Source organism: Steroidobacter cummioxidans (assembly GCF_003104955.1).
The window spans coordinates 57,672-173,014 of the sequence record NZ_LSRW01000006.1; the positions used below are offsets into that span (position 1 = coordinate 57,672).

Consider the following 115,343-nt stretch of genomic DNA (forward strand, 5'->3'; position numbering starts at 1 on the left):
ACGTGACGTGCGCGGCTTCGCGCTGAAGTTCTACACGCCCGAAGGCAACTGGGATCTGGTTGGTAACAACACGCCGGTGTTCTTCATTCGCGATCCGCTCAAATTCCCGGATTTCATTCGCACGCAGAAGCGTCATCCGCGCACCAACCTGCGGTCGCCCACGGCGCAATGGGATTTCTGGTCGCTGTCGCCCGAAAGCCTGCATCAGATCACGATTTTGTTTTCCGATCGCGGCCTGCCGACCGACGTGCGTCATATGAATGGCTATGGCTCGCACACCTACAGCTTGATTAACGCTGCGGGCGAGCGCTTCTGGGTGAAGTTCCACTTCAAGACCCAACAAGGCCACCGTCACTGGACCAACGCCGAAGCGGCGCAGGTGGTCGGCCGCACTCGCGAGAGCACGCAGGAAGATTTGTTTGCCGCCATCGACAAGGGCGATTTCCCGCGCTGGACCCTGCAGGTGCAAATCATGACCGAAGCGCAGGCAACCGCGTGGTCGGAAGATACCGGGCTGAACCCGTTCGACCTCACCAAGGTGTGGCCGCATCGTGACTTCCCGCTGATCGAGGTCGGCGTGCTCGAGCTCAATCGCAATCCGAGCAATTACTTCGCGGAAATCGAGCAGGTGGCGATGTCACCTTCGAACATCGTGCCGGGCGTCGGCTTCTCGCCCGACCGTGTGTTGCAGGCTCGAATCTTCAGCTACGCCGATGCGCATCGTTATCGCCTGGGCACGCATTACGAAGCGTTGCCGGTGAACGCACCGAAGTGTCCGGTGCATCACTATCACAAGGATGGCTCGATGCGGTTCTTCCAGAACGACACCGGCAATGCCGATGCGTACTACGAGCCGAACTCGTTCAACGGCCCGAAGCAGGATCCGCGCTTCGCCGAACCGCCCTTGCCGCTGCATGGCTCGGCTGATCGTTACGATCATCGTTCGGGGAACGACGACTTCACTCAGCCCGGCAATCTGTTCCGTCTGTTCGACGCGGCACAGAAGCAGCGCTTGTTCGACAACATCGCTGCGGCCATGCAAGGCGTACCGGAATCGATCGTCCGTCGACAGCTCGCGCTGTTCACGAAGTGCGATCCCGAATACGGCGCAGGTGTGCGTCGCGCGCTGCAGCTCGACCCGGTCGGCGACGATCGGATCAAGGGCACCAGCGCTACCGACGAAGCAACGCAGACCGGCTCCATTCCTGCATAGATTTCCTCGCTCCTCCTCCCTGCACTCGCCCCGCATACGCGGGGCATTTTTTTGCGCGGCTGTTCCGAACTCGATGCCCGCGAGGACTGTTGTAGCATAGGGCCTGTTTTTCGCTCAGGTGCAAAGTTCCCATGAAGCAGGTCACCTCACAGGATGTACAACTTCGAGTCGAGCACACGCCGCGACCCGGTGCGCCGGCGCTGCTGCTGTTGAATGCTCTGGGGACTTCGCTAGAGATGTGGGATGAGCAATTCGAAGCGTTGAGCGAGCGCTTCGAGCTGATCCGCTTCGATGCGCGCGGCCATGGCAAATCTACAATCGGCACTCACACAGAGGCGACCCTGGATTTGCTGGCGACCGATGCGCTGAATGTGCTCGAAGCATGCGGAGTCGCGCGCGCTCATCTTTGCGGCGTGTCCTTAGGCGGAATGATTGCGATGCATATCGCGACCAAGTGGCCGGACTGCGTGCTCAAGGCAGCGTTCTGTAATACCTCGCCCCACATGCCGCCGCGCGAAACGTGGGACGCGAGGATTCAATCTGTGCTGGCACAAGGCACGGCGCCGTTGACCGAAGGCATTTTGGGGCGATGGTTCACGCCGCAGTTTCATCAAGCGCATCCCGAGCAGATCCAGAAGATCCGCACCCTCCTGCTGGAGACTTCACCGCAAGGTTATGCAGCCTGTTGTGCGGCCATTCGCGAGATGGATCAGCGGGAATCGATCAAGAGCATTACCGCGAAAACACTGGTGATCGGCGGCACGCATGACGTGGGGACCACGCCCGCTCAAGCGGAGTCCATTGCGAACGCCATTCCCGAAGCGAAGCTCGTGTTGTTGGAAGCGGCGCACTTATCGAATATCGAGCGTGCCAGCGAGTTCAATGCCACCTTGATCGAGTTCCTGCAAGGCGAGCTGGCGCCGCCCGTGACGCAGGCTTAGCAGTTCAGGCAGCGCCCAGCTTTTGCAGCAGCTCCGCGCGCTGCTGCGGGCTGATCTCATAGCAACCGAACAGGTCGGCCAGCCACATGCCGTCGGCGACCAGCCGCAGATGCAGCTCGTCGAGCGAGCTTTCGCCTGACAGCGGTTCGGGCTGCGACAGATGCAACCGAGCCCGCACGCGCCCTGCCAGCTCGGGCTGCGCCGTGCAGATAATGGTCAGCGCTTTGAACACCTGCTGATCTTTGGGCAGCTGGCCCATACGCGACACGACCTGCAGATACGCCTTCGCGAGACTGCCGCCCGCAGCCTGACGTTCGACTTCGACCTGTAGCTGCTCGGCCAGGTAGTCGGCGAGCGCCTCGAGCAGGGAGTTCTTCGAGTCGAAGTAATACAGCAACCCACCCTTGCTGACATGCGCGGCGTCGGCGACCGCGTCCAGCGTCAAGGCGGCGGTACCTTTCTTCAGCACCAGGGTCCCGGCGGCATCCAACAATTGTTGCCGCCTGTGGCCCGCGGCTCGGGCGCGAATCGAGGGAATGGTGGACATGCGAACTAAAGTTGCGACGGGAATCCTGCTTATCAAGACGCAGGCGCGGCCTGCAGGCAAATGCCTAAGGGCTCGCGCCAATCTCCCAGATAGCGAATTAGACCCGCCGTGCCCGTCGCAGTTCCGCCTCAGGCCGGCACAGCGACCGCTGTCCCCGCGGCCTCATGCTTTGTACCTTCCTGGTGCGCCTCATGCTTGCGATGGTCCGCAGCGATGAGCGTGTAGAACACCGGCACCACGAACAATGTAAACAGCGTGCCGACGATCATGCCCGTCACCAACACGATGCCAATGCTATTGCGCGCCTCGGCACCGGGCCCCGACACCAACACGAGCGGGAAGTGGCCAAACACCGTGGCTGCGGAGGTCATGAGCACCGGACGTAGCCGGGTCAGCGATGCCTCACGCAAGGCCGCGATCTTTTCTACGCCTCGCTCCTGCAGAGTATTCGCGAATTCGACGATGAGGATGCCGTTCTTCGCGATCAGGCCGACCAGCGTAATCAAGCCCACTTGCGAGTAGATGTTGATGGTCGTCATGTCCAGGAACGTGAACACCAGCGCCCCCGAGATCGCGAGCGGCACCGAGCCGAGCAACACGATCAATGGATCGCGGAAGCTCTGGAACTGCGCGGCGAGCACGAGATAGATCAGGATCAGCGCGAAGCCGAGCGTTGCGGTCAATGCAGTGCCTTCATGACGAATCTGACGCGACTCACCGGCGTAGTCGATCAACACATTGTCGCCGCCCACCTGCTTCGCCGCGCGTTCCAACACACGTAAGCCTTCTTCCTTGGTCACGCCAGGCTGCACGCCACCGAAGATGCGCGCCGAGTTACGTTGTGCGAATCGATTCAACGTGCGCGGCCCGGTCTCCGACTCGATGTGCATGAACGTGGACACCGGCACCAGCGCGCCACTCGGCGTCTTGATCTTCAGATCGAGCAATGGATCGAGCGTGGCGCGATCCTTGTCGCCGATCTGCGGGATCACCTTGTAGCTGCGATCGAAGTAGTTGAAGCGATTGACGTATGCGCCGCCCAACAACGTGCCCAGCTCGCGCCCGACGCCGGCCAGATCCAGCCCCAGATCGGCGAGGCGCTCGCGATCGAGCACGACGCGCGCCTGTGGCAGATCGATCTTCAGATCCGTGTCGACATACAGGAACTTGCCGCTCGCCCAGCCGGCGTCGAGCACGGCCTGCGTGGTCGCAAGCAACTCTTCGATCGAGTGCTCGTTCTGCACGATCATCTCAACGTCGTATTGGCCCGGCGTTGGCAGCGGCGGATCGAGACGCGGATACACACGCAGCCCCGTCACTTGCGACACAGCACCGTAAACGTCGCCATACATCTCTTCGGTCGAACGATCGCGCTCCTTCCAATCTTTCGCGACCAGACCGCCGAAACCGCCCCACGCCGCGGTCAACGACCACATGAAATCCGCTTCGGGGAACGCCGTCAGCGCCTGCACGACATGCTGCGAATCGCGATCGGTCGCGACCAGCGATGAGTCCGGGGACGCCTCGAAGAACAAGCTGATGTGACTTTGATCCTCCACCGGCGCCAACTCCTGACGCGAATACATGAACAGCGGCCACGCGGCGAGCGTGACGAGCACGGCCATTGCGACGATGCCCCAGCGCATGTTCAGTGCGCCGTCGAGCAACTTTTCGTAAGTGCGACGGACCGCATCGAAACCGCGATTCACGATGCCGGTCAACTTGCCCTCGTGACCATGCTCATGCACGAAGCGCGAGCTCATCACCGGCGACAAGGTGAGCGCGACGATGCCGGACACGACCACTGCCGCCGCGAGCGTGATTGCGAACTCCAGGAACAGCGAGCCCGTCAGGCCGCCCTGGAACGCGATCGGCGTGTACACGGTGGCCAGCGTGATCGTCATCGCGATGATGGGTCCCGCCAGCTCTCTGGCGCCCGCAAGCGCAGCGTCGATCCGAGATTTTCCTTCGCGCACGTGACGCTCGACGTTCTCGACCACGACGATGGCATCGTCGACGACCAGACCCACCGACAGCACGATCGCCAGAATGGTCAGCAGATTCAAGCTGAAGCCGAACGCCATCATCACAATGGCCGCGCCGACCAGCGACACCGGCATTGCGACCAGCGGCACCAGCGCCGTGCGAATCGAGCCCATGAACAGGAACACGACGATGGCCACGATCAGCACCGTCTCGCCCAGCGTCTTGGTGATTTCTTCCAGGGCGCTGCGCATGAACATGGTGCCATCCCACACCAGCCGCATCTCGATGTCGGCCGGCAGCGTGGGTTGAATGCGTTCCATCTCCTCACGCAGGTGGCGGGCGACCTCGATTTCATTCGAGCCGGGCAGCGGCCACACGCCGAGATACACGCTCTGTTGGCCGTTGTACTTCGCCACCATCGCCGCTTCTTCCGCGCCTAGCTCAACGCGCGCCACATCGCTCAAGCGCACGATTGCGCCGTCACGGTCGGCGACGATCAGATTCTCGAACTCACCGACTGCACGCAGATCCGTGTTGGCGAGCAGGTTGACCTGCACCAGATTGCCTTTGGTCTGACCGACAGCGGCGAGATAGTTATTCCGGCGCAGAGCGTCGTGCACGTCGCCCGGAGCAAGATTGCGAGCTGCGAGCCGGTCGGGATCGATCCACACGCGCATCGCCAACGGCTGCGCCCCTTCGTAGCTCACGCGCTGCACGCCTTCGAGCGTCGACAACTGCGGCTGCAAGGTGCGAGACAACCAGTCGGTCAGCTCCGGCACCGAGCGATCAGGTGAAGTGAAGCCGAGATAAAACGTCGCGTACGGACGATCGGCACGCTGCACTTCGACGACCGGCGGCTCCGCTTCGGCGGGCAATTCGGAACGAACCTGCTGCAAGCGGGCGGTGACCTCGGCCAATGCGTCTGTGCTGTCGTGATCCAGTTTCAAACGCACAGTGATCGTGCTCACGCCGGCGCGGCTGGTCGACTCGACATAGTCGACGCCGCTGATCGCCGATACTGCGCGCTCTATAGGGGTCGTCAAAAATCCGCGAACAGTCTCGGCGCTCGCACCGGTGTACACGGTAGTGATGATGACCGACGAGCTCTCGACGCTCGGAAACTGCTGCACGGGCAGGTTGAACAGTGCCCGCGCACCCACCAACACGATGACCAGGTTGACCACCACCGCGAGGACGGGGTGCTTGATGAAAATGTCTGTAAATGAGCGCATGACAGTCATCCGTTACATGCTGGTCGCATTCGAGCGAGCTTTGTTGAGTGCCACCGACTCCGGCGGATTGCTCACCGCGACCAATGCAGCCTCGCGCAACTTGAACGAGCCGGAGGCGGCGACTTGTTCGCCGGGTTCCAGCCCTTTGGTGATGACGACGTCGTCGCCGGTCATCGCATCGACCACGACAGCGCGCAGGCGGGCGCGAGTCTTGCCCTGCTCGTCCGCGACCACGATGAACACGTGATCTCCAGCAGGTCCTTTGCGAACGGCACTCGCCGGAACTGCAGTTGCCAGCAGCGGCTCGCCGACTCCAACTTGAACTCGCACTGACGCCCCGGGCGCCGGCGTCTGGGCCGTATTCTTTAGCCTGGCACGCACTGTCGCGTTGCGTGTCGTTGGATCGACTCGCGCATCGATCGCGAGAATCTCCGCCTTCACGCCCGTGGTATCGCCCGAAGCAAAGACATCCACCTTGCTGCCGGCACGAAGCGTCGCGGCCACTTGCTGAGCGACACTGAAATCGACATAGCTGGAATCATCTACGCCTTGCAGCGTCGTCAACAGCGCGCCTTCATTCAAATACTGGCCGGGATGCACATCGGAGATCCCGATGCGAGCCCGGAACGGAGCGCGAATGATCTTGCGATTGATGACCGCTTTGATACGGGCCACCTGTGCCTGCACCACTTCCTGCTCGGCGCGTGCAGAATCGACTTCCATTTCCGACGCCGCGCGATGCTGGCTCATCCGTTGCATGCGGGCGAACTGAGTGCGGGCGAGCTCGGCTTGCGCTTGCAGCGCCTGCAGATCTGCCTCTTCTACTGAAACATCGAGCGCCACCAACACGGTGCCCGCCTCGACGATCTTGCCGGGCTCGAGCGCTACGTGACGCACAGTGCCGGGCAATTCGTTACGAACGGAGATGGAACGCAAAGCGACGACAGTGCCAATCGAGGTCGTGGTCCGAACATGCTCGTGCTCACGAACCAGCGCCGTGACTACCGATTCCGCCGGCTCCGGCTGACTGGCCGCTGCCGCTTCCGATTCAGCAATGCTCGATCGTTTCCAGGCACTGAGCAGCACGCCGGACACGATTACCGCGCCTACGAGCAACAATGACCCCATCCATTGACGCGACTTCATCACTTATCCCCGATCCGTTCCTGAGTGACTGGAGGTGTGCAAGGTATTCCTTGCCCGCGAGCCGACCAATCGGGGGCGGCGAAACTCACTCGTTCCGGATAAGCAGGAATCGACCGGGCGTCGCTTACGGCTCGTGACCTTTGGGTCACTTTCCTGCTGGCAGGAAACATTGGCGCGTCATTCGGTGCGCCACAGCTCCCAGTACCGACCGATGCGGCCGACAAAACGTTCTGGCTTTTCTTGGAAAATCCGCGCGCCGAGCCGGAACGCCTTGTTCTGTAACTGTTTGCGGCGGCGGTCGAGCACTGCAATCAAGGCATCGCAATCCTTGCCCTGGAACGTTTCCGTATGGGCGGTGACTTTGCTCCGCAACACCGCCAGATCATGATCGTCGCCCAGATGATCGGCCAGTTTGTGCGACTGATCGGCCAGCTCGCCCAACGGACCCGGCCACACCGGCTCCAGGATCTGCAACTGATGCCACAGATATTTCACTTGTTTGCGCCAGTCGTGCAGGTCCTCGTTGGCCCGCGAGCGCTTGGCCGTCTTCATGCGCTTTTTGCCGCCGTGATAGATGCGCCCCAGGCCGCCGCCAATGATCTCCCAGTCCGCGCCTTTCATATTCCATTTCGCGCTACGCGCCTTGACTTCGCGCAAGACCTTGCGCTGCTTGTTGGCCAAAGTCAGGGTGATGGCCTTGCGGGCCGCGGTTTGTTCCTGGCGCAGCACGCGTCGAAACTTGTCCAGTTTCAGCGAACGCGTGGCCGGCTCATAACGCTCGACCAGATCGTCCAGTGCGGCCACCAACACTTTACTATCGCGCGCCACGCCCAATGGACGGGCAGCATCACGTAGCGCGGTGTTCTCACGCCGATAGGCGATCTCGCCAATCGAGTTCCGCAACAATCGGAGTGCCGCGCGGGATTTTTTCAGCTGCTTGCGCGCGTCATGAATGTTGGCGTCGCTGATTCTTTTCTTATGGAGTGCATCGCTCGCCCCGGCGACCCACTCCTGAAGAATTCGCCGCACACCTGACACGCCTGGTTCGTCGGGCTGCAACTCCGCCATGGTCACGATCCTTGGTCTTTATCGAAGGCTCGCACGGCATCGCGTAACATCTTTTGCGCCTGCCGCACGCCGCCCCGCCCCGTGATTCTGAACTCCCGGCCCTGCGCCTGATTATACGAGCGCAGGAAATGTTCGATATCCCGCAATTGCTGCTCATCCATCTGCTCGAGTCGGGTGATCGCGGGTTGGTTCACCGGCGTCTCGAGAGTCGCCAGCAGCCGATCGTTGCGGATCATCTTGCGCTGCTCTTTCTGCACTGCCCGCAGCACCCCAATGAGATGAACATGCACCAGGCAGCCGACAAATAACGGCGCCTCGGTGAGCACCATGACATCCAGCGCGTCGCCATCCTCGGCACAGGTGGACGGTATCGAGCCGAAGTCATGAGGAAACGACATACCGGCCGGTAGGATGCGGCTCAGCTTCAGGACGCCGAGCCTGGCATCGAACTTGTACTTGTTACGACTGCCTTTGGGCGTGTCGATGACTACCCGCACGAGGCCCGTCTCGGGATCCAGCGCGGGCAACTCCATGGCGGATGCAGTGGGCATGGCGACCTCCTGCGAACTGAAGGAGCCAGCCGGGGCACGGGTTCCGGCGGCAGTCCTGCCCGGTACGATACCGCGCGTGGATCGATCCATAGTCTTTTTGACTTAGACGCCCCACTGCCCGCAGCCCTAGCATCGGGCAACACCAAGAGATGGGACGCGGGGGAGCATGTCGATCGCCGCCATCGCCGAGCGGCGCACGCAGGTGCGCTATTTCATCATTGGCTTCATTTTCATCGTCACCTCGATCAACTACGCGGATCGTGCGACGTTTTCGATCGCCGGCAGCGACGCGGCGCGCGAACTGGGACTGTCGCCGATTGCTACCGGCTACATCCTCTCCGCCTTCGCCTGGGCTTATGCGCTTGCGCAGATTCCCGGTGGCGCGCTGCTGGATCGTTTCGGCACCAAGCGGATTTATGCCGGCGCCATCGCAGTGTGGTCGGTATTCACGTTCTTACAGGGGTTCGCGGGATTCATCGCCGGGTTGTCGGCGGTGACCACGCTGTTCGCGCTTCGTTTCCTGGTGGGACTCGCTGAAGCGCCCTCGTTTCCAGGCAATGCGCGCATCGTGGCTGCCTGGTTTCCCAGCAGCGAGCGCGGCACCGCCTCAGCGATCTTCAATTCGGCGCAGTACTTCTCTCTGGTCGCCTTCGCGCCGCTCATGGGCTGGGTGGTGCACAACCACGGCTGGCGAGCGGTGTTCTATGTGATGGGCGCCCTCGGATTGCTCGCGGCGCTGGCATTCGTACGCATCATCCACGATCCCGCGCGTCACCCAAGCATCAATCGGGCTGAGCTGGATTACATCGAGAGCGGCGGCGGGCTGGTTGGGCTGGAGCAAACGGATGCCAGGCGCAATACGTTTCAGTGGTCCAATCTCAAGCAGTTACTGACCCATCGCATGTTGTTGGGTGTGTATCTGGGTCAGTACTGCATCAACGTGCTGACGTACTTCTTCGCCACCTGGTTTCCGATCTATCTGGTGAAGGAGCGCGGCCTGAACATTCTCGAAGCGGGCTTCGCCGCGGCGGCACCGGCAATGTGTGGCTTCATCGGCGGCGTGCTCGGCGGCTATGGCTCCGATTGGCTGTTGAAACGCACCGGCTCGCTCACCATTGCGCGCAAGACGCCTTTGCTGATCGGCATGGTGCTGGCGACACTCATCATCGCCTGCGTCTATATCGAGCAGGAATGGCTCGTGGTCACGGTGATGGCGATCGCCTTCTTCGGCAAAGGCATCGCGTCGCTGGGGTGGGCGGTGATCTCCGACGTCTCGCCTCGGCAGTTGGCCGGGCTCACCGGCGGCGTGTTCAACATGTTTGGCAACTGCGCCGGTATCGTGACCCCGATCGTGATCGGCTACCTGGTCGCCGCCAGCGGCTCGTTCGACAGCGCGCTGATCTTCGTCGGCGCACATTGCCTGCTGACCATCTTCGCCTACTTCGTCATCGTGGGACCGATTCGACGCCTGGAGTTGCAGTGAACTCGGCGCACAGATTCAACATGGGCTGTAACGCAGGATTGCCATTGTCACGGCGCCAGACCATGTGCAGCTCGACTGGCTGCGTCGGCTGCGTGGCGAACTTGCGGAATTGAATTGCATCCATGTGCAGCTCGATCGCCGAGGCTGGCACGATGGCAGCGGCAAGCCCGGCGCGGACCAATCCCAACATCGAATGAATCTGCGTTACGTGCTGCACGTACTCGGGCAACGCGCCGGCGGCTTCAAACAAACGCGTGAGCATGTTGTTGAAGTAACCGGCGCCGATGCGCGAATACATGATGAGCGGCTGACTATCGAAGTCGCTCGGTGTGAGCAATGATTTGTCGGCGCGCGGATCTCCAGCGGGCAATGCGGCCATCAGCGGCTCTGTGAGAATGAGCCGCGACTCGAAGCTCGTCTGCTCGACGGGCGGACGCACGAAGGCCATGTCGATCTGACCGGTCATCAGCGCTTCAAACTGATCCGAGGTCACCATCTCGAACAGCTCCAGCTCGAAATGCGGCAACGACGCGCGCGCACGAGCCACGATACGCGGCAGGAAACTGTAGCCGGAGACTGCGGTGAAGCCGATCGCCACTCGTCCGGTATCGCCCTTGGCGACGCGACGCGCAGCGAGCGCGGATGTTTCAGCCAGACGAATGATGCGGCGGGCTTCGGGAAGAAAGGTGCTGCCGGCCGGCGTGAGCTTGACCTGGCGGCTACTGCGCTCCAACAGCTGGACGCCGAGACCTCGTTCCAACAACTGAATCTGCCGGCTCAGCGGCGGCTGCGTCATATTCAGCCGCATGGCGGCGCGGCCGAAATGCAGCTCCTCGGCGGTAACTACGAAACAGCGCAGTTGGCTCAGCTCGAACATGCGCCAAGATATAGCGTGCTCAGCGGCTGGGTGCCAGTAGCTCTCCGAAAATCTCGGGCGCACTGGCCTCGGCATGCGCGATGAGGGTCCGCAGTTCCTCCAGTTCGCGCTCGCTCAAGTCGGTCAGTGGCGGACGCACCGGGCCCGCGGGCTTGCCGATCGCTCGCATGCCGGCTTTGACGATGGCAACCGCATAACCCCGGCCGCGATTGCGAAGCGCGATGTACGGCATGACGAAATCGCGCAGGCCCGCGAGTACTTTGGCTTGATCCTCGGCGCGCACCGCCTTGTAGAACGACGCAGCCCAACGCGGCATGAAATTGAAGATCGCCGAGGAGTATGTGGTCACGCCCATCTTCAAATAGGCGGCGGCAAACGTCTCGGCTGTCGGCAGACCGCCAATGTATGTCAGCCGATCGCCCAGGCGCGTGTGGATTCGCGTCATCAATTCGATGTCGCCGACGCCATCCTTGAAACCGACCAGATTGGAATGCTGCTCGCACAGGCGCGCCAAGGTGACCTCGTCGACGATGGCGTTGTCCCGGTTGTAGACGATCACACCGATGGAGACTGCCTGACAAACCGCTGCGATGTGAGCGGCCAAACCTTCCTGCGAGCCATTGACCAGGTAAGGCGGCAACAACAGCACACCATCCGCGCCAGCCGCCTGCACCGCTTGCGCCAACTCGGCTGCCATCGCTGTGCCGTAGCCGCAGCCCGCAATCACAGGCAACCGCCCGCCGCACTCCGCCACAGCCGCGGACACGACAGCCACGACTTCCTTGAATGTCAGAGAAAAGAATTCGCCCGTGCCGCCTGCAGCGAACAGTCCGGCCAGGTCGTGTTTCATCATGCCGGCGCAGTGGGCGCGATAAGCGTCGACGTCGAAACGATTGTCCGCATCGAAATGCGTGACCGGGAACGACAACAGTCCTCGGCCGATCGCGCGGGCCATTTCCACTGGGGTGACGGGCATGGGTGGCAGCAAGTTCCGGAGCGGCAAAAGCTCCATGTACCGCTAGCGTACGTAGCGTACCGCACCGATCCAAACCAAAGGCGCTATCGATCGATGCTCAACCGCTCTTGATCGAGCCGAGAGAAACAAACCGAGGGCTGACTGAAAGGCTCGACAAGTCTTTCTTGCAAAATCGATGCAACGCCCGGATGAAACGAACCAGCACCACGGTCGGCGATGGCAGCGCCGTGACCACGATCACAAAAATCGACCGCGACACAACCAATGCTCCCTTGTTAGATTTCAGCCACGGATCATGTCGCCAAGCAACGACGTCAGTATCTGAATCCGAGCGACGCTCACGCAAGAACAGTAGAATACATTCAGCGCACCGACGCGCGACCTCGTGAGAGTGAATCACTTTACCTATGAAGATTAACGCCAAGACTCTGATCTGTGCCGCCGCGCTCGCCCTGCCGTTCACGGCTTCCGCCGAGCAGTTCAGCTATCGCTACGTCGACGTGGCGCATTTCCCCAAAGCGGAAATCGACCTCCCCGGCGGCGATGTAGACGGCGACGGCATTCAGCTGCGCGGCTCGCTGCCCGTGTATCAGAACATTTTCGCGCTGGCCGAATTTGTGGATCTCGACCTGGATAACGGTGTCGATGCTACACGCTTCCTGATTGGCGCCGGCGCCTACTGGCCGCTCGGCCCGAGCCTGGACCTGGTCGTGCGCGGCGGTGTGGTGAAGTACGAAGTTGACTTCGGCCGCTTCGACGATGACGACACCGGCTTGTTCGCCGGCGTGCGCCTGCGCTCGCTGGTCGCGCCGAAAGTCGAAGTCGAAGGTGGCGTCGAGCACATGGCCGTGAAGGTGGCCGGCATCGATAGCGACACGTATCTGATCGGCGAAGGCCGCTACAACTTCACGCCGCAGTTCTCGGCGGGCGTGTTGGTCACCCTCGGCGGTGACACCAACCTGATCGGCGCGCAAGCGCGATTCAGCTTCTAAGCCTCCGCTCGCTGGTGGCGTGACGTCGTTGCGTCACGCCACCGGCAATCTCACATTCCCGCCTGCTCCGCCGCGATCTTGCCGAGCGCGGCAATGTCGTCGCCCTCACCGCCACGGGCAATCAGCGCAAGAAACTTATCGCGCACCAGACTGCCCAACGGCAGCGGCACTTTCAGGCTTTCGCCAGCAGCGAGCGCCAGGCGAACGTCTTTCAAGCCCAACGGCGCGGCGAAGCCGGGCGGTTGATACTGCTGCTTCGTAATCAACGGCGCGTAGCCTTTGTAGATTGGCGCGGCAAACAGCGTGTTGGTCATCATGTCGACGTACGCATGCTCGTCGACGCCGGCCTTGCGTAACAACGCAATGCTTTCGGCGAGCGCTTCGACGGCGGCAAACAGCATGAAATTGCCGCTGATCTTGACCAGATTCGCCGCGCTCGGCTGCTCCCCGAACGGCCACACCTTTTGCGCCATCGCTTCCAGCACGGGCGTCGCGCGCTTCACTGAATCGGGCGCGCCGGCCGCCAGAATGTTGAGCTGACCGGCGGCCGCCACTTGCGGCCGGCCGAAAACCGGTGCGGATACGAAACGTTTTCCCGCCTTGGCGTGCTCGCCGCTCAGGCGATCCGCGAGCGCAACGCTGATGGTGCTGGAAGAAATATGCACCGTATCGGCGGCGAGATTATTGAGAATGCCCTGCGTGCTGAACGTCACTTCTTCCACAGCAGCGTCATCCGCAAGCATGGTGATGACTACGTCGCCGTGACAGGCATCAGCAGGCGTCTGGGCGAGCCGTGCACCTTTTGCCACAAGCGCGTCGGCTTTACTCGCCGTCCGGTTGTAAACCGTCAGCTCATGCCCGCCACGCAGCAGGCTTTCGCCCATACCGTGGCCCATCAATCCCAAGCCGATCAATCCGACTTTCATGATTGCACCTCTCGCCCGCCATGCTACGAGCTAGAGCCTGGTCGGAGAAGAGTCACGCGCAATCTTACTGTGACCTGCCGGCGTCGTCGGGAGGGTCCTAGCTTCTTCCGGCAGCTTTGCGGCACAGGGAGGGGGCCGCAACAGCAGGGCTCAGCATTGACGTGCGGAGAGGAACGCAATGCGTTCCGGCCGGCGCCCGGTGCCGGAAGGAGCTAGGACCCTTCCGACGACGCAGACCACCGAGCCTCTTACAAGCAACTCAGACGTTGAAGCGGAAATGCATGACATCGCCTTCGTGGACGATGTACTCCTTACCTTCCAGGCGCAACTTGCCTGCTTCCTTGGCGCCCTGTTCGCCTTTGTAGCTCACGTAATCGTCGAACGCGATCACTTCGGCGCGGATGAAGCCCTTCTCGAAGTCGGTGTGAATGACACCCGCCGCCTGCGGCGCCGTAGCACCGACGCGGACTGTCCAGGCGCGAGCTTCCTTCGGGCCAGCGGTGAAATACGTTTGCAGACCGAGCAGCTTGTAGCCGGCGCGGATCACGCGATTCAAGCCGGGCTCGTCCAGTCCGATGTCCTTCAGGAAGTCGGCGCGGTCGGCTTCATCGAGCTGCGCAATCTCGGCTTCGATGGACGCGCACACTGCGACCACTTCCGAATTCTCGCGAGCAGCCAGTTCACGCACCGAGTCGAGGTGCGGATTGTTGGTGAAGCCGTTCTCCGCGACGTTCGCCACGTACATCAACGGCTTGATGGTGATGAGATGCAGCTCCTGCAGCAGCTTCTTCTCTTCCGGATCCTTGATCAGCGAGCGCGCCGGCTGGCCTGAATCCAGATGATCCTTGAGCTTCTTCATCAGGTCGCGCTGTTTGATCGCGTCCTTGTCGCCGGCCTTGGCCGCCTTCTCGGCGCGCTGCAAGCCGCGCTCGACGGTGTCGAGGTCGGCGAGCGCCAGCTCGGTGTTGATGACTTCGACGTCATCGAGCGGCTTGATCTTGCCCGCGACGTGCACGATGTCGTCGTTCTCGAAACAACGCACGACGTGTGCGATCGCATCCGTCTCGCGGATGTGAGAAAGGAATTTGTTGCCGAGGCCTTCGCCCTTCGACGCGCCGGCCACCAGGCCCGCGATGTCGACGAACTCGACCGTGGCCGGCAACTGACGCTCGGACCTGGCAATGCCGGCGAGCACTTCGAGCCGCGGATCGGGCACGGGCACGATGCCGACGTTCGGATCGATGGTGCAGAACGGATAGTTCTCCGCCGCGATCTGCGCGCGCGTCAGCGCATTGAACAAAGTCGATTTACCAACGTTGGGAAGTCCAACGATGCCGCACTTGATGCCCATAATTAAATCACTTCTTGGTGTGCAGCCCGTTCATGGCGCGCTCGGCTCCCTGCTCGAGGAAGGTCGGCAACGCCTGCAGCGCCTGGTCGATGGAGACGAGAATTTTCTCTTCCTCGTCCTTCGGTGCCCGGCGCAGCACGTAGTCGATCACTTGCGACTTGTCACCGGGATGTCCAACCCCGATGCGCAGGCGCCAGTAATCGGGGCCCATATGTGTGCTCGTATCGCGTAAGCCATTGTGGCCACCGGCACCACCGCCCAGCTTGAAACGCACCTCGCCGACCGGCAGATCCAGCTCATCGTGCACGACCAGGATCTCGGCCGGCTCGACCTTGATGTAGTCGGCCAGCGCGCGCACCGCGAGCCCGCTGCGATTCATGTAGGTGCTGGGCTTGAGCAAGGTGATGTCCTGTCCGCAAAACTGGACGCGACAGATGTCACCGTGAAATTTCGCATGACTGCGAAACGCACCGCCGAGCTTGGCCGCCAGCGCATCCACGAACCAGAAGCCCGCGTTGTGGCGGGTCAGCAGATGCTCCGGCCCGGGATTGCCGAGGCCGACGATGATTTTGAGAGGGGTGCCCGCCATAGGAGTGCAACCGAAAATAACGCAACGATGGCGAGCGGCCAAACATATATGACTGGCCGCACGCCACCGATTTCACGCAGCCCGCCGCTGATGCGCAACGGGATGCGTGTCAGCGTTACTTCTTCGGCGCAGCCTTGGCAGCCGGAGCAGCAGCCTTCTTGTCGCCACCCGCCGCAGGAGCCGCGCCAGCTGCCGGAGCAGCACCAGCAGCAGGAGCCGCAGCAGCCGCCGCCGGCTCTGGAGCCTCTTCGGCACGTGGGTGATGGATGGAGACCACCGCCTCGTCGCGACCGTGCGCGAGTGCGACCAGCTCGACGCCTTCCGGCAGCGGCAGGTCGGACAGACGACGGATCTGGTTGATCTCCATCGCCGACAGATCGATCTCCAGGAATTCCGGCAGATCCTTCGGCAAGCACAGCACTTCGACTTCGTTCAACAGGTGCGACACCACGCCGCCCTGCGTCTTCACGCCCGGGGATGCGGCCGCGCCCTTGAAGTGCAACGGAATGCTCATGCGGATCTTCTCGTTCTCCAGCACGCGCTGCAGGTCCATGTGCAGGACCTGATTCTTGGCCGGATGACGCTGCACGTCCTTGAGGATGGCGGCCTGGGGCTGACCATCGATCTTCAGCTGCAGAATGGTGGTGTAGAACCTTTCGTTCACCAGCAAAGTGAGCAGGTTCTGGTGATCCAGAATGATCTGCTTGGGCTCCTGATGGCCACCGTAGAGGATCGCCGGAACCTTCCCGGAACGACGCAGGCGGCGGCTCGCACCCTTCCCCTGCTCGCTCGGCCGGGAGTCGGCGACGAGGTCAAATGAAAATTTCATGGTTACTCCAGTTGAGAACGAAGCAACGGCGTATCGCGACCAATACCGCCGCCACTGTGAATGTTTCTATTGCTCGGCTTGCGCCTCGCAAAGAAACTAAACCTGTCATCAATGTTGCGCGGGCACGCCGCGCGAAACAGAAACCGCACGGCGACCCCGTGCATCAGCTTCCATAGCGCGGCGGAGCCGCGCCTACTCAAACAAAATTTTCTTCCTGCGAACGGCGCCGTCAGGCAGCCGCGCGCACTCAGTCGATGTACAGCGAGCTGACGCTCTCTTCGTCACGGATGCGGCGCATCGTCTCCGCCAACAATCCCGCCACGGTCAGCTGGCGAATCTTGTTGCAGTTCCTCGCCTCCGGGCGCAACGGAATCGTGTCCGTCACCACCAGCTCATCCAGCTGCGACTGCGAAATGCGATCGATCGCCGGGCCCGACAGCACCGCGTGGGTGATGTACGCGACCACCTTCTTGGCGCCGTTCGCCTTCAACGCCTCGGCCGCGTGACACAACGTGCCGGCGGTGTCGACCAGGTCGTCGATCAGCACGCACGTCTTGCCCTCGACCTCGCCGATGATGTTCATCACTTCCGACTCGTTCGGCCGCGGACGGCGCTTGTCGATGATGGCGAGCTCGGCATCGTCCAACCGCTTCGCCAGCGCTCTGGCGCGGACCACGCCGCCGACGTCCGGCGACACCACCATCAGGTTGTCGTACTTCTGCTTCCACGCATCGCCGAGCAACACCGGCGAGGCATACACATTGTCCACCGGGATGTCGAAGAATCCCTGGATCTGGTCGGCATGCAGGTCGACCGTCAGCACGCGGTTCACGCCGGCGCTGGCGATCATGTTCGCCACCAGCTTCGCCGTAATCGGCACGCGCGTGGCGCGGGGGCGGCGATCCTGGCGGGCGTAACCGAAGTAAGGAATCACGGCGGTGATGCGAGCGGCCGAAGCGCGGCGGCAGGCATCGGTCATCACCAGCAATTCCATCAAGTGATCGTTGGCCGGCGAGCAGGTCGGCTGCACGATGAACACATCGCGGCCGCGCACGTTTTCCAGCAGCTCGACCGTGCATTCACTGTCGCTGAAGCGACTGACAGCAGCGCGCCCAAGCGGCACCATCAGGTGTCGCGCGATATCCTGGGCGAGCTGCGGATTGGCGTTGCCCGTAAACACCGCCATCGTGGCACGATCCATTCAAGACTCCGACTTCAAATGCGTCTGGCTGGGGCGGCAGGATTCGAAGCTCCGAATGGCGGGACAAAACCCGGCCAGGGCTAGCAGAATCAGTGGGTTACCGATTCAGCTCGCGGTTGGAATCCCCTCCACTCCCATCGATTTCCCGTGGCTGGCACCCAGCTGGTGCCGGGGAATACCGGTAAACCAGTTTGAAATGCGCGGTCGCAAACGGGGGCGCGCAATATACACGAATCCAGGCGCAGGATCTGAGCCCTCTTGCGGGTGGGAGGGGAGAACCTTTACTAGCGCGTGCCTTATTAAAGGTTTCCTAGCCGTCGGCTGTAAGGATTTATAGGACCACCCTGCCAAGCATCCTTGCAAATTTAAAATCAGATGTTAAAAATGCAAGGATGCTGAAACGCCGTTATCAAGCGGAAGTTGAGAGCGCCCTCGCCCGTCAGGCCGCAGTCGCACTACTCGGCCCACGGCAGGCCGGCAAGACCACACTCGCCTTGGCGGTCGCCGAAACCCGCCCATCCATCTACCTCGATCTGGAATCACCACAGGATCGCGCCAAGCTGGCCGAGCCGGAGCTGTATTTCGCGCAACATCCGGATGAACTCATCATCCTGGATGAAATCCACCGCGCACCGGAAATCTTCCAGACACTTCGCGGCGTGATCGATCGCGCGCGGCGCAAAGGAAAGCGCACTGGGCTCTTCCTGCTGTTAGGGGCGGCCGCGATCGATCTATTGCGTCAGTCGGGCGAGACACTTGCCGGCCGCATCGAGTACGTCAACATGAGTCCGCTCGACGCACTCGAGGTTGACGCAGCGGCAGCTACACAAGAGCGGCTGTGGCTACGAGGTGGATTTCCAGACAGCTTTCTTGCCGCGTCCGATGAGGATAGTTTCCGACTTCGGCAGAGCTTCATCCGAACGTATCTGGAGCGCGACGTACCGCAATTCGGGCCGCGTGTTCCTGCAGAAACACTCCATCGGTTGTGGACCATGCTCGCCCACAATCAGGCGGCGACACTGAATGCATCGCGCCTGGCCGCCGCACTCGATATGAGCTCCCCCACGATCGCGCGTTACATCGATCTGCTAGTGGATCTCTTGCTGGTACGACGGCTGCCGCCCTTTCACGCCAACGCGGGCAAACGCCTCGTCAGATCCCCAAAGGTCTATGTGCGCGACAGCGGCCTCGTCCATGCTTTGCTCGGACTGCGAACTTTTGACGATCTGCTCGGCCATCCAGTGAGCGGTGCCAGCTGGGAAGGTTTCGTGCTCGAGTCCCTCTTGTCCGCCGCGCCGCCTTCAACCGCAGCGAGCTTCTATCGCACAGCCGCCGGGGCCGAAATGGATCTTGTACTTGAGCTCGGGGGCCGCGCCGGACGCTGGGCCATCGAAATCAAGCGCGGCCTCGCGCCGACGCTCTCGAAGGGGTTTCACAGTGCCCGTGACGATCTCGCGCCAAGAAAAACGTTCGTTGTCTACTCAGGAACGGAGCGCTACCCGCTCGCGGAGGGCGTAGAGGCCATTGGACACGTCGCAATGGCGCAGGAGTTGGCGCAGTCATAATCAGGCGATTTCGTGTCTCACTTATCCAAAGCAAACTCGACGAGCAGAAAGAAACTAAGGACTAGCCCTCAGCTGAATGCTGCGTAACGCTCCTGATAGAGTCCCGCACCGAGCGCTCCACCAAGAAAAATGACCGGAGCCTCGGGCAAGCAACCGACCAGCAAATAAAAACTATTACCCCCGCAAGCGGGGACTATCTGGGAGTTGATGAAATGCAGAAGCAACTGGCGACAGGAATCGCGCTGGCATTCGTGTGCCTGCCGGCAATGGCAGAGTCTGAGATCGGGTTCTACAGCGGCGTGGGCGTGGGCCAGGTCACACTGAAAGACAACATCGACGGTGTTGGCATCAAAGCAACCGGTACTGGGTTCAAAATTTTTGGCGGCTATCGATTCAATGAATACGGTTCCCTCGAGGTCGCCTACCTCGACGCGGGATCGCCTGATGACAGGGTAGGCGGCGTGAGAATCGAGTCGGATGCAACTGCGATCCAGGGATCGGCAATCTTGCACATCCCCATTAGCCTTCGCTTCGAGGGCTTCGCCCGCGCCGGCTTCGTCGTATGGGACGCCGAGAATACCGCCAGGGGCGCAGGATTCTCCTTCACCCAGAAAAACGACGGTACTGATTTCGCATTGGGAATAGGCGCCGCCTGGCACGTCACGCCGAGGTTTGGCCTGCGCGCCGAGTTCGAGGGCGCCGAATTGGATGGTACGGACCTGCGGTCGCTCTCCATCAGCGGACTATTCAGCTTCTAGGCGATCAAAGCGACATTTGTCGCGAATGGCGGATCAAATCCGCCATTCACGACTGCTTGGTCTAGTGAGTGCTTGTTAGCGCTGATATTGGCTGGGGCGGAAGGATTCGAACCTCCGAATGGCGGGATCAAAACCCGCTGCCTTACCACTTGGCGACGCCCCAATACCTTAATTCGTTGGATTCAGGAGGTTAGCCGCTTGGCTACTGGAGGTACCTGCCCTCCAGCCCCATCCTGTCCCGGTAGCCGCCACCAGTATCTGGTCGCCGCGAGGGGGATTTGGGTCTCCCGAAAGGCGGCGCATGATACTCAGCGAAGCGGCTCGCGTCCACGATGCCGACAGTCAGCCCGCTTCGTGCGCCAGCCGATCCAGTAGCGGCGAACGGTTCAAGCCACGAACAACATAACCGGCCCATCGCGCAGGCACGCGCGCCAACGCGCCTCGCGCCGTCGCCTCATCAGGCAGCGCGACGAACACGCAGGCACCGGTACCGGTCAATCTTGCCTCCCCAAATTCGGCGAGCCAATCCAGCGCTTCGGCAATCTCGCCACTGCGCTTGCGAACCACCGGGGCGCAGTCGTTACGGCCACCTGCCGCAACGAAGGCTTGTACGGTCGTGACGGGAGAATCACGGGTCAATTCAGGGTCCTGAAAGATGGCTGCGGTGCTCACTCCAGCTTGCGGCTTGAGCACCAGATACACCTGCTGCGGGAAGTCACACGGCGTCAGCTGTTCGCCCACACCTTCGGCCCAGGCCGAATGACCGCGCACGAAAATGGGTACGTCGGCGCCCAGCTCCAGACCGAGTGCAGCCAGCTCCTCGATCTTCAAATCCAGCCGCCACAGATAGTTGAGCGCGACCAGCACGGTCGCGGCATTGGAGCTGCCGCCACCCAATCCACCCTGCACCGGAATGCGCTTGTTGATCTCGATGGCGACGCCATCGAAAACCTCGTAGCGGGTGGCGAGCAGGCGCGCAGCGCGCACGATCAGATCAGCCTCGGCGGAGATGTCGGCGTTCTCGCCGACGCGCTCGATCACGCCGGGGGGACGCTGGTAGAACTGCAGCTCGTCGCATAGATCGATGAGCTGCATGGCGCTTTGTAACAGATGGTAGCCATCCGCCCGTCGGCCGACGATGTGCAGGCACAGATTGAGCTTGGCGGGCGCCGGCCAGGGTTCCGGCAGCCCGAGGAATTCGTTGTTCTTGTTCATTGTCCCAGCTGCCAGCGATCGACGACGATGCGCACGCGCGCGTCGCCGCTCGTGGCGGTGATACGCATGGGAACGCGAGCGCCGGGATCGGTCGAATAGCGTTGATAGTCGATGCGCCAGCCACCCTGCTCCAAGGTGGTTATGCCGTTTGCGTTCTCTGCATGCCACTGATGCTCGCCGGGCGCGGCGACACCGAGCATCCAGTAACGCAGATTGCCGGCGGGCACGGCGGTGCCGAGGCGGTTCTGTAGTTCATTCCACGCAGCGTCGGACTGGAGCTTGAGTCCGTCGCTGGTTTCCAAGGTGAGATTCGGAGTGTCGCCCGCGCCTCGCATTTCCAGATGCACCCCGCCAATGCCGATGGGGCCACGGATATCGATGTTGGAAACATCGCCGCGTTGCTGCCACTCGAAGCTGCCCGAGCCGCCGTTCTCCGGCCCGGAAACGCCGAGTCGGCCGCGAGCTTGCCAGCGATCCAGCTCGGCCAGATCAGCGGGGATTGCCGTGCCCGGAGCTGGGCCCTTGGGCGTGGTGGCACAACCAGCAGCAAGTAGCAAAACTGCGGCCAACGCCGGCCAGGAAAAGAGTCGCGGGCGCAAACGCTCAGCCCAGCTCATTTGCCGCCGCGGAGCGGCGGCGAAGAAAACCCGTGGCTCCATCGTGCCCACGGTCAGTTCAACTTCTGCAGCCGCTGCTTGATCTCGTTATTTTCCGGGTAGCGCTCGCTGGCTCGCTGCCAGACTTCGCGGGCATCGTCCTTGCGGTCCAGAGCGATCAGCACTTCACCGAGGTGCAGGTCCACTTCGGGATCGTTGATGCGGCGCTTGGCGTGTTCCAGATAGCCCAGCGCGTCCTGATTGCGGCCGACTCGATGCAGCGCCCAGCCCATGCTGTCGAGCACCGCACCGTTGTCCGGCGTCTCGGTAAGCGCCTGCTCGATCAGATCCAGGCCTTCCTTGTGATGACGCGTGCGATCGACCAGCGTGTAACCGAGCGCGTTGCTCGCGGTCGGATCGTTCGGGCGATCGGCAACGAGGCGGCGCAGATCCGCGATCGCTTCATCCACCTTGTCCGACGATTCGAGCTGGAAAATGCGTGCGAAACGCAGTTCCACTGCATCGGGATACGCCTTCAGTGCCGTGTCCAGCAATGCCAGCGCACCTGCACTATCGCCGTTGGCGCTCAGTAAAGAAGCGCGCGCAGTGATGGTCTCGATTCGATACTGAGGACGAGTGGCGCCGAACTCTTCCAGGTGCTTCAGCCCCGCATCCAATCCCTGCTGTTTCGCCTTGATGCGAGCCAGACGAATCTGTGCCGCCATCGCGAATTCACCGCCGGTGACACGGCTGTAAATCTGTTCGGCGTCATCCCAGGCTTCGCGACCTTCGGCGATCGCGCCGAGATAGAACAGCGACTCGTAAACGAACCGGCCGCTGGACACCAGATTGCTGAAGCGTTGCGCGGCAGAGTCGCGATTGCCGAGCTGGAAGTCGATATCCGCCAGCGCGCGCTCCACGACCGTGCCGGTGGACTCGCTGTTGGCCAGCGAAGCCAATTCCTTACGCCCGGGCTCTTCCTGGCCCGCCTGCATCAGCATCAGCGCATATTCGAGCCGGTTCGAATCCTGGTTGTCCTGCTCGATGACCTGCTTGGCGGTGACCAGTGCGCCCTCGGTATCGCCGGTCAGCATTTGCATGCGAGCCAGCAGCAAGCCGGCGGGCGCCCAGTACGGCCCGAGCTCACGAGCTTTGCGGGCGTGCTCCATCGCCAGCGCCAGGTTGTCCGACTGAGATGCGGCCTGCGCGAGCGCATAATGCGCTTCTGTCACATTGGGGTATTTCACCACCAGCTGACGAAGCACCGCGGTCGCTCCGCTGGGCGTGCCCTCGTCCGCCAGTTGCGGCAGCAGCGCCAGGAACCCAGCCTGCGGATTGATGAAAGCGGTATCGAGCAGGACACCGAGGTGCTCGGACGCCGTGTTGATCCTATATAGATGTAGCGCAGCGAAGGCGGCGAAGCGCCGGGCTTCCTCGTTGGTCTGGTTCAATTCCAGCCAGCGCTCGGCGGAGGCCTGCACCACGGTCCATTGGCGATGCTCGTGGGCGACGCGGGTAGCCTGTTCGGCCAGCTCCTCGTCGTTGGACGCCTGGGCGGCTCGGAGGTACGCCTTGGACGCTTCCAGGTATTGTCCCCGTTGCAAGGCCATTTCCGCGCCCAATACCAGGGCATTGGGATCCGCCGGCAATTTGTCGACCTCGGCCTCGTGCTTGGTACCGGTACTGGTGCAAGCCGCCAGTACGGCACTGAGCAATAACGCCGCGGCACGCGGAGACGAGCGGAATGGACGAGGAATTGAGCTCATTGTCGACCGACTATATCAGCTGGCTTGGAACTCGGGTTCGGACATCCTGCCACGGCGGGCGGCTCCGCAACTCGCTTGTCATTAGAGGGCCCTTCCCCGACAATCCGCACCCGTCGCGACTGCAGCCGGCATGCCACTCGTCGTCATAGGAATCAATCACCGCACCGCCCCCGTCGAAATCCGCGAGAAAATGGTCTTTGCGGGCGAGGAGCTGCCCGAGGCCTTGCGGGAGTTGGCCGGCCAGCCGGGGGTGCGCGAAGCGTTGATCGTTTCCACCTGTAACCGCACCGAGCTCTATTGTTTCGCGGACCACGGCGGGGAATCCCTCGACGGTGCGAATAACGGGCCGACGCCCATCCCGGATCCCTCGCTGCCCCTAACCGATTGGCTGGCCAACTGGCACGACCTGGCCCTGCACCGGCTGGACATCAATCAGACCCTGTATCGCCTGCACGGTTCGGCGGCAGTCCAGCATTTGTTCGCCGTCGCCTGCGGCCTGGATTCCCTGGTGCTCGGCGAGCCGCAGATCCTCGGCCAGCTCAAGGATGCCTATCGCGCCGCCCTGGACCAGAAAGTCACCGGCCCGTACCTGAACCGGGTGATGCAGACGGCGTTCTCGGTCGCCAAACGGGTGCGCACCCAGACCCGCATCGGCGCCAATGCCGTCTCGGTGGCGTATGCGGCCGTGTCGCTGGCGCGCACCGTGTTCGAGAAGTTCTCCGGCCATACCGCCTTGCTGGTCGGTGCCGGCGAGACCATCGCCCTGGCCGCACGCCATCTGCACGCCAATGGCCTGGGCCGGATGATCGTCGCCAATCGCAGCATCGGCCGGGCGCAGGAACTGGCGGCCGAGTTCAAAGGCTTCGCGATCGGCATCGACGACATCGCGGCCCACTTGCCCGAAGCCGACATCGTGATCACCTCGACGGCCAGCCCGACGCCCGTGATCACTTACAAAGACGTCCAGGCCGCGGTGCGCGCCCGCAAGCGCAAGCCGATCTTCATGGTCGACATCGCCGTGCCGCGCGACATCGAAGCGGAAGTGTCGAAGATCGAGGACGTGTATCTGTTCACCATCGACGACTTGCAAAACGTGGTGAACGAGAACCTGGCGTCGCGCCGCGAAGCCGCGCGAGATGCGAGTGAAATGCTGGCGACCGAAGTATCGCTGTTCGAACAACAGCTGAAGACGTTGGATGCAGTGCCAACCATCCGTCAGCTGCGCGATGACGCCGAAGCGGTGCGCTCGCAGACCGCCGAACAGGCGCGGCGTATGCTGGCAGCCGGGCGCGATCCGCGGGAGGTCGTGGACTTCCTGGCCTCGACGCTCACCAATCGCCTGCTGCATGGCCCGAGCCAGCGACTGCGAGAAGCCGCCGAACGTGGCGAGGTGGACTTGCTGGAGGCCGCTCGCATTTTGTTTGCTGCCGACGCGCCCGACCAACCGCAATGAAAGATTCGATACGCATCAAACTGGAAAAGCTGGCCGATCGTCACGAGGAAGTGAGTGGTCTGCTCGCCGATCCCGGCGTGATCGGCGACACCAATCAGTTCCGCGAGCTGTCGGTGGAATATTCCAAGCTCGACCCCGTGGTGGCGCGTTACAAAGACTATCTGGGCACGCTCGACGAGCGCGTCTCGGCCCGCGAGATGGCCGAAGGCGACGACGCGGAAATGCGTGAGCTCGGCCAGGAAGAGCTCGCCAGCCTGAGCGCGCGCATCGAAGTCGAGGAGCAAGAGCTCGCGAAGCTGCTCATTCCGAAGGACGAGCGCGACGAAAGTAACATTTATCTGGAAGTCCGCGCCGGCACCGGCGGCGACGAGGCAGCCATCTTCGCGGGCGATCTGTTCCGGATGTATTCGCGCTACGCCAGCCAGCACGGCTGGAACGTCGAAGTGTTGTCGGAAAGCCCCGGCGAGCATGGCGGCTACAAAGAAGTCATCAGTCGCGTCGTCGGCCGCGGCGCGTTCTCGCAACTGAAATTCGAATCCGGCACCCATCGCGTGCAACGCGTGCCCGCCACAGAAGCGCAGGGGCGCATCCATACGTCGGCGGTGACGGTCGCGATCCTGCCGGAGCTGGACGATATCGAGCCCATCGAGCTCAACCCGGCGGACCTGCGCATCGACACCTTCCGCGCCTCGGGCGCCGGCGGTCAGCACGTCAATAAGACCGACTCCGCGATTCGCGTCACGCACTTGCCCACCGGCATCGTGGTGGAATGTCAGGATGAACGTTCGCAGCACAAGAACCGTTCGCGCGCGCTGTCTCTGCTCAAGGCCAAGCTCAAGGCGGCGGAGCAGGAGAAGCGCGACCAGGCCGAGGCCAGCTCACGCAAGCTGCAGGTCGGCTCGGGCGATCGTTCCGAGCGCATTCGGACTTATAACTTTCCCCAGGGCCGCGTGACCGATCACCGCATCAACCTGACGCTGTACAAGCTGGCCGACGTGATCAATGGCGAGCTGCAGTCGCTGATCCAGCCGTTGCAGCAGGAATATCAGGCCGAGCAGTTGGCGCGCATCGTGGAGTAACAAGGAGCCAGCATGGCCGCGCCTCAGGTCACTCTGCAGAGCATTACCGGCGTCGATGTCGAGCTGCGCATCGCAGGCGTCGGCAGCCGCAGCTTTGCATTCGTGATCGACTGGCACATCCGCACCATTCTGGCGTTCTCCTGGTGGGCGGTCGGCACCCTGCTGACCTTCGGCCAGCTGGTCACGCTGGTCGAAGGCGGTAATCCGGGACCGCACTATTTCCTTTGGGTGGTGGTGCCGGCGATGTGCATTTATTTGCTCTACCACCCGGTGCTCGAGATCCTCATGCGCGGCAGTACGCCCGGCAAGCGCATGGCCGGCGTTCGCATCGTCACGCGCACCGGCGACATTCCCGGCATCGGCGCCTTGTTGATCCGCAATGTATTTCGCCTGATCGATTCGCTGCCGTTCGCCTATCTGGTCGGCCTGGCGACGGCGATGTTCACCGCGCAGCACGTCCGCATCGGCGATATCGCCGCCGGCACGCTGCTGATCCTCGACAGCAAGGAACACAACACCTCCTTCGCCCGCCTCACGCCAGCGAATCGCTCACTCGATCCACGCGCAGCGGATTTGATCCACGAAGTGCTGGAGCGCTGGACGGAGCTCGATGAGAACACTCGCGGCGAGCTGGCGCGCTCGCTGCTCGCCCGAGCCGATAAGTCGCTGTCGCCCGAGCAACTGGCGCAGCTCAACAACAGCGAGCTCAGAACCCGCCTGCAAACGCTGCTGAACCCAACGCCATGAGCGCCGAAGCAGGCATGCAAGCGTGGCTCACGTCTCGCGTCGAGACGTGGCGGCAACTTGCGCCGCAGCTGGAAGCGCTCGAGAAAAGCCGCAATCACACCGCCGCCGAAGCGCTGCAAGCCATCGAGCTGTATCGCGCGCTCGGACGAGATCTGTCGATTGCGCGCCGCATTCTGCCGGGCAGCCGTGTCACCAAGGCGTTGGAACACAGCTACGCGAAACTGCACTCCATCATCTATCGCAAGCCGCACGACTGGCGGGCGCGTCTGCTGACATTGTTTCGGGATGAAATTCCCGACGTGGTGCGCGAGCTGCGCCCGGCAATCTTCTGGGTGACCTTGTTATTTGCGCTCAGCGCCGGCGCCGGCTGGTGGCTGATCGCCCAGCATCCCGAGCTGATCTCGCTGCTCGCCAGCGAGGAAATGATCAATGGCGTGGAGGGCGGCCGGTTGTGGACCGAAGGCCTGTTCAACGTCACGCCCTCCTCCATGCTGTCCATCGGCATCCTGTCGAACAACATCGCGGTGAGCCTGATGGCGTTCTGTGTCGGCGTGTTCTTCGGGCTCGGCACCTTCTATCTCATCGCCACCAACGGCCTGATGCTGGGCGCCATGTTCGCCTTCACGCATCAGCATGGCTTGGGGGGTGAACTGCTGAAGTTCGTCACTGCGCACGGCGTCGTCGAGCTGTCGGTTATTTGTCTTGCCGGCGCTGCGGGCACGATGCTCGGTGAAGCACTGATCCGGCCGACGCATGCGACGCGTCGAGAATCGTTTCAGCACGCCGCAGCCAAAGCTTCGCGGTTGTTAGTGCTGCTCGCGCTGCTGCTGGTAGGCTGCGGCTTCATCGAGGGCTATCTGTCGCCCGATCCGGATTTCCCCATGATCAGCCGCGTCGTCGTCGGCTTTGGCTATGGGGTCGTGATGATCGCTGCGCTCACCGGTCATTTGTTCGGACGCAAGCGCGTCAAACCCGCCGTCGCTGCCTGAATTCGAGATACGCGTCGAACACGGCGCGTTCCATATGCTCCGGGCGCGTCACCAATGCCGGCGCGCCCAAGGCACGCAACGCCCGAGCGTTTCTCTCAAGTCTCGACAGATATTCCTGCGCGGCCAGCGACTGATAGGGATCGAGCCAGGTAAGCGCCGGCGCACCGCGCATCGCTTCCGCCTCCGGACTGGAGATGCCCGCGATCAGCGGCAGATGTTTCGGTAACAACAGACGCGCCGCCGATGCCAGCTGACCGGCCACGGTCGCGTCGTCCACATCGGTCAGCATCACGATCAGGCTGCGATGTCGCACCAGCGTGCGAATGCGTAGCGCCGCGTTCAATGGATTCGACTCGGCCAGCTTCGGCGTCGCCGCCGATAGCATCTGACGAATCCGCAGCACGCTGCCGATGCCGCGACCTGGCGCCAGCGTCGCGAGCGGTTGATCGGCGAACAACATGACGCCGACCCGATCGTCCTGCGCAACCGCATGCTCGGCGAAGCGGGCAGCGAGATTGATGTAATGACCCAGACGATCCAGCTCGCCCGCGCGCAGCGCGCTGGTGCGTCCGGCATCGATGGCGATGACGATGTCGAGATGCTGATCCTCGGTGTAGTCCCGGCTGATCAGCCGACCGCGCCGCGCAGTCGCCTTCCAGTCAATGGCGTTCTGCGGATCGCCGGCACGGTACTCACGCAGCTGGAAAATCTCCGCACCGGCGCCTTGATTCAGGTGAGCCCGGGTGCCGCCGCCGATAGCGCTGATGCGGCCTGCTGAGTCGCGCAACAGCTCTGGCATGACTTTGAACGAGTAGTCCGGCTCGAAGCGACGCGACCACCACGCCAATCCGAGCGGACCGCCGACGCGCACCTGCATGCTTGGCCAATCGTGTTGCCCGAGGCGTCGCGGTGTGGCACGCACCTCGATTGCTGCTGCCTCACCCGGCGGCACGGTCAGCAGTCGGATTTCACTGTTGATCTCGATCGCTTCGGGCGCGGCAGGCGCAACCTGCAGGTGCAAGGCCCGCCCCAGCGCATGTCGGAACAACAGCTGCAGCGACATCGGGCGGCCCAATATTCCCTGGCCCGCAGCCTCGACCGTAACGTTCGGCCGCGCGCGAGAGACCATCATTCCTTCGTATGCCAGGCCCAGCAGCAACAGCGCGAGCGGCAACAGCCACAGGCGCTGCAGATTCGCCTCACCGCTCCATGTGCCGAGAATGGCCACGAGCGCGGTGAGCACCGCAAACACGAGGCCGTTGATACGAAGGTGCATGGCTCAGCGAGGCACCGGCGTGCGATCGAGCAACTGCTGCGTAATCGTTTGCTCGGTCACGCCTTCGAGCAGCGCTTCGGGCGCCAGCATCAACCGGTGCGGAATCACCAGCGGTGCAACTTGTTTCACATCATCCGGCGTGACGAATTCGCCATCGCGCATGCCCGCGGCGATGCGCGCCGCGCGCACCAGCGCCAGCACGCCACGCGTGGACAGACCCAGGCTGACGTGAGCATGCGAACGCGACGCCGCCGCGAGATCGATCACATAGCCCGACAACTCGGGCGCGATATGAACTTGCTCGACAGCCTGGCGGACGGCAGTGAGATCGATAGGCGGCGATTGCTCTTGTCGATCGACACGCGCATGCGCATCCGTGTTGCCGTAGCGGGCGACGATATCCAGCTCGTGCTCGCGGCTCGGATAAGTAAGATCGACGCGCAGCATGAAACGATCGAGCTGCGACTCGGGCAACGGGAACGTGCCCTCGAACTCGCGAGGATTCTGGGTCGCGATCACCAGAAAATTTTCGGGGAGCGGGTAGTTCTGCCGATCGACAGTGACCTGGCGCTCTTCCATCGCTTCGAGCAGCGCCGACTGGGTCTTGGGTCCGGCGCGATTGATTTCATCGACCAGCAGCACATCGGCGAACACCGGGCCGGGACGAAACACGAACTGACGCTGCTCGGCGTCGTACGCGTGCACACCCGTGATGTCGGCGGGCATCAAATCCGACGTGCCCTGCACTCGCTTGAACACCCCTTGCAGGGATGCGGCCAGCGACTTGCTGAGCAATGTCTTGCCCAGGCCAGGCGCACCTTGCAGCAGCACGTGCCCCCGGGCGACGACGGCAATGGCCAGCGCACGGATCACCGGCTGCAAGCCGAGCACCACCGAGCCCAACTCCTGTTGCAAACGTTGTTCGAAGGCTACGAGCACGTTCATTTTTTTCCTTTCGGGGCCATCGTCTAATTCAAAGCCGCGCGCAATCGTATCAGCAGGTTGTGAAGCTGAGACAAATTGACCCGATGGCCTTGTTGTACTTTCGCGTGCAGCGCCTGCAAGCGCTCGACATCCTGCTCGGACACGACCGTTTGCGCGCTCAACCAGTCCCACATCGGCGTGCCGTCCGCGGGCAGCCCGCTGCGCCGGCGCGCATCGTTGAAGAAATTCGCGATCATTTGCTGACCGACGGTCGCGGGCCGCATCACGCGTGCCATGAATCCACCCGTGGCACGGACGAACGCTGTAATGTCCACCGGACTCCAGCTGGACTGCGCAGGCCGCAGCCGCTGCGAACCGAGGACGAACAGCAACCACAGGCCCAACAGCCACCACAGCGTCGCATGCAGCCGCGAATCGCCGAAGAAGGCATCGGGATCGTAGAACGACACCAACCCCTGATGCGCGTCGTCCACGATCACCTTGCCAGCGCCTCGCAACGACCAGCGCACGATGTTCGCAATCAGACGCGCATTGTCGTCCTCGCCGAGCAGCTTGTTGCCAAGGATGCTGCCGTAAGCACTGACGATGATCTGCCCATTGCCCTCCGACAGCAGCCACAGCACCGGCACGCCCGAGTCGGGATCGTGCGCCAGCTCCAGCGCGCCAGAATCCTTCGCCCAGCCATCCCACTTCGCGGTCGGATACTCCGACGACGCGCTCACCTTGTTCACCGCTTCGAGCAGCGGATGCGCACCCGCCGGTCGCATCTCCAAATGCAACGGCTCGGGCAACTTGGTCTGGGCGGCGATCACTGCCGCTGCGGTCGGCTGCTCAGCTTCGTCCTGCTCCGCCTCGTTTTCGTCTTCCTCATCTGCTGCGGCATCCCTCGAACGCTCTGCAAAATGCATTCGCGTGATCGATTGCAGGTGCTGCAGAAACTTATTGTCACCGCCCGGTTCCATGGACCAGTCCGGGGTATCGGACAGCCCGGCGACGATCAGCAAGGTGTTGCCCCGCTGCACCCAGGAATGCAACGGCACGATTTCGGAATCTCGCACCGGATATAAATGGGGCGCGGCAGTGATCAATAGATTGCCGGTGTGCGCCTCCAGACCAGGCACGTCGCTCAACTTCGTGAAGCGTTCGCGCAGCGACAGCACCGGCACACGCTCCGACTGCAGCCAGGTCACCAGGCCAAGATAACCGTTTGGACCGCCTTCGGTGCTGGTGGGGCGCGTGGCGTGCTGCTGCGGCGCTTGCGGCTTCGGCGCCATCACTGCATAGAATGCGATGAATGCGCCGATGGCGAGCGCCAATGTGAGCAGGCGATCCTTCATGTCGCCGCTCCTTTCAATTGCGAATCCAGAGTGTGGCCTGCTCGCTGCACCTCGCCCAGATCGTCGCCCGCAATCTCCTTGCCGCCGAACACTTCACGCTCGGCGAGCTGCGCGATCTGTTGGAAAGATTCACGCTGCGTCGAGTCGTCGAAGCGCGCGCGTTTCGTCAGCTCGCGATGAGTCAGACTTTGCGCGTCATGCAAGCGCCCGGTTCTGACGAGCGTTGCGATCAACATTCTCAGCAGCGTCGACGGCCGGTCGCCGCTGACATCGACATCCGCCGCCGCAGATCCATGCATGCCCGGAACGTCAGCGGCATTCGCAGCTGCGGATGCGGACCTCGGTCGACGCCCTTGCAGCGCGGTCCGGACTTCGTTGATGACGATTCCCACCCCGAGCAGGACTACGAGCGCCACCGAGCCGTAGATCAAGCCCAAGCGCACCAGTTCCGGCAGCGGATGCTCGTCGAGCCAGCGACTCAACCAGGAGTCCTTGCCGGACTGCGGCTGGTTCTGGTCGAAGATCTGCCGCAGCCAGCGCTTGAATTTTTCGTACCAGGAGAGCGACTGCTCCGGCACCGGCGGCTTGCGCAGCGAGTCGAGCACCGGCGCCAGAGTATCGACGCCGATCGTGGCGCGCTCCGGCTCGTTCTCATAACGACTGACGAGCGCGCGCAGGCTGTTCAGACCATCGCGGTTCAGCAGGCTGAGCTGACTCGTGCCTACCAGATCGGTGAGCCCGAGCTGCTCCAGCGCCAGCCTCACGTCGGGGCAGGTCGTCTCGATCTCTTCCAGACCGATGACATCGGGCCCGAGCGCATCGACACAGTTTTCGAGGACCTGCCGCGCCGGGCCCTCGCTTTGCGCGAAGGCCGCGGACGCGGCCAGAAACATCGCAGCGAGAAACGTCGAACGCAATCAGGCAGCGCTCAACGCATTCACACGCGCGGCGAGATCGCCGCCTTCCTTGCGCAGTTTCAGATCCCAGTAGAGCGCGATGAACGCCGCGCTGCCGAACGGTCCCAAGAAGATATAGAACGCGAAGTTCGAGAGCGCCTGCATGACCATCCCGACCATGAACGCATCCGCGACCGCCAGTCCGGCAAAAGGAATCACCAGCGCGGCGACGAAGCCCAACGCAATCAGAATGACGAAAAGCAGGATCGACAGCAGCGTGAGCACCGCGCAGCTGCGCCACCAGTTGCCCCAGACCAGCTTGTGACTGCCGGTCAGCGACTCGATCGGGCCTTTGTTCTCGAACAGCAGCAGCGTCATGTACAGGACCAGGCTGACCATCAGGATCAGGCCCGGCACGATCAGCAGCAGCAGACCCACCAGGACGGCCAATCCGAACAGGATGCTCGCGCCGAACAACGGCAGCAGGCGCGCCAGCGCAGCCTGAAATGCGCCGCCCGTGCTCATCTCCTCACCGATGCCGATGGCGTATTGTTTCAGCAGCAGAGCGCTCGTGACCCACATGCTCAGCACCCCGCTGAGCAAAGCGATGACCAGGGCCATGGGATGATCGCCGTAGATCCCAAACGGATTGCCGGCGACGGCGACCGGATCGAAGCTCGGCATGCCGACGAACAACAAGTAAACCACCGGCAGCACGTTCACGATCGCCAGTAGCAGGCCAATGGGCCAGACCACGCCGAACGACGACTTGTACAGATGAAATGCGGTGTCCAGAACGCCGCCGATGCCCTGCGGCTGAGTGGGCTGAATGGCCATCACGAATCTCCATTGTGTGTTAGGCGCAGCGACGGCGCAGATCATCGCGGCGCTCCGGGCCAATGGCAAATATCCCTTTCGCAAAATCACAGACTTAACTGCGGCCACTGGGCCACGCGCAAACTGATATCACTTTGATATCTGAGCATGCTATGGTGGCGTCCATACTAAGGAGAAGGTCATGAAAGAACGACAAGTGCTGACCCTGCCCGGCGTGCCCATGGTCTTGATCTTATTGGTGCTATTGGCGCTGTGCGCCTGGTGGCTGTTCAAGTCGGTGGAGGCGTTCGTCTCACCTCTGCCGCCGCTCGTGGCAGGCGGGCTGGTGAGCTTTTGCGCCATGGGGTTTTTCATGGTGCAGCCGAACCAGGCCGCAGTGATGCAGTTCTTTGGCAAGTACGTCGGCTCCGAGCGCACCAGCGGGCTGCGCTGGGCCAACCCGTTCTACACCAAGAAGGCCGTGACCTTACGCGTGCGCAACTTCGAGTCCAGCAAGTTGAAGGTCAACGATCTGGAAGGCTCGCCGATCGAGATCGCCGCGGTCGTGGTCTGGCAGGTGCACGATGCCGCCGAGGCCGTGTTCAACGTCGACGATTACGAGAACTTCGTGCAGGTGCAGAGCGAAGCGGCGTTGCGCCAGATGGCAACCTCTTATCCGTATGACCTGCACGAAGAACACAAGATCGCGTTGCGCTCGCACGCCCACGAAATCAACGAGCACCTTCGTAACGAAGTGCAGGACCGCCTGGCACAGGCCGGACTGACGGTGATCGAAGCTCGCGTCAGCCATCTGGCTTACGCGCCCGAGATCGCGCAAGCGATGTTGCAGCGTCAGCAAGCCGCCGCGATCATTGCGGCTCGCACGCGCATCGTCGAAGGTGCCGTGACCATGGTGCACATGGCGCTCGAACAGCTCGCGAGAAAGGACGTCGTGCACCTCGACGAAGAGCGCAAAGCAGCGATGGTGTCGAATCTGCTGGTGGTGTTGTGCGGCGAGCGCGGCACGCAGCCGGTCGTCAACACGGGCACTTTATATAACGGCTGAGCGAAACCGTTGGCGGAGAAAAAAGCTTATCCGCTGCGCATCAGCAGCGACGTACTCGACGCCGTACAACGCTGGGCGCAGGACGAGCTGCGCAGCGTGAACGCGCAGATCGAGTACGTCCTGCGCGACGCGCTTCGCAAGGCGGGGCGAATCAGTTCCTCAACGTCCCCGCCGCCGGTCGAAGGCGGCGAGGACACGGAAGGCTCTTAGCCGGCGAGCGCCTGCTCCAGATCTGCGAGCAGGTCTTCGACATCTTCGATACCCACCGACAGACGAATCAACGAGTCGTCGATGCCGAGCTCGCGGCGCTTTTCCGGCGGGATCGACGCGTGCGTCATCAGGCCGGGATGATCGACCAGACTCTCCACGCCGCCCAGACTTTCGGCGATCGTGAATATCCGGCAGCGCTCGAGGAAATGTTTCGCCTCGCCGAGACCGCCCTTCACGAAGAAGGTGACGATGCCGCTGAAGCCATTCTGCATCTGACGCCGGGCCAGCTGATGTTGCGGATGGCTCGCGAGCCCCGGATACAACACCTTCGCCACGCGCGGATGCTTCTCCAGCCAGCCCGCAATTCGTAACGCACTCTCGCTCGACTGCCGCATGCGCAGCGCCAATGTTTTCAGGCCGCGCAACGCCAGGAAACTATCGAACGGCCCGCTGACTGCACCGACGGCGTTCTGCAGGAACCCGATCTTGTCCGCCAGCTCCTCGTTGGCCGCTATCGCGACGCCGCCGACCATATCGGAATGGCCATTCAAGTATTTGGTCGCCGAGTGCATGGTGATGTCGGCGCCCAACTCGATCGGTCGCTGTACCCACGGACTGGCAAACGTGTTGTCGACGACCGTGAGAATGTTTCGCTTGCGCGCGAACTCCGCGACCTGCGCGATATCGACCAGGCGCAGCGTCGGATTGGTCGGCGTTTCGATCCAGATCATCTTGGTCGTCGGCCGAACGGCGGCCTCCAGCGCCTTTTGCTGGGTCAGATCTGCAAACGTGATATCCAGGCCTGCCGAACGCTTGCGCACGCGCTCAAACAATCGGAACGTGCCGCCGTACAAGTCATCCATCGCGACGATGTGACTGCCGGAGTCGAGCAATTCCAGTAGCGTGCTGGTCGCCGCCATGCCCGATGCGAACGCGAAGCCGCGCACGCCCGCTTCGAGATCGGCGATGCACTTCTCCCAAGCAGTGCGAGTGGGGTTCGAGGTGCGCGAGTAGTCGTAACCCTTGTGAACGCCAGGGCTGCTTTGCGCGTATGTCGAGGTAGCGTAGATCGGCGGCATCACCGCACCCGTGCTCGGGTCGGGAGCCTGACCGGCGTGAATGCAGCGAGTGCCGAAACGCAGCGACGAAGATGAACTCATGATGGATACGTGTCCTGCTGATCGTGTCGTAACGTGGGCCGCGAGGATTCTGCGGCCAACATAGTGAATAAATCGTGCACTATTTCACCTGACGGCGCAGGTAATTCAGCACGTCCGAGCGCGTCACCAGGCCGAGGAACCTCTCGCCATCCATCACGGCCGCGGACGAGCGCACTTCGAGCATGGCCACGAGATTGTTGAGCGTCTGACTCTTGTCGACCCGCAGGAAGCTGCTGGTCATGGCCTTGTGCACCGGCTCGTTGAAACGCCCCGGATGGCCGAAAGCGAAACGCAGGATGTCGTCTTCGGTGACGACACCGATGAGCTGCTCTCCATCCATCACCGGCAATTGCGAGAAGCCGGCGTTGCGCAGGCGATTGTGCGCGGTCGTGAGCACATCGTTCGGCCCGACCGTAATGGTGGCGCGCTGGCCGTGCGGGCGGCCGATCAAGTCGCGCAAGTCGCCATACGTCTCGCGCTGGATGAAGCCTTGATCCTCCATCCAGAAGTCGTTGTACAACTTCGACAGGTAGCGCGCGCCCGTGTCGCACGCCAAAGTCACGACGCGCTTCGGCGTTTTCTGCTCGCGGCAATAGCGCAAGGCCGACGCGAGCAGGGTGCCGGTCGAAGAGCCAGCAAGCACGCCTTCCTTCTGCAACAACTCGCGCGCCACCGAGAACGACTCGCCGTCCGAAATGCTGTAAGCGCGCTTGGTCATGGAGAAGTCGGCGATGTCGGGAATGAAGTCCTCGCCGATGCCTTCGACCAGCCAGGACGACTTCTGAGTCATTTTGCCGGTCGCGATGAACTCCGCGAGGATGGAGCCCTGCGGATCCGCGAGCACCAGCTCGACATGGGGCGCGTGCTTCTTGAAGAACGCCGCCAGACCGGCAATCGTGCCGCTCGATCCGACGCCGACGACCACTGCGTCCAGCTGCTGCCCCATCTGCTCCCAGATCTCCGGCGCGGTGGTGAGCTCATGCGCCTTGGGATTGTCGGGATTGGCGAACTGATTGATGAAGTAAGCGTTCTGGCGCTTGGCAATCGCCGCGCCCAGGTCCTGGTAGTACTCGGGATGACCCTTACCCACGTCGGAGCGGGTCAGCACCACCTCGGCGCCCAGCGCCCGCAGGTTGAAGATTTTTTCCTGGCTCATTTTGTCCGGTAACACCAAAATGAGCCTGTAGCCCTTCTGCGCGGCGACCAGCGCGAGGCCCAGGCCGGTGTTGCCGGCAGTGGCCTCGACAATGACGCTGCCGGGCTTCAGATCGCCGCGGCGCTCGGCCTCCTCGATCATGGACAGGCCGATGCGATCCTTGATGGAACCGCCCGGATTCATGTACTCGAGCTTCAGGAACAGCTCGCAGGGACCCGTATCGAGCCGATTCAGCCGCAACATGGGCGTGCGGCCAATCATCTCGATCGCGTTCTGGTAAACGTGCATGGAAGACTCCGTCAGCAATTCAGTCGTAGTAGTCCAACGTCATTCATGCCTGCCGTCAAATCCTCGCAAACCGTCTCCGATGCCCTGCATACCGCAACCATGCTGTTGTCGCGGTCCTCGCCCTCTGCGCGCCTCGATGCCGAGCTGCTTCTGGAGTATGTGACCGGGCTGTCACGGACCAATTTCCGCGCGAACCCGGAGCGCGAGCTGCCTGCCAATGCCGGCTGGTCGTACCAGCAACTGGTCAAGCGCCGCTCGCAAGGCGAGCCGGTTGCATACATCCGCCAGCAGCACGAGTTCTGGTCACTGCTGCTGGAAGTGAGTCCGGCGGTGCTGATTCCGCGCCCGGAGACCGAATTGGTCGTCGAGCGGGTGCTGGCACATATAAATAAAGAAGACCCGGTCCGAGTTGCCGACTTGGGCACCGGGAGTGGCGCGATCGCGGTCGCCATCGCATCCGAGCGGCCGCAGGCGCAGGTCACTGCCATCGACGCGTCGAAGGATGCCCTGGAACTCGCCAGTCGCAATATCGGGCGATTGCAGCTGACCAACCTCTCGCTATTACACGGCAGCTGGTTCACGCCCGTGGCCGGGCAGAAATTCCACGCGATCGCGTCCAATCCGCCCTACATCGCGCAGGACGATCCCGACCTCGCGCCCGAGGTTCGCAAGTTCGAGCCCATCATGGCGCTGATCTCGGGGCGTAGCGGTTTCGAAGCACTGGATGCCCTCATCCGCGATGCGCCGACACACCTGGAACCTGAAGGATGGCTGGTGCTGGAGCACGGCTGGAAGCAGGCCGAAGGGGTCCGTCAGCGGCTTGTGCGCCAAGGCTTCGTTCACGTACGCTCGCACGCCGATCTGGCCGGCCACGAACGCGTCACCGAAGGCCAGTGGCCCGGCCCTCAACGAGGATAGCGTCCATGCTCGAATTCAAGACTTCCAAAGGCACCTTCACCGTCCAGCTGTTCGACAAGCAGGCGCCGATCACGGTGGAGAACTTTTATCGTTACGCCGATGAAGGTTTTTTCGACGGCACGATTTTCCATCGCGTCATTCCGAACTTCATGGTCCAGGGCGGCGGGCTGACCGCGGATCTGAAGAACAAGAAGGGCCATGACCCGATCCAGAACGAAGCCAACAACGGCTTGAAGAACAAGCGCGGCACGCTGTCCATGGCGCGCACCAACGACATCAACAGCGCGACGTCGCAGTTCTTCATCAACGTCGTCGACAACGACTTCCTGGATCACAAAGGCGCGAGCAACTACGGCTATGCCGTGTTCGGTCGCGTGGATTCGGGCATGGAGGTGGTCGATGCCATCGTCGCCGTGAAGACCGGCAGCCGTAGCGGCTATCAGGATGTGCCGACGGAAACGATCACGATCGAGTCGGTTCGCCGCATCGAACCGAAGCAGGAATAAGCTCGACCGGCGTGCCGGGCATCGACCCGGCACGCTGTTGCAGCGCTGTTACTTGAACAGAACTGTGAAGTTGAAGACGTTGACGTCGCTCTCGAAGCCCTTGTCCTTATCGCCCACGTCGAAAAACCGCTGATATTCCAGGCGCAGCGTAAATGCGTCGTTGATGTTCCAGGCGCCGCCCAGTCCGGCGAACAATTCGGTCTGGCTGACATCCGTGCGGCGATGGAGCAGATTGAAAACATCGGCTTGCTGGACCTGGTCGATGTAGCGCAACCGCTGAGTCACGCGCGTTTCCGCATAATAGATGCCGCCGCGCACGTGCAGATCGAAATGCTGACCGAGCGGCAACATGCCGAGCACGCTGGCAGTGATGCCTGCGCTGGTGAAGTCGACACCACTTTCGAAGTCGCCGTTCAACGGGGTGGTGACCACATTCGTACCGTCGAAGTACGCAAGGTCGCCGCTGATCGGACCGGTCAAGGTGTAGGACGCCTCACCCAGGTCCACGTAACCCACTTCCACCGCCACCCAGTCGTTGAAGCGATAACCCACCTGCGCTCCCCACGGAGTCACGGTGTCATCCAACGTGGAGCTCACGGGGGCGGCGCTCAGGTTGGTACCCGGCTGGATCGGCACGATCGCCAGCTGCGGGTTGAGCATGGCGCTGAAGTCTTCGTCCAGACTGCGCTTGGAGCCCAGGTCGACGTCGCCGGTACCGCCCCAGACACCGAAATAGAATCCGCGGTTCTGCTCGGCGAACGCTGCCGGGGTCGACAGCATGCAGCCCAGCGCCAGCCCAGCCAGCACACGCGTCTTGTGGTTCATCTCCCAAGTTCTCCGTAAGTCCGTGACATTATTGTTGCGGGACAGCCCAACCCGAATTTCCGGGCGCCGATACTAGACGATTATGTGCAATCAACCAGCGACTACATCACACTTACCCGGCGCGCGACCTGCTTTCGTGAGCTAGGTCCGCTTGCTTTGCCTCATCAACGTTTGCAGGACGAATGTTTCGTTTCATCGCCTGGCTACTCGCCTCGTTACTCGCGCTGAGCATCGGCTCGGTCGTGCTATTGAGATGGGTCGACCCACCCACCACCGCTTTCATCGTTCGTGAGCGCCTCGCCGCCGGCGAGCCCGGCAGGCCGCAGTCGGTGCAGCACCGCTGGGTGGATTGGGACCAGATCTCGCCGCACATCAAGGTAGCGGTGATTGCTGCCGAGGACCAGAAATTCCTGGGGCACTACGGCTTCGATCTCGATTCCATCAATGACGCGCTGGCAGATCGCGAGCGCGGTCGTCGCGTGCGCGGCGCCAGCACGCTAACGCAGCAAGTCGCAAAGAACCTGTTTCTTTGGCCGGGCCAGAGCTGGGTCCGCAAAGGGCTGGAGGCGTACTTCACGGTGCTGATCGAGGCGCTGTGGCCGAAGCAGCGCATTCTCGAGGTATACGTGAACATCGCGGAATTCGGCAGTGGCGTGTTCGGCGTGGGCGCAGCGGCCGAGACTTTTTTCAGGAAGCCCGCAGCGCGCCTCAACGCTCCCGAGGCAGCCCTGCTCGCGGCCGTGCTCCCGAACCCGAAACGGATGAAGGTCAGCTCGCCGTCACGCTATGTGCTGTCGCGACAGCAGTGGATCCTGGGACAGATGCGCGGCCTGGGCGGCGTTGGCCTGTTGCAGCAACTCGATCCGCCACCGCCCAAGCGGGCGAAGAAGAAGAAATCCTGAGCGTCAACGACGCACGACTTTCTGCTCGATCGCACCGAAGATGCTGCGGCCGTGGGGGTCGAACATCTCGATGCGCACCGAGTCGCCGAACTTCAGGAACGACGTCACCGGCTTGCCCTGCTCGATCTGTTCCAGCGTACGACGCTCGGCGATGCACGCGGACCCCAGCGAACGGTCGTAGTTGGAAATCGTGCCCGACCCCAGCACCGTGCCGGCGCGGGCGTTGCGCGTGAGCGTGATGTGCTCGATCAAGCGTGCGAAGTCGAACGTCATATCGACGCCCGCGTTCGGCTGACCGAAAGGCTTGCCGTTGACATGCACGACCAGCGGCAGATGCACCTTTGCTTCCGCCCACGACGTGCCCAATTCATCGGGCGTCACCGCGACCGGTGAGAACGCCGTCGCCGGTTTGGATTGATAGAAACCAAAGCTCTTCGCCAGCTCGCCGGGAATCAAATTGCGCAGCGACCAATCGTTCACCAGCATGACCAGCTTGATGTGATCGAACGCGCCCTCGCGCTTCGTGCCCATCGGCACGTCGTCCGTAATCACAGCGACCTCGCCCTCAAGGTCGATGCCGTATTCCTCGCTGGGCACCGGCACGTCATCGCGTGCGCCGAGGAAGTCATCCGAGCCGCCTTGATACACCAGCGGATCGGTCCAGAAACTCTCCGGCATCTGCGCCCCGCGTGCCTTGCGCACCAGCTCGACGTGATTGACGTAAGCGGAACCGTCGACCCAGTGATACGCACGCGGCAGCGGCGCCATTGCGCGCGCCGGATCGAAGGAGAACGAGTCCTTGACGCCGCCCTGCTCGAGCGCAGCAGCGACTTCAGCCAGCTTCGGCGCAAGGCTCGACCAATCGTCGAGTGCCGCTTGCAGCGTCGGCGCGATGTGCGCGACCGCAACGGCCTTGCTCAGATCGCGGCTGACGAGGACCAGCTGACCGTCACGGGACGAGCTACGAAGGGTTGCAAGCTTCATTTAGTTTTCCAACTGTCAACGTATCCAGACCATTCAACGGCTGCGGCGGACTCCGTCACCTCAAGCGCATCGCGTGTATCGATCATCACTGCGTACTCATCCGTCGCCGGCTTCGACTGCACCAGCATGTTCTTCAACGCCTTCGGATGCGGGCCATGCGTGAAGCCGCAAGGATGCAGCGTCATCATTCCCGGCTTGATGTTGTCGCGGGAGAAGAAATCGCCGGCGTGATAGAACAACACTTCGTCGTAGTCGTCGTTGTTATGGAAGAACGGCACCTTCAACGCGCCCGGATCGGTTTCGAACGGCCGCGGCACGAACGTGCAGACCACGAAGCGATTGCCGACGAACGTGGTGTGCGCGGAGGGCGGCAAGTGATACCGGTGGCTCGCGACCGGCCGGATGTCCTTCACGTTGATACGTACGACCGAAAGATCGCCGTGCCAGCCCGTCGCATCCAATGGATTGAACGGGTACGTGACCTTCGAGATCGCGTTGTTGCGCTTGACCCGTACCTGCCACTGACGATCGTCGCTCTGTTGAGCGACGAATGCGGCGTCCATCTGCGGCACATCCAACATCGCCGGATCGAAAATCGCATGCGCACCCAACAGGCCCTTATCCGGCAGCGAGTAGCTCGAGTTGGTCGCCTCGATCAGCAACGCAAACATCGGCTCCTGCAAGTCGATGCGCCACATCGTGCCGCGAGGAATCACGACGTAGTCGCCCGCGGCGAGCGTCAGATGACCGTAGTCACAATGGAACTCACCTGCGCCCCGATGCACGAACAGCAGATCGTCGCCGTCGGCGTTGCGCGCCAGATGATCCATTGACTGACTGGCATTCCACACGCGCACGCGGACATTCGCGTTGCGCAGAATCTCCGCCGCCTGCCAGGGCGATGTTTGATCCCGATCCAGCTGAGTCAAATCGAAGGCATGCGGACGCAGCGGCCCTTCGAACTCGACCCAGCCGGTCGGCGGATGCCGATGATGAAAGAACGCGGCCGGGCCGAAAAAGCCTTCCTTACTGATCTCGCGCTCGAACGTCCCTTGCGGCAGGTCGGCATGCGCCTGTCGCGATGCCGTGCCCTCGACCCGCGATGGAATGATGGGACGTTTCATGGCACACCTCAGTGGTTAAATCACGCCTCTGCGCATCTGATCGAGCTCGATCGACTCGAACAGCGCCTTGAAGTTGCCTTCGCCGAATCCTTCGTTGCCCTTGCGCTGGATGATCTCGAAGAAGATCGGGCCGATGACGTTCTGGGTGAAGATCTGCAACAGCAGGCCCTCGCCCTTGTCCGGATTGCCATCGAGCAGGATGCGACGCTTGCGCAGCTCTTCCAGGTTCTCGCGATGGCCGCTGACGCGCGCGTCGACGCCTTCGTAATAGGTGTCCGGCGTGTCCTGGAACTGCACGCCCTGCTCGCGCAGTACATCGACGGTGCGCTGGATGTCCGAGGTGCCAAGTGCGATATGCTGAATGCCTTCGCCTTTGTATTCGCGCAGGTATTCTTCGATTTGCGACTTGTCGTCCTGAGACTCGTTGATGGGAATGCGAATCTTGCCGCACGGGCTGGTCATCGCGCGGCTGAACAAGCCGGTCTTCTTGCCTTCGATGTCGAAGTAACGAATCTCGCGGAAGTTGAACAGCTTCTCGTAGAAGCCGGCCCACTTGTCCATGTTGCCGCGAGCCACGTTGTGAGTCAGATGATCGATGTAGGTGAGCCCGGCCGTGCGATTCAACGCAGCGCCTTTGACCGGCACGAAGTCGACGTCATAAATCGTGTGCTCGCCATAACGATCGACCAGATAGACCAGGCTGCCGCCGATGCCCTCGATGGCGGGAATGTGCAGCTCCATCGGGCCGACGCGCGTTTCGACGGGCTTGGCACCCAGCTCGATGCAGCGCTTCAACGCATACGCCGCATCCTGCACGCGGAACGCCATCGCGCAGGCCGACGGGCCATGCTCGCGCGCGAACCGCTGACCGAAACTGTCCGGCTCGGCGTTGATGATGAAATTGATATCACCCTGCCGATGCAACGTGACATTCTTGCTGCGATGTCGGGCGGTGGCCGGAAAGCCGAGCCGCTCGAACAAAGTACGCAACAGCTCGGGATCTTCGGCGGTGTATTCGACGAACTCGAACCCGTCGGTGCCCAACGGGTTGTGACTGTCCTGGGCGGCGCTGCTCATACGGATCCCCTGCTTCGAAACTAATGGTTACAATTGAAACTATATCTTCCGGACCCGTCAAGGGGAGTGCGCGCAAGCCATGAATGGGACTAAGGAAAAAGTTGCCGAGCCGCAGCTCGAGCCGGTCCCGTTGCAGCTCGATCGCTTCATTCCCTACCGGCTGTCGGTGCTGACCAACACGGTCAGCATGGTGATCGCCAGCGCCTACGAGCGCGAATTCGGCCTGACCATCCCGCAGTGGCGCGTGATGGCGGTGCTGGCCCGCTACCCCGATTTGTCGGCCATCGAGGTCGCGGAACGCACGGCCATGGACAAAGTTGCCGTCAGCCGGGCGCTACAAGGGTTGCTCGATGCGAAACGCGTCCTGCGGGCCTTCGACAAGGGCGACCGGCGCCGCTCCATCCTGCGCCTGTCCGCCGCTGGACAGGCCGTTTACACGCGCGTGGCTCCCATGGCCCTGCGCTACGAGGCGGAGTTGCTGAGCGCACTGAGTCCAAATGACCGGCGCACGCTCGACCGGCTGCTGGCCCGGCTCATGGAGCAAGCCAAATCAATGCAAGTGAGTCGCGACGTTTAGGAAGGAGTCGCTATAATTCGCGCCGCTTGCATGATCGCTACCGCGATCGCGATCGAAGGAGCGGCGACGAGTGAGAACAGTGGCGGAGTTTCGGATCGAGTATCTGCGGCAGCTGAGCCCGCAGGGCCGTCCGCTCGACGAGTTGCCGGCGTTCGCAGCCGACAATGACGAGTTGCTGAAGATGTTCGCGGCCATGCTGCGAGCTCGCACCTTCGACGCCAAGGCCGTCAATCTGCAACGCACCGGCAAGCTCGGCACCTACGCGCCCTGCCTCGGCCAGGAAGCCGCTCATGTCGGCGTCGGCGCGGCGATGCGCCCCGAAGACTGCCTGGCCATCGTTTATCGCGAGATCGGCACCCTGTTCTGGCGTGGCGTCAGCATGACCGAGGTGCTGCTGTACTGGGGCGGCGATGAACGCGGCAACAACTTCGCCGTGCCTCGCCACGACTTCCCCTGGTGCGTGCCCATCGCGACCCAGACGCTGCACGCCGCCGGCGCTGCCATGGCATTCAAGATTCGCAAGGAGCCCCGCTGCGCCGTTGCGTATATCGGCGACGGCGGCACGTCGGAAGGCACGTTCTACGAAGCGATGAACCTGGCCGGCGCGCGCCAGCTGCCCATCGTGTTCGTGGTCGTCAACAACAAGTGGGCGATCTCCGTTCCCATCGAACAGCAGACCGCGGCTGAAACCCTGGCGCAGAAAGGCATTGCTGCGGGCATCCCCGGCGTTCAGGTCGATGGCAATGACGTGATCGCAGTTCGCGATTGCATGTCCCGCGCCCTGGAAAAAGCGCGCAACGGCGGCGGACCGACGGTCGTAGAAGCCATCAGCTATCGCTTGAGCGATCACACCACCGCCGACGATGCGAGCCGCTATCGCGATGAGGGTGAAGTCGCCGAAGCCTGGAAAGTCGAGCCAATGATCCGGCTGCGCAAGTTGCTCGAGTCTCGCGGCGTGCTAGATGAAGCGCGCGAGCAAGCGATGAAAGCGCAGTTCACCCGTGAGGTCGATGCGTCCGTTCAGGAGTACCTGAACACTCCGCGTCAATCCACCGACGCGATGTTCGACCACCTTTACGCCAATCCACCGCCGTACGTGGAAGAGCAAAAGGAACTCGCGCGTCGTTACGCCGGCACGGGCCGGCCTTCTCACTGAAGCCTTCCATGCCCAAAGTCACAATGGTCGAAGCCATCGCAATGGCGCAGGCGTGGGAGCTGGCAAACGATCCCAGCGTGGTCGTGCTCGGTGAGGACGTCGGCAAGAGCGGCGGCGTGTTTCGCGCCACCTCCGGCTTGTTCGAGCGCTTCGGCGCCGATCGCGTGCAAGACACACCGCTCGCCGAGAACATGATCGCCGGCATGTGCGTCGGCATGGCCGCGCAAGGCATGCGGCCGGTCGCCGAGATCCAGTTCATGGGATTCCTGTATCCGGCCATCGATCAGATCGTCAACCACATGAGCCGGTTGCGCCATCGCACGCGCGGACGTTTGTCATGTCCGGTGGTCATCAGAACGCCGCACGGCGGCGGCATTCATGCGCCGGAACATCATTCCGAGTCGGTGGAATCGATGATCGCGCACGTGCCTGGCATTCGCGTGGTCTGCCCCTCCTCGCCGGCGCGAGCGTATGGCTTGTTGCTGGCGTCGATACGCGATCCGGACCCGGTGTTGTTCCTCGAGCCGACGCGCATCTATCGACTGGCGAAGCAGGAAGTGGCGGATGACGGCGTCGCCGCGCCGCTGGATGTTTGTTACATCCTGCGCGAAGGCGAAGACGTCACCATCGTGACCTGGGGCGCGATCACGACCGACGTGTTGCAAGCGGCCGAGCAACTCGCAGCTCAAGGCATCAGTGCCGAAGTGCTCGATCTCGCAACTGTGAGTCCCATCGACGCCGAGACCATTCTCGAATCCGTGGCGAAAACCGGACGGCTGGTAATCGTGCACGAAGCCGCGCGCAATTGCGGCGTCGGCGCCGAGATCGCTGCGATCGTGGCCGAGCACGGCCTGCATGATTTGCTGGCACCGATTCAACGCGTCACCGGTTTCGATACCGTGGTGCCGTTGTATCGGCTCGAGAACGACTACATCCCGAGCGTGGCCCGCATCGTCGATGCGGCCCAAGCGACCCTGGCCGGCTAGGAAGAAGACTATGAGCGTGACCTTCAACCTCCCGGACCTCGGCGAAGGCTTGCCCGAAGCGGAAATCGTGTCGTGGCACGTCCAAGAGGGCCAGCACGTCGAAGTCGATCAACCGCTGCTGTCGGTGGAGACGGCCAAGGCCGTTGTCGATGTGCCGAGCCCGTACTCCGGCAACATCGTTCGCCTGCATGCAAAGCCCGGCGATACTGTGCAGACCGGCAAGCCGCTGGTGGATTTCGATCTGCCGCCGCAGGCCAGCGCCACCGCCGCACCTTCGAATCAGGGCATGGTCGTCGGCCACATGGCCACGCGCAACGAAGAGCTCGTCGATCACGCCATTGTCGGTCGCGGTCGTCGTGCATACAGGGATCGCGAGCGCGTGCGTGCGGCGCCGGCCGTTCGCATGCTGGCGAAGCGCCTGGGCGTCGAGCTGTCCGCGTGCCAGGCGACCGGCCGGCATGGATTGGTGAGCGTCGACGATGTGCTCGCTCGGGCAAATCTGAGCAAGTCACAACAACGCGCGCCGGCCGTCCCCGGGCTTACCGATGCCGACAAGCTGCGCGGCCCGCGCAAAGCCATGGCACAGAGCATGGCGCTGTCTCGCGACGAGATCGCGATGTGCACAATCTTCGACGACGCCGATATCGATGTTTGGAAGGATCGCGGTGACATCACGGTCCGGCTGGTCCGTGCCATCGTCGCCGGTATCCAAGCGGAACCGGCACTTAACGCGTTGTTCGATCCTGCCGGCCCGTCGCGCAAATTGATGGAACAGGTTCATCTGGCGATCGCAGTGGATACAAACGAGGGCCTGATCGTTCCGGTTCTGCGTGATGTCACTTCGCAGTCGGCCGCGCAATTGCGCACTCAACTGGACGACATCAAGCAGCGAACGCGCGCCCGTACCATCACGCCAGAAGAAATGCGTGACTACACGTTCACACTTTCAAACTTTGGTACGGTCGCCGGACGGTATGCAACTCCGCTAGTAGTGCCACCGACAGTTGCAATTCTGGGCGCGGGCAAGCTGCAAAGAGACGTCGTTGCCGGCGCAAATGCCCCGGAAATACACGTTCGTCTGCCGTTGTCATTAACGTTCGACCACCGTTGCGTAACCGGCGGCGAGGCACTGCGTTTTCTCGCTGCGGTCATCACTGATCTGCAGTTGCCGAGCTAACCGCCAAGAAGCTCGCGAGCGCGTCGTTATTCCATTTTGGTGCACCCGGCACCAGGGGGTTCTATTACCCTATAGGTTCAGTCGTCACGAGAGAGGCTCAGCATCGTCGCATCATGACCACGACCATTCCCGCTGCACGTCAGAAACTGATCGAGCGCATCGCTCAGTCCGCCCGCACGCTGAAGAAGCGCGGTGATCCACTGGATGTTCAGGAGTTCGTCCGCCAGTACTACCGCGGCGTCGGCGAAGAGGATTTGGCTGAATACCGGCCCGACACGCTCGCGGCGATCGCCCTGGCACATCTGCGCAGCGCCAGCGTGCGCAAGCCCAACCGTCCGCTGGTGCGTGTATTCAATACGGATGAAGCGCGCGATGGCTGGAGCACGACGCACACCATCGTCGAAGTGACCAACGAAGATATGCCGTTCCTGGTGGACTCGCTCGGCATGGTGCTGACCCAGGCGGGTCTCACGATTCACATGATGGTTCACCCGGTGCTGCCGGTCCGGCGCGATCGCGCAGGAAAGCTTGAAGCACTCGGCGAGAACGGCGACGCGAAGAAGTTCACGCAGGAGTCGTGGCAGCACATTGAGATCGATCGCATCGGCGCGCCGGAGCGGCTGCAGGAAATCGAGCAGAAGTTGTTACGCACGCTCGAAGACGTGCGTCTGGCCGTCGGCGATTGGAATGAAATGCGCCAGCGCGCCACCGAGCTGGCCAACGAGATCGAGCGCGACAACCCCGGCGTACAGCCCAACGAAGCGCGCGAAGCCAAAGCGCTGCTCGACTGGATGGCCGCCAATCATTTCACCTTCCTCGGTTATCGCCAGTATCAATTGAAACGAGGCCGCAGCGAGGACCTGCTGGTGCCCATGCCGGAAACCGGCCTTGGCATCCTGCGCACCCGCAAAGGTTATCGCGCCGAGCCGACCGTGCTCACCGGCGAGCTGCGCGAACACGCGCGTCAGCCCGAGTTGATGCAGATCACCAAGGCGAACTCCGTCTCCACCGTCCATCGCTCGACCTATCTCGACTACGTCGGCGTGAAGACCGTCGATGCGCAAGGCCGCGTCACCGGCGAGAAACGTTTCCTCGGCTTGTTCACCTCCGCGGTTTACAACCGCAGCCCGCGCGAAATTCCGATGCTCCGTCACAAGATCGAGCGCGTGGTCGGACACTTCGGCCTGGACCCGGCCAGCCACGACGGCAAAGCGGTCGTGCACGTGCTGGAAACCTATCCGCGCGACGAGCTGTTCCAGGCCAGCGTCACCGACCTGATCCGCACCGTCCGGGGCATCGTCAATCTGTACGAGCGTCAGCGCGTGCGCGTGTTCCTGCGTCGGGACACCTTCGGTCGTTTCTATTCCGCCCTGATCTTCGTGCCGCGTGACCGCTACAACACGCAGGTCCGGCAGAAGATGGAAGCGGTGCTCAACGACAAGCTCAAAGCCACCGCCATCGAATCGCAGATCCAGCTGTCCGAATCGGCGCTGGCTCGGGTGCACATGATCATTCGCCTGCCGATCGTCGGCGGCCCACGCATCGATGCCGAAGAGCTGGAGCAGGCGATCGCCGAGACCGTGCTCACCTGGAGCGACAAGCTGCGCGATGCCTTGATCGACAAGCATGGCGAGCTGGATGGCCGCCTGCTGGCGGAGAAGTTCCACAACGCCTTCCCGGCCGCGTACGAAGAGGACACGAGCGCCGAGGTGGCGATCGACGACATTCGCCAGCTCGACGAAGTCATCGCCGACACCGACAAGATCGCCATGCGCCTGGCGAACGGCGAAGGCAAGACAGTGCACCTGCGGCTGCTCCGAGCGGCCGCGCCAATCGCCTTGTCGCAGGCATTGCCCATTCTCGAAAACATGGGCTTCATGATCGTCAGCGAGCGCCCCTATCGCATCGCTGTATCCGGCGGCCGCCCGATCTGGCTGCAGGATTTCGAGATGCAGCGTCGCGACGGCAGCACGATCAGTCCCGCGGCTTTGGGCGAACGGTTCACCGACACGTTCTCGGCCGTGTGGACCGGCCGCGCCGAGAATGACGGCTTCAATCAACTCATCGTGGTCACCGACCTCACCTGGCGTCAGGCCAGCGTGCTGCGCGCTTACTGCCGTTACGCGATTCAAACCGGAGCGAGCTTCAGCCAGGCGTACATGGAGCAGGTGCTGACTTCGAACGCCAGGATCGCGACCATCCTGTCGCAGCTGTTCGAAGCGCAGTTCGATCCGGCGCACAAGCCGGCCAAGCGCAGCGCCGACGTGGATCGGCTCAAACAAGAGCTGGCCGATCTGCTCGACTCGGTGCGCAGTCTCGATGAAGACCGCATCCTGCGTCGCTTCGCGCACGCCATTCAGGCGACGCTGCGCACCAACTACTTCCAGACGGACTCGAGCGGCGCGCCCAAGCAGTGGCTGTCGTTCAAGCTCGATTCGCGCAGCATTCCGGAAGTGCCGCAGCCGCGCCCGGCATTCGAGATTTTCGTTTACTCACCGCGCGTCGAAGGCGTCCATCTGCGCATGGGTCAGGTTGCCCGCGGCGGCCTGCGCTGGTCCGATCGTCGCGAGGACTTCCGCACCGAAGTGCTGGGCCTGATGAAGGCGCAGAACGTGAAGAACACCTTGATCGTGCCGGTCGGCGCGAAGGGTGGCTTCGTGCCCAAGCGCATGCCCGCCGGTGCGAGCCGCGAAGACGTGCAGCGTGAAGGTGTCGAGTGCTATCGCACCTACATCTCGGCGCTGCTCGACATCACCGACAATATCGTCGAAGGCAAGATCGTGCCGCCGCCGCAGGTGGTCCGTCGCGATGGCGACGACCCTTATCTGGTGGTGGCAGCCGACAAAGGCACGGCAACCTTCTCCGACATCGCCAATCGGCTGGCGGCCGACTACAACTTCTGGCTCGGCGACGCCTTCGCCTCGGGCGGCTCGGCCGGTTATGACCACAAGAAGATGGGCATCACGGCACGCGGCGGCTGGGAATGCGTGAAGCGCCACTTCCGCGAGATGGGCGTCGATACCCAGTCGCAGGACTTCACCGCCATCGGGATCGGCGACATGGCCGGTGACGTGTTCGGCAACGGCATGCTCCAGTCGCCGCACACCCGGCTGCTGGCGGCGTTCAACCATCAGCACATCTTCCTGGACCCGGATCCGGATGCGGCCGCCTCTTATAAAGAGCGCCAGCGTATGTTCAACCTGCCGCGCTCCAGCTGGGAGGACTACAACCGCAAGCTGATTTCCAAGGGCGGCGGCGTCTACGCGCGCAATGTCAAATCGATCAAGGTGTCGCCGCAGGTGCAGGCCATGCTCGGCATCAAGCGCGACACGTTCACGCCGATCGAGCTGATCCGCGCAATTCTGTGCATGCCGGTCGACCTGCTGTGGAACGGCGGCATCGGCACCTACGTAAAAGCCACCGACGAAACTCATATCGACGTGGGTGACCGCGCCAACGACGCCTTGCGCGTCAATGGCCGCGATCTGCGCTGCAAAGTCGTCGGCGAAGGCGGCAATCTCGGCTTCTCGCAACGAGGGCGCATCGAATACGCGCTCGGCGGCGGGCGCATCAACACCGACTTCGTCGACAACTCCGGTGGCGTCGATTGCTCGGATCATGAAGTCAACATCAAGATCCTGCTCAACAACCTGCCCAAGCGCGCCGGCCTGACGCTGGACAAGCGCAACGCGCTGCTGGTCGACATGACCGATGAGGTCGCCTCCCTGGTGCTGCGTGACAACTATCTACAGAGCCAGGCGCTGTCGATGCTGGAGGCCCGCGCGAGCAAGGACTTGCTCGAGCATGCGCATTCGATCCGTCGTCTCGAAGTGTCGGGGCTGCTGGATCGCGGGCTCGAATTCCTGCCGGCCAGCGAAGAAATCAGCGAGCGGCAGCAGGCGAACAAGGGCCTGACGCGGCCCGAGCTCGCCATCCTGCTGGCGTACGCCAAGATGGCGCTGTACTCGAAGCTCATCGATTCGGATGTGCCCGAGGATCCGTTCCTGGGTCACGAGCTGGAACGTTACTTCCCGGCGTTGATGCAGAAGCGGTTCAACAAGTATCTGCCCGAGCACCGCTTGCGCCGGGAGATCATCGCCACCGCGACCACCAACAGCATCGTCAACCGCATGGGCCCGACGTTTGCTCGTCGGATCCAGGAAGACACCGGCGCCAACGCCGGCACTGTCGCCCGCGCTTACGCCATTGCCCGCGAGTTCGTCGCCATGCGCGACACCTGGGCCGACATCGAGGCGCTCGATACGAAGATTGCCGCGTCGGTTCAGTACGAGATGATGTTCGAGACCACTCGCATGCTGCGGTTCTGCACCTACTGGCTGATTCATCGCCAGAGTGGGCAGCTCGACATCGAGCGCCAAGTCTCACGCTTCCGCCGTGGCATGAAGGACCTCGACAGCCTGTTGCCCAAGACGCTCAGTGGCGATGACCTCGCGGTCTACAACAATCGCCATACTCGCTACGCCGGCGCCAACGTGCCGGACAAGCTCGCCCGGCGCATGGCCAGCCTGATGGCGTTGCGCTCCGGCCCGGATCTGATCGAGATCTCCGAAGCAAGCAGCCTGCCGCTGGATCGGGTGGCCGCGCTGTACTTCGGCGTGGGCACGGCGCTGTCTTTGGACTGGATCCGGGAGCAGGTCGAAGTGCTCGGCGTGGAAGGTCACTGGCAGGCGGTGGCACGCACGACCTTGCGGGACAACGTCTACAACCTGCAGCGAGCGCTGTGCTTGCAGGTCATCGCGGAGTCCAAGCGCGCCAGCAAGGAAGGCAAGACCGTCCCCACCGAGTTGCTGGAAGGCTGGATCACGCGCCATCGCGCCGCTGTCGATTATCTGCGACAGACGGTCAGCGACATGCGCGCCTTGCCAGCAATGGACTTCGCAACACTGTCGGTTGCGCTACAGGCCGTCCGCCGCATGACGGAATGACCGTCCGCCAATGCCTTGGGAGCGCCGCAGGCGCTCCCAAGGAATGAAAGTCGGCTCGAATAACAAAAAAATGCCGGTTTTATTAACACCGCAATGACGATTTTATTAACACGCTGAGCACGTGTTGTTAGCGCCGCAACTGACGGCAACTGGCGACAGCCATTGCTGCTTCCCAGGACACTATGAATGAACGAAGCGACACCTGCGGCTTAGGGGTGATGTCTGATATAAAGTCGTCCCTGCTCCACCCTCACTTTAGTTATGCCCGGCCAACTCGTACTTCTGCGTCACGGACAAAGCACCTGGAATCTGGAAAACCTGTTCACCGGCTGGGTGGACGTGGATCTGACCGAACAGGGCCGCAATGAAGCGCGTGCCGCTGGCAGATTGCTCAAACAAGAAGGCTTCGAGTTTCAGCAGGTGTTCACCTCGGTGCTCAAGCGCGCCATCCGCACCATGTGGATCGCGCTCGATGAGATGGACCGCATGTGGCTGCCGGTGGAGCGCAGCTGGCGCCTGAACGAGCGCCACTACGGCGCCCTGCAGGGGCTGAACAAGGCCGAGACTGTCGAAAAATTTGGCGCCGACCAGGTGAAGATCTGGCGCCGCAGCTATGACATTCCGCCGCCGGCCCTGTCGCTGGACGACGAACGCCATCCGCGTTTCGACCTGCGCTACGCCTCTTTGCAGCCGCAAGAGCTGCCAACCACCGAATCTTTGAAGACTACCCTCGATCGAGTGCTGCCGTACTGGAACAACCGCCTCGCTCCGGAGTTAAACGCCGGACGAAATGTATTAGTCGTCGCACACGGCAATAGTTTGCGCGCGCTTGTAAAGATGCTCGACGGTATGTCCGATTCAGAAATCGTCGAGTTCAACATTCCGACTGGGGTCCCCATCCATTACCAGTTGGACCAGGCGCTCAAGCCCACCTCGCGTCGCTTTCTGGGCGATCCCGAGGCCATCAAGGCCGCAGCTGAAGCCGTCGCGCGACAGACCGAAAAGAAATCGGGTTAACGAAGGAACGGAAGGATTGAATCTGCGCTGTCGCTATTCGCGAACAGCGCAGCGGGCGGATTGCGACTCGTGCAGTAAAACAACAGATGTTTGTAACGCTGTTGTGTTGTCAGCAGTGACTTGGACGGGCGGCAATTTAACACTTGAAATCAACGTTCCACATTGATGCACAGCTGCAATTGAACTGTTCACGCATGACGCATGTCATCTGCTCGTCGTGTTCGAATGTTGTACTTGCGCAGCAAACGAGATTGGTCTAATTAGCCTGCCAAGGTTGTATTTGATGCATTTCGGTGCGCGTTGCGTTGTTTCGCCGTTCAGCGACGGCAAGAATTACATTGGAATAGAACTTGCTTCGTTGAAAGCAAGCGTAAATGGGGCAAGACGTAATGAGTCTTGCGAAATGTTTAATTGCGAGCCGTGGGGACGGGGGCGCAAACGCACACAACGATATGCGACCGAGCCTGTCCGCGTGTGCGTCATTGATTGAGGAGTGATGCATGCGTCTGATCAAACTCGCGCTGGCTTTCGTAGCCGTGAGTACTAGCTGGGTCGCCAGTGCGACCCCGGCTATCAACAGCACTGTGAGTGGCTCGATCGCCGTCCCGGCGGCGGCCACCACTCAAATGGTCGCCGGTCCGGCCCAGGTGCGCCTCGATGGCAACGGCCTGAGCGGCAACCTGACCAGCAACTTGAGCAACGATGTCCGGGCGAGCTCCGGTTCGGCGCCCGGCAGCATGGACGACTCGATGTCGCGCGGCTGGCTGATGGCTCTGGTGACGGTGTTGCTGATCGGCCATCAACTGCGCCGCAAGCATCGTTTCCTGCGTCCCCAGCGCTTCAGCGACCTCTGATTGCTGAACCGCTGCCGCACGGGCGCGAAGTAAGATGCTCAATCAACGTCAACCCTTGAGGTCGTACGACCGGTCGGCCGCCGTCAGCGCGTCGGAGCCGACCTCGCTGTTCGTCCTGAAGTCACTGCTGTATCCGGTGATGCCGGTGCTCACACTGGGCCTGTGCATGCTGGTGTGGCGCGAAAACCTGCTGCAGGGCCCGTACTTCCTGATGGCGGTGCTGGCTTTCTTCGGCGCCGCCGACGTGCTCGACGCCCTGCCGATTGCGCCACCGCGCCGACGCTCGATGGCCATTGCTTCGCTGATGGGCATCATCTTCCGCTGGTCCCTGGTGATCGCTTTCATCTGGGCGCTGCTGGAAATCGCGGGCATTGCCAACCAACTGCGCTGGGAAGTGCTGGTTAGCTGGGCTGTCTCCACGCCCCTGGTGCTGTGGGTCGGTCGGCTGTACGCGCCGCATTTGTTCATGCGGGCCAGCAACAGCGGCGCACCTCGCAGGGTCGTGATCGCCGGCGCCAACCGGCTCGGCGCGAAGCTGGCGAGCAATCTGCAGGAATCGCCCTGGCTGAACATGGAAGTGGTGGGTTACTTCGACGACCGCGATTCCGGACGGTTGCCCGAGGAGTGCGCGCATCGCGTGCTGGGCAAGCTGGGCTGGATGCGCGACTACATCGCTCGCAACTCGATCGACGTGGTCTACATAACGCTGCCGATGACCCGTCATCCGCGCATCACCGAGCTGTTGCAATCGTTAAAAGATTCGACGGCCTCGGTGTATTTCGTGCCCGACCTGACCATGTGCGACCTGGTGCAGCCGCGCTTCGACCTGGTTAACGGGGTGCCGGTGGTGGCGGTGTGCGAATCGCCGTTCTACGGCGGGCGCGGTATCGCCAAGCGCCTCAGCGACATCGCGATCTCCGCGGTGGCCATCGCCTTGCTGTCGCCGGTGATGCTGGCGGTCTCGGCGGCCATCCGCCTCACCTCGCCGGGCCCGGTGATCTTCCGCCAGAAGCGCTATGGCTTGGACGGCAAGGAGATCGTGGTTTATAAGTTCCGCTCAATGACCGTCACCGAAGACGGCAATAAGAGTTATACGCAGGTCACGCGCAACGACGCGCGCGTCACTTCAGTTGGGGCATTCATTCGCGCCACGTCGCTGGATGAACTCCCGCAGCTGTTCAATGTCCTGGAAGGAACCATGAGTATCGTCGGCCCGCGCCCGCACGCGGTCGCGGTCAACGAGCAGTACCGGCGGTTGATCCCCGGCTACATGCTCCGGCACAAAGTTAAACCGGGTATTACCGGTTGGGCGCAGGTCAACGGTTTCCGTGGCGGCGATGACATCGGCTCCATGCGTTCGCGCATCGAACATGATCTGGAATACCTCCAGCACTGGTCGCTGACGCTCGACCTGATGATCATCCTCAAGACAGCTATGGTGGTTTGGAACGACAGACATGCTTATTAGTCCGATGGCGCGCCGATTTGCCTCAACGCTGAGCGCGGTGCTGCTGATGATCTGCTCGATGCTGAGCAGTGCGAGCTTTGCGGCGGATTCGGACTATCGCTTGGGACCTGGCGATCTGTTGCGGGTCAACGTGTTCGGCTCACCGGAGCTGTCCGGCGAGGTGCGGGTCAGCGAGTCCGGCAACATCACCTATCCGCTGATCGGCCAGGCGCAGGTGACCGGCAAGTCGCCAGCGCAGGTCGAAGCGCAGTTGGTGAGCGCGTTCGTCGAGGGCGGCTATTTGAAGCAGCCGCAGGTGTCGGTCCTGGTGGTGGAGTACCGCAGCCAGAAGGTGTCGGTGATGGGGCACGTCAGCAAGCCCGGCCAGTATTCGCTGCAATCGAGCAGCCGGGTGCTGGATTTGCTCGCCGAGGCCGGCGGTCCGGTCAATGGCGAGGCGGCCGACGTGGCGACCCTGATGCGCAAGGACGGCAGCAAGACCCCGGTCGACTTGTCCGCGCTGTTCATGGGCGACCCCGCCCAGAACCACGAGGTCGCTGGCGGCGACACTTTGTATGTGCCGCGCGCCCCGCAGTTTTATGTGTATGGCGAGGTGCAGAGACCCGGCATGTACAAGCTCGAGCGCGGCATGACGGTGTCACGCGCAATCTCGGCCGGTGGCGGCCTGACGACACGCGGCTCGGAACGCCGGGTGGTAATCAAGCGCAAGGACAAGGACGGTAAGGAACAACACTACTCGGCGAAGGGCCCTGACCTGCTGCAAGCCGACGACGTGTTGATGGTCAAGGAAGGCTTGTTTTGAATTGGCGCCTGAAATGATCGAAACGGTTACTGGGAACGAAGCACTATGATGGGCCTCGCTCAAATGTTGAGAGTTCTGCGTGGACGCGCACTGCTGTTCACGACCATTGTCCTGGTCGTCGTGACCGGGGTGGCCGTGATCAGCTTCCTGTCCCCGAAGAAATACGTGGCGGAACTGGCGCTGGTGGTCGATCTGCAGGGCAGCGACCCGATGAAGGAGCAGGCGCTGGCGCCGATGCTGGTGCCCACGCACCTGTCCACCCAGACCGAGATCATCCGCAGCCGCAACGTGGCGCTGAAGGTCATCGAGAAGATGGGCCTGGCCACCAACCCCGAAGTGGTTGCCAGCTTCCGCGACAGCGGCACCGACACCGATCTGAATTCCTGGCTGGTCGACAACCTGCTGCGTAACGTGGACGCGAAGACCGCGCGCAGCAGCAACATCATCCGCATCTCCTATAGCAGCTCGGATCCGGTGCAGTCGGCGGCTATGACCAACGCCTTCGCCGACGCCTATATCCAGACCAGCCTGGAGCTGAAGGTCGACCCGGCCCGCCGCCAGGTGACCTGGTACGAACAGCAGGTTTCGCAGCTGCGCGAGGAGTTGGTCGCCGCTCAAGTCCGGCTGTCCAAGTATCAGTCGGATCACGGCGTGCTCGGCGTCGATGCCGCGCGCATGGACGTGGAAAATGCACGTCTGCAGGAGATCTCCAATCAGCTGGTCTCCGTGCAGGCGCAGATGTTCGATGCCAACGCACGCTCCCAGCAGATCACGTCCAGCGAGGAGCTCGACTCGCTGCCGGATCTGATGAAGAACCCGACCATCCAGAGCCTGAAGTCGGAGCTGGCCCGCGCCGAGACCCGGTTCGCCGAGGTCAGCGAGCGTTACGGCGTGAATCACCCGCAGTACATCGCGACCAATGCCGAAGTGGCCGCGCTCAAGTCCAAGCTCAACGTCGAAATCGGCGTGACTCGCGGCTCGCTGCGGCAGAGCGCGGAAACGGCCCGTCGTCAGGTCGGCGCCGTGCAGAAGGCGCTGGAAGAACAAAAGGACCGCATCATCGCGCTCAAGCGCCAGCAGGACGAGCTGGTCGTGTTGACCCGCGATATCGAGAGCGCCCGCACCGCTTACGACGCCGCACTCGCGCAGGCCAACAAGACCAAGCTGGAAAGCCGCGTCGATCGCACCAACGTCGCCATCCTCAATCCGGCCACGCCGCCGCTGCTGCCGGCATCGCCCCGGATCATGCTCAACCTGGCCGTCGGCTTGTTCGCCGGCATCGCGCTCGCCATCGGCCTGATCCTCACGCTGGAAGTCTGCAACCGCCGGTTGCGCTCCGCCGAGGACCTGGCCGACTTCACCGATTTGCCCGTGCTCGCGGAACTGCCGGCGTTGCCGGCGGCTGCGCGTCGTCATCGCCAACGTGAAGTGCGCCGCCAGCTGAAGCTGCAGCCCGGCGTTGCCCCAGCGAACTGAACGCTCCACTGAGATCGAGTCATTGAGGACGCCCGTGATGGACGCCGCTGTCGAACCCAGATCCCGCCTGCCCCGGGTCACCCGCCCGCGGATCCGTATTGGCGAGATCCTGCTGAACATGGGTGCGCTCTCGGAAGCCGATCTGCAAAAGGTGCTGGCCGCGCACCTGGATCGCGGCGAGCCCTTCGGCAAAGTGGCCGTCGCCATGAAACTGATCACCGAGGGCGAGCTGCGCTCGGCCCTGGCCCAGCAGTTCAGTTATCCGATCGCTCGCATTGGCGAGTCGGCGCTGTCGCCACTGCTGGCGGCGGCCTACGAGCCTTTCGGTCAGTACGCTGAAGGATTGCGCACGCTGCGCAGTCAGCTGCTGATGCGCTGGATGGGCGAGCATGACTGCACGCTCGCTGTTTGCTCGGCGCGCAGCGGCGAAGGCTGCAGCGTGCTGGCCGCGAATCTCGCGATCGTGTTTGCCCAGCTCGGCGAGCGCACGCTGCTGATCGACGCCAACCTGCGCAACCCGGTCCAGCATCATCTGTTCGGCCTCGGCGAATGCGATGGCCTGACCGACCTGATCAAAGGCGCCTCGCGCACCGAGAAAGCCCTGCGCAAGGTCGCGCAGTTCGAAAGTTTGAATGTGTTGACGGCCGGCACGCCGCCGCCGAATCCGCAGGAGCTGTTGAGCCGCCTGCCGTTCGCTCAGCTGCTGGATGAAATGGCCGGTCGTTACGACGTGATCATCCTCGACACGCCGCCGCTGCTCGAGTTCGCCGATGGCCAGATCATCGCAACCCGCGCTCGCGGCTGCCTGCTCGGCACGCGCAGGGACAGCACGCGCCTGATCGACATCGCCCGCATGAAGGCGCAGCTCGATCCCAACCTGACCCACGTGTTGGGCACTGTGATCAGTGGCTGAAACGACGGCAATCGGCAACATTAGCGGCGTCCACGTCGCGCCGCGAGCACAACAGCACCGCGATTTCGTGCCCCTGCTCCTGCTGTGCACGCCGATTGCGTGCGCCAGCCTGTTGTCGAAGTTCGGTATTCCCGGTTACGCCGTCCTGGGCATCGGCATCGCCATTCCTGTGATGATGCTGGTGATCGCATACGGCGTAGTGAACAACTGCGTGCGCATCGAGCCGCGGCGCCTCGGGTTCTACTGCATCACTCTGTCGGTGCTGATCCTGCCGCAGCTGTTACAGGCCGGCACGTTCTCGCTGGACTCGCTGATGATGCTGGCGCTGCTGCACATCCCTTACGTGCTGGTCGTGGTCCGCGGCGACGAGCTCGTGCCGAAGGCACTCACCTTCTTCTTCTATGTCGCCCGGCTGCTCGCTTGTCTCGCGATCGCTCAATATTTCCTGCAGGGCTTCATCGATAACGCCTTTCTGTACCCGATCGACAACCTGATTCCGCAACAGTTCGTGGTGCAGGGCTTCAATGCCCAGGGCACGATCAGTTACGCCTCGACGCAGGTCCGCGCCACCGGCATGTTCATGCTGGAGCCGTCCTTCCTGGCGCAGTTCCTGGCCGTTGCCATCATCGCGGAGTCGGTGACGAATCGACGTCTCTGGCCGCTCGGTCTGTACACCGTCGGCATCATCATGGCGCATGCCGGCACCGGCATCCTGATCCTGCTGGTCTGCATGCCCTTCGTGGTCTTCATTCACCGCCGTTGGGACCTGCTGGCGCTGGGCATCGGCGCCCTCGTGCTGGTCGTGGTGTTCGGCGAGATATTGGGCCTGGACTTCATCAGCAATCGCGCCGGCGAGTTCGACGATCCGAACTCGAGCGGCTTCGCGCGCTTCGTCGGCGGCTTCTACATGTTCGAAGACATGCTGTGGCCCAATCTGTCACGCGCGCTGTTCGGCTACGGTGCCGGCGCGTTCATGAACTACGTGCACCTGTTCACCATCGAAGTGGCCGACATGCCGGTCACCAAGATGATCTTCGAATTCGGGCTGGTCGGCGCGTTCACCTACTTCGCGTTCATCGCCAGCAGCCTGTTTGCTTCGCCGCTGCCGCGCATGCTGAGCGTGGCCATCGCGCTCACCTTCCTGCTCAACGGCATGTATGTGCCGTTCTCGCATGGCCTGGCGCTTGGCCTGCTGGTGCTGACTTCCACACGGAAAGTGCCGTTGGTCGCGCCGAACGTGGCCTCGAAGACCACGCTGCCCAAGCGGATCTGAGGAATGATCATGTCACTGGAACTCGTCCTGCTGCTGCTGGCGGTGCTCTGTCTGGGCTTGGCCCAGCATCCGTTCGTCACCTACCCGCTGTCGCTGACACTGATGAAGAAAGTGTGGCCGCACCGAGCGAAGCCGTTGCCGGCCCGCAAGCCGCACCTCGACTTCACGATCTGCATGTGCGCCTACAACGAGGAAGGCGTGATCCGCGAGAAGCTGCAGAACCTGCTGGCGCTGAAGCAGCGGGAGCCCGGGCTGGAGATTCTCATTTATGTGGACGCGGCCAGCGATCAGACCGCCAAGCGTCTGCGCGCTTATGCCCCGCACATCAGCTTCCACGTTTCGCCCGCCCGGCATGGCAAGACCTATGGCATGAACCTGCTGGCGAGCCGCGCGACCGGCGACGTGATCCTGTTTACGGACGCCAACGTCATGCTGGACATGGAAGTGCTCGACAAGCTGCGCGAGTCGTTCGCCGATCCCGAGATTGGCTGCGTCTGCGGCAACCTGATCTATACGAATGAGGGCGAGTCGGTCACGGCATCGACGGGCTCGCTGTACTGGCGTCTGGAAGAAAGCATCAAGCGACTGGAACAGCAGACCGGCTCGGTGATGGGCGCCGACGGCTCCTTGTTTGCCGTGCGCCGCTCGCTGCACAAGACCCCGCCGGATCACATCATCGACGACATGTTCGTGTCGTTCTGGGTGCTGATCCAGGGCTATCGCATCGTGCAATCGAAGGACGCGCGCGCTTATGAAGAATCGGCGAGCAACGCGTCCGACGAGTTCGGCCGCAAGGCGCGCATCGCCTGCCAGGCGTTCAACGTGCATCGGCTGATCTGGCCGCACATCCGCAAGCTGAACTTCATCACCGTCTACAAATACGTGTCGCACAAGCTGCTGCGCTGGCTGTGCATCTACTTCCTCGCGCTCAGCGGCATCTTCGCGATCGCGGCGCTGGCCGTGGCCGGATACACATGGGCCGCTGTCGTGCTGGTCGCGGCCGCCATCATTGGTTTCATTCTCGGTGCCCGCTACGCGATCAAGCCGTTCTCGCAGATCGTCGACATCATCACCAGCATGGCGGGCGCGGGATTGGGTGTTTGGAAATCGGTGCGTGGCGAACGGTTCCAGACCTGGACGCCCGTCGCCTCGTTACGCAAGGTCGCCGAATGAGATGTTTGTGGATCAGCCGGCATGTGCCCTACCCCATGAACGAGGGGTTGAAGGTGTACTCGGCAAAGCTTTCCGAAGCGCTGGCGCAGGCCGGTGCGTTCGTGCGCGTGCTCGGTTTTGGCGGCACTGAAGCCACGCCGAAGAATCGCGCGCGCATGGAATGGGTGTCGGTGCCAGGCGCGCGCAGAAGCACCGCCGTCGCATTGTTGAATCGCTTTCCTTTGACCGCAGCCGTTGATTCGACGAGCGCATATCGTGCGCTGCTCGAAGAGCAGCTGCGTGAGCCGTGGGACGCGATCGTCTTCGATAGCTATGGCACCGGCTGGGCGCTGGATCGCTGCAAGGCGTATCGCGCCACCAAACTCGGCGCCAAGACCATCCTGGTGCACGTTTCTCACAATCATGAGGAAGTGCTGTGGCATGCCATGGCCCGGCAGGCCGAAGCGGGTTTGCCCAAGCGGCTGGCGCTCTGGCAGAACTACTACAAAGTTCGCGGCTTGGAGCGACGGTTACTGCGTGAGGTCGATCTGGTTTCGGCCATCACCATCGAGGATGAGCAGGCATTGCGCGCTCATCGCAGCGACAACAACACGCTCACGTTGACGCCCGGCTACGACGGCGGCGTGGCGCCCGAGCGAGTCATCGACGCGTCAGTACCGCGTCGTGCCGTGATCGTCGGCTCGTTCCAATGGGTCGTGAAGCGCGAGAATCTCGCCCGCTTCGTCGAGCATGCCGACGCCAAGTTCGCCGCCAACGGCATCGAGCTGGTCGTCGCCGGTGACGTGCCCGATGACTTGAAACAAACGTTGCTCGCGACCAGTCGCGCGACGCGTTTCGAGGGCTTCGTCACGGACCTCGCGCCATTCCTCGCGCAGGCGCGCATCGCCGTCGTCCCCGAGCTGATCGGCGGCGGCTTCAAGCTGAAGTTCTTGGACTACATCTTCGGCCGCGTCCCGGTCGCGACCGTGGACGCCGCAGCTGCTGGCCTGCCCGCCAAGCTGCGCGAAGATTTGATCACCAGCACCGATTTCGAAGGCCTGACGTCGGCCATCATCGAGCACATCGATCGTCTGGAACTGCTGAATCGCTTGCAAACGAGCGCGTTCGAGCAGGCCAAGACCTTATATCGATGGGAAGACCGCGGGCTGCAGCTGCAGCAGCGCATCGCGGAGTTACAGAAGGCGCGCGCGAATTCCCTCGCGCAATCGGCGGCCACTGCCGCCGCTGCAAACGCCTAAGCAGGAGCGCCGAATGTTTGGTTATGTTTCATTTGCCCAGCTGTCCAACGCCATCCGGTCGCGACTGTATGAAATTCCGGCAGACGTCGATCTGATCGTCGGCATCCCACGCAGCGGCATGGTGCCCGCTTATCAGATCGGACTGTTTCTGAATCGCCAGGTTTGTGACATCGACACCTTCATTGCCGACGGCGCCATCAGCCACGGCCATACGCGCAAGCTCGGCGTCGCACTGGACTCGCTGCACCAGGCACAGCACATCCTGCTGGTCGATGACAGCATCGCGACTGGTGGATCGATGCAGAAAGCACTCGAGCGCATCCAGGAAGCCGGGTACACGGGCCGCATCTCGACCTGCGCCGCAATTGTGGCGCCGTCGCACAAGAGCAGCGTAAACGTTTCCTTCCTCACCCTGCCGCAGCCCCGGCTGTTCGAATGGAACGCGTTTCATCACACCTGCGTCGAGACTGCCTGCTTCGACATGGATGGGGTGTTGTGCGTCGACCCGACGGCCCACGAGAACGACGATGGTCCGCGCTACGAGAAATTCCTCGCCACCGCGCGGCCGCTGTTTCGCCCGACCTTGAAGATCGGCCACATCGTGACTGCCCGCCTTGAGAAGTATCGTAGCCTCACCGAGGACTGGCTGGCGGCCAACAATATTTCTTACGGCCACCTGCACCTGGTCGACCTGCCGAGCCGCGCCGAGCGCATCCGGCTGGGCGCGCACTGCTCGCACAAGATTCGCGTGTATCGTGAGACGGGCGCGACGCTGTTCTATGAAAGCGAAATCGGCCAATCTCACGAGATCGCCACCGGCTCAGGCAAGCCGGTGTTGTGCATCGATGCCATGACCATGGTGATGCCGGGTGCTACTCACATCGCGGCGACAGCCAAGAGCGCGCTGTGGAGATTGCGCTCGCCCTTGGGGCGTGCGAAAGGCTGGGTCAAACAGCAGATACGTTCGTCCAGAACCCCCGTCAGTGGGTCGTGAGTACGGACGTGCTATCTCTCAACCCCTCACTCCTTGCGACGCCACACACGGATGTAATCGATCACGTAGTTCCACTGCGCCTCGTCGGCTTTCATCGCGGAAACGTCGACGCCCTTCAAGATCATTCCAAGCTGATTGGTCACCAGCAGGTGCGCCGGCACGGGCTTGCTCCAGATGTAATAGGTCTGTTTGATCGGCTCGCCGTCCAGCAGCCAGATCGGCTTGTCTTTGACCCAGTCGAGCGAGAACACGTGAAAGTCGGCCGAGAAATCGAAGCCGGGCACGTACTCGTTGCGCTTGAACTTGGTCCAGATATCTTTCGGCGGACCGTAGCGCTCGGGGTTTTTGTGCGACTGGACGTATCCGGTCATGACGCGCGTTTCGGGGCGGCCCTGCCAGTTGAAGAATTCGAAGATGTCGATTTCCGGCGGCCAGGGCAGCTCGGAGAATTTGCCGTCGGGATATTGCACGCCCGGGTTCAACCAGAACGCCGGCCATGCGCCAATGCCCGTCGGCAGCTTCGCCCGCATCTCGATATACATGCCCTCGGTGATCGGCAGCTTTCCACGCAACATGCCGGACTCGATGCCGCGAGGCTTCAGGCCACCGCCCGGCGGAATGCGCCCTTTCAATGTGAGCGTGCAGTCGTCGAACACATGCAGCGAGCGAGCGTCGCCGTCGGGATAATCACGATGGTACGACCAGTACGTCTTGAGGCCGTCGAGCTTGCCGTTCTCGTAGATGTAGCGATAGAAAAATTCCTGATCGAGCTTGGCGCGCGACTGCACCGTTGCATCCGGACGCTGGCGACCGAACGTGTAATCCTTGACCAGTTCGAACTGTCCCGTTTGTTTGTAAGGACGCGCCGGATCGATCGGCTGGCCCAACAATGCGGTACAGGCCGTGGCCGTCGCCGCTGCAAGAGCAATGATGCTCATCTTCACCTCTCGACTGATTCACGGCCATCTTCACGATCTAGCCGCCGACTGGCAATAGGAGCATGCGTTTGAGCAGGGAAATCATCATCACGGGCGGCGACGCTCATTTCTTTCCCTGGATCATTGCGGCGATCAGCTCTCTGCGCGCGCACGCGGCCACCAGAGCGCTCGACATGGGCATCATCGATCAAGGGCTGACCGAGGCGCAGCGCGCCCAGCTGAGCGCGCTCGGCTGCAAGATCGTCGAGCCGCAATGGACGCTACCGGTTCCGCAAGAGGCGCGCTCGTTGCGAAACATCGGCCTCGTCGCACGCACCGCTCTGCGCGATTACTTCACCGGCTACGAAGTTTATTTGTGGTTCGACGCTGACGCCTGGATGCAGACGCCAGAGTTCGTCACTGCATATGCGGAAGGTGCGCGTGCCCGTGGCGCCGCCGTTGTGACTGAAAACGGCCCGGGCTATCGCAAGACCTTCACCGACTGGAAGTGGTGGGCCGGCAACATGGTCGCCTCGTTCGGCGTACTCGACGGTCTGCGCTGCTCATTCGCCACCAGCATCAACATCGGCGTGCTCTGTCTCAAAGACACGGCTCCACACTGGCAACAGTGGCAGCGCTATTACACGAAGGCGTTGGAGCGCACCGGCAAGGTGAACATGGATCAGCATGCGCTGTTCGCAGCGATTCATCTCGAAAATCTGCCGACCGCATTCCTGCCCGCGCGTTTCAACTGGCTGCCGCATCTGAGCTGTCCGGTCTGGAATGCCGAAACGAAATTACTGTGCGAGCCGACCGCGCCGCATCGTCCGCTTTCCGTCATTCATCTGGCGGGCCCGCGCAAGGATCGGCCCTATGAAGTGGCGCATCTGAGCGGCGGATCGTTCGCAACTTCCCTCACTTACCCAGCGATGCAACAGCACCTGGCCGCATGACCATGAGTTACCACTCGCTCAAAACCGTTTCGGTCGTGATTCCCGCGTACAACGCGAGCAACACGATTCAACAAGCCATTGCCACGGCACGCGCGCAGACCCTGCGTCCGACGCAGATCGTCGTGGTCGACGACTGCTCCAAAGACGACACGATCGAAAAAGCCGAAGCCGTTGCCGGCCCCGACTTGCTGGTCGTGCGCAGCCCGAAGAACGGCGGCGGCGGCGCGGCACGCAATCTTGGCATCGATCACTCGACCTGCGATGTGGTCGCCTTTCTCGACGCCGACGATCTGTGGGCGCCGAACAAACTCGCCAATCAAATGGCGCTGTTGCGTACCCAGACCCGCGAAGCGTTTTGTTTCACTGCCGTCGAGCAGGTCAACGAGTACGGCGAGAAGCACATCCTGCCCAAGCGCGAGCCGCTGCCCGGTGAGGGCCTGGCGGATTACATGCTCAAGTCGGGCAACATCATGCAGACCAGCACCCTGCTGGTGCCGCGCTATCTGCTGGGCAAGAGCCGCTTCAACGAACGGCTGCGACGCTTTCAGGATCTGGACTTCGTGCTCACGCTGGGCGAAGCCGGGATTGCCGCCGTGTTTTGTCACGAGCCGCTGGTGGAGTGGCGCAATGTCGGCAACCCGAAGCGCGTCAGCTCGAATCCCGATCCGGCGGTCATGCAAACGTTTCTGAATCAGCACCCGCGACTGACTCGGGCACAAAAGCTCGGGCTGGAGATTCGCAGTGTCGGCCCGGCGCCCGGTGCGGCCGGTGCATTGCGCTGGTCATGGCGACTGGCTTTGTCCGTGTTCTCCGGCGCGCTCCCGCCGCCGAATGCGGTGAGCATGCTGTTGAAACACAGCCTTGGGATGCGCAACTACGGCGCACTACGTGCGCGTCTCGGAGCGAGATCGTGAAACGCGCCCGCGATCGGTGCGCAGGAGTGGTGTGAACCATGAGCGAGAGCATCGGCAAAGCCGCTGACGGCCACCCCATGAGCGAAATGGCGTCGACCTACCTCGACGCCTTGCGCGCAGCCGGTGCCAATCTCGTTATCGCTTCGCATGTCTTGGCGCTGTACTTCGGCGTCGGCGACACCTACAGGCTGGGTAACCTCGGCGTGGCGGTGTTCTTCTTGTTGTCCGGCTTTCTGATCATGCAGTCGATGATCAACTGGCTGAACAAGCCAGAGCCGCGCCTGGCCGGCTTCCTCGCCGATCGCGTCGCCCGCATCATGACGCCGTATGTGCCGGCATTGGTGCTGATCGCGTTTTTCAACGTGACGCTCATCGAGACCAATCACAGCCAGGGCGGCGTGAACACCGGCGTGCTCACCTTCGTGGGCAACCTGCTGATGCTGCAGGACCATGCAATCTTCCAGGGGCTGGAGTTCGCGGGCATCGACTTGTCATGGCGCACGCGCAATTACAACTCCGCCGAGCCGTTCTGGACCGTGGCGATCGAGACGTGGATCTATGTATCCATGGGCTTGTTCTTTTTCTGTGTGCTCAAGCGCGAGTCCATCAATCGCTGGCTGGGCGTGGCGCTGGTGGCAGTCGCAGCACCGGTGATGATCTGGAACGCCGCCGCGGGCGGCGGCAAGTCGCTGAGCTTGATCTGGCTGCTGGGCGCCGTCGCCGGTTATCTGTTTCATTTGTGGCGCGCCAACGGTTACGCCAATATTCGCGGCGTCGCCACGGCCGTGGGCGCGTTCAGTGCCCTGGCGCTGCTCGGACGCGCCGGCAAGATCGGTTTTCAGCCGTTCGACGTGCAGAGCGCCATCCTGATGGCCATGATCATGTTTTCCGTGCTGGCGCTGCTGATCAGCGTCAAGCGCGTGCCGCCCGCGCTGCGCGGGTCGGTGAAATTCCTGGCGTCATATAGCTACAGTTTGTATTTGATCCACAACACCGTCTTAATCATCGTGCTCGAACATGTAAATTTCGAGCGCACCTGGGCCACTGTGACCGTCGCTGTGGTCGCTGCCCATGGTTGCGCCTATCTGTTGTATCTGACTTTCGAACGACACTATCGAATCGTGGGCCACTGGCTGCGTCCCAAATTTGAGCGCGCCCTGGCACCGCGAGGCGACGTGCAAACCGCTCCGATCGCGGTCGATCTGATTGCCGGCAGCCGGCAGGAGCGCTGATGTCCGCCGTTCGTAATGTGCGCTGGGTCGGCATGATCCAGGTCACGCGTATCAGCGTGCAGCTGCTGGGGCTGCTGGTGCTGTCGCGGCTGCTGACGCCCGCCGACTTCGGTCTGGTCGCCATCGTCTTCGCGATCAACAATTTCGCGCTGCTGTTGCGGGACATGGGCATGGCGTCCGCGATCATTCAGCGCGACACACTCGATGAAGAGACCGTACTGACGGCGCATTGGACCAATTGTTTCATCGGTCTGGGGCTGGCGGCGTGCCTGCTGATTTTCTCGTTGTTCGCCGATCATGTGTTCAAGGCGCCGGGACTCGCGCCGCTGGTGCAGCTGAGCGCGCTGTCGTTTCCGTTCCTCAGCGGCTCGACCGTGCATCAGGCGCTGCTGGAGCGCGGCTCGAAGTTCTCCACCGTGGCGCGCATCGAAATCGTCGCGCTGCTGACGGGATTCACGGTTGCGGTGGTGTCCGCTTATCTCGGCGCCGGCCCGTACAGCCTGGTGCTGCAGACGCTGACGGTCGCGGTGCTCTCGGCCATTCAGTTCTGGATCGCATCCGACACGAAGATGAGATGGGGCTGGAGTCGCGAACATGCCAGAGGCTTGTGGAGCTACAGCGGCAGCCTGTTTGGTTTCAACGTGGTGAATTACTTCTCGCGCAATGCCGACACGATGATTATCGGCCGCATACTCGGCCCGGCCGCGCTCGGCCCCTACTCGCTGGCGTATCGCGTGATGTTGTTCCCGTTGCAGAACCTCACGTTCGTCGCGACGCGCGCGCTGTTCCCGATGATGAGCCGTCACCAGCACTCGCCGCAGGAGCTGGGCGCCATGCAGATGCGCCTGCTGTCGGTGATCTCGTTCTTTACGGCGCCGATGATGGCGGGGCTGTTCGTGTTGCGCGAGCCATTCGTCGATGTGGCGCTGGGTGATTCGTGGGGCATGGTCGCCGCGCTGATCATGTGGCTCGCCCCGATCGGTTTCATCCAGTCGCTGGTGAGCGCCGGCGGTGTCGTGTACCAGGCATTGGGACGCACCGACCTGCTGCTCCGCCTCGGTATCTTCAGCAGCATCCTGCACGTCACGGGTTTCATCACCGGTATTCAGTGGGGGCTGCTCGGCCTGGCGGCCGCTTACTTCATCGTCACACTGATCAATGCCGTGGTGTCGCTCGGCGTGCTGCTGAACTTGCTGCAACAGACCGTGCCCCGGCTGCTCGGCGCGATCTTGCCTGCCATCGCCAAGGCACTGATCATGGCCATCCTGCTGTATTTCGCCGACATCGAGCTGCGGGCCATGGAATATCCGGCGCTGGTTCGCCTGCTGGCGCTGAGCGCCGGCGGCGGCGTCATCTTCCTGGCACTCACGCGCATCCATCTGATGCCCGCCGATCGTGACGTGCTGCGTTTATTTATGAAAAAAGCTTAGGAGGGGAACAATGACTGCAAAGGGATCCCTTGGTCGAAACACTCTGTGCCTGGCCGCGGTCAGCTCGGTGCTTTGTCATGCCGCGCTGGCGGCGCAGCCGAACGAGAAGAAGGAGGAGCACCTCTACTTCTCCGAACAGTTCCTCTACGACAGCAATCTGTTCCGCAGGGGCGAGACTGGCGATGTGATCCCGGGCAGTCCCATCGATCCCGATGCGACGGTGCCACGCCAGGCGGTGTCGACTGAAGACTACGTCAATCGGATCACGGTCGGCGCCGGCAACGACTTCCATATGGGCCAGCAAACATTGCGGCTCAAGGGGCGCGTCTACGATGCCCGCTATCGGGAGAACGACTATCTCAACTACACCGGCGGTGACGCATCGGCAGCGTTCGACTTTCATGCGCTCACCGCGTTGTCCGGCCGCCTGTCCGGCGCCTACACCCGCACACTGGCGGACTTCGCCAACACGCTGGGCTCGGATCAAGACATCATCGAGACCACCAATTACTCGGCGCTGGTGCGTTGGGCGATCGGCCCGCGCTGGTCGGTGACCGCCGGCGGCAGTCGCATCGGCACCGAGCACAGCCTGAACCGACGCCGGGCCGAAAACCTCGAGGCCGACGTCGGTCGCGTCAGCATCGACTACGCCACACCCTCGTTTCATTCGTTCGGTGTCGAGTACCGTTATATGGACGCGAAGTTTCCGAACGCTGTCGTCGCGCCGGGTGCCAGCGCCTCGAACAGCGATTTCGAAGAAAACTCCATGCAGGCCCGCTTCACCTACACCGCGACTGTTCGCACTCAGTTCCGTGTGAGCGCCGGCTACATCGAGCGCGAGCGTCCCGCCGATCCACGGGGCCGCTACTCGGGTGACACCTGGCGCGCCGAGATCGACTGGAAACCGCGCGAGAAATTCTCGCTGTTGTTCGCCGCCTGGAGCGAGCTGAAAGCCTTTACCGACGTCGAATCCGATTACTTCATCAGCGACGGCTACAGCATCTCGCCGACCTGGAGCCCGACCGAGAAGGTCAGCTTCGCGCTCACGGCGTCGTACGAAGATCAGGAATACCTGAACACGCGCGACATCGAGCTGATCGGCGGCCAGCGGCAGGACGAGCTACTGACCGGCTTGTTCACGCTCACCTACAAGCCGCGCGATCCGCTGGCCATCGAGCTGAGCTATCGCGGCATCGACCGCAACAGCAACCGCGACATCCGCCGTTTTGACGCACAGGTCGCCGGGATTTCGCTGCGCTGGAGCGTGTTCTAACGCGCTATGGGAACGTATCGGCGCCGGCTGCCTCGCCGGCGCTGATACGGCGGCCTGCAGCGGTCCGCCACCATTCCTTGAGGTTATGCACGCCGCTGTTCTTTTCATCGGTTGAGCGCACCCGCGGCGCTTAAGGTTGAAGCTGGTCTTCCTCAGCGTAAGGTCCAGCATGAAGATGTCCCGCCGCGCCCTCCTCTCGATCTGGAGCGCTCTCGTACTAGCCATTGCCTCGGGCGTCGCGCACGCGCAGAAGGCTCCCAACAACACGAAGCCGATCCGCATCGCTGCGATCTTCTTCATGCACGAGACGGTAACGTTCCTGCCGTACGACACGCAGCTCTCGGACTTCATCTACGAGGGCTCCCCGGCACGCGGCGAAGCGCTGCTCGGCTCGGATCCCAACGGCTACATGGGCGGCTTCGTGAAAGTCGCCCGCGAGCACGCCAACGTCGAAGTGATCGGCATCGAGTCGCCGCTGTTTCCCAAAACCGGCACCGGCTCGGGGTGGATCGACAAGTCGACCTACGATCATTTCGTCAACAAGATGATCTCGGAGCTCAAGGCACAGGGCCCATTCGACGGCGTCTATCTCGCGGTTCACGGCGCGATGGGCGTACGGAATGTCGCCAAGCCCGAAGCGGAGCTCGCCCGACGCGTGCGCCAGGTAGTTGGCCCAAAGGCCTTCATTGTCGGAACCTTCGATCCGCACGGCAATGAGGACGAGGACTTCCTGCGCTATGCGAACCTCGCCTTCTGCACGAAGTACTACCCTCACTACGATACTTATCTGCAAGGCGAGCGCGCCGCGCGGACGTTGATTCGTTCGATCCGTGGCGACTACAAGCCCACCACGGCGACCCGCAAGCCCCCCATCCTCACGCCGTCGGTGCTGCAGTGGACCGGCCGTTCGCCCTGGATGGATCTCGTGCAGCGCGCCCTGGTCTGGGAAGCGCGCGAGCCGGACGTGTATGTGAACTTCTACTACGGCTTCGCGTTCATGGACTCGAACGAAGCGGGCATGGCGTTTCAAGTCATGACCAACGGCAATCCCGAGCTCGCCAATCACATCGCCGATGACATGGCGAACACCGCCTGGCGCCTGCGGGAGCAGCTGTACTACGGCACCAAGGTCTACTCGATGAAGGAAGGCGTGAAGCTGGCCAAGGAGTCGCTCGCCAAGAAGCAGGTGCCGGTGGTGCTCGCCGATCACAGCGACCGTTCGGGCGCCGCCACCTGGCTGCTCAAGGAAGTCATCGACCAGAAGCTCAGCAACACCTTGATCGGCACCGTCGCGGACAAGGACGCCATCGAAGCCTTGCGCAAGAAAGGCGTCCGGCCCGGCGACAAGTTCGACATGATGATCGGTGGACGCGTGGACGAATCAGCCGGTGAGCCGGTGCGCGTGGTGGGCACGGTGAACACGGTCAGCGGCGGCATGTCGCGCTTCGGCGGTGGCGGTGGCGCGCAGCTCTGGGTCAGCGTGAAGTTCGGCGATGGCAACGAGCTCATCATCAGCCCGTACCTGCATCAAAACACCGCGCCGGCTGCGTTCTCCGAAATCGGCATCAACGCGGCGGACTTCAAAGTCATCGCCATCAAGTCCCGCGTCCACTTCCGCCGCGGCTACTACGACAGCGGCTGGGCGAAAGAGATCCTGCTGGTGGAGCCCGATCAACCGTTCGTGGGCACGGTGCGTCTGGAAGCGCTCGACTACAAGCATCTCAAGATCGAGAACTTCTACCCGTTCGGCAAGAACGTGAAGTATCCGTAACGGTCCGCAGTCAGGAGGCCGGCCGGTAAAGTAGCGTGTACTTTACCGGCTCCGGCAACTGCGGACTCGACACCTCAACGTCCAGATGCAACGTGCCGTGCTCGTCCTTGGAGAATGAATTGACGCGCGCGCCGTCTTCCGCCCGGTAAGTCTGGCTGAGCTTGCCGTCCGCCAGCTTCGCGGACACCTCGAAAACCTCGCCATCGGCCCGCTTCCATTTGATCTGCTCGCCGCTCAGCGGCATGCGAATCGGCGCCTGCGTGTCGTACGTGATCTCGGCCTCGCTGGCGCCGATCTCGATACGAATCTCCTTGTAGGCGAAATTGGTCCTGCTTAGACGACCGCGCGCGATCGGCCGCTTGATGAAGTTCAGCTTCTCGACGGCTTTCTCGATCGCCTGCGAGATATCGGTGCCCCGCTCGGACACCGATTTATAGGTTCCCGACAGGCCGGACTCGTCCGCGGATGCGCCGAACGCCGCAATGCATCCCACGAGAACAATGCAAAATGTACGAATGAGCATTTTGCCTCCGGTCAATGAGGTGCGCCGAGCCATCCTAGCGCATGTTAGCCTCCGCGGCTGACGGAGATTGATTGCGATGACCCAGCCCAGCGATGTCTATTCGGATCCCCAAACCGTAGCCAAGTATGCGGAGGGGCCGCCTCGTCTCGTGCCCGGATTTGCCGATCTGCAGCGCATGACCACGCTGCTGCTCGCAGAGCGCGCGCCACCGAATGCACAAATCTTGGTGCTCGGCGCGGGCGGCGGCCTGGAATTGAAGGTGTTTGCGGAAGCGCATCCGGACTGGCAGCTCACTGGCGTCGACCCCTCCGCCGAGATGCTGGAATTGGCCGAGGCCACGCTCGGCCCACTGATCTCACGCGTGCGCCTACACGAAGGCCTCATCGACGTCGCGCCCGAAGGCCCCTTCGATGCGGCGGCGTGTCTGCTGACGCTGCATTTCGTCCAACCCGAGGAACGGGCTCGCACCCTCCGGGAGATTCGGCGCCGGCTCAAGCCCGGTGCACCCTTGGTCGTCGCGCATTTCAGCTTCCCGCAAAGCGAGGCCGAGCGCGCTGTGTGGCTCTCGCGGTATGTAAGCTTTGCGGTGGCCTCGGGCGTCGACCCCGATAAAGCAGCGAACGCTCGTAACGCCATCAACGCGCAATTGCCCATCCTCGCGCCCGAACAGGACGAGGCCCTGCTGCGAGACAACGGCTTCACGGATGTCAGCCTGTTCTACGCCGGCTTCTCGTTCCGTGGCTGGGTCGCGTACGCAGGAGAGTCGTGGTGATGGAAGAGGCAGAGACTCGCCAGCTGACCATCCGCATCAAGATCGTCCCGCAAGAGGCTTCGGAGGTCGCGGAAGAACCAGCGCAGGCGCCGACTTCGACTTCTCCACGCTTGAGCAGAAGTACGCTGTTGCTGATTGCTGGAGCGGCTGCAGTCGTGCTGAGCTTCGTTGGGATCAAGGCGTTCAGATCTGATCCGACGCCTCCGTCTGTTGCCGCTGTCGTTAGTGCTGAGCCTCCAGCGAAGCCGGCGGTCGAAGCAGCCGTGACACAACCGGCCGAGCCCGCAGCTGTGCGGCCGCCGGAATCGGATGCTCCGCCTTCAGCGCTCAACGAAGTACTTCCGGACGTTCCGCAAAGTGCTCTGAAGACCATTCGTGGCACGGTCAGAGTGTCCGTTCGCGTGACCCTCGACAAACAAGGCACAGTGGTCGGCGCCGCCGCAGCCGATCGCGGCCCGAGCCGCTACTTCGAGCGGCTGTCCGTGGACGCAGCAAAGAAATGGACCTTCACGCCCGCGACGTTGGCGGATCGGCGGACGATGTTGGTGAAGTTCAACTACACGCGTGACGGAGCCACGGCTGAGGCGAGCGCGCTGCCGTAGGCTAGTGCCAGAACGCTGAGCGCACGACCCACTCGCCCAGCGTACCGACTAACGACATCACGAGCGCGCCCAGCAGCGCCCAACCGAAGCTGTCGATCTTCAGGTGATCCGTCAGCTTGTCCGTGATGACGAGCAAGATGGCGTTGATGATCCAGCGCGTGATGAATGCGAGCAACCAGGCGATGCCGAGCGTCGCCACGGTGAAAATGCCGAACAGCAGCCAGCCCAACAGAAAGTTGAGCACACCGAAGATTGCGGCGATGAGCAATGCGCTCTTCGGACTCTTGATGTGAAAGCCCGGCAGGATGAGGCTGGTGACCCAGACTGCCAGGGAGAGGATCAACCAGGAAAGGATCAGGCTCATGTGTCGTGCTCCCTTCCGCGGGATTGTGCCATTGCGCTGGGCCGCTTCATATCAAAAAACCGCCGGCAATTTAACATTCGACGTTTCCGCGGAAACGCGGCGTTTCCGATGCACCCTCTGCCGCTCTTTCATTCCTTCTCGCAGCGACAGAGGGCGCAACCATTTTTAAGCTACGCGGTAGACCGCCGTTTGTTCCCTCACCTGATACAGACCGGAATTGCCCGAGCCTGATTCATCCTCGCGCTTCCGGTACGCCTCGATCAACGGCCGCAGCTTCACCATATCCAGATCCGCCGCGGAATCGTTAACCCATCGCGCCGCTGCGTGCGCAACCTCCGCGTGCATCACACCGTCATCGTCGTCCGAGTACTGCAGCACCTCGGACAAGCAATGAAGCATCCCGCGCACCTCCAGCAGGAGGGTACGCACGCGCTCGATGGCTTCTTCTAATGTCTGCGGTTGTTGTTGTTGTGGCAGCGGCGCGAAGTCGGATGCTGCAGCGACTGCGCGCGTGTCTGCCGTGGGGTTGCATTGATTGCGACGTCCACGGGTGCGCTTGGCGGTATCATCTTGGTTAGCCATGTCAGGTGGCTTGGTTAGGCGTTCGGCGGTGTTAGTAGCGCCGTCGAGCGCCGCGTTTCATGCAATGCACTCTCTCTCGATGAGATGTTTCGGTGGGGCCGCTCGAAAGATTGGGGGAGGTTTCGGGCGGTGGTCGGGTGGGCTCGTGGTTGGTTACGAGCACGAGGTCGATCTTAGCGCGGTGGACCAAACTTGGGCGCGGAGCAGAGGATATTGGCGATCTGGTGCGATGGCTGCTATCGGCTATCGGCCAGGAGCGGACGAGGCCGTCACGCCCCCCCTCACGATCCGAGATCGTCGGAGTGCCCAGCGCGAACGCGCGGCCATTGAACGATCGGACGCTCTCCGATCCGGTACGGATTGTTCTTGTCGTCGTCCTTCCATGGTTGCGGCCAGCCATCGGGCGAATCCTCCCACCACTCCTGGCGTCCGTAGACCGTCAAGTCCATCAACGAATAGTTGTTGCCGACCACCTCCACGCCGCGACCGGTCGTCCAGTACGTCTCGAACACCTTCGAGCCTTGTCGCAGATAGGAGATGAGATACATCGTATTCGCGCGCCGACCGGCCAAAAGCGCCTCGATCGATTTCCCTTGAATCGAGTACCAGGGCAACTCCCAGCCCATGAACTTGCGATAGCGCTGACTCGCTTCATAGGGCCCTTGGCAGAACGTCGCATAAGTAATGTCGCGCGACTGTAGGAAGGTAACCTCTCGGACCTGTGTCGTGTAGAGCGCGCAGCCCTCGCATTGATCTGCGGCAGAATGCCCGTGGTGCCACATGAAGTAGTAAGCGATCAGCATTCGGCGACCTTCGAACGCGTCCAGCAGCGTCACCTCGCCTCGCTCTCCAATCAGCGACGTGCTGCCGTCGACTTCGACCATGGGTAACCGCCGGCGGGCAGCAGCAATCGCATCGCCCGCCTTCTTGTGCTGCTTCTCGCGAACTCGTAGTGAATCTATTTGCGATTGGAAAGTGCTGCGATCAACTATGGGTGGAATTGTCTCAGACGCAGTTGTAGACGTTTCCTTCATGGTGACCTCTGGATCGGCAACTAGCCGCACGTTTGAAACTACGCTGTCATCCTAGATCCGGCGTCATCGCACGAGGGAGTAACAAAGTCGTCGCGATCGTGCGTGGGCAGATCATGCACGGCACGCGATCCATGAGGGAAAGGTTGCACAACACCAATCCAACGACGTTGTTACGTCCGCTTTGGGTTGCGGATTCAGTTGGTCAGGCGGCATGGTCGGCTACTCTTCAGTGCTGATCCTTGCGGGCATCTATCCGTCCTTCCTAACCTTCTTGCATCTGGGGTGGATCGAGCATGTCCTCACGAGGCGGCTGCAGCTGCCGAGGCTGGCCAGTAGATTCACCGATGCTATGACCGACTGGAGGAGTCCGGGCGTGAACGCGCATGTATATCTGCTACGCATGGTACCCAAGGACTGGCAGTTGCAGGCGGATCGAACGATCTATGAAAAACTCCTGTGCCTGGCCCGCCGGCACCAGAGACTGCTCGCGCTGGCATGGTGGGGGCTCGGAGTTACGGCCATCGGGTTCATTTGGTTCGTCGGCCTGGTCTACATGAAGACAAGTTAGTTCATGTCGTGAATGAATCTTACGACCCGTCACCGTGCAGACGAGTAGACCGAGGCCGAACGGCGACTAGCGTCCACTTCGGGTCGGCAGCGAAAGTCAGCTCCCGACCAGGAGCAGAAGCATGAGCCACCAAGAAATGCATCAGCCGGAAACCGACCTATTCCTTTCCGAATGGGACGATCCATTTTCGCAATATGCGATCGAGCGCGTCGCTCGGTTGTTTCGTTGGCGGCGGAACGAGATCGGTCGGTCGGGAGAACCTATCCAGCTCCATGCGGATCGAGCTCGCGCGGCGTGCATCGAGTGCGATCGGCTCGGCTTCTCGTGATTCGGATTTCTGACGGAGCAGCTCTGCGATCCAACGCCTCTCGTCTTCCGTGATCCAGTCCGCGGCGACAAGTTTCCCGAATTCCGTCGGCGGTTGCGATCCGCTCTCTTCGATCCAACGACAAGCAAGCAGCGGACGCAGCACGTAGAACAGCTTCTTGATCTTGATCCGCCCGTCGGCGAAGTTGTCGTTGAAGGCCGCTTCGGCGGTACTGCGATAGTGATGAATGCCCGAAATCGCGTTAAAGAAGTGTGGAATCGATCGGCCCAACTCCTCACGAAACGCGGGCACCTCCGAATAAGTCTCTGGTGACAGCAGCCACTCGTTTAGCGCCAGGTTGCACTTGGCGAAGAGCCGCAGCGCCTTGCGCAGCTCCCATCCGCTGACATCGAGATCGCCAGGAAGCATTGCCTCGATGACGTCACGTTGCTCGTAAATTGAGAGATACCAGTCGCGCTCGTGCACATAGACGAAACGGACATCATAATCGCTGTCCGGCGAGGCAAAACCCCAGGCACGGCTACCGGACTCAACTGCGAGCAAAACTTTGACGCGAAACTCCCGCTCGATTCGCGCCAGTTCCTGGCGCACACGCTCCTTCATGAGTTACGTGCCTCCCACGTCTCTGTTATGGACGTCAGCAGCTCACTGAGACGATTGCTGTCACATACATCAGGCAGGTCGGCACTCTGCTTGAGCCGCTCGCAGTCCTCGAGGATTCCTTCAGCGATCGACATGATCTCATCGAACATCAGCGCCCCCTGTCGGATCGACATCAAGAGCGCCAGCTGCTCGCCCTCGAACCGAACGATGGGCTCGCCGCGTTCCATAAGCGACCGTCCGGACAAAAGCAACCTGACGGTGTGCATCATGTTCTTGGCATCGAAGTCGAGCTCACCTCGTTCCTGCTGCTGCCAGCGAGCCTCGTTGCGCTCGCGACGCCATTTCCAATAGTTCTTATGATCGATCAAGGCTTGCCGCCACCCCGCCTCGTTGTACAGCAACAGTCCAGCAAATCGAGAAGCTTCGTCCGCGAGAGGGATCGACTCGCACGCAATCACCTCTCCGCGAAACACGCCTCGCGCGCTTTGGCCATAGTGATAAAGGCGATACGTGTCACGCGCATGCTCAAGCTTGGCCGCGTGGTATTCGGCCAACGCCCAGCCGAGCTTGTTCAACGGAACGGCGCGAGCCGGCGGGCTGTCCGCGCCCGCACCATTCCACGGTATGACATGGCAGTAGTCTTCTTTTAGCGGCGGCGCCTCGGATCTAGGATTGTTGACCCACTTGTTTTGGCCGCGGGCTTTCTTGATTTGTGACATCGCATACCCTGCATGCGTGTCCGCACATTGTTTCGAGATGAAAACCTGCCGATGCTCGATGAGTTGCTGCATTTCCGGCGCGCTCTTCAGCACGCAATCCTGCGGCATGAACAACAACTCGAGGATGTTTGGATTCGCCTGCGCGAGCAGCTCGATGATCCGTCGCAAGCTGTAGTAAACGGTGTTCCCTTTCTCGTCACCAATCTGATCGGGAGGCCTGACCAAGCTCAAGTACGAACTCGCAGGCACGGCAAAGATTCCGCGGATATCCTCATCGCTCGTGCTTGTCGTCGTTCCATACGCACGACTGCCCGCGATGCATTCAAAAAGAATGGCATTCTCGATCTGTGGGCGGAGGTTTTCGAGAGAATTCATGGCAGAATTCTAAGGCATACATGAGATGCCTCGCAAAGACATCCGAGATACCTGTCTCTGGCAGGAAGCGGAAATGCATACTCCCGCATCGTGAGCCGGCATCCACTGAGCCGTCACGGCCACAACTCAAGGGCTTCGACGATCTCCTCCCCACTCAGCAACCGAGACAACTGCATCGGCAAGCTGCGTGGATAGAACAACGCATCGGACCGAGCGATGTCTTGCAGCGGCCACCAACGATGCTCAAAGAGATCGTCTCCCTCGAACGCAACTCGCAGACTCGACGAGATCGGCGGCGCTACGCGCGCGATTCGAGCTACGCCGATGGATTCGTGCTGCAACCGTCTTTCGCCACGGTACGTGTAGAGCACGTCTCGGCGCCAGCGAGGCGCTGCGACGCTGGCTTGGTCGAGATCGATGCCGGTTTCCTCTTTGATTTCTCGACAAGCTGCGGCAAGGAAGGATTCGCCTTGCTCAACCCCACCACCGGGCAACTCCCATACGCTCCGAAAGTTCGCAGCGCTCAAGTCTCGGGTATGAAGCAGCAACACGCTGCCCTCTGCATCCAAGAGAACGAGGCGCACTGCGTGGCGTTCGACAAAGGGCTCTAGATTCATGGTCCGACCGGCAGCGTCCTCTCATTCCCTCGAACGCGCTACTTCTGTGCGACGCCTCGTACCCTAAGTGTGCCGAACTCAGTTGGCTCCGAGACGACGAGATCCAGATCCCGATCCATGAACGCGAAGTCGAATACAAATCGGTTGATGAGGCTCAAGCGATTGTATTCGACGCGCAGGCGTCCATCCTCGAACCACTCCGCCCGCCCAGCCAAAATCGCTGCACCGTTCTCATTCTTCGCGCGGTACTGCCCGTTCATGCCGAGCGGTTGCACGAGCTTCTCGCCGTTTTCCAACTCGATGTTGAGAGAGCTTGCGTTCGGATCCGCGAAGTCGACTGCAATTGCGCGCACACCCAACGGATTCTTCTCGAGGTTGTACACCCGGCCGGAGACTTGCCTGAGAGCGGTAGGTTTCGCAGCGACTCGGCGCGCCGGTGCCGCCGCAATTCCATCCAGAGCATCGGCGAGTTTCCTTTGGTTGGCCGGATCTGCAGGCAGCGGCCCATTCGAGCGCACCGCTTTCAAAATGAACTGGCCAATGTCGTAGGGTTCGAATCCGCCACCGGTGATGACGACTACGATGTCCTTTTCGGGCGTGATGCTGATTCGTTGTCCGCCGCGGCCGGTGGCCTCGAACAAACCCGGTATTCGGCGAGGCATCCACCATCCGAGTCCATAGTCGTTACTGTCGTTGGCTTGGAAGTGATTCTTGACGGAGGCGTCGATCCAGGCTTTGGAGACGACCTGTTTGTCCTGCCAACGACCCTCGCGCAGCATCAACAAGCCGATCTTGGCCATGTCGCGTGGCTGAAGTTGCAGATCGCCCCATCCGTGCGTGATGCCTTTGCCATCTGCTGGCCAATACACGTCGGTGATGCCGAGCGGCTGGAACAAGTATTGACGCGCGAAGCCGAGGGCCGAGGTGTGCGTGCTCGACGAGATCGCTGCCGAGAGCAAATGAAAGTTCGGACTGCAATATCCGAAGCGTGTTCCAGGCTCGACGGTCATCGGCAGGCGCAGAGCGTGAGCAACCCAGTCGTTCGTGCTCCGCATGTCCCGAAGCTCCGGTTCACCGCCTTTGAATCCGCAGTCGAACCCCGATCGCATCGTCAGCAAGTCGCTAAGACGAATTCCTGCAACCGCGGCGCCCGCATTTGCCGCGTCCTGCGGATCGAGCGCCGTGACGAGCGTTTGATCTGGCCCACGCAGATAACGATGCGTCGTAGCAATTCCGGTCAACAGGGAGAGAACGCTTTTCGTCACCGACGCAACATCGTGTCTGGTGTTCGGCTTGAAAGGATAAAAGTACGCGTCGAGAACGATGACTCCGTGTCTTACGATCGTGACGCTATGGACATTGAGGTTGTTCGCTAAAGCGAACTGCAATCCATCAGCGAGATCTCCCGAGCTCATGCCCTGCGCTTCGGGAGACGACACGGACCAAGCCGTGGTGGGCCATTCAATGGGTGCCCCGGAGCTCCGGCCCTCAGCAATACAGGTGACGCTGGATGCGAGAAGCGCCAGCATTCCCACAGCCCGCAACTTCAACGACTTCACTTGCATGTGTATTTAGTCCGTTGTGCCGTCGAACAAATAACGAGCGTGCCAGGACTGGCGTCGTTCCAGTCACATGACAGCATGTCCCTTGCAGCGAGCGTAAACGCGATACGCCTGCGTTGACAAGATGTCCACAGACGCTCTAGTACGGCGTCCCATCCTTATGCACGAACCGCCCATCCGCATTCGAGCTCATCACATCGATATCCGAGCAGGTCGTGAGATCCTCCCGCTGCCGCGACCCCACTTCCAAGTACACGGCGACCGTCGACGATTTGTTAATCATGTGATGCCCATTGCCGGTGCCCTTCGGGAACGCCGCGAAGTCGCCTTTGCGTAGGATCGTTTCGCCATCATCCTCGACCAGCGTCAGCTCACCTTCGAGGATATATACGAATTCGTCTTCGTGGCTGTGCCAATGTCGTTGGCTCGACCAGTTGCCGGGCGGCAGCGCCATCAGATTCACGCCGAAGTCTCGCAACCCACCCGCATCGCCCAAGCGGCGGCGAATGCGTTCCGCGCAGGCCGCATCGAACGGCGGTGGATACGGGCAACCTTGCCGCACCGGCACGGTGGAGAGATCGATTTTGGGCATGGCGCGACTCCAGGGGTCGGACTTGTGCTCGAAATATTACCGAAGCAACCTATTCTCCGGCGACCTTCCTAAACGTTTCCGCGGAAACGCTCGACAAGGAATGAAGACAGTTTCAGTCAGCGTTTACTGTTAGCGTCCCGGCCCCAACCCGGACTGTGCCCCACAGAGCTGCGAGCATGACGCTCAACAACATTCGATGGCTGTGCATCCCGTTCAGCGCACTGCTGAGTCATTTCGTCGCGGCGAATGAGCAGCCGGTGGAGCAACAATCGCTCGACGACGCGTGGTGGACCGGCCCCCTCCTCGCCGCTAACGCCAGTACGCTTCCGCAAGGTCATGCGCTGATCCAGCCTTATATCTTCGACGTGGTTCGCCAGGGGCGTTACGACAACCACGGCGACAAGCAAAGCGCGTCTCGCACGCACTCTTACGGGTCCTTGACCTACATGCTGTATGGCGTGACCGATCGATTCACGGCCGGACTGATTCCAACCTTCGGTTATAACGACGTGAGCGACGGTCGCGACAGCTCAGCGATTCAGGTCGGCGACATCTCGGTGCAAGGACAATACCGCCTGACACAGTTTCGCGCGGGAAGTGCAATTCCGACCACGTCGCTCGTCGTTCAGCAGACGCTGCCCACAGGAAAATACGATCGACTGGGCGCGAATGTGAACGATGGACTCGGCGCCGGCGCCTATACGACGACGCTGGCGCTGTTCTCGCAACATTACCTCTGGATGCCGAACGGCCGCATTCTGCGCACCCGATTCAACGTCTCCTATGCGCTATCGGGAGCAGCGGATATTGAAGACGTGAGCGTCTACGGCACGAACGCGGGCTTTCGCGGCACCGCGCATCCTGGCGACGTGCTCACGATCAACTCGGCCTGGGAATACAGTGTGACGCGTGAGTGGGTACTCGCGCTTGACCTCATCTACCAACACGACGCGAGCACCCGGCTCGCTGGCGATCAGATCGACCCGATCACCGGCGACACGGAACACATCGAGCAGGATTTCGGCGCCGCCTGGCGCTTCGGCGTTGCGCCCGCAGTCGAATACAACTTCAGCAGTCGAGTCGGCGTCATCGCCGGCGCGCGATGGTTCGCCGCGGGGCGTAACACGAGCGCGACGGTCACGCCGGTCGCGGCGATCAATATGGTGTTCTGAGCCGTTTCGACGACACGACGCCGCCTTGCGGAACCGCCGCACTGAGCTAAGAGCCGTCGCGATTCGACAAGGCGCCCGCCGAGGTCAGGCGCGAGTCGGTTTTTTGGCCTTCGCCCGCTTCGCGCCCGGCTTCTTCAACTGCTGAGGCACGATCGTCTCGCCTTTCGCCAGCATCGCGATTTTCTTCGCCCGCCCGGCTGGCGTCTTCATGTTGTTGGTGCGAAACGTGAGCGCGAACAGATTCTGGCGGTTGAGCGATTCAAAGGTCTTGCGAGCGCGGGCGTTTGCATCGATGGCGGCGCGCAGGTCCTTGGGAATGGTGTCTGCGGAAGCGCTGCGAATCGGGGCGTAGGCGGCGTCCCAGCGGCCGTCGGCTTTCGCTGCATCGATGTGCTTCTGGCCATGCGGTGTCATGCGTCCCGCCGCGGTCAGTCGAGCGACGTTTTCGCGATTGATGTGACTCCAAATGCTCTTCGGCTTGCGCGGCGAGTAACGCTGCAGGAACGAGATTTCGTCGTAAGCCTTGCGAATTCCATCGATCCAGCCCCAGCACAGCACCACATCCAAGACTTCGGCACAGGTCACCGTCGGCTTGCCGGAGTCCTTCTTATAGACACGCAGCCACAACTCGGTCTCCCGGTCGTGATGTTTGCTCAGCCAGTTCTCGAACTCGGCTGCCGAGCGAAAGCTTTTGATCTTTTTCGGATCGGGGATGATCTGTGCCATGTCCGTTTTGTGCCTTGTGCCTGTCCGTCATTATCTGCAGTCTAACTTAATTTCCGTTTAATTCTTTTCGATGGTGCCGAGCCGACTGCTCAGGGATACTGCGCAACACAATTGCGATTGAGGTTGTTCGATGAGTGCTCCGGGCCAGCAGAAGCGTGTGCAGTTCGATTTCGAAGTCGAGTTTTTGAATGGCGGCGGCATCCAGGGACAAGAGTTCCGGCTGGACATCGAGGGTGACGACATCGACGACAGCGCGCTGGCTCAGTACATCATTCAGGACCTGAGATTGCTGATGGTCGGGCGGGTCGCGATCTTGAACAAGACAATCATCGTCGAGCCTCATAAGCGCTCACGCGCGGCAGCCACCGGTGAGGACCAGGCAAGCGCGACCACGCTCATCGACCTCAGTCACACGATCGAAGACGGCATGATTACGTACAAGGGACTGCCGGCGCCACTCATCTGCGATCACCTCAGCCGCGTGCAATCCAGGGAGCTCTACGCACCGGGCACGGAGTTTCAGATCGGCAAGATCACCATGGTTGCCAATACGGGCACCTACATCGACAGCCCGTTTCACCGCTTCGCCGACGGCGTCGACATCGCAGGTTTGACGTTGGACACGCTAGTTGGGTTGGACGCGGTGGTTGTGCACGCTGATGGGATGTCAGGTCGCAAGATTCCGGCGGAAGCGTTCGGTGCGGTTGATGTGCGTGGGAAAGCGGTGCTGGTTCACACGGGCTGGTCGCGCCATTGGCGCAAGGATCAGTACTTCGAGAATCATCCGTTCCTGACTGCAGCCGCTGCCGAGTATCTGAAGCAGGAAGGCGCGAAGCTCGTCGGCATCGATTCATACAACATCGATGGCACCGATGACGGATATCGCCCGGTTCATACCACGCTGCTCGGAGCAGGTATTCCCATCATCGAGCACATGCGAGGACTGGAACTGGTGCCCGCGACGGGCGCAACGTTCACGGCCGTGCCGCCGAAGGTCAAAGGAATGGGAACATTCCCGGTGCGCGCGTTCGCGACACTTCCGGGTTAACGAGTCACTCAGACGAGTCCGAGTCCGAGTCGGAGTCGGAGTCGGAGTCCGAATCCGACTTCTTCCGGTCGCGCAACGGCGTGAACGGCACAGGCGGTTCGGTGGGATGGTCGTATTGTCCCTTGCCGACCTGACTGGAGACGTGAGTCACGCCTTTGACCTTCGCCCAGGCCCGCGCATCGTCGGGCCCCGAAGCAATGACCAGCAAGCGGCGATGCCCCAGGTCGCCGAACTTCTTGGCCGCTTGCTTCTCCTGATAGCCCGAGCCGACTTTGGGATGCTCGAGCATGATGCCATCCACATAACGCTCGCCGTCCGCCCCCTTTGATTTGCCATCGCCTAAATCCCAGGGGCCGTTGGAAACAATGATGAAGTTCGGATTGATATCTCGCCGCCGCTCATCGAGGCGCCGCACCAGGTCGATGCTGCCCTCGGCCCAAGTGTCCTTCTCTTGCTGCGACCAGTCGTCCCAGTCAGCCAACTTGTTCCAAGGTCGCGCGCCGAGGGAATCGAGAAACACGCCATCCACCTTGCCGTCGCGCATGATCTGTTCCACGTAGTCCACGACGTGCTTGATCCAGTCCGAGCCGGGCCGCATGTCGGTCATGTGAGTCTTGGGATAGCTGACGCGCTCGCCTTTGTTCGGGTACGGCCATAGCGGCACGCGCTTCGGGTCATTCATATACAACTCGTTATCGAGTTTGCACACGCGCTCGTCGGGCCGTTCAGCGGCGCTGACATACTGCAGGACTTCAGCCCCGCCGCGCCGCACCTCCTGGAACACGGCATCGTTACGATTGCAGCGACCGGCAATGATCATTCCCGTCGGATGTCCGTACAGCGACACGTTGTTCGTGTCCTTGAAAGCAATACCCAGCGGATTGACAGCCTCAGCCCGATGCGCACACAGCGCCAGAATGACCGCACACGAGAACATCGCGAACGGCGTATGCCAGCGGGTCGAAAGGGCTCTCAAAGGGCGCAGGATGCGCATGTGCCGCTCCCGTCACAGTTTGGGCAACGTTACGTGAGGCACCCGGTTGGCGAGAAAGTTCGTTTCAGGGAATACCCATTGCCACGCCCTTCCCTTTGCCCAACCGAGGCGGCTGGTCGATCTGCTTGGGGAAGTGGCGGTGATATTCGTCCATCCACATCTGGTTGATTTCTTCTGGCGCGGGCATGCCCGCAACGCGCATCCAGGTGACGATGGTGTAACGGTGACCGGCAGTAACGGGGCGGACGCCATGGATGTAATTGTGATCGGAAGGGAAACAGACCAGCGTACCCGCTTCCGGCTCGATGACCAGATCGAGGGCGGGGAAGAATAATTCGCCGCCGGAATAGTCGTCGTTGATGAAGTAGACCACCGACAGGTCGCGGTCCAAGGTCTTTTCCCACAGCTCCAGGCCGATGTCGTCCTTGTAGAGCGTTTCAGCATCGACGTGGGGGATGTAATGGCCACCGACGCCGTAGTGGAGAATCTGCGACGGCTCGCAGTCGCGCACTGCGACTTTGTAAAACGGATTGATGATGGACGCGATGCAGGCGTCATCGATTGCGTGCAGTTTCTTCTCGATGGCTTTGGTGAGCTTCACCTGTTGCGTGTCGCGGATCTGCTTGTTGATAACCCACTCGACTTCGCCCGCGTCGACGTCGTCCTCGAAATTCGAAACCGGCGAATCGGTCATGCCGGCACGACGCAAGTAACGGGTCAGCTCCGCGAGATCTTCCGACCCCACGGCATTTCGCCGCACCAACACACCATCACGTAGATTCATGGCTCAGGAGGCTATACGGGAATCCGGGCTCGCAGCAACGCGGGGCGCTCGGAACACATCGGCATCGTCGTAGAAGGCAGGATTTTCATTGGCGGGCCACCAGCCGGGCACGCCGAGCACCGGCAAAGGCAGGAAATCCTTCGCAGCCAGGCGCGCGGACGTCAGGCTCGATGCGATCGCATCGTCGCTCGAGTCCTCGACCAGCCAGACATGAGCCGTGATGGCTTTGCGAGGCTGCATCAGCTTTTCGAGCAGCGCGTGACCGAAGAGCGCCACCCGTGCCGATTGCCACTCGGAGCGGCGCTCCACGAAGAGCGCTTTCCAATTGCGGGAACGCAGTGCTTCGACCAACTCGATCGGTGCTTGCAGTAGCGCAGCGTTCTCATCGAACAGGGTCAGAGCGTCCCGCAAAGGACCACGAGCACCGGCAGCGCCACCCCGCGCAGTGATTTCCTCGGCATGGATCACGTTCAGGCGCCGCTTGGCCTTGGGGTAGCTGAGCCACATCAGCCCATTGAACAGATCGTGCAGGTTGTCCCGAGTGGGGACGCAGTGAGTGCGAGCGATGAAAGATTCGTAGGGCTCGCCCTCAGGCAACGCAGCCTGCTCGACGAAACGCACGCCGCTAGCGCCTTCCTGACGCGCGGCATTCAAAGCATCAGCCACCGAATCCGACTTCGCCGCCGCCAGCACAGTTCGCGCAGCTGGCACATACGGCAGCAGCCACGGAGCGGGTGTGTTCAAAGCTTCGGCCAGCGCGGCCAATGCGAGCGTCATGTGAGAAGGAGTGCCCGGTACCAGCGCCGTATTCTATGTGCAGGAAGCGCGAGCGCGAAGCGGAAGGTAATCGGCTGACACCTCCCTTCCCGATGCGACGCGCGTCTCACTCGGGCTCCCGACAGCGCGCGTCACGTATCTTCCCCACTCAAGGAAAGCCTCCCAGGGTCGATGCACTGAAGCTACAGCAAGACTAAAGCGGGATCAGCAACGCGGGCCGAGAATGCTCACCAGCCGCAGCCGCGCTGGCATCACAGACGATGACGAGCACGCCGACGCGCATTGACCATTCGCAGCCCACAGCATTGGACTCGATCCTGCGCCGCTTGCGCAGCGCCTCGGGCTTTCCGACGTTGTCGACCACCATCGTCGATATCAATCGGGTGGTCGGCTCCGAGCAGCACAGCAACCGCCAGCTCACGCAAGTCATCCTCAACGATGCCTCGCTCACCACCAAGCTGTTGCAGGTGGTGAACTCCGCGATCTACGGCCAGTATCACGGCCGGATCCGCACCATTTCCAAAGCTGTGATGATCCTGGGCTGCGATGAGGTGAGCAACACGGCGACGGCACTGGCGATGCTGCAATTCTCGCGCGGCCGACCGCAGGAAAAGTCGATGCAGGACGAGCTCATCGGCGCGTTCTTCGCCGGCGTCGTATCCAAGAAGCTGGGCCAGCGCCTGGGCATTGCGAACAGCGAAGAAGCCGTGATGTGCGCCATGTTCCAGAGCCTGGGCCGGCTGCTGGTGACGTTCTTTCTCTATGAGGAACGTCAGCAAATCCGCGCACTCATGGATAAGGACATGCCTGAAGATGCCGCCGTCCAGCGCGTGCTGGGCATTTCCTATCGCGATCTCGGCGTCGGCATGGCCCGCGAGTGGAATTTCCCTGCGCGCCTGCTCGAAGGCATGGAAATCCTGGCGACGCGCGAGATCAAGGCACCCGACACTGACATTCAACGCTTGAAGATCGCCGCCAACTACGCGAACGATCTTTACAACATCGCGCTGCGCACGCCGGCGGCACACAAATCCGCCGCTCTGCTCGCACTCAGCCAACGCTACAGCGCAGCCGTCAAATTGGACACGAAGGAACTGACGGATATCGTCGACCAGGGCCTCAAGGAAATGGCGGGACGGTCCGCAACGCTCGATCTACCGGCGGCGAACAGCCCCACACTGAGAGCGATTCGCGCCTGGAACGGCAGCACTTCGGACGATGCGGAAGCCACGCAAGCGGAAGCCGCGCCGCAGCCCGATCCGTTGACTCAATCCGTCGACGCGATCGATGAACAGCACGAGGTCGCGACGGCAGCCACCGAAACTCCGCAGCAGGCGCTCTCCGCCGGCATTCGCGATGTGACCGAGGCGCTCACGTCGGACTGCTCGTTGAACGACCTGCTGCACATGGTGCTGGAAACCATCTATCGCGGCATGGACTTCACGCGCACGCTGATTTTCATTCGCGACGGGCGCATGAACACGATGCGGGCGCGCTTCGGATTCGGCACCGATATCGAGCGCATCATTCCTCAGTGCACCTTTCCGTTGGCGTTCGCACCCGACGCCTTCCATGTGTCGATCGAGAAAGGCGCCGACATCGTCATCGAGAACGCTCAAGCCGAGAACATCGCGCAGCGGATTCCGGAATGGCATCGGCGCGCGATCCGCGCCAAGAGCTTCATCTTGTTGCCGGTAATGTTGAAGGGACAGGCCATCGGCCTGCTGTACGCGGACTCGGACAAGCCCGAAGGCATCAAGATCGATGCCGAGCAACTGGGATTGTTACGAACGCTGCGAGGCCAGGTGACACTGGCATTCAAACATTGCGCGCCCGGGCGCGCTTGAATCAGCCGCCTTCGCGCACCGCCATCCAGAGATCGCGCACGTAGTCGAACAACCAGCACGCCAGCTCCAGGCGATGCCAGGTGGTCAGCTCGGTCAGTGAGGTGTACGCACTCAGCAGCTGCTCCCGCTGCATCTTGTCGTAGTTGTGATAAACGCACACCGACGCCAGATCGAACAGCCGCTGCCCGACGCCCGCGTATTCCCAATCGATCAGCCGCAGATTGCCATCATCGGTGACATTCAGGTGGTGTACGTCGTTATGGCAGAGCGTGGCGGCGGAGTTTTCGCGCAGCTTCAATGCGACTTGCAGCGCCCGGTCTCGCAATGATTTCGTGACCAACGCCGGTTGCACGCCGCGCTCCTGCAGCGTGCGGAAATACCCTTCGAGCGTGTCGTTCAGCTCGACCCGCCGGACACCGGCCGGCGGCGGCACCCGATGCAGGCGACGAAACAACTGTCCCAGCCGCTGGATATTTTCTTCCTGGACAGCATCGGCTTCGGTCCACGTATCGCCGAGATAGCGCGTGACCAGTACTCGCTGCGCCGGATCGCACAAAAGCACTTCCGGCCCGATGCCTGCCTCGCCGACGGCAGTGAGTACCGCGGCTTCGCTCTGTCGGTCGATCTGCAAATCGTGCTCAGCCGCGTTACTGATGCGCACGACGATGTCGTCGCGCTTGGTCCGCACCAGCCAGCTTTCATTGGTGAGCCCGTGCTTGATGGGCTCGCAGGATAGAATCGCCTCGGCCGTGATGCCGAGAACCCGCGCGGCGATGTCGAGCGCGCCGGCCTCGTTGCCAGCGGGAGTCATGCCAGCTCACGTCGATGGCGCAACGGCCACCGCTTTACTCTGCAGCGCTTGTTCCCGTCGCCACACGAAATATCCACGCACCACGATCCCGAGATAGATGATGAACAACACCGTGGTGGCCAGCAGGCCCTGACTGAAGTACAGCCAGGCAGCGACGCCGTCGACCACGATCCAATACAACCAGTTCTCGATTATGCGTCGCGCGACCATCCAAGTGGTAACAATGCTGCCCCAGGTGACGAAAGAATCGAGGTACGGCGCGGGCGAGTCGGTCCATCGCGACAGGCCCCAGCCATTCAGTGCGCTCGCGATTATGACAAGCACCGCCACCGTCACGTGCTGGTTCACAGTCCACGACTCGATGCGCACGTCGCCCGACTCGGTCCGCCCGCGCCGCCAGTCGATGAAGCCGTACACGGCCATGACCAGGTAAAACACCTGCAACAGCGACTGCATGTACAGCGACGCCTGCGCGAACAGCACCAGATAAATGCTGGTGCTCAGGAACGCGCACAGCCAGCACAGCAGGTTGCGGCGGACCGCCAGCAGCAAGTAGGCCAGACCGAGCAGCGACCCCGCCGTTTCCCACGGCGAAGTCGCCAGGAACTGTTCGATGATGGTGTGCACCGAGACTCTCTTAGGCCTCGGGCACCGTGCCGCCGAGCACCTTCATCACGAACACTTTACGACCGTGCTCGGCGAAGCTGACCGCGGTCTCCTTGCCGAGAATTTCGAACAAGCGCGCATGCTCGCCGGCGATCTGCGTGCTCATGGCGTTGGTCGTGATGTGCAGCTCGGGGTACTTGTTCAACCGCTCGATGAAATCCTTGATCGGCGGAATGTAGTCGGCGTCGAGCGGATACAGACTGATCTCGATGGCGGTACGCATTACTTGAACTCCCAACGGAAAGTGACACCAAACTGCCGCGGCTCGCCGAGCTGCGTGTAGCGTTGGTTTGCGAAATCGGGCGGCTCATTGCCGAAGAAGAAGCCGCGCGTGTAGTAGTCCTCGTCGAACACGTTGCGGCCCCAGGCGTAGATGGCCCAGGTCTCGGCTTCGTAGCCGGCTTTGAGGTGCGCGAGTGTGTACGCGTTGGACCGATAATTGTTCTTTTCCGCATCCAGGTCGGGCACGTCGAAGTAATAATTGTCCGTCGCCGTCACATCGACGCGCGCCATCCAGCCCAGCGGATGACGCCACGTCGCGTTCACCGACGCTGAATACTCGGGCGCATACGCCTGATCGCGGTCGCTCAGGTCGGTCACACCATCGGGACGGAAGCCCGAATAGCGAGTGCGCAACAGACCGAGTGCACCACCGAGCTCCCACTGTTCGCCCGCACGCCAGCGCACGCTGCTCTCGACGCCCATATTGCGGCCGCCGGAAGCATTGTCGGTGAAGAGCAGATAGCTGCTCGGATCGCCGGGATTGAGCTGGGTGCTGATCGCCACCTGCATGTCGCTGCGCTTCATATAAAAGGCTGTGACATCCGCGTACAGCCGGCCCTCGAGCCACTGGCCTTTCATGCCCACGTCGAGACCGACCAGATATTCGGGCAGGAAATCTGGCCGCACCCGCGAGGCCTCACCGAGATTGAAGCCACCGGCCTTGTAACCACGCGACACCGTCGCGAACCAGCGCAAATGATCGCGCGGATCGAAATAGATCGTCGCCTGCCCGCCCCACATGGTGTCCTTCGCGGACAGATCAAGGGCAGTCACATCCTCGTCGTCGCGGCGACGATCGGTGTAGTCGGCATCGCGCTGCTCGCCGCGCAAGCCAAATGACCAACCCCATCGCTCGCTGAACGGTGCGCCGACTTGCGCGTACACAGCGAGATTCTGTGCGTCGTAATCGCTCCTGAGCGCCTTGTCGGTGGTGCCGGAGTATTCGGGGAAGAAAGGATCGGTGTAGATGCCTTGTGACGTGTAGTTGAGCTGCTCATCCACGTCGAGACCATAAACACCGGCAACCCAGGTCAGCCCATGCGGCGATGCTGCCTCGTCGGAAGTGATGCGCGCCTCGAAGCTGCGGCCGCGACGCTGGCGCTGCTGAAGATCGAAATAATCGTAGGTGTACGGCGCCCAGCTCTGCGTGTTGCCCCAATCGGCATCGAAGCTGTAGTCGGTCTTGCTATCGGACAGCGTTGCAGTCAGCGTCAAACGTCCGAGCTGGCCGGCCGATGTATCGACGCGCAGCGCCGCGCCATCGGATCTCTGCGCATCCTTGCCCGGTCGATCGGCGAGTGACACGCGAGAATTGTCGATCGACCACGCGTCGTAGCCGTTATTCAGATTCGCGTGCAGCCAGGTCAGATCGACAGTCGTGCCTTCGCTCGGACGCCAGCGCCATTTAGCGCGCGCCGTCAGCTCGTCGCGATCCATCGTGTCATCCCGACCTAGATAACCATCCTTGCGGAAACCGTCGCTGCGAAACTCCTGAACCGACACGCGCCAGGCGGAATTCAGCGATTCGACCGGCCCGGTCGCGACCGCGCCGATGGATTGGCTGTTGTACTCACCGATCGAGGCTTCCGTGGAAAAACCAAATTGGTCTTCGGGATCGCGGCCGCGCATCACGATGAGACCGCCGAGCGCATTCGCGCCATAGTGCAAGCCTTGCGGCCCACGCAGCACTTCGATGCGATCGACATCGAACGTCGTGGCGGGCATGCCCATGCCGCTGAAGTCGATGTCGTCGATCAGAAATCCCACCGAAGGATTCGGTGCGCCCTGCCACTCCTCGCGCTCACCGATGCCGCGAATCTGGAAGAAACGCGGACGTGACGTGCCGCTCGCAAAAGACAGATTCGGCACCGCCGCGAGCACATCTTCGAAATGCTGGCGACCGCCGTCGCGCAAGGTGGTCGCGTCGAGCACGGTCACGCTGACCGGCGCTTCGACCAGAGATTGCTGACGGAGTGTCGCGGTGACGACCACCTCTTCGAGCACATCCTGCTCGGCGGCGCCGGCAGCGCCCGCCAGCACGGTGGTCAACGCGAGAGAAACGATCGATGCCCGGGTACATGTCCCGAGACTTTTTTGTTTGACGATGAGCATGGCCAGATCCTCTAACGAGAAGAATCCGGCGCGAACGGGATAAAGAGCGGGGAAATGAACGGACACCCGACGTGATGTCCACGACCTGCTCCCTACGCCGGTACTAACCGGATCAGGTTCAACGGGTTTACCAATGAGCCGGCGTACGGCGGTTGGCATCTCGGGCCCCAGTCAGGGCCACCCCTAAGGCGGACGCGATTGTAACAAAGAGCGTACGGGGGGTCCAAAGCGCCCCCTTTTGACCCCCCATCGCTTCTAGCGCTATAAGTGCGCTTTCGTTTTTTCTATGGCTGCAACCATGCCCAATCGACATTGCCGGCTGTTTCACGTCGACGCGTTCACTCGCCAACGCTATACCGGCAATCCCGCCATCGTGGTGCTGGACGCGGATCACCTGACCGACGAGCAGATGCAGACCATCGCCACCGAGGTGAACGGCGAGACCGCGTTCGTGCTGGAAGCCGAAGCCAACGATCACGACATGCACGTGAGATTCTTCACGCCCCGCCATGAAGTGCCGTTCGTCGGCCACGCCACCGTCGCCGCGCAATATGTGAGAGCGAAAAAGGATGGCAAGCCGGGCGGCAAGCTGCGGCAGCGCACGGGTGCCGGCATCGTCGAAATCGAGGTCACTGAAGTCGATGGCGATCTGCGGATCGCGATCACGCAGAACCCGCCGTCGCTGGGTCCTGTCATTCCGGAACATCACCGCCGCCAGGTGTTGAACGCGCTCGGCATTTCCAGCCCGAGCCTGCACGTGGATTGTCCGCTGCAGGTGTTGACCAAAGGCGGCTCGCGGCTGCTGGTGGGCTTGAAGTCCAATGAGCTGCTCGGCCCCATCAAGCCGGACTTCGAGGAGCTCGCCCGCCTCACCTCGCATGTCGGCGCCGAAGGTTATTTCGTGTTCGCGCTGACCGAGAAGGACGGGGTCGTCGGCACCGAGTCGCGGATGTTTGTTCCGGCGCTCGGCATCCGCGAAGACGCGGTCAGCGGCAATGCCCACGGCATGCTCGGCGTCTATCTGGTCAATCACGGCCTCATGACCCCGAAGGACGGACGGGTCGTGTTCCAGGGCCGCCAGGGCATGTGGATGCGCCGCCCCGGCATGGTCGAGGTGGAGATCGAGTCGTCCGGCAAGGTCGCGCAGTCGGTCCGCATCGTCGGCGACGCCGTGATCGTGTACGAGGCGGATATTCAGGCTTGATCGGCCAGAAAGCGCCCGCAAATCCCCTACCTCGGCCCGTTTCCTGAACATTTGGGCCCTCGCCGCTACGGCGGGGCCCTAGTCCGGCGCCGTCAAATTTCCGGCAATTGCCGAAAATTTTCTTTGCCTTACAACAACTTCGGCCGATTTTTCAGGTAGAATGCGCGCCCTTCGCCTGGGCGCCTCGGATGGGAGCGGCCTGGGTAATCGTATTGGCGTGGTTTTCCAGTAGAATCCGCGCCCGCCCAAATGACCCACAACCTAGCTGCGCACTGACCTTGTAACGGAAATCTGACATGCCCCGTACCACTCCCCTTGCCGATGTTCGAAACATCGGCATCATCGCCCACGTCGACGCCGGCAAGACCACGACCACCGAACGCATCCTGTACTACACGGGCCGCAAGCACACGATCGTGGACGTGCATGACACCAAGGATCTGAAGTCCTCGACCACGACGGACTACATGGAGCAGGAACAGAAGCGCGGCATCACGATTCAGTCGGCCGCCGTCTCGACGTTCTGGCGCAACAAGAAGATCAACGTCATCGACACCCCGGGTCACGTCGACTTCACCATCGAAGTGAACCGCTCCCTGCGCGTGCTCGACGGTGCCGTCGTTGTGTTCGACGGCGTGGCCGGCGTGGAGCCGCAGTCTGAAACGAACTGGCGTCTCGCCGACAACTACGGCGTGCCGCGTATTTGCTACGTCAACAAGATGGACCGCAGCGGCGCGAACTTCCTGCGCTGCGTGGACATGATCAAGAAGCGCCTCGGCGCCCGTCCGCTGCCCATCCAACTGCCGATCGGCTCGGAAGACAACTTCAAGGGCATGGTCGACCTGGTCGAGATGAAGGCGATGGTGTTCGAGTCCGACGACCGCGATGCCAAGCCGGTCGCTCATGACATCACCCCGGACCTGGCCGACAAGCTGGGCATCACCGTGCCGAGCGATCGCAAGATCCTGGCCGAGATCGAGAAGTACCGCTCCGACCTGGTCGACACCTGCCTGGAGCAGGACGACGCGGCGATGGAAGCCTATTTGAACGACGGCACCGCGCCTTCGGTCGAGACGCTGAGGAAGGCGCTGCGCAAAGGCACGCTCGCTTCCGCGTTCAACCCGGTGCTGTGCGGCTCCTCGTACAAGAACAAGGGCGTGACCATGGTGCTCGACGCCGTCGTCGACTACCTGCCGGCCCCGACCGACGTCGAAAACATCAAAACCGTGGATGCCGACGGCAACCCGGTGGGCGAGCGCAAGAGCTCGGACGACGAGCCGTTCGCGGCGCTCGCGTTCAAGGTGATCAACGACGCCTACGGCGCGCTCACCTTCGTGCGCGTGTACTCCGGCGTGCTCACCAAGGGCATGTCGGTGATGAACTCCACCCGCGGCAAGCGCGAGAAGATCGGCCGCATGGTCGAAATGTTCGCGAAGGACGCCAACCCGATCGAAGAGGCTCGCGCCGGCGACATCATCGCGCTGGTCTCGCTGGCCGAAACCGACACTGGCGACACGCTGTGCGATTCCAGCGCGCCGGTGATCCTGGAGCGCATGCGCTTCCCGGACCCCGTCATCAGCGTGTCGGTGAAGCCGAAGAACAAGGCCGACCAGGAGAAGTTCGGCACCGCCCTGGGCAAGATGGTGCGCGCCGATCCTTCGCTGTATCTGGAGACCGATCGCGAAACGGGCCAGACCATTCTGCGCGGCATGGGCGAGTTGCACCTCGAAGTGACGCTCGACCGTATTCGCACGGAGTTCAACGTCGAAGGCGTCATGGGTCAGCCGCAGGTGGCGTACCGCGAAGCCTTCACGAAGACGATCTCCGAGCAGTACGTCCACAAGAAACAGACCGGCGGCTCCGGTCAGTTCGCCGAAGTGTGGATCACGTTCGAGCCGCTGGAGCGTGGCAAGGGCTTCGAGTTCGTCGACGAAACGGTCGGTGGCTCGGTGCCGCGTGAATACGTTCCGTCGGTGGAAAAAGGCCTGCGCATGCAGATGGAACAGGGCGTGCTCGCGCAGTTCCCGACGGTGGACTTCCGAGCCCGCCTCACGGACGGCAGCTACCACGACGTCGACTCGAACGCACTGACGTTCGAAATCGCGGCGAAGGCCTGCTTCCGCGAAGCCATCCGCAAGGCCGGTCCGATCCTGCTCGAGCCGGTGATGAGGGTCGAGACCGTGACCCCGCAGGACTACCTGGGCGACGTGATCGGCGACATCAACCGCCGCCGCGGCATGATCCAGGAGCAGCTGGAGCGTGGCGCCAACATCGCCGTCGTGGCCACCGTGCCGCTGTCGGAAATGTTCGGCTACATCGGCCATCTGCGTGGCATGACCTCGGGTCGCGCCTCGTACACGATGGAGTTCTCGCACTACGATCCAGTGCCGAAGAACGTCGCCGACGTGGTCATCGAGGAAGCGGCCAAGGCGCGCTCGGCGCCGAAGGGCTAAGACGACAAACCCGCCACCGGACACCTCGACTACCCTGAGCGGGACGATCTCGATGGTCGCAAGACCAACTCAATCGAGATGCTCGCTCACAAGGTAGGGCATGGGTTGGACGGGCGGCCTCGCGCAGCTCATGATGAGCAAAGGGCGGTGTCTTCGGACACCGCCCTTTTTATTTGTCCGGCTGCATGGCCGGCAACAATCGATCTCTGAGCCAGAACATCGGCTCCAGCATGTCGGGACGGTTGAAGCGCGTGCCGGTGGTGACCATCACGGCGTTGAGCTGCGGCATGACCATCAGCAACGAGCCGCCATTGCCCTGGGCCCACCACAATTTCGTTTGCGGCAGCTTCGGATCCTTGGTGTGATCCAGCCACCACAGATATCCATAGCGCTGACTCATGTTGGGAATATTGGTGCGTTCCTGGGTCATCGCCTCGATCCACGCTTCGGACACGATGCGCTTGCCTTTGTAGGTACCGCGCGCCAGCACCAGCTCGCCAATCTTGAGTAGATCGTCCGGCTCCAACCGCAAGTGACCGCCGGTGTCGACGCCGCGCTTGCCGTCGAAGTATCGCCACTCGGCACGCCTGACTTCGATCGGCACGAACAAATATTTCAACGCGAACGCATCAGCCGACATGCTCACCGCCGCTGCGAGGATCTCACCGAGCGCGACGACATTGCCGGTGCAATAAGAAAACTCCGTGCCCGGCTCGGTGCGCATCTTCTGTTCGCTCCAGAAAGCGACCCAGTCGCGCGTGCGGTACATCTTGTCCTCGTGACCGGGCGACTTCGGATCCCAATCGTTGCAATCGAGGCCGCTGCGCATGGTGAGCAGATCCTCGAGCGTCATCGCCGCTTTGCGCGGATCCTGCTCAAAGACCGTGCGCCGACTCGGCAGCAGGTCCATGACTTTGGTTTGCACCGACGGAATCGCACCTCGATCGATGGCGATGCCGATCAGCAGCGCAGTGATGGATTTGGTCGCGGAACGCAGATCTGGCGCCCGCTTCGACAGCGTCGAGTTCACCGCGCGTCCGACGACGACGCCATCGACCTGCATGATGAAGGATTCGAAGCCGGGATGAATGCCGCTATCGATCTCGGCGGCAATTTGTTTGGCCGGTTCGAGCGCCGCTTCGGCGTGCGCGAGGCCGAAACAGAGTGATACCAGCAAACCACTGATTTTTCTGAGCACCGCGAGCCTCATCGATCGTCCGCACCTGGGCAACCGCTACTGCAGTTGCATGATGCTAGCCGATACTAATCGATGTCGACCAACTGCACTTTGCCGCCGCGGTGGATGCGCAACACATGCTTCACCGCTGGCACGATGTCTTCCGGATCGTGCACGGCCATGACGATTTGCGTTCCCCGTTCAGCCAGCTGCTCGATAAAGCCCAGCACAGTCGCTCTCACGTCGCCATCGAGGCCCGTGCAGGGCTCGTCGAGGAGTAACAACTCCGGATCGTTGATCAGCGCTCGTGCGAACAATGCGAGCCGCATCTGTCCGTATGACACTTGTCTCGGGCCGCGACCGCGCAGATGTTCGATGTTGAAGAACTTCAGCCAGCGAGCGGCGGCTTTGCGATCCGCCGCGCTCGGCGCGTCATTCAGGCCGACGCTGGAGTAGCGGCCGGAGATGACGATCTCTTCGATCGACGTGACCAGAAAATGATCCGCCTGCAGCTCCGGCGATACCCAACCGACGCGATGTTTCCAGGCCGCGATGTGAGTACCCCGGGGCACGCCGTGCCGCTCGATGGTGCCGCCGAGCGCGGGATGCAGGTCGCCGTAGATCACATTGAGCAGCGAGCTCTTACCCGATCCGTTCGCACCGAGAATCGCCCAGTTCTCACCTCGCGCCAGAGTCCAGTCGAGATTGCGAATGACCGGCCGGTAGTCGCGATAGATGTCGGCGTTGCGGATGATGAAGAGCGGTGTCGACGGCGGCTTTTTTCGTGGCTTTGCGGCCACCAGAGCGCGCGCTTTCGCCTGCCGCTCTTTGCGATCGTGTGAAATCTTCTGCTCGTGCCCGACCGGCCCCGCCGACACGATCCTGCCCTGCTCGATGTGCGCCACGTGCGTCACATTCTTCGGCAACTCCTTCGGCCGATGCGATGTGATCACCCAATCATGTCCGCCTCTGGGCTGTTCGAGCGCCCGCTTCAGCTTCTCCTTGGCTCTCACGTCCAGGCCGTTGAACACTTCATCCAGCAACAACACCGGCGCGTTGCCAGCAAACAAGCGCGCGACCAAGGTCAAACGGCGCTGGCCATAGGACAACGTGAGAATGCGCCGCTGTCTCAACCCCCACAAACCAAACCGCCTCAAGACGCGCGCAACCCGCTCTCTCTGGGCATGCGTCGGCTGCGTCAGCGGAATGTCCTCATCGAACAGCCCGGTCGTCACAACCTGCGTAACCGTGAGATTCCAGTCGTAGCGAACATATTTGTCCTGCCGCTCCGGCCCCACATACGCGATCTGCTCTTTCGCAAGCGACGACGTGCGGCGCTGACGCCCGGTCGGCGTCGGCCACATCTCGCCGCGAAGCATCTTGAGCAGCATGGTCTTGCCGGAGCCGTTGGCGCCGATCAGCGCCCAGCGCTCGCCCTTACGCAACGCGAAGCTGACCTCGTCGAGCGCGCGATGCGCCTCGAAGATCAGCGAACAGTTGACGAGCTCGATCAGCGGGGCGTTGGAGGGTTTTGCAGCGACCACAGGGCGTTGATGTCCGGCGAGTCGCGCACGACCCGACCGTCTTCCTCCAGTTTCAGCAGATGAGCCAGCAGCGAGCCTTTCGCCACCGGATGCAAACGGGGATCGACGTCGTCGTACACACTGACGACCAATGTATCGAGGTTCGCGGTGCCGATGCGACCGAGCCTTTCGGCAACCTTGGCCTCGCGCTGCAGGCGATGCGCAATGATCCGAACGATCTCGCCCTGTGCGTCCTCGATCGTCAGGCCATGACCCGGCGCGATGCGAGTCACCGGCTCCGTCTGCAGCCGCGCGAGCGAGCGCAGATAGTCACCCATGCTGCCATCCGGCGGACCGATCACAACCGTCGATCCCTGCATCAGATGATCGCCGGTGAACAACAGGCCGGTGCCGTCGAGCAGATAGCAAAGATGATTCGACGCATGCCCGGGCGTATGCAGGACCCGCAGTGTGAGCGGGCCGATCGTCACCTGATCGCCATCGCTCAACAGTTTGCTCGGCGTGAAGCCCGAATCCTGGCGACCATGCACCGGCGCCGGCTTGCCCATCACTTTTGCGCCCGTCGCCTCGGCCAGCGCCTTGGCGGCCGGCGAATGATCCGGATGCGTGTGAGTGGCGAGCACCGCGTCGATACGACCGCCGGTTTCCTGCACGATGCGCTCGATGTGTACCGGATCTTCCGGCCCGGGATCGATCACCAGGTAACGCTCGTGACCGAGCAGATACGTGTTGGTCCCTGGCCCCGTCATGAAACCAGGATTGCGCGCCACCAGCCGGCGCACGCCGGGAGCGATGTTGTCGAGTTGTCCGGAGCTGAGCGACATGACCGCAAGATTATCACCCTGCGGACCGCATCGCGCGCCTCGGGGGTCCGCTTACGATCGCAAGCCCACACGAACTGCGCCGACGAGGTATCATCGCGCCCGGCACAGAAGCTTCCAGAATAGTTTGCAGCGCCAGGGCAGCAGTACCGGCGCAAAGCGGCAGGAGCAACGGCGAGCGTGACCCTCACCATCATTCTGATTGCAGCCATGATCGGTCTGGCCGTATTCATGTTTGGCATGCGCGGCTCAGCGAGCTCATCGAAGCGTGCTTCGGTCGCAGCCGAGTCGCGCAGCGAAACGCACGCCATAGCAATCCCACGCATCGGCGATGGCCCGCCCTTCGAAACCGAAGCGACCGCCAGCGCCTACGCCGAATGTTACAAGCTGGCCTTCAGCGTGCCCGGCTTCGACTACGCGATCTCGGGGCAGCACGCCGAGATCCTGCAGAAGGTCAACCAAAACGCTGCGGCCGCCGTTCACCAGCGAGAATATTTCCCGCGCCGTCCGATGCTGCTGCCCAAGCTGATGCAGGCGCTGAACGACGATGAAAGCACCCGGCGCGAGTTGGTGCAGCTCATCCTCGAAGACCCCGCGCTGGCAGGCAGCGCTCTGCAACGAGCCAACAGTGCCGCATATCGCTATTCGCCCGAGCCGGTGGACAGCCTCGATCGCGCCGTCGTCGTGCTCGGTACCGACGGGCTCCGCAGCTTACTGGCGACGGCACTGCTGCAGCCGGTGTTCCGGCAACCCAAAGGGCATTTCGATCACTTCGCCACCGTCACTTGGGAACATGCACAACGCACGGCCGCCGCAGCTGAAGCGTGTGCGCGATCGATCGGCAACGCCGATCCTTTCATTGCGCAGTTGATCGGCCTGCTCGGCCCGCTGGCGCGCATCGTGCTGTTTCGACTGACGATGGAAACATATCGCGAGTACCCGGGCCTCGAGCCGCGCGCCGAGGTGTTCATTCGCGGCATGCAGATGCAGGCACCGAATGTCGCGGGCTTCATCGCGGCGACCTGGGAGCTGTCGGATCCTTCGATCCGCGCCTTGCAGGAACAGACGGACAAGGTGCCCCCGGGATACATGAGCCCGCTCGGCCAGGCCGTGTATTTCGGCGAGCTGTCTGGCGCCCTGACGCTGCTCGCCAGGCGCGGCACCTATTCCGAGGAAGGCGCACAGACGCTGCTGATGGAACAAGGTCTGACGCGCCGGATCACCCAGGAAATCTGGCAAGCCGCCCACAAGGCGGCCGAGGAATAGCGCCGGAACCGTGCCCGGATGGCAGTCGTTCATTGCATATCGCAGTGAACGAGGGAACTGCCAATGGCACGTGAGCCTGGAAATATGCCCAAACGCCCGCCGCCGGGCCTGCACCGAATGCTGAATTACGGGCGCCAGCGGGGTAAAGTAGGTTGGATTCTGCTGTGGGCGCTGGGTGTGCCGATCCCGATCCTGTTAGTGTTGTTTCTGGTCCGCGGCTGCACCTAGCCCAACTGCATCTGGGCTCATCTTTCCCTACTCGGAGCAACGTCGCTCATGCTGGTCATCTTTCGCTCCACCGCGACTGAATCCATCACCATGTTCGAGGACGTTGCGGTCCAGTTGCTGAAGCTCATGGGCGCGACCGGGCGCATTCCCGGCGCGCTCGGTCCGGAAGACGTACCGCTGGCCTTGCGACAGCTGGAACATGCCACTGAGCAGATCAAGGCCGGCACCCATGTGACGCCGGCCCGCCCGGCCGACAACGAAGACGCCACGCACGAGGACGAGGACGACGAGGATCGCGAGGCGCCGGTGGACCTGGCGACCCGCGCCGTGCCGCTATTGAGCATCCTCAAGCGGGCGGCGGCCGCCAACGCCGAGATTGTCTGGGAAGCCAAAGGTAAATAGTTCCGCCCGCCCCCTGCCATCTGGTCACCCGCGGCTGACCGGGTGCTAAACTGGCCCGCTTGGTTTTTTGGGGAGCCGTTCATGGGCCGTATTTTCGAAGTCAGAAAGCACGCGATGTTCGCGCGCTGGAACCGGATGGCGAAGCAATTCGCCCGCATCGGCAAGGACATCACCATCGCCGTGAGGAACGGCGGCCCCGACCCGAATTCCAACCCGGCCCTGCGTCGCGTGATCCAGAACTCGCGCGCCGTCAACATGCCCAAGGACAAGGTCGAAGCGGCGATCAAGCGCGCCTCCGGCAAGGACGCGACCAACTTCACCGAAGTGCTGTACGAGGGCTATGCGCCGCACGGTGTCGCCGTGCTGGTGGAAACCGCTACGGACAACCCGACGCGTACCGTCGCCAACGTGCGCAGCATTTTCACCAAGCACGAGGGCAACCTGGGCACGGCGAACAGCGTCAGCTTTCAGTTCAAGAAAATGGGCGTGTTCCGCTTGAACCCCGAAGGCGTCGACCAGGACGACCTGGAGCTGTACCTGATCGACCACGGCCTGGAGGAAATGGGCGAGAGCACCGGCGAGAAAGGCGAGCCGCAGATCGTGGCCCGCTGCAACTTCCCCGAGTTCGGCCAGATGCAAAAAGCACTGGAAGATCGCGGCATCAACCCGCTGTCCGCCGAGCATGAATACATCTGTCTCACGCCGACCGAGCTGCCTGAAGAGCAAGCCACCGAAGTCCTGGAAATGATCGACAAGCTCGAGCAGGACGAGGACGTGCAGAAGGTGTATCACACGCTCGCTTGATGGAGTAAGCCCGTGTCTTTGAGCGGGTTGCAGGGCAGGTTTGGCAATGACCTGTTCCTGGCCGCACAACAAGTGGTCCGCAGCGGCGCTGTCAGCGAACTGCGGATCCTGCAAGCCGGCCTGGTCGTTACAGGCGTGGTCGCCGACGAGAGCGCGGCGAGCAAGCGGCAGCGTGTCTATATTCGACACGCGAAGCCGAACGATCAGCAGATCGCGGAAGCCGAATGCAGCTGCGGTAAACCCAGCCCCTGCTTGCACATCGCGGCGGTGTCGATCGCGGCTGTGAGCAACGCACCGAGCGTTGCCACGCCGCAGCGCCCGACGTCCTCACTGCAACGCGCGACCTCCGCACCGGCGGGGCCGCAGTTACAACAGCGGCTGTACTATCTGTTGCAATCGACTTCCGCTGGCGAGTTGCAACTCTCGACCTGGGTTGGTCAAACCTCCCCCGGCTCCGCTCGCCTCGCTCGCGGCAGCTCGAGCATCTTCGTGCCACGAAGCAACGACTTCCCTCGCTATGTCGATTCGGAAGATCGGCAGATTCTGCAGTTGTTACTTTCGCAACGAACCGACGGTCCCTGGCTGTTGCGCGATACCGAGGGCACGACCGTACTCAATCATGTCATCGCGACCGGTCGCGCCCGCTGGCAGACACTGGATACTGCTTCGCTCAAAGCCGGCAAGCTGCGCCAGTCCAAGCTGTCGTGGCAACAGCTGGAAAACGGCGAACAGTATTTGCAATGTGAGGTCAGCGAGCGCGGCGACGATGCAGTCACCACGTTCTTCGATCTGGACGTCGCGACGTATGTGGATCCGGCCAGCAAAGAGGTCGGTGCGCTCGCGCTGCCCTGCCCTATCGAAGACTTCCGTCGCTTCTTCAACTCGCCGCCGGTCGCGCCAGAACACGTCGCAGAGTTGAATGCAGAGATTGCGGACAGTTGTGCCGCCCTGCCCAAGCTGCGCGAACTGAAAGCTGTACGGCGCGCACGCAAGAGCGTTGGCGCGCAGCTGTATCTGTCGGAAGACCCGATCGCGACGCTGTACTTCGTCTACAACGGCTTGCCTGTCTATAGCCGCTCGCTGCGCGATGACATGACTCACGTGCGCATCGTCGCGGACAACAAGCTTCACGAGATCCCGAGAGATCGCGAGGCCGAGCGCAAGATCCAGCAACGCTTCGACGCCGCGCTCGCCAACAGCTCGCACGGCCGCGACTTCTGGTTGGCATTCGTGCTCGACGGCATTCCCAAGCTGCGTGCCGAAGGTTGGGACGTGGTCATCAACGATGACTTCCCGTACCGCCTCGCCTCCGCCGGCGACTGGTATGTGGATGCCGACAGCAGCCGCGACCGCGAATGGTTCGATCTGAAACTCGGCCTGGTCGTCGATGGCGTGCAAATCAATTTGCTGCCGGCGCTCGTCGATTATTTGCAAGGCGCGCTCGGTAACGGTGAAGCGGGCGTTCATCGCATCGGCGAGCAGTTGTTCGTGCAGCTGCCGGACAAGCGTTACCTACCGGTGCCGATCGAGCGTATCAAGCGCATCGCCGACACGCTCGTCGAGCTGTTCGATCACGACGCGCTCAACAAGCAGCAAGCGCTTGCGCTGCCGGCATCTCAAGCGAGCCGTCTCGCGCAGCTCACGTCGGAGCCTGAAGCGCCGGTGCTTCGATCGAAGAGCACAGCACTGCTGGAGTCCGTTGCCGAGCTCAAGAACTTCTCCGCGATCAAGCCGCTGCAACCGCCGGCGCGCTTCAACGCGACGCTGCGCCCGTATCAGCAGGAAGGACTGGGCTGGCTGCAGTTCCTGCGACGCTGCCATCTCGGCGGCATCCTCGCTGACGACATGGGCTTGGGCAAAACCGTGCAGACGCTGGCCCATCTCGCGCTGGAAAAGGAAGAGGGCCGACTGACGAAGCCGTCGCTCATCGTCGCGCCGGTGAGCGTCATCGGTAACTGGCAGCGAGAGATCCAGCAGTTCGCGCCGCATTTGAAACAGCTGACCCTGCACGGCTCGCGCCGCAAAGAGCTGTTCTCCTCGATTGGCAACGTCGATGTCGTTATCACCGCGTATCCGCTGCTGCAGCTCGATAGCGAGGTACTGACGGCGCACGAGTTCTATCTGGTCGTGATGGACGAAGCGCAAGTGATCAAGAATCCTCGCGCCAAAGTGTCTCAAGCGGCGCGCGCACTGAACGCCGAACATCGGCTCTGCCTCACCGGCACGCCGATGGAAAATCATCTGGGCGAGCTGTGGTCGCTCATCGACTTCCTGCAACCCGGCATGCTCGGCGAGGAACGCGACTTCCAGCGCCAGTACCGGACTGCCATCGAAAAGAACAACGATCGCGAGCGTGCACTGTCGCTCAGCCGGCGCATCGCTCCGTTCGTGCTGCGGCGGACGAAAGACGCCGTCGCGCCGGAGCTGCCCGAGAAAACTCAGATCATCGAAACCATTGCGCTGGATGAGAAGCAGCGCGACTTTTACGACGGTGTGCGCCTGGCGTCGCATCGTCGCGTTCGCGAGACGATCGAAGAACGCGGCCTCGCCCGCAGTCAGATCACCGTGCTCGATGCGCTGCTCAAGTTGCGCCAGGCCTGCTGCGATCCGCGACTGGTCGCGTCGGCGGAGCAGCCGGAAGAGGCCGTTCCTTCAGCCAAAATGGACTGGCTCAGCAACGCCCTGCCGGAAATGATCGAAGAAGGCCGGCGCATCCTGCTGTTCTCGCAGTTCACGTCCATGCTCGCTTTGATCGAAGAGCAGATGCAGGAATTGAACATTCCGTATCTGTTGCTGACCGGCGAGACCAAGGACCGCATGCCGCTGATCGAGAGATTCCAGAGTGGCGCGGTGCCCTTGTTTCTGATCAGCCTGAAGGCCGGCGGCACAGGCTTGAATCTCACGGCCGCCGACACGGTCATTCACTATGACCCCTGGTGGAATCCCGCCGTCGAAGCGCAGGCCACGGATCGCGCGCACCGCATCGGACAGCACAAGCCCGTGTTCGTCTACAAGCTGATCGCGCAAGGTACCGTCGAAGAACGTATCGTGCGCCTGCAGGAACAGAAACATCAGCTGGCGAACCAGCTGTACACCGAAAAGAACGCCGCACCGCTGCAGCTGGATGCGGCCGATCTCGAAATGTTGTTCGCTCCATGATCAAAATCGACCCTGGCCTGCAGAAGCAGGTCGACGACCAATTGTTGGAACAAGGCGCGTTCACGGTGCTGGAGCTGTTGCTCGCGACCGGACGCCTGGCCTACAGCGACTACGAGAGCTGGCGTCGCCAGGAGATCGACTTTCTCGACAGCGTACTGATGGGCAGCCCGGAGAAGATCCGCGGGCAGATCGAACAGTCAGTGAACTACGCTCGCAGCATCGGATTGGTCGAACAGCCGCAGGATTTCACTGCCTGGCACACGGATGCCCCCGCCAGCAACAAGCCGCTGCGTATCAGCGCGCAAACCGATTTGCATCGGCTCATCGCGGGGCGATTCATTCCGGCGAAGCTGGCGCCGCAGATGGATTTGTTCTTCGACAATCCTGTTGCCACGCTTACCAACGGCATCGCTCGTGCACTGGCTGCGATGAATGCCCCGGACGCGCAACGACAGCTGGATCGTCTGTACGAAATCGCGCCGACTCACTCAGATCTGGCCGGTTACGATCGATTGGTCGGCGCGCTCGCTCGTCTGGGCCATCCTGTTGACGATGCCCGTGAGGAACTCGCGTTCCTGCAGGACATCGCGCCGACGGCCAAGCGACTGCTCGGCTCGCAATGGCGCGAGTTGCTGACACCCCTGTGGCGGCAACTTGCAGATGTGTTGAATGGTCAGCCCTTCTCCGCCGATGAGCCGCAGCTTCATCGCAGCTATGCACTGAGTCAGGCGCAGGATTGGGCCGGCGTGAACGCCTGCGTTTTGCAGGATCCTGAGTGGTGGCGTCAGCCTGCTCTTTGTTTGGCTGTCGCGCAGAGCGGCGCGTTTCAACATCGCCGTATCGAATCCCTCACGGGCTGGTTCGCTCTGTGCTGGCACGCACCCGCTGTCGCAGCCGAAGCATTGAGCAAGCCGCAACAGCCCGACGCAGGCGTCGGCAAAGCGTGGCAAGAATTCCTGGCGACCGAAGATGATCTCGCCGATGACGATGCGGAAGATCCGGCGCTCGCCCCCGGCGATTTCCCCGCATGGATGCTGTTGCACGAGCCTGGCCTCGCGAGACAGATGACCATCGACCTCGCTCGCACCGACACGCCGGGCGAACAACACTACCGTAGCGTGCATCGCTGGCTCGAAGCCCGTCGCGCGCAGCAGAAAGATGACGAACTGGCTCAGCGCAAAGCGCTCCAAGCCGGGCATCCGCTGTTGTTTCGTTATCTGAAAAGCGTCATCGGTTAACGCCGCGTCACGCCGCAACAATTGTCGCGGCGCGCCCCGCATCCAACGGCATACGTTACGTATTCTCACGTCGACCCGACGGCGTATCCTCGCACGCGCTCGCATCTGTGGTTTCTCAGGGGAGCGCCATGAACAGATTCCTCATGCAGCTATCGACGGCCATGCTCGTTGTCGCTTCGAGCATGACGGCAACAGCAGCGGACTCCGCCGCCAAACCGGCGGCAAGCGATGCCGACATCATCAAGAGCGCCATGACGGCTGCGCCGATGAAGGTCTCACAGCACGCCACGATCGTCGCGATGGACGCCAACGGCAAGATGCGCACGCTGCGCAAAGGAACGAACGGCTTCACCTGCATGGGCGACAACCCTGAGACGCCCGGTCCCGACCCGATGTGCATGGACAAGAATGCGATGGAATGGGTGCACGCCTGGGCCGCTCACAAGGACCCGCCGACCGGCAAGGTGGGCTTCATGTACATGCTCGCCGGCGGTACCGATGCCAGCAACACCGATCCGTATGCGACCGCGCCGAGCTCGACGAATCACTGGATCAAGACCGGCCCGCACGTGATGATCGTGGGCGGCGATTCGAGCTTCTACGATATCTATCCCAAGGACGCGTCACCGGACACCGCCGTGCCCTACATCATGTGGGCTGGATCGCCCTATCAGCACCTGATGGTGCCGGTGAAGTAAGCGCTCGGGTCATTCGCACGACTGGCGACAATCTCGCAGTTCGTCCAGGCACAGCTGGTCGGACTCGCGAGCGGTGACGTCGCAATCCTGGCGGCGTGAAGCGACGGTACCGCCGAGCACATCGACGCAGGCTTGGTATCTCGTCGTCATGCGCGCCAGACAGGCCTCGCGATTGAAGGCGGAGTCACAACGCGCCTGACCGAAGAAGGCGCAACTGGTAGCAGCCGGATTGGTCGTCGTGATTCGCCCCGGCGTTGCGCCGAACGCCACCGCCCGCATGCATTCCTGCTTGCCGCGCCGACCCAGACTACGACACTCGCCATCGTCGCGCTCGCACTGAGCGATACATTGCTTACGTCGTGCATCGATGCCGGCGCCGGCGGATGACGAAGGAGTCGGTGCGCTAGATGGAGTCGCCTTCGCCACTCGCTGCGGCGGTGATGTCGCCGGTGGGGGCAAAGGCGTCGCGCTGATCGCGTCGACAGCCGATTGCTGCGGGGCCGACGTGGGCTTTTCGGACTCAGGCTCGGGTACGGCTGCAGCCAGTGCCGATGTTTCTTCCGGCGGTGGCGGGTCGGTTGGCGCAACTCCATCCGTTCCTGCAGCACCCGACGATTGTGTCGAGCCTGCGGCTGGCGCTGGTGCCGATTTGGCGACCGGGGCCGACGCGACCGGCTTCGGCGCCTGGCCTTGATTGCTCACAATCACGAACGCACCGGCCGCTGCCGCCGCGAGTCCGGCGCCGATCAGTACCAGGCTGCCATAACGAAACTTTTTCGGCGGCGGCGCTTCGATCTCAGCGAGCAGTTCATTCAACGACTGGAAGCGGTCTTCCGGCATCACCGCCATGGCGCGCATCAACGCGGCCGCATACCGCTTCGGCAGGTCACGACGAATGTTCTCGATGGGCTGCACTGCGCCGGTCGGCAACGTGCCCGCGAACAATTCATACAACACGACACCGAGCGCATATTGATCGGTGCGCCAGTCCACTTCCTTCGAGCCGATGCGCTGTTCGGGCGACATGTAATAAGCCGTGCCGAGCGCCATGCCGGTCTGTGTGAGCTGTGAATTGGCGAACGCGCGAGCGATACCGAAATCCATCAGCTTGAGCGTGCCATCCTCGGCCAGCCAGATGTTCTCGGGCTTGATGTCACGATGCACGATGTAACGGTGCGCATAACGCAGCGCGTCGATGAGCTGACGCGCGATGTCGGTGACTTCAGCAACGCTGAACACGCGATTGCTCTGGCGATACTGCTCCATGCGCTGGCGCAGCGTGTGGCCTTTCAGCCGCTCCATGGAAAAGTAGTAGAGCCCGCCGCTGATGCCGACGTCGTGCACGCGCACGATGTTGGGATGGGACAGGCTGCAGGAAACTTTGGCCTCGGCGAGAAACCGATCCTTGGCGGCGGTGCTGAACTGCAGGTCCTGACGCAGCACCTTGATCGCCACGTCTTCATCCTTCAGACGATCACGCGCCGCATACACGTTGCCCATGCCGCCCTGACCAAGCAGACCGCCAATCTCCAGACGATCCGAGATGACGGCGCCCGGCTCCATGCGAACGAACGTGTCACCCGGCGGCGCCGGTGTCAGCATCGTGGCGGAGCGCATCACTGTCGCGCTCGCTTCGCTGGAATTCGTGTAGCGGCCGGTGCTCGTCAGGTATTCGTAAGCCTCGCTCAGCTCGGCCAGCTTGGCGCCCTGCGTATTGCGCTCGACATCCGTCTGCGCCGATACCAGCCGCTCCTGCACGACGGCCAGTCGCTCGCCATAGACCCTCGCCACTGTGGCGTGATCCTCCGTTCCCTGCAGACCCAGGCTGGCCAGCGCCGCTTCTTTATTCATGGCCGGATTGTATGCCCGGCCAGTGCCATCCGTGCCCGACCCCACCCTTAAGGGAGGGTTGGAGAGTGATCGAGCGCACATTCCGGGAGCGAAACGTCGGCTGAATGCGGTAAATTCGCGCGTCCCCCTGCTTAGTCGAGTGTGGTTCGTGCGGTTCAGCTCTATCGCGACTTCTGTTGTTTCGACCGGCTTCGTTTTCTGCAGCGCTGCCCTGGCCGCCAGCCAGGCCGGTGGCGCCGATTTTCGGGTCCTGGATTTCGGCGCGCCCTGTGACCGGATCGCGGTGCTGGAAGATGCCCGCGGCTCGCAGTCGTTCGAGGGCAAGCTGCCTTCCGGCTATCAATTCGCCTTCCGGATTCGCGAGCTGGATCGCGATGCCCTGGCGGTTTACTCCTGCGACGGCGGCAAGCTATTCCGCGGCGGCTACATCTTCGACGCCAAAGATGAGGCCGACGCCGCCGCGCTCTACGCCACGATCAAAAGACAAGTCAGCCGCGAGCGGGGCACACCGTCCTACGACTTCGCGTCCGCCGCTCACCGCAAGAAAATGACCGATGCCGGCGCCACGCTGTCTCGCGTCGACACGCTGGTCGCATTCTGGGAAGGCCCCGCCTCCGAGGCCCATGCCTCCGTCGCCGAGCCGTCCAAGGACCGCGGCTGGCGGGTGAGCTTGAGCTACACGGCGAACAGTCACGTGAAGGAGTGAGGGGAAGAGTGGCGCGCCCGGAGAGACTCGAACTCCCGACCACTGCGTTCGAAGCGCAGTACTCTATCCAACTGAGCTACGGGCGCGGAAACGGCATTGTAACGTGACGGCCTCCTGCCGGCCAGATGTACGCCGCCGCCGGCAGCGCAATGCCCGATATCGAGGACGGGGAGCCAGACGAAGCTTCCCGCCACACTTGTTACTCCCACCCCGCCGGCGTCGGGCGCAATACTTCCCTCCGAACACGCGAAAGCATTGATTCGGAGGTTGCGATGACTGCGTCACCTGAAAAAACCGGAACAGAACTGCAAGGGCTCGACACCCCGCCGGTCGTGTCGCCGCAGGAGTGGGCAGCCGCGCACGAGAGGCTGCTCGTCAAAGAAAAGGAGCTGACCCGCGCTCGTGACGCGCTGATGGCCGAGCGACGTCGAATGCCCTGGCTTGCCGTCGAAAATAAATATACGTTCGAGGGGCCCAGAGGCAAGGTGAGCCTGCTCGATCTGTTCGAGGATCGTCGTCAGCTGATCGTCTATCGCGCCTTCTTCGAGCCCGGCGTACACGGCTGGCCGAAGCACGCCTGCGTGGGCTGCTCGATGGTGGCCGATCAGGTCTCCCATCTCTCTCATCTGCACGCACGCGATACGACGCTGGCGTATGCCTCACGTGCGCCGCAAGCCGACATCACGCGACTGAAAAAGGAGATGGGCTGGACCATGCCCTGGTACACCATCACCGACAGCTTCGACACAGACTTCGGCGTGAATGAATGGCACGGCCATAACGCGTTCATCCGCGATGGCGAGCGCATCTATCGCACCTACTTCATCAACAACCGCGGCGACGAGGCGATCGGAACGGTCTGGAGCTTCCTGGACCTGACTGCGCTCGGCCGTCAGGAAGCATGGGAAAAATCACCGAACGGCTATCCGCAGAGCCGCCCCTATAAATGGTGGAACTGGCATGACAGCTACGTTCCGGGTGCAGCGCCGGATCCAAAGTGGGTCGAAGTGTCCGACGCCGGCGAGGCCGCTTTCAGAAATCGCGAGCAGTGAGTTGGCGCTGAGCGCCGCCGATTGCATATCGGTGGCGCTCGCTCACGACGCGCGATTCTCCTTGAGTCACATAGCGCCATCGCCCGTTCCGGCGCTTCCATCCTTGCGACACGCCGCCGCCATATACGCGCGGGTGCACACCGAACCGGCTTTAAACCTTTCCTAGGGCCGCCGCGTCCCAACGGTACCGCATCCATTCGTGGAACAACCATGATCGCGAGCCGTGCCCGTTACGTTGGGTTGCTGCTGGCCATGCTCGCTACCCGAGTCTTTGCCGTCGACATCGATGGTCGTATCGATGCCGACGAATGGCGAGAAGCCCGACATATCACCGATTTCCGTAAAACCCAGCCGTTGAATGGCGAGCCCGCCTCGCTCGCCACCGAGGCCTGGGTGCTGGCGACGCCGGCCGGCCTCGCGGTGGCGTTCCGGAATTTTCAGCCGCCGTCCGTGCCCCGCACCCAGCAACGCGTGCAGCGGGATTTCAAGGACCTGGTCGATCGCATCGATGTGATGATCGACTTCGATGGCGATCACCGCACCGGTTATAACTTCAAGGTGAGCTCCACCGCCGGCATCTACGATGCCATCGTCACCAACGAATCCCAGTTCAATCCGGACTGGGACGGCAACTGGCGGCATGCCGTCGGCGGCGATGCGGACCATTGGACCGTCGAAGTGCTGATCCCGTGGCACATCGCTCCGATGCGCGAGAACAGCGGCGACGTCCGCACCATTGGCATCTATCTCGATCGCATCGTCGGCTCTACCGGCGAACGGGTCTCGTGGCCGTTGGCGAGCTGGGAACGGCCGCGCTTCCTGTCCGACTTCGCGCCGCTGGAAGTCACCAGCTTCAAACAATCGCTACTGGCCATCACGCCGTATGTTTCGAGTCTTTACGACATCAAAGCGACGGAGAATGAGCTCGACGGCGGCGTCGACCTGTTCTGGAAGCCGAATGGCCAGCTGCAACTCAGCGCCACCGTCAACCCGGACTTTGGTCAGGTCGAGGCCGACGAACTGGTCGTGAACTTCGACGCCACCGAAATCTTCATCAGCGACAAGCGCCCGTTCTTCACCGAGAACCAGGGCATCTTCGAGTTCACCACCCCGTCCGATTTCAGCCAGATTCTTTACACGCGCCGCATCGGCGGCCCGGCCGACGACGGCCAAGGGTCGGCAGACATCACAGGCGCAGTGAAATTGAATGGCAGCATCGGCGCGACCAAGTACGGCGTGTTCGCTGCGGATGAAGCCGACGCAGCCGGCCGCTCATTCGGCGCGCTCCGGCTGGTACGCGACTTCAAGGAGCAAAATCTGGGAATGATCGCCACTCGCGTCGAGCGGCCCTATCTGGATCGAACCGCCAGCGTGGTGGGCGTCGATCACAACTGGCGACCGACCGCGCGTTGGAACGTTCGCACCCGCCTGATGGGCAGCGACATCGAACAATCCGGCCAGCGCACCAGCGGCGACGGCGTCACGATCTGGGCAGACTACGAGATGGATCATGGCTGGCGACAGCAATGGATCGGCATGCATTTCAGCAACGGCCTGGAAATCAATGATGCCGGCTTCCTGTCGCGCAACAGCACCAACTACGCGCATTGGCAACTCAATCGCCGCTTCACCAATTTGCCTGCCGAGTCGCGCTACCTGTCCAAAGACTGGCGCTGGCGAATCAGCACGGATTACAACGATCACGGCCAGCTGTTGAATCATCAGTTCCGCATCAGCCGTGAGAGCCGGCTGCGCAATGGCAGCTATGAGTACGGAAACATGAACATCAACAGCGCGGGCGTCGATGACCTGCTGACGCGCGGCAACGGCGTGGTGAACCTGCCGCCCAATTTCAACAGCTATTTCGAGTACGAAACCCCGCGACAGGGCAACTGGGCGCTTCACCTGGAAGTCGAAGCGTATAGCGGCGGACTCTCCGGCAATGACAAAGTGGGCTACAGCATCAACCTCGAGCCGAGGTATTTCATCAACGATGCGTTGAATGTGTACTTCGGTTTGTTTGCCAGCCGCAAGCCGGACTGGCTGGTGTGGCAACGGGACAATCTGATCGGCAGCTTCGACGGCGAGGAATCGCGTTTCAGCGCCGGCTGCAACTGGGTCATGACCAATCGACAGGAGCTGCGCGTGAAACTGCAGGCCGTCGCAGTCAACGCCGCACTCCGCCAGGGCTACCGCGTCGGTCTCACCGGCAATGCCGTGCCCACCGATGAAACCATCGACGACTTCAGCGTACGCAACCTCGGCCTGCAAATCCGTTATCGCTTCGAGATTGCGCCGCTGTCGTTTCTCTATGTGGTGTACGGGCGCGGTGGCTATGAGGAGCAAGCCGTGAGTGACGATCGCGGCCGCCTGCTGCGAGATACTTTCAGCCTGCGCGATGACGATCAGTTGCTGGTCAAGCTCAGCTATCGCTTCGAGTCGTAGACCGGCGTCGTGACTCGTGTCAGTCTAAGCGCACCATCCTGCGTTACCGGATGGTGCCCACGGACGATCCCGAAGAAGACGCTGAATGATCGATATCGCGATTGCCACCTGTTCTTACCACCCCGATCTGGCGCCCCAAGACCGCGGCGTGATCGCCGAGCTTGCCGAGCTCGGCATTCGCGCCACGCCGCTGATCTGGACGGATGCGAATACCAGCCTGGACCAGTTTGCAGCCGTGGTCGTGCAATCGACCTGGGACAGTCATCTGGATCCGCTCGCCTTCATCAGCTGGGCGCGCCGGGTGCAGGCGCAGACTGCGCTGTTCAATCCGCTGCATTTGCTCGAGTGGAATCTCAACAAGCGCTATCTGCGGGAGCTGGAACAGCACGGGGTTCCGATCACGCCCACGCTGTGGGTAGCCACCGGCCGCTCCGTGGATTTGCGTCGCGAAGTATCGGAGCGCGGCTGGACTCGCTTCATCATCAAGCCGGTCGTGTCCGCTGGCGCAACCGAGACGCATATCTTCGATCTGGACACGATGGAGCTGGCGCAGGCAACGCTGGATCGGCTCGTCGCCCGAGTGGACCTCATGGTGCAACCCTATCTGCTCGCGTTCGAAACGGAAGGCGAGCGTTCGTACGTCTTCTTCGATGGCGTCTTCAGCCACGCAGTTCGCCGCCCGCCGACACTGAAATCCGCACCGCGTGGCTTCGATGCGCCTCATCAGATGCCGCCGATCGAGCCTGAGCTGCAACTTTCGCTTCAGGTGCTGGAAAAGATCAAAGAAACGCCGGTGTATGCACGAGTCGACCTGGCCACCAACAATGACGGCGTCGTGCGGCTGCAGGAAGTCGAGATCGTCGAGCCCTGCCTGTTCACCTCTCTCGCACCGGGCGCCCAGCAGCGCTACGCCCGGGCGATTGCGGGTCGGCTGTCTAATGGACCAAAGTAGTTAACGGCCACACATACGCCTGACCCAGCACGAGCAAGCTGACCAGCAACGCGAGCGCGATGCTGTGGAAGAACACGTAGCGCAAGATCTCGCTTTCGTGGCCGTACCAACGCGTGGCCGTGGAGGCGACGACGATGCTCTGCGCATCGATCATCTTTCCCATCACACCGCCAGAACTGTTCGCTGCAGCCATCAACACGGGATTCAGCCCGAGCTGCTCAGACGTAATTCTTTGCAAGCCGCCGAACAGAACGTTTGATGCAGTATCCGACCCTGTGAGCGCGACGCCCAGCCAGCCGAGCATGGTGCCGAACAGCGGATACAGCCAACCCGTTTGAGCGAACGCCAGACCCATCGTCGCGTCAGCGCCCGAGTAGCGTGTGACGTAGCCAAGCGCGAGCATGGCGGCGATGGTGAGCAGCGATAAGCGCACGACCACGAGCGTCTGGAAATATTCCCGCAAGAACTCGCGGAATGAGAATTTCATCAGCATGCTGCTGATGATTGACGCGACCAAGATTCCGCTGCCCGTCATCGACAGCAGATTGAAATTGTAAACAGCGCCTTCGGCGGTCGGCGTGGCAACGACCGGAGGGACTTTCTGGATCAGCTCGTGCAGCCCGCTCACGGGCAGCTTGATGATGAACAGCGAATCGAGCCAGGCTTTGACTTGCGGGATGCCCCACAAGAAGACGCACACGCTGAGCACGATCCACGGCAACCAGGCTTTGAATACCTGCTCTGACGTATAAGTCGTCACCGCCGACTCTGTCGCCACGGC

The 115,343-nt window shown here is 62.0% G+C and carries 103 protein-coding genes, 2 tRNA genes and 1 riboswitch (2 of these 106 cut by a window edge); of the genes, 54 read left to right on the forward strand and 51 right to left on the reverse strand.

Features of this window, described 5'->3' with window-relative positions:
* Both D0550_RS04675 and pcaD read left to right on the forward strand, forming a co-directional pair.
* Window positions 1-1,213, forward strand: the 3' portion of a protein-coding gene (locus D0550_RS04675; protein WP_116807949.1) for a catalase. It extends 335 nt beyond the left edge of the window; only the last 1,213 of its 1,548 coding nucleotides appear in the window; the start codon falls outside the window, past its left edge; it ends in the stop codon at window positions 1,211-1,213.
* A 131-nt stretch (window positions 1,214-1,344) separates the two neighbouring features.
* On the forward strand, window positions 1,345-2,154 hold the full coding sequence (pcaD, locus tag D0550_RS04680; RefSeq protein WP_116807950.1) for a 3-oxoadipate enol-lactonase: 810 nt from the start codon (window positions 1,345-1,347) through the stop codon (window positions 2,152-2,154).
* A 4-nt stretch (window positions 2,155-2,158) separates the two neighbouring features.
* On the opposite strand, the gene D0550_RS04685 is transcribed toward pcaD, so the two are convergent.
* The 5 genes from D0550_RS04685 to D0550_RS04705 all read right to left on the reverse strand — a co-directional run bounded on the left by D0550_RS04685 (window position 2,159) and on the right by D0550_RS04705 (window position 8,684).
* Entirely contained in the window at window positions 2,159-2,701 is a 543-nt protein-coding gene (locus D0550_RS04685) for a TetR/AcrR family transcriptional regulator (RefSeq protein WP_116807951.1), read from the reverse strand.
* 128 nt (window positions 2,702-2,829) lie between these two features.
* A complete protein-coding gene (locus D0550_RS04690) occupies window positions 2,830-5,919 on the reverse strand; it encodes an efflux RND transporter permease subunit (protein ID WP_116808084.1) in 3,090 nt (1,029 codons plus the stop codon).
* A gap of 12 nt (window positions 5,920-5,931) precedes the next feature.
* Entirely contained in the window at window positions 5,932-7,065 is a 1,134-nt protein-coding gene (locus D0550_RS04695) for an efflux RND transporter periplasmic adaptor subunit (RefSeq protein WP_116807952.1), read from the reverse strand.
* A gap of 177 nt (window positions 7,066-7,242) precedes the next feature.
* A complete protein-coding gene (locus D0550_RS04700) occupies window positions 7,243-8,133 on the reverse strand; it encodes a CHAD domain-containing protein (protein ID WP_116807953.1) in 891 nt (296 codons plus the stop codon).
* A gap of 2 nt (window positions 8,134-8,135) precedes the next feature.
* Entirely contained in the window at window positions 8,136-8,684 is a 549-nt protein-coding gene (locus D0550_RS04705; RefSeq protein WP_161965634.1) for an inorganic diphosphatase, read from the reverse strand.
* Between the two features lie 166 nt (window positions 8,685-8,850).
* Between D0550_RS04705 and D0550_RS04710 the strand changes: the two genes are divergently transcribed.
* Window positions 8,851-10,167 (forward strand): MFS transporter, encoded by a 1,317-nt coding sequence (locus D0550_RS04710; protein ID WP_116807955.1) that lies wholly within the window; start codon window positions 8,851-8,853, stop codon window positions 10,165-10,167.
* Here the strand turns inward: D0550_RS04710 and D0550_RS04715 are convergent.
* The gene (locus tag D0550_RS04715; RefSeq protein WP_116807956.1) at window positions 10,130-11,044 is read right to left on the reverse strand and encodes a LysR substrate-binding domain-containing protein; all 915 of its coding nucleotides are present in this window, start codon (window positions 11,042-11,044) and stop codon (window positions 10,130-10,132) included. The genes D0550_RS04710 and D0550_RS04715 overlap by 38 nt on opposite strands.
* Window positions 11,045-11,063: 19 nt before the next feature.
* On the reverse strand, window positions 11,064-12,020 hold the full coding sequence (gene kdgD / locus D0550_RS04720; protein WP_116808085.1) for a 5-dehydro-4-deoxyglucarate dehydratase: 957 nt from the start codon (window positions 12,018-12,020) through the stop codon (window positions 11,064-11,066).
* Window positions 12,021-12,427: 407 nt separating this feature from the next.
* Here kdgD and D0550_RS04725 point away from each other — a divergent pair, with 407 nt between their 5' ends.
* Complete coding sequence (locus D0550_RS04725; protein ID WP_116807957.1) at window positions 12,428-13,012, forward strand: hypothetical protein; 585 nt, start codon at window positions 12,428-12,430, stop codon at window positions 13,010-13,012.
* Between the two features lie 50 nt (window positions 13,013-13,062).
* Here D0550_RS04725 and D0550_RS04730 read toward each other — a convergent pair whose 3' ends face one another.
* The 5 genes from D0550_RS04730 to D0550_RS04750 form a co-directional block, all read right to left on the reverse strand.
* Window positions 13,063-13,938, reverse strand: coding sequence for an NAD(P)-dependent oxidoreductase (locus tag D0550_RS04730; RefSeq protein ID WP_116807958.1), 876 nt, complete (start codon window positions 13,936-13,938; stop codon window positions 13,063-13,065).
* A gap of 259 nt (window positions 13,939-14,197) precedes the next feature.
* The gene (ychF, locus tag D0550_RS04735; protein ID WP_116807959.1) at window positions 14,198-15,289 is read right to left on the reverse strand and encodes a redox-regulated ATPase YchF; all 1,092 of its coding nucleotides are present in this window, start codon (window positions 15,287-15,289) and stop codon (window positions 14,198-14,200) included.
* A gap of 7 nt (window positions 15,290-15,296) precedes the next feature.
* A complete protein-coding gene (pth, locus tag D0550_RS04740; RefSeq protein WP_116807960.1) occupies window positions 15,297-15,878 on the reverse strand; it encodes an aminoacyl-tRNA hydrolase in 582 nt (193 codons plus the stop codon).
* A 115-nt stretch (window positions 15,879-15,993) separates the two neighbouring features.
* The gene (locus D0550_RS04745) at window positions 15,994-16,707 is read right to left on the reverse strand and encodes a 50S ribosomal protein L25/general stress protein Ctc (RefSeq protein ID WP_116807961.1); all 714 of its coding nucleotides are present in this window, start codon (window positions 16,705-16,707) and stop codon (window positions 15,994-15,996) included.
* A 247-nt stretch (window positions 16,708-16,954) separates the two neighbouring features.
* Window positions 16,955-17,893: a ribose-phosphate diphosphokinase gene (locus D0550_RS04750; RefSeq protein WP_116808086.1), complete on the reverse strand. Its 939-nt coding sequence runs from the start codon at window positions 17,891-17,893 to the stop codon at window positions 16,955-16,957.
* Between the two features lie 407 nt (window positions 17,894-18,300).
* On the opposite strand from D0550_RS04750, the gene D0550_RS04755 reads away from it, so the two are divergent.
* Both D0550_RS04755 and D0550_RS04760 read left to right on the forward strand, forming a co-directional pair.
* Window positions 18,301-19,473 carry an ATP-binding protein gene (locus D0550_RS04755; protein ID WP_116807962.1) on the forward strand — a complete coding sequence of 391 codons (1,173 nt, stop codon included), beginning with the start codon at window positions 18,301-18,303 and terminating at the stop codon, window positions 19,471-19,473.
* Between the two features lie 212 nt (window positions 19,474-19,685).
* The gene (locus tag D0550_RS04760) at window positions 19,686-20,231 is read left to right on the forward strand and encodes a porin family protein (protein ID WP_116807963.1); all 546 of its coding nucleotides are present in this window, start codon (window positions 19,686-19,688) and stop codon (window positions 20,229-20,231) included.
* Between the two features lie 88 nt (window positions 20,232-20,319).
* Here the strand turns inward: D0550_RS04760 and D0550_RS04765 are convergent.
* The 4 genes from D0550_RS04765 to D0550_RS04780 form a co-directional block, all read right to left on the reverse strand.
* Window positions 20,320-20,394, reverse strand: a tRNA-Gln gene (locus D0550_RS04765).
* Between the two features lie 179 nt (window positions 20,395-20,573).
* Complete coding sequence (gene ispE, locus D0550_RS04770; protein ID WP_116807964.1) at window positions 20,574-21,446, reverse strand: 4-(cytidine 5'-diphospho)-2-C-methyl-D-erythritol kinase; 873 nt, start codon at window positions 21,444-21,446, stop codon at window positions 20,574-20,576.
* On the reverse strand, window positions 21,443-22,063 hold the full coding sequence (gene lolB / locus D0550_RS04775) for a lipoprotein insertase outer membrane protein LolB (RefSeq protein ID WP_161965635.1): 621 nt from the start codon (window positions 22,061-22,063) through the stop codon (window positions 21,443-21,445). Before lolB ends, ispE begins: the two co-directional genes overlap by 4 nt.
* A gap of 53 nt (window positions 22,064-22,116) precedes the next feature.
* The gene (locus tag D0550_RS04780; RefSeq protein ID WP_116807966.1) at window positions 22,117-23,808 is read right to left on the reverse strand and encodes a tetratricopeptide repeat protein; all 1,692 of its coding nucleotides are present in this window, start codon (window positions 23,806-23,808) and stop codon (window positions 22,117-22,119) included.
* Between the two features lie 130 nt (window positions 23,809-23,938).
* Between D0550_RS04780 and hemA the strand changes: the two genes are divergently transcribed.
* From hemA to D0550_RS04800, 4 genes are read left to right on the forward strand one after another with little or no spacing between them, the layout of a single operon-like run.
* Entirely contained in the window at window positions 23,939-25,261 is a 1,323-nt protein-coding gene (gene hemA / locus D0550_RS04785) for a glutamyl-tRNA reductase (protein WP_116807967.1), read from the forward strand.
* On the forward strand, window positions 25,258-26,340 hold the full coding sequence (prfA, locus tag D0550_RS04790) for a peptide chain release factor 1 (RefSeq protein ID WP_116807968.1): 1,083 nt from the start codon (window positions 25,258-25,260) through the stop codon (window positions 26,338-26,340). Before hemA ends, prfA begins: the two co-directional genes overlap by 4 nt.
* 12 nt (window positions 26,341-26,352) lie before the next feature.
* On the forward strand, window positions 26,353-27,087 hold the full coding sequence (locus D0550_RS04795) for an RDD family protein (protein ID WP_116807969.1): 735 nt from the start codon (window positions 26,353-26,355) through the stop codon (window positions 27,085-27,087).
* Window positions 27,084-28,076: a stage II sporulation protein M gene (locus tag D0550_RS04800; RefSeq protein ID WP_116807970.1), complete on the forward strand. Its 993-nt coding sequence runs from the start codon at window positions 27,084-27,086 to the stop codon at window positions 28,074-28,076. Before D0550_RS04795 ends, D0550_RS04800 begins: the two co-directional genes overlap by 4 nt.
* On the opposite strand, the gene D0550_RS04805 is transcribed toward D0550_RS04800, so the two are convergent.
* Genes D0550_RS04805 through D0550_RS04825 form a run of 5 tightly spaced genes read right to left on the reverse strand, consistent with a single transcriptional unit; the run spans window position 28,054 to window position 33,367 of the window.
* Window positions 28,054-29,352: a DUF58 domain-containing protein gene (locus D0550_RS04805; RefSeq protein ID WP_116807971.1), complete on the reverse strand. Its 1,299-nt coding sequence runs from the start codon at window positions 29,350-29,352 to the stop codon at window positions 28,054-28,056. The genes D0550_RS04800 and D0550_RS04805 overlap by 23 nt on opposite strands.
* 3 nt (window positions 29,353-29,355) lie before the next feature.
* The gene (locus D0550_RS04810; RefSeq protein ID WP_116807972.1) at window positions 29,356-30,297 is read right to left on the reverse strand and encodes an AAA family ATPase; all 942 of its coding nucleotides are present in this window, start codon (window positions 30,295-30,297) and stop codon (window positions 29,356-29,358) included.
* Between the two features lie 23 nt (window positions 30,298-30,320).
* Window positions 30,321-31,634 (reverse strand): DUF4350 domain-containing protein, encoded by a 1,314-nt coding sequence (locus D0550_RS04815; RefSeq protein ID WP_116807973.1) that lies wholly within the window; start codon window positions 31,632-31,634, stop codon window positions 30,321-30,323.
* Window positions 31,631-32,551, reverse strand: a complete 921-nt coding sequence (locus D0550_RS04820; protein WP_153067034.1) for a DUF4129 domain-containing protein — start codon at window positions 32,549-32,551, stop codon at window positions 31,631-31,633. Before D0550_RS04820 ends, D0550_RS04815 begins: the two co-directional genes overlap by 4 nt.
* The gene (locus D0550_RS04825) at window positions 32,552-33,367 is read right to left on the reverse strand and encodes a hypothetical protein (RefSeq protein WP_153067035.1); all 816 of its coding nucleotides are present in this window, start codon (window positions 33,365-33,367) and stop codon (window positions 32,552-32,554) included. It lies immediately after the preceding gene.
* A 181-nt stretch (window positions 33,368-33,548) separates the two neighbouring features.
* On the opposite strand from D0550_RS04825, the gene D0550_RS04830 reads away from it, so the two are divergent.
* Both D0550_RS04830 and D0550_RS04835 read left to right on the forward strand, forming a co-directional pair.
* Window positions 33,549-34,412, forward strand: a complete 864-nt coding sequence (locus D0550_RS04830) for an SPFH domain-containing protein (RefSeq protein ID WP_116807976.1) — start codon at window positions 33,549-33,551, stop codon at window positions 34,410-34,412.
* A 9-nt stretch (window positions 34,413-34,421) separates the two neighbouring features.
* A complete protein-coding gene (locus D0550_RS04835) occupies window positions 34,422-34,622 on the forward strand; it encodes a type II toxin-antitoxin system antitoxin (RefSeq protein WP_116807977.1) in 201 nt (66 codons plus the stop codon).
* Here D0550_RS04835 and D0550_RS04840 read toward each other — a convergent pair.
* Window positions 34,619-35,782, reverse strand: a complete 1,164-nt coding sequence (locus D0550_RS04840) for a trans-sulfuration enzyme family protein (protein WP_116807978.1) — start codon at window positions 35,780-35,782, stop codon at window positions 34,619-34,621. The two genes, D0550_RS04835 and D0550_RS04840, sit on opposite strands and share 4 nt — an antisense overlap.
* 79 nt (window positions 35,783-35,861) lie before the next feature.
* The gene (locus D0550_RS04845) at window positions 35,862-37,226 is read right to left on the reverse strand and encodes a pyridoxal-phosphate dependent enzyme (protein ID WP_116807979.1); all 1,365 of its coding nucleotides are present in this window, start codon (window positions 37,224-37,226) and stop codon (window positions 35,862-35,864) included.
* Window positions 37,227-37,271: 45 nt separating this feature from the next.
* Between D0550_RS04845 and prmC the strand changes: the two genes are divergently transcribed.
* Both prmC and D0550_RS04855 read left to right on the forward strand, forming a co-directional pair.
* Window positions 37,272-38,144 (forward strand): peptide chain release factor N(5)-glutamine methyltransferase, encoded by an 873-nt coding sequence (gene prmC / locus D0550_RS04850; protein ID WP_116807980.1) that lies wholly within the window; start codon window positions 37,272-37,274, stop codon window positions 38,142-38,144.
* 5 nt (window positions 38,145-38,149) lie between these two features.
* Window positions 38,150-38,650 carry a peptidylprolyl isomerase gene (locus D0550_RS04855; RefSeq protein ID WP_116807981.1) on the forward strand — a complete coding sequence of 167 codons (501 nt, stop codon included), beginning with the start codon at window positions 38,150-38,152 and terminating at the stop codon, window positions 38,648-38,650.
* Between the two features lie 48 nt (window positions 38,651-38,698).
* Here the strand turns inward: D0550_RS04855 and D0550_RS04860 are convergent, their stop codons facing one another.
* Entirely contained in the window at window positions 38,699-39,475 is a 777-nt protein-coding gene (locus D0550_RS04860; RefSeq protein WP_116807982.1) for an outer membrane beta-barrel protein, read from the reverse strand.
* Between the two features lie 182 nt (window positions 39,476-39,657).
* On the opposite strand from D0550_RS04860, the gene mtgA reads away from it, so the two are divergent.
* Window positions 39,658-40,377: a monofunctional biosynthetic peptidoglycan transglycosylase gene (gene mtgA, locus D0550_RS04865; protein WP_116807983.1), complete on the forward strand. Its 720-nt coding sequence runs from the start codon at window positions 39,658-39,660 to the stop codon at window positions 40,375-40,377.
* A 3-nt stretch (window positions 40,378-40,380) separates the two neighbouring features.
* Here mtgA and D0550_RS04870 read toward each other — a convergent pair whose 3' ends face one another.
* From D0550_RS04870 to hppD, 3 genes are read right to left on the reverse strand one after another with little or no spacing between them, the layout of a single operon-like run.
* On the reverse strand, window positions 40,381-41,361 hold the full coding sequence (locus D0550_RS04870; RefSeq protein ID WP_116807984.1) for a fumarylacetoacetate hydrolase family protein: 981 nt from the start codon (window positions 41,359-41,361) through the stop codon (window positions 40,381-40,383).
* Complete coding sequence (locus D0550_RS04875; protein ID WP_116807985.1) at window positions 41,358-42,485, reverse strand: homogentisate 1,2-dioxygenase; 1,128 nt, start codon at window positions 42,483-42,485, stop codon at window positions 41,358-41,360. The genes D0550_RS04870 and D0550_RS04875 overlap by 4 nt, the downstream gene beginning before the upstream one ends.
* Before the next feature lie 15 nt (window positions 42,486-42,500).
* A complete protein-coding gene (hppD, locus tag D0550_RS04880) occupies window positions 42,501-43,562 on the reverse strand; it encodes a 4-hydroxyphenylpyruvate dioxygenase (RefSeq protein WP_116807986.1) in 1,062 nt (353 codons plus the stop codon).
* 79 nt (window positions 43,563-43,641) lie between these two features.
* Between hppD and D0550_RS04885 the strand changes: the two genes are divergently transcribed.
* The 15 genes from D0550_RS04885 to D0550_RS04955 all read left to right on the forward strand — a co-directional run bounded on the left by D0550_RS04885 (window position 43,642) and on the right by D0550_RS04955 (window position 63,612).
* A complete protein-coding gene (locus D0550_RS04885; protein ID WP_116807987.1) occupies window positions 43,642-44,139 on the forward strand; it encodes a MarR family winged helix-turn-helix transcriptional regulator in 498 nt (165 codons plus the stop codon).
* A 70-nt stretch (window positions 44,140-44,209) separates the two neighbouring features.
* A complete protein-coding gene (gene pdhA, locus D0550_RS04890) occupies window positions 44,210-45,295 on the forward strand; it encodes a pyruvate dehydrogenase (acetyl-transferring) E1 component subunit alpha (protein ID WP_116807988.1) in 1,086 nt (361 codons plus the stop codon).
* Window positions 45,296-45,303: 8 nt separating this feature from the next.
* Window positions 45,304-46,281, forward strand: a complete 978-nt coding sequence (locus tag D0550_RS04895; protein ID WP_116807989.1) for an alpha-ketoacid dehydrogenase subunit beta — start codon at window positions 45,304-45,306, stop codon at window positions 46,279-46,281.
* 10 nt (window positions 46,282-46,291) lie between these two features.
* Window positions 46,292-47,458: a dihydrolipoamide acetyltransferase family protein gene (locus tag D0550_RS04900; protein WP_116807990.1), complete on the forward strand. Its 1,167-nt coding sequence runs from the start codon at window positions 46,292-46,294 to the stop codon at window positions 47,456-47,458.
* A 113-nt stretch (window positions 47,459-47,571) separates the two neighbouring features.
* Window positions 47,572-52,404 carry an NAD-glutamate dehydrogenase gene (locus tag D0550_RS04905; protein WP_116807991.1) on the forward strand — a complete coding sequence of 1,611 codons (4,833 nt, stop codon included), beginning with the start codon at window positions 47,572-47,574 and terminating at the stop codon, window positions 52,402-52,404.
* 261 nt (window positions 52,405-52,665) lie between these two features.
* A complete protein-coding gene (gene gpmA / locus D0550_RS04910; RefSeq protein ID WP_116807992.1) occupies window positions 52,666-53,421 on the forward strand; it encodes a 2,3-diphosphoglycerate-dependent phosphoglycerate mutase in 756 nt (251 codons plus the stop codon).
* Window positions 53,422-53,921: 500 nt separating this feature from the next.
* Window positions 53,922-54,275 (forward strand): hypothetical protein, encoded by a 354-nt coding sequence (locus D0550_RS04915; RefSeq protein ID WP_116807993.1) that lies wholly within the window; start codon window positions 53,922-53,924, stop codon window positions 54,273-54,275.
* 34 nt (window positions 54,276-54,309) lie between these two features.
* Window positions 54,310-55,743, forward strand: a complete 1,434-nt coding sequence (locus D0550_RS04920) for an undecaprenyl-phosphate glucose phosphotransferase (RefSeq protein WP_116807994.1) — start codon at window positions 54,310-54,312, stop codon at window positions 55,741-55,743.
* A complete protein-coding gene (epsE, locus tag D0550_RS04925) occupies window positions 55,733-56,545 on the forward strand; it encodes a polysaccharide export protein EpsE (protein ID WP_206606094.1) in 813 nt (270 codons plus the stop codon). The genes D0550_RS04920 and epsE overlap by 11 nt, the downstream gene beginning before the upstream one ends.
* Before the next feature lie 45 nt (window positions 56,546-56,590).
* The gene (gene epsF / locus D0550_RS04930) at window positions 56,591-58,021 is read left to right on the forward strand and encodes a chain length determinant protein EpsF (protein WP_116807996.1); all 1,431 of its coding nucleotides are present in this window, start codon (window positions 56,591-56,593) and stop codon (window positions 58,019-58,021) included.
* 37 nt (window positions 58,022-58,058) lie between these two features.
* Window positions 58,059-58,934, forward strand: a complete 876-nt coding sequence (locus tag D0550_RS04935) for a polysaccharide biosynthesis tyrosine autokinase (protein ID WP_116807997.1) — start codon at window positions 58,059-58,061, stop codon at window positions 58,932-58,934.
* Window positions 58,935-59,001: 67 nt separating this feature from the next.
* The gene (locus D0550_RS04940; RefSeq protein ID WP_153067036.1) at window positions 59,002-60,207 is read left to right on the forward strand and encodes a hypothetical protein; all 1,206 of its coding nucleotides are present in this window, start codon (window positions 59,002-59,004) and stop codon (window positions 60,205-60,207) included.
* A gap of 9 nt (window positions 60,208-60,216) precedes the next feature.
* On the forward strand, window positions 60,217-61,380 hold the full coding sequence (locus D0550_RS04945; protein WP_161965637.1) for a glycosyltransferase: 1,164 nt from the start codon (window positions 60,217-60,219) through the stop codon (window positions 61,378-61,380).
* 35 nt (window positions 61,381-61,415) lie between these two features.
* On the forward strand, window positions 61,416-62,618 hold the full coding sequence (locus tag D0550_RS04950) for a glycosyltransferase (RefSeq protein ID WP_161965638.1): 1,203 nt from the start codon (window positions 61,416-61,418) through the stop codon (window positions 62,616-62,618).
* A 13-nt stretch (window positions 62,619-62,631) separates the two neighbouring features.
* Entirely contained in the window at window positions 62,632-63,612 is a 981-nt protein-coding gene (locus D0550_RS04955; RefSeq protein WP_116808001.1) for a phosphoribosyltransferase family protein, read from the forward strand.
* A gap of 26 nt (window positions 63,613-63,638) precedes the next feature.
* Here D0550_RS04955 and D0550_RS04960 read toward each other — a convergent pair whose 3' ends face one another.
* Complete coding sequence (locus tag D0550_RS04960; protein ID WP_116808002.1) at window positions 63,639-64,550, reverse strand: family 16 glycosylhydrolase; 912 nt, start codon at window positions 64,548-64,550, stop codon at window positions 63,639-63,641.
* Window positions 64,551-64,618: 68 nt separating this feature from the next.
* Between D0550_RS04960 and D0550_RS04965 the strand changes: the two genes are divergently transcribed.
* The 6 genes from D0550_RS04965 to D0550_RS04990 all read left to right on the forward strand — a co-directional run bounded on the left by D0550_RS04965 (window position 64,619) and on the right by D0550_RS04990 (window position 72,102).
* Window positions 64,619-65,482: a glycosyltransferase family protein gene (locus tag D0550_RS04965; protein WP_153067037.1), complete on the forward strand. Its 864-nt coding sequence runs from the start codon at window positions 64,619-64,621 to the stop codon at window positions 65,480-65,482.
* Window positions 65,479-66,396 carry a glycosyltransferase family 2 protein gene (locus D0550_RS04970; protein WP_116808004.1) on the forward strand — a complete coding sequence of 306 codons (918 nt, stop codon included), beginning with the start codon at window positions 65,479-65,481 and terminating at the stop codon, window positions 66,394-66,396. Before D0550_RS04965 ends, D0550_RS04970 begins: the two co-directional genes overlap by 4 nt.
* 38 nt (window positions 66,397-66,434) lie before the next feature.
* Window positions 66,435-67,628, forward strand: coding sequence for an acyltransferase family protein (locus D0550_RS04975; RefSeq protein WP_116808005.1), 1,194 nt, complete (start codon window positions 66,435-66,437; stop codon window positions 67,626-67,628).
* The gene (locus tag D0550_RS04980) at window positions 67,628-69,058 is read left to right on the forward strand and encodes a lipopolysaccharide biosynthesis protein (protein ID WP_116808006.1); all 1,431 of its coding nucleotides are present in this window, start codon (window positions 67,628-67,630) and stop codon (window positions 69,056-69,058) included. Before D0550_RS04975 ends, D0550_RS04980 begins: the two co-directional genes overlap by 1 nt.
* Before the next feature lie 10 nt (window positions 69,059-69,068).
* Window positions 69,069-70,331: an outer membrane beta-barrel protein gene (locus D0550_RS04985; RefSeq protein WP_116808007.1), complete on the forward strand. Its 1,263-nt coding sequence runs from the start codon at window positions 69,069-69,071 to the stop codon at window positions 70,329-70,331.
* 169 nt (window positions 70,332-70,500) lie between these two features.
* Complete coding sequence (locus D0550_RS04990; RefSeq protein WP_116808008.1) at window positions 70,501-72,102, forward strand: M81 family metallopeptidase; 1,602 nt, start codon at window positions 70,501-70,503, stop codon at window positions 72,100-72,102.
* 10 nt (window positions 72,103-72,112) lie between these two features.
* Here D0550_RS04990 and D0550_RS04995 read toward each other — a convergent pair whose 3' ends face one another.
* Window positions 72,113-72,625 carry a hypothetical protein gene (locus D0550_RS04995; protein ID WP_116808009.1) on the reverse strand — a complete coding sequence of 171 codons (513 nt, stop codon included), beginning with the start codon at window positions 72,623-72,625 and terminating at the stop codon, window positions 72,113-72,115.
* A 76-nt stretch (window positions 72,626-72,701) separates the two neighbouring features.
* On the opposite strand from D0550_RS04995, the gene D0550_RS05000 reads away from it, so the two are divergent.
* A complete protein-coding gene (locus tag D0550_RS05000; protein WP_116808010.1) occupies window positions 72,702-73,397 on the forward strand; it encodes a class I SAM-dependent methyltransferase in 696 nt (231 codons plus the stop codon).
* On the forward strand, window positions 73,397-73,999 hold the full coding sequence (locus D0550_RS05005; RefSeq protein ID WP_116808011.1) for a TonB family protein: 603 nt from the start codon (window positions 73,397-73,399) through the stop codon (window positions 73,997-73,999). The genes D0550_RS05000 and D0550_RS05005 overlap by 1 nt, the downstream gene beginning before the upstream one ends.
* Window position 74,000: 1 nt before the next feature.
* On the opposite strand, the gene D0550_RS05010 is transcribed toward D0550_RS05005, so the two are convergent.
* From D0550_RS05010 to D0550_RS05020, 3 genes are all read right to left on the reverse strand, one after another.
* Window positions 74,001-74,363 carry a phage holin family protein gene (locus D0550_RS05010; protein ID WP_116808012.1) on the reverse strand — a complete coding sequence of 121 codons (363 nt, stop codon included), beginning with the start codon at window positions 74,361-74,363 and terminating at the stop codon, window positions 74,001-74,003.
* Between the two features lie 165 nt (window positions 74,364-74,528).
* On the reverse strand, window positions 74,529-74,945 hold the full coding sequence (locus D0550_RS05015; RefSeq protein ID WP_116808013.1) for a hypothetical protein: 417 nt from the start codon (window positions 74,943-74,945) through the stop codon (window positions 74,529-74,531).
* A 281-nt stretch (window positions 74,946-75,226) separates the two neighbouring features.
* Window positions 75,227-75,979, reverse strand: coding sequence for a DUF899 family protein (locus D0550_RS05020; RefSeq protein WP_116808014.1), 753 nt, complete (start codon window positions 75,977-75,979; stop codon window positions 75,227-75,229).
* 373 nt (window positions 75,980-76,352) lie between these two features.
* Between D0550_RS05020 and D0550_RS34585 the strand changes: the two genes are divergently transcribed.
* Window positions 76,353-76,547: a hypothetical protein gene (locus D0550_RS34585; protein ID WP_153067039.1), complete on the forward strand. Its 195-nt coding sequence runs from the start codon at window positions 76,353-76,355 to the stop codon at window positions 76,545-76,547.
* A gap of 157 nt (window positions 76,548-76,704) precedes the next feature.
* On the opposite strand, the gene D0550_RS05030 is transcribed toward D0550_RS34585, so the two are convergent.
* The 5 genes from D0550_RS05030 to D0550_RS05050 all read right to left on the reverse strand — a co-directional run bounded on the left by D0550_RS05030 (window position 76,705) and on the right by D0550_RS05050 (window position 81,343).
* Window positions 76,705-77,466, reverse strand: coding sequence for a nucleotidyltransferase domain-containing protein (locus D0550_RS05030; protein ID WP_161965639.1), 762 nt, complete (start codon window positions 77,464-77,466; stop codon window positions 76,705-76,707).
* Window positions 77,467-77,474: 8 nt separating this feature from the next.
* Window positions 77,475-78,572: a DNA polymerase beta superfamily protein gene (locus D0550_RS05035; RefSeq protein ID WP_116808017.1), complete on the reverse strand. Its 1,098-nt coding sequence runs from the start codon at window positions 78,570-78,572 to the stop codon at window positions 77,475-77,477.
* Window positions 78,573-78,685: 113 nt separating this feature from the next.
* Entirely contained in the window at window positions 78,686-79,189 is a 504-nt protein-coding gene (locus D0550_RS36780) for an NUDIX hydrolase (RefSeq protein WP_116808018.1), read from the reverse strand.
* Between the two features lie 38 nt (window positions 79,190-79,227).
* On the reverse strand, window positions 79,228-80,628 hold the full coding sequence (locus D0550_RS05045) for a serine hydrolase domain-containing protein (RefSeq protein ID WP_161965640.1): 1,401 nt from the start codon (window positions 80,626-80,628) through the stop codon (window positions 79,228-79,230).
* Between the two features lie 262 nt (window positions 80,629-80,890).
* Window positions 80,891-81,343, reverse strand: a complete 453-nt coding sequence (locus D0550_RS05050; protein ID WP_116808020.1) for a cupin domain-containing protein — start codon at window positions 81,341-81,343, stop codon at window positions 80,891-80,893.
* Between the two features lie 176 nt (window positions 81,344-81,519).
* Here D0550_RS05050 and D0550_RS05055 point away from each other — a divergent pair, with 176 nt between their 5' ends.
* Window positions 81,520-82,515 carry a transporter family protein gene (locus tag D0550_RS05055; RefSeq protein ID WP_116808021.1) on the forward strand — a complete coding sequence of 332 codons (996 nt, stop codon included), beginning with the start codon at window positions 81,520-81,522 and terminating at the stop codon, window positions 82,513-82,515.
* Window positions 82,516-82,599: 84 nt separating this feature from the next.
* Here D0550_RS05055 and D0550_RS05060 read toward each other — a convergent pair whose 3' ends face one another.
* Window positions 82,600-83,241 carry a YdeI/OmpD-associated family protein gene (locus D0550_RS05060; RefSeq protein ID WP_116808022.1) on the reverse strand — a complete coding sequence of 214 codons (642 nt, stop codon included), beginning with the start codon at window positions 83,239-83,241 and terminating at the stop codon, window positions 82,600-82,602.
* Window positions 83,242-83,371: 130 nt separating this feature from the next.
* Between D0550_RS05060 and D0550_RS05065 the strand changes: the two genes are divergently transcribed.
* Window positions 83,372-84,289 carry a cyclase family protein gene (locus D0550_RS05065; RefSeq protein WP_116808023.1) on the forward strand — a complete coding sequence of 306 codons (918 nt, stop codon included), beginning with the start codon at window positions 83,372-83,374 and terminating at the stop codon, window positions 84,287-84,289.
* Window positions 84,290-84,293: 4 nt separating this feature from the next.
* On the opposite strand, the gene D0550_RS05070 is transcribed toward D0550_RS05065, so the two are convergent.
* From D0550_RS05070 to D0550_RS05080, 3 genes are all read right to left on the reverse strand, one after another.
* The gene (locus D0550_RS05070; protein ID WP_153067040.1) at window positions 84,294-85,283 is read right to left on the reverse strand and encodes a hypothetical protein; all 990 of its coding nucleotides are present in this window, start codon (window positions 85,281-85,283) and stop codon (window positions 84,294-84,296) included.
* A gap of 64 nt (window positions 85,284-85,347) precedes the next feature.
* Window positions 85,348-86,067, reverse strand: coding sequence for a prolyl hydroxylase family protein (locus D0550_RS05075; protein ID WP_206606095.1), 720 nt, complete (start codon window positions 86,065-86,067; stop codon window positions 85,348-85,350).
* Between the two features lie 3 nt (window positions 86,068-86,070).
* Window positions 86,071-86,844, reverse strand: a complete 774-nt coding sequence (locus tag D0550_RS05080; protein ID WP_116808025.1) for a DUF3025 domain-containing protein — start codon at window positions 86,842-86,844, stop codon at window positions 86,071-86,073.
* A 260-nt stretch (window positions 86,845-87,104) separates the two neighbouring features.
* On the opposite strand from D0550_RS05080, the gene D0550_RS05085 reads away from it, so the two are divergent.
* Window positions 87,105-88,691 carry an HDOD domain-containing protein gene (locus tag D0550_RS05085; protein ID WP_116808026.1) on the forward strand — a complete coding sequence of 529 codons (1,587 nt, stop codon included), beginning with the start codon at window positions 87,105-87,107 and terminating at the stop codon, window positions 88,689-88,691.
* A 1-nt stretch (window position 88,692) separates the two neighbouring features.
* On the opposite strand, the gene D0550_RS05090 is transcribed toward D0550_RS05085, so the two are convergent.
* Genes D0550_RS05090 through D0550_RS05105 form a run of 4 tightly spaced genes read right to left on the reverse strand, consistent with a single transcriptional unit; the run spans window position 88,693 to window position 92,562 of the window.
* A complete protein-coding gene (locus D0550_RS05090; protein ID WP_116808027.1) occupies window positions 88,693-89,502 on the reverse strand; it encodes a phosphotransferase in 810 nt (269 codons plus the stop codon).
* Window positions 89,503-89,508: 6 nt separating this feature from the next.
* Window positions 89,509-90,129 carry a nicotinamide riboside transporter PnuC gene (gene pnuC, locus D0550_RS05095; protein ID WP_206606096.1) on the reverse strand — a complete coding sequence of 207 codons (621 nt, stop codon included), beginning with the start codon at window positions 90,127-90,129 and terminating at the stop codon, window positions 89,509-89,511.
* Between the two features lie 10 nt (window positions 90,130-90,139).
* On the reverse strand, window positions 90,140-90,391 hold the full coding sequence (locus D0550_RS05100) for a YkoF family thiamine/hydroxymethylpyrimidine-binding protein (protein WP_116808028.1): 252 nt from the start codon (window positions 90,389-90,391) through the stop codon (window positions 90,140-90,142).
* Complete coding sequence (locus D0550_RS05105) at window positions 90,391-92,562, reverse strand: TonB-dependent receptor (protein ID WP_116808029.1); 2,172 nt, start codon at window positions 92,560-92,562, stop codon at window positions 90,391-90,393. The genes D0550_RS05100 and D0550_RS05105 overlap by 1 nt, the downstream gene beginning before the upstream one ends.
* Before the next feature lie 71 nt (window positions 92,563-92,633).
* A riboswitch (TPP riboswitch) is annotated at window positions 92,634-92,757 on the reverse strand.
* A 103-nt stretch (window positions 92,758-92,860) separates the two neighbouring features.
* Here D0550_RS05105 and D0550_RS05110 point away from each other — a divergent pair.
* Window positions 92,861-93,766, forward strand: coding sequence for a PhzF family phenazine biosynthesis isomerase (locus D0550_RS05110; protein ID WP_161965641.1), 906 nt, complete (start codon window positions 92,861-92,863; stop codon window positions 93,764-93,766).
* A gap of 296 nt (window positions 93,767-94,062) precedes the next feature.
* On the forward strand, window positions 94,063-96,219 hold the full coding sequence (gene fusA, locus D0550_RS05115; protein ID WP_116808031.1) for an elongation factor G: 2,157 nt from the start codon (window positions 94,063-94,065) through the stop codon (window positions 96,217-96,219).
* Between the two features lie 169 nt (window positions 96,220-96,388).
* Here the strand turns inward: fusA and D0550_RS05120 are convergent, their stop codons facing one another.
* The 3 genes from D0550_RS05120 to D0550_RS05130 form a co-directional block, all read right to left on the reverse strand.
* A complete protein-coding gene (locus tag D0550_RS05120; protein WP_161965642.1) occupies window positions 96,389-97,417 on the reverse strand; it encodes a serine hydrolase domain-containing protein in 1,029 nt (342 codons plus the stop codon).
* 65 nt (window positions 97,418-97,482) lie between these two features.
* A complete protein-coding gene (locus D0550_RS05125; protein WP_116808033.1) occupies window positions 97,483-98,940 on the reverse strand; it encodes an ATP-binding cassette domain-containing protein in 1,458 nt (485 codons plus the stop codon).
* The gene (locus tag D0550_RS05130; RefSeq protein WP_116808034.1) at window positions 98,907-99,764 is read right to left on the reverse strand and encodes an MBL fold metallo-hydrolase; all 858 of its coding nucleotides are present in this window, start codon (window positions 99,762-99,764) and stop codon (window positions 98,907-98,909) included. Before D0550_RS05130 ends, D0550_RS05125 begins: the two co-directional genes overlap by 34 nt.
* A 177-nt stretch (window positions 99,765-99,941) precedes the next feature.
* Between D0550_RS05130 and D0550_RS05135 the strand changes: the two genes are divergently transcribed.
* From D0550_RS05135 to D0550_RS05160, 6 genes are all read left to right on the forward strand, one after another.
* Window positions 99,942-101,027 (forward strand): HDOD domain-containing protein, encoded by a 1,086-nt coding sequence (locus D0550_RS05135; protein WP_153067041.1) that lies wholly within the window; start codon window positions 99,942-99,944, stop codon window positions 101,025-101,027.
* A gap of 276 nt (window positions 101,028-101,303) precedes the next feature.
* Complete coding sequence (locus D0550_RS05140) at window positions 101,304-101,657, forward strand: DUF1840 domain-containing protein (protein WP_116808036.1); 354 nt, start codon at window positions 101,304-101,306, stop codon at window positions 101,655-101,657.
* An 81-nt stretch (window positions 101,658-101,738) separates the two neighbouring features.
* The gene (locus D0550_RS05145) at window positions 101,739-102,461 is read left to right on the forward strand and encodes a YebC/PmpR family DNA-binding transcriptional regulator (RefSeq protein WP_116808037.1); all 723 of its coding nucleotides are present in this window, start codon (window positions 101,739-101,741) and stop codon (window positions 102,459-102,461) included.
* A 12-nt stretch (window positions 102,462-102,473) separates the two neighbouring features.
* Entirely contained in the window at window positions 102,474-105,620 is a 3,147-nt protein-coding gene (locus D0550_RS05150; RefSeq protein WP_116808038.1) for a DEAD/DEAH box helicase, read from the forward strand.
* Entirely contained in the window at window positions 105,617-106,858 is a 1,242-nt protein-coding gene (locus D0550_RS05155; protein ID WP_116808039.1) for a hypothetical protein, read from the forward strand. Before D0550_RS05150 ends, D0550_RS05155 begins: the two co-directional genes overlap by 4 nt.
* 182 nt (window positions 106,859-107,040) lie before the next feature.
* Window positions 107,041-107,556, forward strand: coding sequence for a hypothetical protein (locus D0550_RS05160; protein WP_349770701.1), 516 nt, complete (start codon window positions 107,041-107,043; stop codon window positions 107,554-107,556).
* 9 nt (window positions 107,557-107,565) lie between these two features.
* Here D0550_RS05160 and D0550_RS05165 read toward each other — a convergent pair whose 3' ends face one another.
* The gene (locus tag D0550_RS05165) at window positions 107,566-109,407 is read right to left on the reverse strand and encodes a serine/threonine-protein kinase (RefSeq protein ID WP_161965643.1); all 1,842 of its coding nucleotides are present in this window, start codon (window positions 109,405-109,407) and stop codon (window positions 107,566-107,568) included.
* Between the two features lie 31 nt (window positions 109,408-109,438).
* Between D0550_RS05165 and D0550_RS05170 the strand changes: the two genes are divergently transcribed.
* Window positions 109,439-110,113: a hypothetical protein gene (locus D0550_RS05170; protein WP_161965644.1), complete on the forward strand. Its 675-nt coding sequence runs from the start codon at window positions 109,439-109,441 to the stop codon at window positions 110,111-110,113.
* A 9-nt stretch (window positions 110,114-110,122) separates the two neighbouring features.
* Here the strand turns inward: D0550_RS05170 and D0550_RS05175 are convergent.
* Window positions 110,123-110,199, reverse strand: a tRNA-Arg gene (locus D0550_RS05175).
* 186 nt (window positions 110,200-110,385) lie between these two features.
* Between D0550_RS05175 and D0550_RS05180 the strand changes: the two genes are divergently transcribed.
* From D0550_RS05180 to D0550_RS05190, 3 genes are all read left to right on the forward strand, one after another.
* Complete coding sequence (locus D0550_RS05180) at window positions 110,386-111,165, forward strand: DUF899 domain-containing protein (protein ID WP_116808042.1); 780 nt, start codon at window positions 110,386-110,388, stop codon at window positions 111,163-111,165.
* 210 nt (window positions 111,166-111,375) lie between these two features.
* Complete coding sequence (locus tag D0550_RS05185) at window positions 111,376-113,610, forward strand: DUF5916 domain-containing protein (RefSeq protein ID WP_116808043.1); 2,235 nt, start codon at window positions 111,376-111,378, stop codon at window positions 113,608-113,610.
* An 85-nt stretch (window positions 113,611-113,695) separates the two neighbouring features.
* Window positions 113,696-114,562 (forward strand): ATP-grasp domain-containing protein, encoded by an 867-nt coding sequence (locus tag D0550_RS05190; protein ID WP_206606098.1) that lies wholly within the window; start codon window positions 113,696-113,698, stop codon window positions 114,560-114,562.
* Here the strand turns inward: D0550_RS05190 and D0550_RS05195 are convergent.
* Window positions 114,546-115,343 carry the 3' end of an L-lactate permease gene (locus D0550_RS05195; RefSeq protein ID WP_116808044.1) on the reverse strand. The gene runs 849 nt beyond the window's last position, so 798 of the gene's 1,647 nt are visible here — the last part of the coding sequence; the start codon falls outside the window, past its right edge — the gene reads right to left on this strand; the stop codon is at window positions 114,546-114,548. The two genes, D0550_RS05190 and D0550_RS05195, sit on opposite strands and share 17 nt — an antisense overlap.

Excerpts from the sequence above, each read along its gene's own strand:
- D0550_RS04980 (WP_116808006.1), top strand. The coding sequence starts at position 67,628 with ATGTCCGCCGTTCGTAATGTGCGCTGGGTCGGCATGATCCAGGTCACG.
- D0550_RS04800 (WP_116807970.1), top strand. The coding sequence starts at position 27,084 with ATGAGCGCCGAAGCAGGCATGCAAGCGTGGCTCACGTCTCGCGTCGAG.
- D0550_RS05085 (WP_116808026.1), top strand. The coding sequence starts at position 87,105 with ATGACGAGCACGCCGACGCGCATTGACCATTCGCAGCCCACAGCATTG.
- D0550_RS05145 (WP_116808037.1), top strand. The coding sequence starts at position 101,739 with ATGGGCCGTATTTTCGAAGTCAGAAAGCACGCGATGTTCGCGCGCTGG.
- D0550_RS05100 (WP_116808028.1), bottom strand. The coding sequence starts at position 90,391 with ATGCGTACCGCCATCGAGATCAGTCTGTATCCGCTCGACGCCGACTAC.
- D0550_RS04750 (WP_116808086.1), bottom strand. The coding sequence starts at position 17,893 with ATGGCGGTGTTTACGGGCAACGCCAATCCGCAGCTCGCCCAGGATATC.
- D0550_RS04900 (WP_116807990.1), top strand. The coding sequence starts at position 46,292 with ATGAGCGTGACCTTCAACCTCCCGGACCTCGGCGAAGGCTTGCCCGAA.
- D0550_RS04855 (WP_116807981.1), top strand. The coding sequence starts at position 38,150 with ATGCTCGAATTCAAGACTTCCAAAGGCACCTTCACCGTCCAGCTGTTC.
- D0550_RS04830 (WP_116807976.1), top strand. The coding sequence starts at position 33,549 with ATGAAAGAACGACAAGTGCTGACCCTGCCCGGCGTGCCCATGGTCTTG.
- pcaD (WP_116807950.1), top strand. The coding sequence starts at position 1,345 with ATGAAGCAGGTCACCTCACAGGATGTACAACTTCGAGTCGAGCACACG.
- mtgA (WP_116807983.1), top strand. The coding sequence starts at position 39,658 with ATGTTTCGTTTCATCGCCTGGCTACTCGCCTCGTTACTCGCGCTGAGC.
- D0550_RS04805 (WP_116807971.1), bottom strand. The coding sequence starts at position 29,352 with ATGCACCTTCGTATCAACGGCCTCGTGTTTGCGGTGCTCACCGCGCTC.
- prfA (WP_116807968.1), top strand. The coding sequence starts at position 25,258 with ATGAAAGATTCGATACGCATCAAACTGGAAAAGCTGGCCGATCGTCAC.
- fusA (WP_116808031.1), top strand. The coding sequence starts at position 94,063 with ATGCCCCGTACCACTCCCCTTGCCGATGTTCGAAACATCGGCATCATC.
- D0550_RS04760 (WP_116807963.1), top strand. The coding sequence starts at position 19,686 with ATGCAGAAGCAACTGGCGACAGGAATCGCGCTGGCATTCGTGTGCCTG.
- D0550_RS04795 (WP_116807969.1), top strand. The coding sequence starts at position 26,353 with ATGGCCGCGCCTCAGGTCACTCTGCAGAGCATTACCGGCGTCGATGTC.
- kdgD (WP_116808085.1), bottom strand. The coding sequence starts at position 12,020 with ATGCCCGTCACCCCAGTGGAAATGGCCCGCGCGATCGGCCGAGGACTG.
- D0550_RS05130 (WP_116808034.1), bottom strand. The coding sequence starts at position 99,764 with ATGTCGCTCAGCTCCGGACAACTCGACAACATCGCTCCCGGCGTGCGC.
- epsE (WP_206606094.1), top strand. The coding sequence starts at position 55,733 with ATGCTTATTAGTCCGATGGCGCGCCGATTTGCCTCAACGCTGAGCGCG.
- D0550_RS04745 (WP_116807961.1), bottom strand. The coding sequence starts at position 16,707 with ATGAAATTTTCATTTGACCTCGTCGCCGACTCCCGGCCGAGCGAGCAG.
- D0550_RS04730 (WP_116807958.1), bottom strand. The coding sequence starts at position 13,938 with ATGAAAGTCGGATTGATCGGCTTGGGATTGATGGGCCACGGTATGGGC.
- ychF (WP_116807959.1), bottom strand. The coding sequence starts at position 15,289 with ATGGGCATCAAGTGCGGCATCGTTGGACTTCCCAACGTTGGTAAATCG.
- D0550_RS05060 (WP_116808022.1), bottom strand. The coding sequence starts at position 83,241 with ATGGCACAGATCATCCCCGATCCGAAAAAGATCAAAAGCTTTCGCTCG.
- D0550_RS04895 (WP_116807989.1), top strand. The coding sequence starts at position 45,304 with ATGCCCAAAGTCACAATGGTCGAAGCCATCGCAATGGCGCAGGCGTGG.
- D0550_RS04695 (WP_116807952.1), bottom strand. The coding sequence starts at position 7,065 with ATGAAGTCGCGTCAATGGATGGGGTCATTGTTGCTCGTAGGCGCGGTA.
- D0550_RS05165 (WP_161965643.1), bottom strand. The coding sequence starts at position 109,407 with ATGAATAAAGAAGCGGCGCTGGCCAGCCTGGGTCTGCAGGGAACGGAG.
- D0550_RS05140 (WP_116808036.1), top strand. The coding sequence starts at position 101,304 with ATGCTGGTCATCTTTCGCTCCACCGCGACTGAATCCATCACCATGTTC.
- D0550_RS04755 (WP_116807962.1), top strand. The coding sequence starts at position 18,301 with ATGCTGAAACGCCGTTATCAAGCGGAAGTTGAGAGCGCCCTCGCCCGT.
- D0550_RS05080 (WP_116808025.1), bottom strand. The coding sequence starts at position 86,844 with ATGACGCTCGCATTGGCCGCGCTGGCCGAAGCTTTGAACACACCCGCT.
- D0550_RS05005 (WP_116808011.1), top strand. The coding sequence starts at position 73,397 with ATGGAAGAGGCAGAGACTCGCCAGCTGACCATCCGCATCAAGATCGTC.
- D0550_RS05065 (WP_116808023.1), top strand. The coding sequence starts at position 83,372 with ATGAGTGCTCCGGGCCAGCAGAAGCGTGTGCAGTTCGATTTCGAAGTC.
- D0550_RS04970 (WP_116808004.1), top strand. The coding sequence starts at position 65,479 with ATGACCATGAGTTACCACTCGCTCAAAACCGTTTCGGTCGTGATTCCC.
- D0550_RS05180 (WP_116808042.1), top strand. The coding sequence starts at position 110,386 with ATGACTGCGTCACCTGAAAAAACCGGAACAGAACTGCAAGGGCTCGAC.
- D0550_RS04840 (WP_116807978.1), bottom strand. The coding sequence starts at position 35,782 with ATGAGTTCATCTTCGTCGCTGCGTTTCGGCACTCGCTGCATTCACGCC.
- D0550_RS36780 (WP_116808018.1), bottom strand. The coding sequence starts at position 79,189 with ATGAATCTAGAGCCCTTTGTCGAACGCCACGCAGTGCGCCTCGTTCTC.
- D0550_RS04685 (WP_116807951.1), bottom strand. The coding sequence starts at position 2,701 with ATGTCCACCATTCCCTCGATTCGCGCCCGAGCCGCGGGCCACAGGCGG.
- D0550_RS04810 (WP_116807972.1), bottom strand. The coding sequence starts at position 30,297 with ATGAACGTGCTCGTAGCCTTCGAACAACGTTTGCAACAGGAGTTGGGC.
- D0550_RS05105 (WP_116808029.1), bottom strand. The coding sequence starts at position 92,562 with ATGCTCATCGTCAAACAAAAAAGTCTCGGGACATGTACCCGGGCATCG.
- D0550_RS04780 (WP_116807966.1), bottom strand. The coding sequence starts at position 23,808 with ATGAGCTCAATTCCTCGTCCATTCCGCTCGTCTCCGCGTGCCGCGGCG.
- D0550_RS04860 (WP_116807982.1), bottom strand. The coding sequence starts at position 39,475 with ATGAACCACAAGACGCGTGTGCTGGCTGGGCTGGCGCTGGGCTGCATG.
- D0550_RS05075 (WP_206606095.1), bottom strand. The coding sequence starts at position 86,067 with ATGAATCTACGTGATGGTGTGTTGGTGCGGCGAAATGCCGTGGGGTCG.
- D0550_RS04995 (WP_116808009.1), bottom strand. The coding sequence starts at position 72,625 with ATGCTCATTCGTACATTTTGCATTGTTCTCGTGGGATGCATTGCGGCG.
- D0550_RS05055 (WP_116808021.1), top strand. The coding sequence starts at position 81,520 with ATGACGCTCAACAACATTCGATGGCTGTGCATCCCGTTCAGCGCACTG.
- D0550_RS04945 (WP_161965637.1), top strand. The coding sequence starts at position 60,217 with ATGTCACTGGAACTCGTCCTGCTGCTGCTGGCGGTGCTCTGTCTGGGC.
- D0550_RS04870 (WP_116807984.1), bottom strand. The coding sequence starts at position 41,361 with ATGAAGCTTGCAACCCTTCGTAGCTCGTCCCGTGACGGTCAGCTGGTC.
- D0550_RS04990 (WP_116808008.1), top strand. The coding sequence starts at position 70,501 with ATGAAGATGTCCCGCCGCGCCCTCCTCTCGATCTGGAGCGCTCTCGTA.
- D0550_RS04985 (WP_116808007.1), top strand. The coding sequence starts at position 69,069 with ATGACTGCAAAGGGATCCCTTGGTCGAAACACTCTGTGCCTGGCCGCG.
- D0550_RS04955 (WP_116808001.1), top strand. The coding sequence starts at position 62,632 with ATGTTTGGTTATGTTTCATTTGCCCAGCTGTCCAACGCCATCCGGTCG.
- D0550_RS04920 (WP_116807994.1), top strand. The coding sequence starts at position 54,310 with ATGCTCAATCAACGTCAACCCTTGAGGTCGTACGACCGGTCGGCCGCC.
- D0550_RS04725 (WP_116807957.1), top strand. The coding sequence starts at position 12,428 with ATGAAGATTAACGCCAAGACTCTGATCTGTGCCGCCGCGCTCGCCCTG.
- gpmA (WP_116807992.1), top strand. The coding sequence starts at position 52,666 with ATGCCCGGCCAACTCGTACTTCTGCGTCACGGACAAAGCACCTGGAAT.
- D0550_RS04885 (WP_116807987.1), top strand. The coding sequence starts at position 43,642 with ATGAATGGGACTAAGGAAAAAGTTGCCGAGCCGCAGCTCGAGCCGGTC.
- D0550_RS04715 (WP_116807956.1), bottom strand. The coding sequence starts at position 11,044 with ATGTTCGAGCTGAGCCAACTGCGCTGTTTCGTAGTTACCGCCGAGGAG.
- D0550_RS05185 (WP_116808043.1), top strand. The coding sequence starts at position 111,376 with ATGATCGCGAGCCGTGCCCGTTACGTTGGGTTGCTGCTGGCCATGCTC.
- D0550_RS05070 (WP_153067040.1), bottom strand. The coding sequence starts at position 85,283 with ATGCGCATCCTGCGCCCTTTGAGAGCCCTTTCGACCCGCTGGCATACG.
- D0550_RS05110 (WP_161965641.1), top strand. The coding sequence starts at position 92,861 with ATGCCCAATCGACATTGCCGGCTGTTTCACGTCGACGCGTTCACTCGC.
- D0550_RS04690 (WP_116808084.1), bottom strand. The coding sequence starts at position 5,919 with ATGCGCTCATTTACAGACATTTTCATCAAGCACCCCGTCCTCGCGGTG.
- D0550_RS05015 (WP_116808013.1), bottom strand. The coding sequence starts at position 74,945 with ATGGCTAACCAAGATGATACCGCCAAGCGCACCCGTGGACGTCGCAAT.
- D0550_RS04875 (WP_116807985.1), bottom strand. The coding sequence starts at position 42,485 with ATGAAACGTCCCATCATTCCATCGCGGGTCGAGGGCACGGCATCGCGA.
- D0550_RS04845 (WP_116807979.1), bottom strand. The coding sequence starts at position 37,226 with ATGCACGTTTACCAGAACGCGATCGAGATGATTGGCCGCACGCCCATG.
- D0550_RS05000 (WP_116808010.1), top strand. The coding sequence starts at position 72,702 with ATGACCCAGCCCAGCGATGTCTATTCGGATCCCCAAACCGTAGCCAAG.
- hppD (WP_116807986.1), bottom strand. The coding sequence starts at position 43,562 with ATGAGCAGCGCCGCCCAGGACAGTCACAACCCGTTGGGCACCGACGGG.
- D0550_RS04905 (WP_116807991.1), top strand. The coding sequence starts at position 47,572 with ATGACCACGACCATTCCCGCTGCACGTCAGAAACTGATCGAGCGCATC.
- D0550_RS04705 (WP_161965634.1), bottom strand. The coding sequence starts at position 8,684 with ATGCCCACTGCATCCGCCATGGAGTTGCCCGCGCTGGATCCCGAGACG.
- D0550_RS04700 (WP_116807953.1), bottom strand. The coding sequence starts at position 8,133 with ATGGCGGAGTTGCAGCCCGACGAACCAGGCGTGTCAGGTGTGCGGCGA.
- D0550_RS04950 (WP_161965638.1), top strand. The coding sequence starts at position 61,416 with ATGAACGAGGGGTTGAAGGTGTACTCGGCAAAGCTTTCCGAAGCGCTG.
- D0550_RS05035 (WP_116808017.1), bottom strand. The coding sequence starts at position 78,572 with ATGAATTCTCTCGAAAACCTCCGCCCACAGATCGAGAATGCCATTCTT.
- hemA (WP_116807967.1), top strand. The coding sequence starts at position 23,939 with ATGCCACTCGTCGTCATAGGAATCAATCACCGCACCGCCCCCGTCGAA.
- D0550_RS04975 (WP_116808005.1), top strand. The coding sequence starts at position 66,435 with ATGAGCGAGAGCATCGGCAAAGCCGCTGACGGCCACCCCATGAGCGAA.
- D0550_RS04825 (WP_153067035.1), bottom strand. The coding sequence starts at position 33,367 with ATGGCCATTCAGCCCACTCAGCCGCAGGGCATCGGCGGCGTTCTGGAC.
- D0550_RS04710 (WP_116807955.1), top strand. The coding sequence starts at position 8,851 with ATGTCGATCGCCGCCATCGCCGAGCGGCGCACGCAGGTGCGCTATTTC.
- D0550_RS05160 (WP_349770701.1), top strand. The coding sequence starts at position 107,041 with ATGACGGCAACAGCAGCGGACTCCGCCGCCAAACCGGCGGCAAGCGAT.
- D0550_RS05010 (WP_116808012.1), bottom strand. The coding sequence starts at position 74,363 with ATGAGCCTGATCCTTTCCTGGTTGATCCTCTCCCTGGCAGTCTGGGTC.
- D0550_RS05190 (WP_206606098.1), top strand. The coding sequence starts at position 113,696 with ATGATCGATATCGCGATTGCCACCTGTTCTTACCACCCCGATCTGGCG.
- pth (WP_116807960.1), bottom strand. The coding sequence starts at position 15,878 with ATGGCGGGCACCCCTCTCAAAATCATCGTCGGCCTCGGCAATCCCGGG.
- D0550_RS04915 (WP_116807993.1), top strand. The coding sequence starts at position 53,922 with ATGCGTCTGATCAAACTCGCGCTGGCTTTCGTAGCCGTGAGTACTAGC.
- lolB (WP_161965635.1), bottom strand. The coding sequence starts at position 22,063 with ATGAGCTGGGCTGAGCGTTTGCGCCCGCGACTCTTTTCCTGGCCGGCG.
- prmC (WP_116807980.1), top strand. The coding sequence starts at position 37,272 with ATGCCTGCCGTCAAATCCTCGCAAACCGTCTCCGATGCCCTGCATACC.
- D0550_RS04960 (WP_116808002.1), bottom strand. The coding sequence starts at position 64,550 with ATGAGCATCATTGCTCTTGCAGCGGCGACGGCCACGGCCTGTACCGCA.
- D0550_RS05090 (WP_116808027.1), bottom strand. The coding sequence starts at position 89,502 with ATGACTCCCGCTGGCAACGAGGCCGGCGCGCTCGACATCGCCGCGCGG.
- ispE (WP_116807964.1), bottom strand. The coding sequence starts at position 21,446 with ATGAACAAGAACAACGAATTCCTCGGGCTGCCGGAACCCTGGCCGGCG.
- D0550_RS04935 (WP_116807997.1), top strand. The coding sequence starts at position 58,059 with ATGGACGCCGCTGTCGAACCCAGATCCCGCCTGCCCCGGGTCACCCGC.
- D0550_RS05050 (WP_116808020.1), bottom strand. The coding sequence starts at position 81,343 with ATGCCCAAAATCGATCTCTCCACCGTGCCGGTGCGGCAAGGTTGCCCG.
- D0550_RS05020 (WP_116808014.1), bottom strand. The coding sequence starts at position 75,979 with ATGAAGGAAACGTCTACAACTGCGTCTGAGACAATTCCACCCATAGTT.
- D0550_RS05155 (WP_116808039.1), top strand. The coding sequence starts at position 105,617 with ATGATCAAAATCGACCCTGGCCTGCAGAAGCAGGTCGACGACCAATTG.
- D0550_RS04815 (WP_116807973.1), bottom strand. The coding sequence starts at position 31,634 with ATGAAGGATCGCCTGCTCACATTGGCGCTCGCCATCGGCGCATTCATC.
- epsF (WP_116807996.1), top strand. The coding sequence starts at position 56,591 with ATGATGGGCCTCGCTCAAATGTTGAGAGTTCTGCGTGGACGCGCACTG.